This is a genomic window from Pseudomonas fluorescens, from assembly GCF_001648775.1.
Taxonomy (GTDB): Bacteria; Pseudomonadota; Gammaproteobacteria; order Pseudomonadales; family Pseudomonadaceae; genus Aquipseudomonas; species Aquipseudomonas fluorescens_M.
The window spans coordinates 56897-140924 of record NZ_LVEJ01000029.1 but is presented as its reverse complement, the minus strand read 5'-3'; the positions used below and the strand labels follow the sequence as shown (position 1 = coordinate 140924).

The 84028-nt window shown below is 59.7% G+C and carries 78 protein-coding genes, 1 other RNA gene, 1 pseudogene and 1 riboswitch (1 of these 81 only partly in view); of the genes and pseudogenes, 32 read left to right on the top strand and 48 right to left on the bottom strand.

The window, feature by feature from the left end; genetic code table 11:
• The first annotated feature begins 143 nt into the window (after positions 1–143).
• The 7 genes from A8O26_RS25975 to A8O26_RS25945 all read left to right on the top strand — a co-directional run bounded on the left by A8O26_RS25975 (position 144) and on the right by A8O26_RS25945 (position 10219).
• The gene (locus A8O26_RS25975; protein ID WP_064120506.1) at positions 144–1304 is read left to right on the top strand and encodes an efflux RND transporter periplasmic adaptor subunit; all 1161 of its coding nucleotides are present in this window, start codon (positions 144–146) and stop codon (positions 1302–1304) included.
• Complete coding sequence (locus A8O26_RS25970) at positions 1301–4402, top strand: multidrug efflux RND transporter permease subunit (RefSeq protein WP_064120505.1); 3102 nt, start codon at positions 1301–1303, stop codon at positions 4400–4402. The genes A8O26_RS25975 and A8O26_RS25970 overlap by 4 nt, the downstream gene beginning before the upstream one ends.
• A gap of 9 nt (positions 4403–4411) precedes the next feature.
• Complete coding sequence (locus A8O26_RS25965) at positions 4412–5089, top strand: heavy metal response regulator transcription factor (RefSeq protein WP_007916978.1); 678 nt, start codon at positions 4412–4414, stop codon at positions 5087–5089.
• Entirely contained in the window at positions 5079–6443 is a 1365-nt protein-coding gene (locus tag A8O26_RS25960; protein ID WP_064120504.1) for a heavy metal sensor histidine kinase, read from the top strand. The genes A8O26_RS25965 and A8O26_RS25960 overlap by 11 nt, the downstream gene beginning before the upstream one ends.
• 323 nt (positions 6444–6766) lie before the next feature.
• On the top strand, positions 6767–6988 hold the full coding sequence (locus tag A8O26_RS25955; RefSeq protein ID WP_064120503.1) for a hypothetical protein: 222 nt from the start codon (positions 6767–6769) through the stop codon (positions 6986–6988).
• A 196-nt stretch (positions 6989–7184) separates the two neighbouring features.
• On the top strand, positions 7185–8501 hold the full coding sequence (locus tag A8O26_RS25950; protein ID WP_064120502.1) for an OprD family porin: 1317 nt from the start codon (positions 7185–7187) through the stop codon (positions 8499–8501).
• 209 nt (positions 8502–8710) lie between these two features.
• Entirely contained in the window at positions 8711–10219 is a 1509-nt protein-coding gene (locus tag A8O26_RS25945; RefSeq protein ID WP_064120501.1) for a sensor domain-containing diguanylate cyclase, read from the top strand.
• A 178-nt stretch (positions 10220–10397) separates the two neighbouring features.
• On the opposite strand, the gene lpxC is transcribed toward A8O26_RS25945, so the two are convergent.
• The 18 genes from lpxC to rsmI all read right to left on the bottom strand — a co-directional run bounded on the left by lpxC (position 10398) and on the right by rsmI (position 29936).
• Positions 10398–11309: a UDP-3-O-acyl-N-acetylglucosamine deacetylase gene (gene lpxC / locus A8O26_RS25940; RefSeq protein WP_007916984.1), complete on the bottom strand. Its 912-nt coding sequence runs from the start codon at positions 11307–11309 to the stop codon at positions 10398–10400.
• 112 nt (positions 11310–11421) lie between these two features.
• A complete protein-coding gene (gene ftsZ, locus A8O26_RS25935) occupies positions 11422–12618 on the bottom strand; it encodes a cell division protein FtsZ (RefSeq protein ID WP_007916986.1) in 1197 nt (398 codons plus the stop codon).
• Positions 12619–12686: 68 nt separating this feature from the next.
• Positions 12687–13946, bottom strand: a complete 1260-nt coding sequence (gene ftsA, locus A8O26_RS25930) for a cell division protein FtsA (protein WP_064120500.1) — start codon at positions 13944–13946, stop codon at positions 12687–12689.
• 15 nt (positions 13947–13961) lie between these two features.
• Entirely contained in the window at positions 13962–14828 is an 867-nt protein-coding gene (locus tag A8O26_RS25925) for a cell division protein FtsQ/DivIB (protein WP_041073143.1), read from the bottom strand.
• 4 nt (positions 14829–14832) lie between these two features.
• Entirely contained in the window at positions 14833–15792 is a 960-nt protein-coding gene (locus A8O26_RS25920; RefSeq protein WP_064120499.1) for a D-alanine--D-alanine ligase, read from the bottom strand.
• The gene (gene murC, locus A8O26_RS25915; RefSeq protein WP_064120498.1) at positions 15789–17249 is read right to left on the bottom strand and encodes a UDP-N-acetylmuramate--L-alanine ligase; all 1461 of its coding nucleotides are present in this window, start codon (positions 17247–17249) and stop codon (positions 15789–15791) included. The genes A8O26_RS25920 and murC overlap by 4 nt, the downstream gene beginning before the upstream one ends.
• Positions 17242–18312, bottom strand: a complete 1071-nt coding sequence (gene murG / locus A8O26_RS25910; protein WP_064120497.1) for an undecaprenyldiphospho-muramoylpentapeptide beta-N-acetylglucosaminyltransferase — start codon at positions 18310–18312, stop codon at positions 17242–17244. The genes murC and murG overlap by 8 nt, the downstream gene beginning before the upstream one ends.
• Positions 18302–19519 carry a putative lipid II flippase FtsW gene (gene ftsW, locus A8O26_RS25905; RefSeq protein WP_007916996.1) on the bottom strand — a complete coding sequence of 406 codons (1218 nt, stop codon included), beginning with the start codon at positions 19517–19519 and terminating at the stop codon, positions 18302–18304. The genes murG and ftsW overlap by 11 nt, the downstream gene beginning before the upstream one ends.
• Entirely contained in the window at positions 19516–20862 is a 1347-nt protein-coding gene (murD, locus tag A8O26_RS25900) for a UDP-N-acetylmuramoyl-L-alanine--D-glutamate ligase (RefSeq protein WP_064120496.1), read from the bottom strand. The genes ftsW and murD overlap by 4 nt, the downstream gene beginning before the upstream one ends.
• Before the next feature lie 5 nt (positions 20863–20867).
• On the bottom strand, positions 20868–21950 hold the full coding sequence (gene mraY, locus A8O26_RS25895; protein WP_007917000.1) for a phospho-N-acetylmuramoyl-pentapeptide-transferase: 1083 nt from the start codon (positions 21948–21950) through the stop codon (positions 20868–20870).
• Positions 21950–23317 (bottom strand): UDP-N-acetylmuramoyl-tripeptide--D-alanyl-D-alanine ligase, encoded by a 1368-nt coding sequence (locus A8O26_RS25890; protein ID WP_064120495.1) that lies wholly within the window; start codon positions 23315–23317, stop codon positions 21950–21952. Before A8O26_RS25890 ends, mraY begins: the two co-directional genes overlap by 1 nt.
• On the bottom strand, positions 23310–24773 hold the full coding sequence (locus A8O26_RS25885; RefSeq protein WP_064120494.1) for a UDP-N-acetylmuramoyl-L-alanyl-D-glutamate--2,6-diaminopimelate ligase: 1464 nt from the start codon (positions 24771–24773) through the stop codon (positions 23310–23312). Before A8O26_RS25885 ends, A8O26_RS25890 begins: the two co-directional genes overlap by 8 nt.
• A complete protein-coding gene (locus A8O26_RS25880) occupies positions 24773–26512 on the bottom strand; it encodes a peptidoglycan D,D-transpeptidase FtsI family protein (protein ID WP_172828212.1) in 1740 nt (579 codons plus the stop codon). The genes A8O26_RS25885 and A8O26_RS25880 overlap by 1 nt, the downstream gene beginning before the upstream one ends.
• The gene (gene ftsL / locus A8O26_RS25875; protein WP_007917008.1) at positions 26512–26805 is read right to left on the bottom strand and encodes a cell division protein FtsL; all 294 of its coding nucleotides are present in this window, start codon (positions 26803–26805) and stop codon (positions 26512–26514) included. The genes A8O26_RS25880 and ftsL overlap by 1 nt, the downstream gene beginning before the upstream one ends.
• Positions 26802–27749: a 16S rRNA (cytosine(1402)-N(4))-methyltransferase RsmH gene (gene rsmH, locus A8O26_RS25870; protein WP_007917010.1), complete on the bottom strand. Its 948-nt coding sequence runs from the start codon at positions 27747–27749 to the stop codon at positions 26802–26804. The genes ftsL and rsmH overlap by 4 nt, the downstream gene beginning before the upstream one ends.
• On the bottom strand, positions 27746–28201 hold the full coding sequence (mraZ, locus tag A8O26_RS25865; protein ID WP_007917012.1) for a division/cell wall cluster transcriptional repressor MraZ: 456 nt from the start codon (positions 28199–28201) through the stop codon (positions 27746–27748). The genes rsmH and mraZ overlap by 4 nt, the downstream gene beginning before the upstream one ends.
• A 402-nt stretch (positions 28202–28603) precedes the next feature.
• Positions 28604–28957: RNase P RNA component class A (gene rnpB / locus A8O26_RS25860), an RNA gene on the bottom strand.
• A 73-nt stretch (positions 28958–29030) separates the two neighbouring features.
• The gene (gene rsmI / locus A8O26_RS25855; RefSeq protein ID WP_064120492.1) at positions 29031–29936 is read right to left on the bottom strand and encodes a 16S rRNA (cytidine(1402)-2'-O)-methyltransferase; all 906 of its coding nucleotides are present in this window, start codon (positions 29934–29936) and stop codon (positions 29031–29033) included.
• Positions 29937–30113: 177 nt separating this feature from the next.
• On the opposite strand from rsmI, the gene A8O26_RS25850 reads away from it, so the two are divergent.
• From A8O26_RS25850 to A8O26_RS25835, 4 genes are all read left to right on the top strand, one after another.
• The gene (locus A8O26_RS25850) at positions 30114–31925 is read left to right on the top strand and encodes a penicillin-binding protein activator (protein WP_064120491.1); all 1812 of its coding nucleotides are present in this window, start codon (positions 30114–30116) and stop codon (positions 31923–31925) included.
• Complete coding sequence (locus A8O26_RS25845) at positions 31925–32287, top strand: YraN family protein (RefSeq protein ID WP_064120490.1); 363 nt, start codon at positions 31925–31927, stop codon at positions 32285–32287. Before A8O26_RS25850 ends, A8O26_RS25845 begins: the two co-directional genes overlap by 1 nt.
• Positions 32288–32391: 104 nt before the next feature.
• Positions 32392–32985, top strand: a complete 594-nt coding sequence (locus A8O26_RS25840) for a phosphoheptose isomerase (protein ID WP_008082788.1) — start codon at positions 32392–32394, stop codon at positions 32983–32985.
• A complete protein-coding gene (locus A8O26_RS25835) occupies positions 32982–33560 on the top strand; it encodes a BON domain-containing protein (protein WP_007917023.1) in 579 nt (192 codons plus the stop codon). The genes A8O26_RS25840 and A8O26_RS25835 overlap by 4 nt, the downstream gene beginning before the upstream one ends.
• A 51-nt stretch (positions 33561–33611) precedes the next feature.
• On the opposite strand, the gene A8O26_RS25830 is transcribed toward A8O26_RS25835, so the two are convergent.
• The 7 genes from A8O26_RS25830 to rplM form a co-directional block, all read right to left on the bottom strand.
• The gene (locus tag A8O26_RS25830) at positions 33612–34025 is read right to left on the bottom strand and encodes a ClpXP protease specificity-enhancing factor (protein WP_064120489.1); all 414 of its coding nucleotides are present in this window, start codon (positions 34023–34025) and stop codon (positions 33612–33614) included.
• A 16-nt stretch (positions 34026–34041) separates the two neighbouring features.
• Entirely contained in the window at positions 34042–34659 is a 618-nt protein-coding gene (locus tag A8O26_RS25825) for a glutathione S-transferase N-terminal domain-containing protein (RefSeq protein WP_007917025.1), read from the bottom strand.
• Positions 34660–34805: 146 nt separating this feature from the next.
• Positions 34806–35588, bottom strand: coding sequence for a cytochrome c1 (locus tag A8O26_RS25820; RefSeq protein ID WP_064120488.1), 783 nt, complete (start codon positions 35586–35588; stop codon positions 34806–34808).
• Complete coding sequence (locus tag A8O26_RS25815) at positions 35588–36799, bottom strand: cytochrome b (RefSeq protein ID WP_016985147.1); 1212 nt, start codon at positions 36797–36799, stop codon at positions 35588–35590. The genes A8O26_RS25820 and A8O26_RS25815 overlap by 1 nt, the downstream gene beginning before the upstream one ends.
• Positions 36799–37392: a ubiquinol-cytochrome c reductase iron-sulfur subunit gene (petA, locus tag A8O26_RS25810; protein WP_003228055.1), complete on the bottom strand. Its 594-nt coding sequence runs from the start codon at positions 37390–37392 to the stop codon at positions 36799–36801. Before petA ends, A8O26_RS25815 begins: the two co-directional genes overlap by 1 nt.
• A 269-nt stretch (positions 37393–37661) precedes the next feature.
• Complete coding sequence (gene rpsI, locus A8O26_RS25805) at positions 37662–38054, bottom strand: 30S ribosomal protein S9 (protein WP_008080273.1); 393 nt, start codon at positions 38052–38054, stop codon at positions 37662–37664.
• A gap of 14 nt (positions 38055–38068) precedes the next feature.
• Positions 38069–38497, bottom strand: a complete 429-nt coding sequence (rplM, locus tag A8O26_RS25800; protein ID WP_007917032.1) for a 50S ribosomal protein L13 — start codon at positions 38495–38497, stop codon at positions 38069–38071.
• 245 nt (positions 38498–38742) lie between these two features.
• Here rplM and A8O26_RS25795 point away from each other — a divergent pair, with 245 nt between their 5' ends.
• On the top strand, positions 38743–39783 hold the full coding sequence (locus A8O26_RS25795) for an NADP(H)-dependent aldo-keto reductase (RefSeq protein ID WP_064120487.1): 1041 nt from the start codon (positions 38743–38745) through the stop codon (positions 39781–39783).
• 103 nt (positions 39784–39886) lie between these two features.
• On the opposite strand, the gene A8O26_RS25790 is transcribed toward A8O26_RS25795, so the two are convergent.
• Positions 39887–41023 (bottom strand): acyl-CoA dehydrogenase family protein, encoded by a 1137-nt coding sequence (locus A8O26_RS25790; RefSeq protein ID WP_064120486.1) that lies wholly within the window; start codon positions 41021–41023, stop codon positions 39887–39889.
• A gap of 250 nt (positions 41024–41273) precedes the next feature.
• On the opposite strand from A8O26_RS25790, the gene A8O26_RS25785 reads away from it, so the two are divergent.
• Positions 41274–42170, top strand: a complete 897-nt coding sequence (locus tag A8O26_RS25785) for a GlxA family transcriptional regulator (protein ID WP_172828211.1) — start codon at positions 41274–41276, stop codon at positions 42168–42170.
• A gap of 180 nt (positions 42171–42350) precedes the next feature.
• On the opposite strand, the gene zapE is transcribed toward A8O26_RS25785, so the two are convergent.
• The 3 genes from zapE to A8O26_RS25770 form a co-directional block, all read right to left on the bottom strand.
• Entirely contained in the window at positions 42351–43445 is a 1095-nt protein-coding gene (zapE, locus tag A8O26_RS25780) for a cell division protein ZapE (protein ID WP_053123668.1), read from the bottom strand.
• Positions 43446–43535: 90 nt separating this feature from the next.
• A complete protein-coding gene (locus tag A8O26_RS25775) occupies positions 43536–44891 on the bottom strand; it encodes a tryptophan--tRNA ligase (RefSeq protein ID WP_064120484.1) in 1356 nt (451 codons plus the stop codon).
• A gap of 24 nt (positions 44892–44915) precedes the next feature.
• On the bottom strand, positions 44916–45545 hold the full coding sequence (locus A8O26_RS25770) for an alpha/beta hydrolase (protein ID WP_064120508.1): 630 nt from the start codon (positions 45543–45545) through the stop codon (positions 44916–44918).
• 144 nt (positions 45546–45689) lie between these two features.
• On the opposite strand from A8O26_RS25770, the gene A8O26_RS25765 reads away from it, so the two are divergent.
• Complete coding sequence (locus A8O26_RS25765) at positions 45690–46124, top strand: YhcB family protein (RefSeq protein WP_007917055.1); 435 nt, start codon at positions 45690–45692, stop codon at positions 46122–46124.
• A gap of 250 nt (positions 46125–46374) precedes the next feature.
• On the opposite strand, the gene A8O26_RS25760 is transcribed toward A8O26_RS25765, so the two are convergent.
• Both A8O26_RS25760 and A8O26_RS25755 read right to left on the bottom strand, forming a co-directional pair.
• Positions 46375–47112, bottom strand: coding sequence for an OmpA family protein (locus tag A8O26_RS25760; RefSeq protein WP_064120483.1), 738 nt, complete (start codon positions 47110–47112; stop codon positions 46375–46377).
• Positions 47113–47229: 117 nt separating this feature from the next.
• Positions 47230–47874 (bottom strand): MBL fold metallo-hydrolase, encoded by a 645-nt coding sequence (locus tag A8O26_RS25755; protein ID WP_064120482.1) that lies wholly within the window; start codon positions 47872–47874, stop codon positions 47230–47232.
• A 318-nt stretch (positions 47875–48192) separates the two neighbouring features.
• On the opposite strand from A8O26_RS25755, the gene A8O26_RS25750 reads away from it, so the two are divergent.
• Entirely contained in the window at positions 48193–49614 is a 1422-nt protein-coding gene (locus A8O26_RS25750) for a M10 family metallopeptidase (protein ID WP_064120481.1), read from the top strand.
• A 106-nt stretch (positions 49615–49720) separates the two neighbouring features.
• Here the strand turns inward: A8O26_RS25750 and A8O26_RS25745 are convergent, their stop codons facing one another.
• From A8O26_RS25745 to A8O26_RS25725, 5 genes are all read right to left on the bottom strand, one after another.
• Positions 49721–52456 (bottom strand): LuxR C-terminal-related transcriptional regulator, encoded by a 2736-nt coding sequence (locus A8O26_RS25745; protein WP_064120480.1) that lies wholly within the window; start codon positions 52454–52456, stop codon positions 49721–49723.
• A gap of 175 nt (positions 52457–52631) precedes the next feature.
• A complete protein-coding gene (locus A8O26_RS25740) occupies positions 52632–53996 on the bottom strand; it encodes a DUF1329 domain-containing protein (protein ID WP_064120479.1) in 1365 nt (454 codons plus the stop codon).
• A 27-nt stretch (positions 53997–54023) separates the two neighbouring features.
• On the bottom strand, positions 54024–55913 hold the full coding sequence (locus tag A8O26_RS25735) for a DUF1302 domain-containing protein (protein ID WP_064120478.1): 1890 nt from the start codon (positions 55911–55913) through the stop codon (positions 54024–54026).
• A gap of 336 nt (positions 55914–56249) precedes the next feature.
• Positions 56250–57932, bottom strand: a complete 1683-nt coding sequence (locus tag A8O26_RS25730; protein ID WP_064120477.1) for a fatty acid--CoA ligase — start codon at positions 57930–57932, stop codon at positions 56250–56252.
• A 146-nt stretch (positions 57933–58078) separates the two neighbouring features.
• A complete protein-coding gene (locus A8O26_RS25725; RefSeq protein ID WP_064120476.1) occupies positions 58079–59263 on the bottom strand; it encodes an MFS transporter in 1185 nt (394 codons plus the stop codon).
• Between the two features lie 85 nt (positions 59264–59348).
• Between A8O26_RS25725 and A8O26_RS25720 the strand changes: the two genes are divergently transcribed.
• A complete protein-coding gene (locus tag A8O26_RS25720; RefSeq protein WP_064120507.1) occupies positions 59349–60113 on the top strand; it encodes an AraC family transcriptional regulator in 765 nt (254 codons plus the stop codon).
• 119 nt (positions 60114–60232) lie between these two features.
• Here A8O26_RS25720 and A8O26_RS25715 read toward each other — a convergent pair whose 3' ends face one another.
• On the bottom strand, positions 60233–60862 hold the full coding sequence (locus A8O26_RS25715; protein WP_064120475.1) for a LysE family translocator: 630 nt from the start codon (positions 60860–60862) through the stop codon (positions 60233–60235).
• 91 nt (positions 60863–60953) lie between these two features.
• Between A8O26_RS25715 and A8O26_RS25710 the strand changes: the two genes are divergently transcribed.
• The 3 genes from A8O26_RS25710 (at position 60954) to A8O26_RS25700 (ending at position 63798) form a co-directional block, all read left to right on the top strand.
• The gene (locus tag A8O26_RS25710) at positions 60954–61919 is read left to right on the top strand and encodes a 2-hydroxyacid dehydrogenase (RefSeq protein ID WP_064120474.1); all 966 of its coding nucleotides are present in this window, start codon (positions 60954–60956) and stop codon (positions 61917–61919) included.
• 32 nt (positions 61920–61951) lie between these two features.
• Entirely contained in the window at positions 61952–62950 is a 999-nt protein-coding gene (locus tag A8O26_RS25705) for a class I SAM-dependent methyltransferase (protein ID WP_064120473.1), read from the top strand.
• 50 nt (positions 62951–63000) lie between these two features.
• A riboswitch (yybP-ykoY riboswitch) is annotated at positions 63001–63125 on the top strand.
• Positions 63126–63213: 88 nt separating this feature from the next.
• Complete coding sequence (locus tag A8O26_RS25700; protein WP_007912813.1) at positions 63214–63798, top strand: TMEM165/GDT1 family protein; 585 nt, start codon at positions 63214–63216, stop codon at positions 63796–63798.
• A gap of 124 nt (positions 63799–63922) precedes the next feature.
• Here A8O26_RS25700 and A8O26_RS25695 read toward each other — a convergent pair whose 3' ends face one another.
• Entirely contained in the window at positions 63923–64741 is an 819-nt protein-coding gene (locus A8O26_RS25695; RefSeq protein WP_064120472.1) for a M48 family metallopeptidase, read from the bottom strand.
• Between the two features lie 99 nt (positions 64742–64840).
• Between A8O26_RS25695 and A8O26_RS30720 the strand changes: the two are divergent.
• A pseudogene (locus A8O26_RS30720) lies at positions 64841–66289 on the top strand (HAMP domain-containing protein); the annotation flags it as partial.
• 12 nt (positions 66290–66301) lie between these two features.
• Positions 66302–67144 (top strand): methyl-accepting chemotaxis protein, encoded by an 843-nt coding sequence (locus A8O26_RS30715; protein ID WP_437339890.1) that lies wholly within the window; start codon positions 66302–66304, stop codon positions 67142–67144.
• Positions 67145–67351: 207 nt separating this feature from the next.
• Here A8O26_RS30715 and A8O26_RS25685 read toward each other — a convergent pair whose 3' ends face one another.
• The 3 genes from A8O26_RS25685 to A8O26_RS25675 are packed head-to-tail and all read right to left on the bottom strand — an operon-like array spanning position 67352 to position 68464.
• Positions 67352–67975 carry an SOS response-associated peptidase gene (locus A8O26_RS25685; RefSeq protein ID WP_064120470.1) on the bottom strand — a complete coding sequence of 208 codons (624 nt, stop codon included), beginning with the start codon at positions 67973–67975 and terminating at the stop codon, positions 67352–67354.
• 36 nt (positions 67976–68011) lie between these two features.
• Positions 68012–68272 carry a putative signal transducing protein gene (locus tag A8O26_RS25680; RefSeq protein ID WP_025109321.1) on the bottom strand — a complete coding sequence of 87 codons (261 nt, stop codon included), beginning with the start codon at positions 68270–68272 and terminating at the stop codon, positions 68012–68014.
• A 9-nt stretch (positions 68273–68281) separates the two neighbouring features.
• Positions 68282–68464, bottom strand: a complete 183-nt coding sequence (locus A8O26_RS25675) for a CPXCG motif-containing cysteine-rich protein (protein ID WP_064120469.1) — start codon at positions 68462–68464, stop codon at positions 68282–68284.
• Positions 68465–68606: 142 nt separating this feature from the next.
• Between A8O26_RS25675 and A8O26_RS25670 the strand changes: the two genes are divergently transcribed.
• Positions 68607–69770 (top strand): 1-acyl-sn-glycerol-3-phosphate acyltransferase, encoded by a 1164-nt coding sequence (locus tag A8O26_RS25670; protein WP_172828210.1) that lies wholly within the window; start codon positions 68607–68609, stop codon positions 69768–69770.
• A gap of 59 nt (positions 69771–69829) precedes the next feature.
• Here the strand turns inward: A8O26_RS25670 and A8O26_RS25665 are convergent, their stop codons facing one another.
• Complete coding sequence (locus A8O26_RS25665; RefSeq protein WP_064120467.1) at positions 69830–70108, bottom strand: hypothetical protein; 279 nt, start codon at positions 70106–70108, stop codon at positions 69830–69832.
• Positions 70109–70301: 193 nt separating this feature from the next.
• Between A8O26_RS25665 and A8O26_RS29585 the strand changes: the two genes are divergently transcribed.
• Positions 70302–70508: a hypothetical protein gene (locus A8O26_RS29585; RefSeq protein WP_008083982.1), complete on the top strand. Its 207-nt coding sequence runs from the start codon at positions 70302–70304 to the stop codon at positions 70506–70508.
• 607 nt (positions 70509–71115) lie between these two features.
• Here the strand turns inward: A8O26_RS29585 and A8O26_RS25655 are convergent.
• Positions 71116–71700: a YajG family lipoprotein gene (locus tag A8O26_RS25655; protein ID WP_064120465.1), complete on the bottom strand. Its 585-nt coding sequence runs from the start codon at positions 71698–71700 to the stop codon at positions 71116–71118.
• 204 nt (positions 71701–71904) lie between these two features.
• On the opposite strand from A8O26_RS25655, the gene A8O26_RS25650 reads away from it, so the two are divergent.
• Positions 71905–72138 (top strand): hypothetical protein, encoded by a 234-nt coding sequence (locus tag A8O26_RS25650; protein ID WP_064120464.1) that lies wholly within the window; start codon positions 71905–71907, stop codon positions 72136–72138.
• A 707-nt stretch (positions 72139–72845) separates the two neighbouring features.
• Positions 72846–74354 carry a malate dehydrogenase (quinone) gene (gene mqo / locus A8O26_RS25640; protein WP_064120463.1) on the top strand — a complete coding sequence of 503 codons (1509 nt, stop codon included), beginning with the start codon at positions 72846–72848 and terminating at the stop codon, positions 74352–74354.
• Positions 74355–74421: 67 nt separating this feature from the next.
• On the opposite strand, the gene A8O26_RS25635 is transcribed toward mqo, so the two are convergent.
• From A8O26_RS25635 to A8O26_RS25625, 3 genes are all read right to left on the bottom strand, one after another.
• On the bottom strand, positions 74422–74709 hold the full coding sequence (locus tag A8O26_RS25635) for a PA4642 family protein (RefSeq protein ID WP_064120462.1): 288 nt from the start codon (positions 74707–74709) through the stop codon (positions 74422–74424).
• Positions 74710–74772: 63 nt separating this feature from the next.
• On the bottom strand, positions 74773–75252 hold the full coding sequence (locus tag A8O26_RS25630; RefSeq protein ID WP_064120461.1) for a hypothetical protein: 480 nt from the start codon (positions 75250–75252) through the stop codon (positions 74773–74775).
• A gap of 179 nt (positions 75253–75431) precedes the next feature.
• On the bottom strand, positions 75432–75989 hold the full coding sequence (locus A8O26_RS25625) for a hypoxanthine-guanine phosphoribosyltransferase (protein WP_007912840.1): 558 nt from the start codon (positions 75987–75989) through the stop codon (positions 75432–75434).
• Between the two features lie 162 nt (positions 75990–76151).
• Between A8O26_RS25625 and upp the strand changes: the two genes are divergently transcribed.
• Together upp and A8O26_RS25615 are read left to right on the top strand one after the other, a co-directional pair.
• Positions 76152–76790 carry a uracil phosphoribosyltransferase gene (gene upp / locus A8O26_RS25620; RefSeq protein ID WP_007912842.1) on the top strand — a complete coding sequence of 213 codons (639 nt, stop codon included), beginning with the start codon at positions 76152–76154 and terminating at the stop codon, positions 76788–76790.
• Positions 76791–76792: 2 nt separating this feature from the next.
• The gene (locus A8O26_RS25615; RefSeq protein ID WP_008086144.1) at positions 76793–78067 is read left to right on the top strand and encodes a uracil-xanthine permease family protein; all 1275 of its coding nucleotides are present in this window, start codon (positions 76793–76795) and stop codon (positions 78065–78067) included.
• A gap of 106 nt (positions 78068–78173) precedes the next feature.
• Here the strand turns inward: A8O26_RS25615 and hemH are convergent, their stop codons facing one another.
• Entirely contained in the window at positions 78174–79199 is a 1026-nt protein-coding gene (gene hemH / locus A8O26_RS25610) for a ferrochelatase (protein ID WP_064120460.1), read from the bottom strand.
• 13 nt (positions 79200–79212) lie between these two features.
• On the bottom strand, positions 79213–80115 hold the full coding sequence (locus A8O26_RS25605) for a TIGR01777 family oxidoreductase (RefSeq protein WP_064120459.1): 903 nt from the start codon (positions 80113–80115) through the stop codon (positions 79213–79215).
• 197 nt (positions 80116–80312) lie between these two features.
• Between A8O26_RS25605 and A8O26_RS25600 the strand changes: the two genes are divergently transcribed.
• From A8O26_RS25600 to phrB, 5 genes are all read left to right on the top strand, one after another.
• Positions 80313–81299: an NAD(P)/FAD-dependent oxidoreductase gene (locus A8O26_RS25600; RefSeq protein ID WP_064120458.1), complete on the top strand. Its 987-nt coding sequence runs from the start codon at positions 80313–80315 to the stop codon at positions 81297–81299.
• On the top strand, positions 81296–81511 hold the full coding sequence (locus tag A8O26_RS25595; protein WP_064120457.1) for a TIGR02450 family Trp-rich protein: 216 nt from the start codon (positions 81296–81298) through the stop codon (positions 81509–81511). The genes A8O26_RS25600 and A8O26_RS25595 overlap by 4 nt, the downstream gene beginning before the upstream one ends.
• Positions 81512–81732: 221 nt before the next feature.
• Positions 81733–82695 (top strand): YbgA family protein, encoded by a 963-nt coding sequence (locus tag A8O26_RS25590; protein WP_064120456.1) that lies wholly within the window; start codon positions 81733–81735, stop codon positions 82693–82695.
• On the top strand, positions 82695–83636 hold the full coding sequence (locus tag A8O26_RS25585; RefSeq protein ID WP_064120455.1) for a MerR family transcriptional regulator: 942 nt from the start codon (positions 82695–82697) through the stop codon (positions 83634–83636). Before A8O26_RS25590 ends, A8O26_RS25585 begins: the two co-directional genes overlap by 1 nt.
• Before the next feature lie 16 nt (positions 83637–83652).
• Positions 83653–84028: the beginning of a deoxyribodipyrimidine photo-lyase gene (phrB, locus tag A8O26_RS25580; protein ID WP_064120454.1), read on the top strand. It continues 1070 nt past the right edge of the window; only the first 376 of its 1446 coding nucleotides appear in the window; the start codon lies at positions 83653–83655; its stop codon lies off the right edge, out of view.

Here is an 84028-nt window from a genome sequence, read left to right as displayed (position 1 = left end):
AACCCTAAGCCGCCGTTACCGCAGCAACGGATATGTACCCAGCGAAACTGACAGCGCTGACAGCTAGCCGTCACCCTACTGACCCGCAGACAGGTTTATAAAGACAACAACCCTGCCCAAACTCCGTCCGGCGCCCACCCCGCATGCGAATCCAAAAGAACAAAGCCCTGCTCGCCACCCTATTGATCGTCCTCGCAGGCGCAGGTCTGTGGTACGCCCTGAAACCCGCCCCGACCAAACTCGCCACCCCCACAGCAATCCCCGTGCGAGTCATAGCGGTCAGCGAAAAAGACGTCCCCCGCTACACCAGCGGCATCGGCTCCGTACTCTCATTACACAGCGTCGTAGTGCGCCCCCAGATCGACGGCATCCTCACCAAAATCCTCGTCAAGGAAGGCCAACTCGTCAAAACAGGCGACCTGCTGGCCACCATCGACGACCGCTCCATCCGCGCCAGCCTCGACCAGGCCCGCGCGCAACTGGGCGAAAGCCAGGCGCAACTGCAAGTCGCCCTGGTCAACCTCAAGCGCTACAAACTGCTCACCGTCGACGACGGCATTTCGAAACAGACCTACGATCAGCAACAAGCCCTGGTCAACCAACTGAAAGCCACCGCCCAAGGCAACCAGGCCTCCATCGATTCCGCCCAGGTACAACTTTCCTACACGCAGATTCGCTCCCCGGTCACCGGCCGCGTCGGTATTCGCACAGTCGATGAAGGCAACTTCCTGCGCATGACCGACACCGCCGGCCTGTTCACCGTCACCCAGATCGACCCGATCGCCGTCGAGTTCTCCCTGCCACAGCAAATGCTGCCGACCCTGCAAGGCCTGATCAACGACCCGCAACGCGCGCAGGTCAAGGCCTACATCGGCGCCGACACCGACGGCGAAACCGGCAACCTGCTCGGCGAAGGTCACCTGACCCTGATCGACAACCAGATCAACGCCAACACCGGCACCATCCGCGCCAAGGCCGAATTCGACAACGCCAGCCAGAAACTCTGGCCCGGCCTGCTGGTCACGGTAAAAATTCAGACAGCCCTCGACAAGGATGCGCTGGTCGTACCACCCACCGTCGTACAACGCGGCCTCGACCAACACTTCGTCTACCGGGTAAACGGCGACAAGGTCGAAGCCGTGCAAGTGCAGATGGTTTACCAAGGCAGCGGCCAGGACATCATCAAAGGCGTGAAGTCCGGTGACGTGCTGGTGACCGACGGCCAGTCGCGGCTCAAGCCCGGTTCGACCGTGCAAGTGATGACCGAGCCGGCGCAGGTGGTGCAAACGGAGCCGAAACCATGAAGGCGCACAAAGGCGTCTCCACGTGGTGCATCGATCACCCGGTCGCGACGATTCTGCTGACCATCGCGCTGGTGCTGGTCGGCGCCATTGCCTTCCCGCGCTTGCCAATCGCCCCACTGCCGGAAGCGGAATTTCCGACGATTCAGGTTTCCGCGCAGTTGCCCGGCGCCAGCCCCGACACCATGGCCTCGTCCGTGGCCACGCCGCTGGAGGTGCAATTCAGCGCCATCCCCGGCATGACCCAGATGACCTCCAGCAGTGCGCTGGGCTCAAGCCTGCTGACCCTGCAATTCACCCTCGATAAAAGCATCGACACTGCTGCGCAAGAAGTCCAGGCGGCGATCAACACCGCCGCCGGCAAACTGCCCAAGGACATGCCGACGCTGCCCACGTGGAAGAAGGTCAACCCGGCCGACAGCCCGGTGTTGATCCTCAGCGTCAGCTCGACGCAAATGCCCGGCACCGAACTCAGCGACCTGGTGGAAACCCTGCTCTCGCGTCAGATCAGTCAGATCGACGGCGTAGGCCAAATCAACATCACCGGTCAGCAACGTCCGGCGATTCGCGTGCAAGCCTCGGCGGACAAACTGGCGGCGATCGGCCTGACCCTCGCCGACATTCGGCTGGCGATCCAACAGACCAGCCTCAACCTCGCCAAAGGTGCGCTGTACGGCGAATCAAGCATCTCGACGCTGTCGACCAACGACCAGTTGTTCCACCCCGAGGACTACAGCCAGCTCATCGTTTCCTACAAGGATGGCGCCCCGGTTCACCTGCGTGATGTCGCCAAAGTCGTCAACGGTTCGGAAGATGCCTACGTGCAAGCCTGGGCCGGTGATCAACCCGGGGTGAACCTGGTGATCTCGCGCCAGCCCGGCGCCAACATCGTTGAAACCGTTGATCGCATTCAAGCTGCCCTGCCCGGCCTCGAAGCGATGCTGCCGGCCTCGGTGCAGGTGAAAACCCTGATCGACCGTACGCAGACCATTCGGGCCTCGTTGCATGAAGTCGAAATCACCCTGTTGATCGCGATCCTGCTGGTGGTCGCGGTGATGGCGCTGTTCCTGCGTCAGCTGTCGGCGACCCTGATTGTTTCGGCGGTACTCGGTGTGTCGTTGATCGCCAGTTTCGCCTTGATGTACATCCTCGGTTTCAGCCTGAACAACCTGACGCTGGTGGCGATCGTCGTCGCGGTCGGCTTCGTCGTCGACGATGCGATCGTGGTGGTGGAAAACATCCACCGCCATCTGGAGGCCGGCGACGATATGCGCGAAGCGGCGATCAAGGGCGCCGGCGAGATCGGCTTCACCGTGGTCTCGATCAGTTTCTCGCTGGTGGCAGCGTTTATTCCGCTGCTGTTCATGGGCGGTGTGGTCGGGCGACTGTTCAAGGAATTCGCCCTGACCGCGACTTCGACCATCATGATTTCCGTGGTGGTGTCGCTGACTTTGGCGCCGACGCTGGCCGCGCTGTTCATGCGCAAACCGGTGCACCACGCCCACGCCAAACCGGGCTTCAGCGAACGCCTGCTCGGCTGGTACGAAAAAGGCCTGCGCCGCGCCCTCGCCCATCAGAAATTGATGATCGGCGTATTCGGTTTGTCGCTGGCGATGGCCATCGCCGGTTACATCTTTATCCCGAAAGGTTTCTTCCCGGTGCAGGACACCGGTTTCGTCCTCGGCACCACCGAAGCTGCGGCGGATATCTCCTACGGCGACATGGTGAAAAAACACTTGGCCATGGCCGAAATCGTCGCTGCCGATCCGGCCGTGCAGGCGTTCTCCCATTCGGTCGGCGTGTCCGGCAGTAACCAGACCATCGCCAACGGCCGCTTCTGGATCGCCCTGAAAAAACGTGGCGACCGTGATGTTTCAGCCAGCCAGTTCATCGACCGCATCCGCCCGCAACTGATGAAAGTCCCCGGCATCGTCCTCTACCTGCGCGCCGGCCAGGACATCAACCTCAGCTCTGGCCCGAGCCGCGCGCAATATCAATACGTGCTTAAGAGTAACGACGGCGCGACCCTCGCGACATGGACGCAACGCCTCACGGAAAAACTGCGCAGCAACCCGGCGTTCCGCGACATTTCCAACGATCTGCAACTGGGCGGCAGCATCACCCACATCAGCATCGACCGCAGCGCCGCCGCACGTTTCGGCCTGACCGCGAGCGATGTCGACGAGGCACTGTACGACGCGTTCGGCCAGCGGCAGATCAATGAATTCCAGACCCAAGTCAACCAGTACAACGTGATTCTGGAGCTGGACACCAAACAACGCGGCAAGGCCGAAAGCCTCAACTATTTCTACCTGCGTTCGCCGCTGAGTGGCGAGATGGTGCCGCTGTCGGCGCTGGCCAAATTCGATGCGCCGACCATTGGCCCGTTGTCGATCGCCCACGACGGCATGTTCCCGGCCGCCAACCTGTCGTTCAACCTTGCGCCCGGCGTGGCGCTGGGTGATGCGGTGATTCTGCTCAATCAGGCCAAGGCCGAGATCGGCATGCCCACCGCCATCAGCGGCAATTTCCAGGGCGCGGCACAGGCGTTCCAGAGTTCGCTGGCCAGTCAGCCATGGCTGATTCTTGCGGCGCTGGTGGCGGTGTACATCATTCTCGGTGTGCTTTATGAAAGCTTCGTGCACCCGCTGACGATCATCTCGACGCTGCCGGCGGCGGGTTTGGGCGCGGTGATCATGCTGTGGATCTGCGGCCAGGACTTTTCGATCATGGCGTTGATCGGCCTGGTGTTACTGATCGGTATCGTCAAGAAGAACGGCATCCTGATGATCGACTTTGCGCTGGAGGCGCAGCGTCATCGAGGCCTGTCGCCGCAGGATGCGATTTTCGAAGCGTGCATCACGCGGTTCCGGCCGATCATCATGACCACCCTCGCCGCCCTGCTCGGCGCCCTGCCGCTGATGCTCGGCTACGGCACCGGCGCCGAACTGCGCCAACCGTTGGGGATCGCGGTGGTCGGCGGTTTGCTGGTCAGCCAGATGCTGACGTTGTTTACCACTCCGGTCATATACTTGTGGCTCGAGCGGCTGTTCCACCGGCCCAAACCGATGCCCTCACCGGCATTGGCGACCACAGACTGAGGCAGGGTCATGCGCGTTCTGATTATCGAAGACGAGGAAAAAACCGCGGACTATCTGCACCGCGGCCTGACGGAACAGGGTTACACCGTGGATCTGGCCCGCGACGGCGTCGAGGGTCTGCATCTGGCGCTGGAAAGCGACTACGCGGTGATCGTCCTCGACGTCATGTTGCCGGGCCTCGATGGCTTCGGCGTGCTGCGCGCATTGCGTGCGCGCAAGCAGACCCCGGTGATCATGCTCACCGCCCGCGAGCGCGTCGAAGACCGCATCAAAGGCCTGCGCGACGGGGCCGACGATTACCTCGGCAAACCGTTTTCCTTCCTCGAACTGGTCGCGCGCCTGCAAGCGCTGACCCGGCGCAGCGGCGGCCATGAACCGGTGCAAGTGAGCATCGCCGACCTGTGGATAGATCTGATCAGCCGCAAGGCGACCCGTGCCGGCACGCGTCTGGATCTGACGGCCAAGGAATTTTCGCTGCTCAGTGTCCTCGCCCGCCGCCAGGGTGAAATCCTCTCGAAAACCGCGATTGCCGAGATGGTCTGGGACATCAATTTCGACAGCGATGCCAACGTCGTCGAAGTGGCGATCAAACGCCTGCGCGCCAAGCTCGACGGCCCGTTCGACGAGAAGTTGCTGCACACCATTCGTGGCATGGGTTATGTGCTGGAGAGCCGTGGTGTCCAGTAATTCGATTGCCCTGCGTTTAAGCGGCATGTTCACGCTGGTGGCGCTGCTGGTGTTTCTGTTGATCGGCGGCGCGTTGTATCAGCAGGTCGACAAAGGCTTGGGGCTGCTGCCGGAAGCCGAACTGGATGCGCGTTACAGCGTGCTCGAATCGGCGCTCAATCGCTTCGGTACGCCGGAGCATTGGGTGAAGATCAACGCCAAGTTGAAGCTGCTTGGCGAGGAAGACAAACGCATTCGGTTCTGGGTGGTGAGTGGCGATCCGGGATACGAGTATGGTCAGCCCGATGCGGCGATTCGCGCGTTCGCTCAAGGCCCGTTGGGCATGCATGACCTGCAGTTACCCGACCATCCCTATCCGCTGAAAGTGTTGCTCACCGAGCTGCCGGCCAAGGATCAACGTCCGCCGCTGCGCTTCATGATCGGCATTGATACCGAGACGTTTCATGAGACTCAGCACAATCTGTTGATCGCCCTGATCGGGCTGGCGATTGTCGGTGTGCTGATGGCTTCGGCGCTGGGTTATTGGGTGGCGCGGATTGGTCTCAAGCCACTGATCAAACTGTCCCACGAAGCGCAAAGACTGGCACCACCGCTGCGCGCTGGGCGCTTGCGTTTGTCGCCGTTGCCGCCGGAGCTGGAGCAGTTTGTCGACTCGTTCAACTCGACGCTGGAGCGGGTTGAACAGGCCTATTCAAGGCTGGAATCGTTCAACGCCGACGTCGCCCATGAGCTGCGTTCGCCGCTGACCAATCTGATTGGCCAGACGCAAGTGGCGCTGACTCGCGGACGCTCTGCCGAACACTATTTCGAGGTACTGCAATCCAATCTCGAAGAGCTGGAACGGCTGCGTTCAATCATCAATGACATGCTGTTTCTCGCCAGTGCCGATCAGGGCAACAAGGCGACCAAACTGACTTCTACTTCGTTAGCCGATGAGGTGGCGACGACGCTGGAGTATCTGGATTTCATCCTTGAAGACGCGCAGGTTGAGGTGCAAGTCAGTGGTGATGCGCTGGTGCAGATCGAGGTCGCGCATTTGCGTCGGGCGTTGATCAATTTACTCAGCAACGCGGTGCAGCACACCGGGGCGGGTCAGGTGATCGAGGTGCGGATTGAGGTTGAAGCGCATCAGGTGAGTATTGGTGTCGCCAACCCGGGATCGCCGATTGCCAGTGAGCATTTGCCACGGTTGTTCGAGCGATTTTATCGGGTCGATGCGTCGCGCAGTAACAGCGGCAATAACCACGGATTGGGGCTGGCGATCGTCAAGGCGATTGCGCTGATGCATGGGGGGGATGTGTTTGTGCGCAGTGATCGGGGGATGAATACCTTCGGGATTTATTTGCCGGTCTGAAAAGCCCCTCACCCTAACCCTCTCCCAGAGGGAGAGGGGACTGATCGGGGGATGCTGCAGATGTGCACCGACCTGATCTTGATTCACCGAATCCATAATCGACTCGATCTTTCAGGTCGATGTACAACGCCAGACACCTCGGTCAGCGCCCTCTCCCTCCGGGAGAGGGCTGGGGTGAGGGGGTTGCTCTTGGCCGCACCGCGATCTTCGACTTTTACCTCCCGCGCAACAGTCATTTATGAAAATCACGCTGTTTCCCGACGCCCGGCAACCTTATCTTTGCCCGCACCAAACAGCACTCGCCAAGCGAGAAGGTTTTCAAGATGTCCAACAGTATGGGTATTGCCAGCGCGTTCGTTTTGTCCTCATTGATCCTGTCGCCGGTGGCGATGGCTGAAGAATCGCAGTCGTTCGTGGCGCAGAATGTCGCTCGCGCTCAGGCCTTCGATCAGCATCAGGCTGAAGTGATGGCCAAGGCGCAAGACGCTACGCAAGCCCCGCAGGCATTAACTTCCCAGGCTCAAGTATCCGAGAAGGACAGCTGAGTCGCGCACCGCGCCAACGTTTCCCTCGACGCGGTTGTTTGGCTCTTCCCGTTCAACCGTCGTCATTCCAGGCCGCTGCCGTTCAGCGGCCTTTTTTCGTTGTGGTTTGAAAGCCGTTTGGTTCGTCTGTAACAACAAGAAACATCAAGCCCTCAAGCCATTGCAGGGCCAGTTGACCCAAGGAGCTCCATCGCAAGTGCGTTACCCAGTCCGCTACACCCCGCTGTTCATTGCAATTGCCGCAACGATTGCCCCCGCCGCCCACGCCGACGAGTCCGCCAACGAAGGCTTCGTCGAAGGCTCAAGCCTCAATCTCAACGCCCGCAACTACTACATGAATCGCAACCGCTTGCAGAAAGCGGACGACAACATCGAGTGGGGCCAGGGCTTTCTCGGGGTGTTCCAGTCGGGTTACACCGAAGGCACGCTCGGTTTCGGCATCGATGCCCACGCCATGCTCGGGCTGAAACTCGACGGTGGTGGCGGCACGGACGGGTCGAGCATCTTGCCGGTCCGCGAGAATGGCGGCAAAGCGCCGGGGGCATTCTCTACGGCGGGCGGTACGTTGAAAATGCGCGCGTTCGATACCGAGTTGAAGGCCGGTGACCTGTTCCTCACCAACCCGGTGATTGCTGGCGGTGAAACACGCATGCTGCCGCAGACTTTCCGTGGCGTCAGTCTGACCAATCACAGTTTCGATGGCTGGTTGATCGAAGGCGGCCAGGCCAGTTTCACCAAGCCGTACAACCAAAGCGGCCACACGCGCATTGGCACTTCCTACGGCACGCTGGCGGACGGCGATGAGAGCCAGCATCTGAACTGGGCCGGCGTGGCGTGGAGCGGTGTCGAGGGTTTGACCAGCAGCCTTTACGCTTCCGAGCTGAAGGACATCTGGAACCAGTACTACTACGACCTCGACTACACGTGGCAGTTGAACGATCTGGTCAGCCTCAACCCGGGCCTGCACTTCTATCACACGCAAGACACCGGTGATGCCCTGCTCGGCAACATCGACAACAACACTTACAGCCTGCACTTCACCGTCGGCGTGGGTAGCCACAGCGTTACCGCTGCGTATCAGCGAGTCAACGGCAACACGCCGTTCGATTACATCAGTCAGGGTGACAGCGTTTACCTCGACAACTCGCAGCAGTATTCCGACTTCAACGGCCCGAACGAACGCTCGTGGAAGCTTAAATACGCCTATGACTTCGCCGGTGTCGGCGTGCCGGGTCTGACCTCGTCGGTGTCCTACTCGCGCGGCACGGTGGACCTGACCAAGGTTGACTCCGACAGTAAAGGCTATTCCAACTGGTACAGCGCCGACGGCCGTAATGCCAAGCACTGGGAACGCGATCTCGACTTGAAGTACGTGGTGCAGAGCGGTCAGGCCAAAGATCTGGCGGTGCACCTGCAATGGGCCACCAACCGTGGCGGTAACGGTTACGGTGTGATCGATTCAGACACAGATGAATACCGCGTCATCATCGACTACCCGATCAACGTCTTCTAAGATCGGCGCCATAACACCGTATTGAATTCCAGGATCTACCCTTGTGGGAGCGAGCCTGCTCGCGAAGGCGGTCTATCAATCGACATCTATGTTGAATGACATGCCATTTTCGCGAGCAGGCTCGCTCCCACATTGGGAATGGTTTCTGGCTTCGGCTGTGGTGTTTGGCCTACTACGCTTATAAGACTCCCCCAACCGACAGCCCAATCATGATCGCGAGCCGTACCCCACCCGTTGCGGGCAAAACCGGACGCCCCGAGCTGCTGCTGATCTGCGGCAGTTCGCTGACCGTGATCGCGATTTTGTGCATCGTCACGTTCCTGCTGATTCGTGAGCATGCCAATGCTCAGGAATCGGCCACCCGCAGCGCCACCACCATCGCACAACTGATCGACGCCGATGTGCTGCGCACGGTCGAGTTGTACGACCTGACCCTGCAAGGTCTGATCGCCGCCGCCCAGCGCGATGACCTGCAAGATGTCTCTCCGCAGATCCGTCATCTGGCGCTGTTCGACCGCTCGACCACGGCGCGCTTCAAAGGCGACATTCTGCTCCTCGACAAGCATGGCGATGTCATCGCCGACTCTTCGCGGATCGAGGCAAAACCGGGCAACTTTGCCGACCGCGATTACTTCCTCGCGCACGCGTTCAATCGCGACATCGGCATGTTTATCAGTCGCCCGTTCAAGACCCGTTGCGACTGCGATGAAGCCAACCAGTGGCGGATCAGCTTCAGTCGACGGATTTCCTCGCAAACCGGTGAGTTTGCCGGCGTGGCCGTGGCGTCGATGAAACTCGACTACTTCGACCAATTATTCAACAGCCTCGACATCGGCAAAGGCAGCACGCTGAACATCATCGACAACGACGGGGTTCTGCTGGCGCAAAAGCCCTATTTGCAAAGCGACTCCATCGGCAAGAGCTTCGGCAACCGGCCTAACGTGATCCGGATCCTGCGCGACAAGGATGGCAATGGCAGTTTCACCAGCACCTCAAGCATGGACCAGCAACAGCGCCTCTACACCTATTCGCGGGTCGGCAATCTGCCGCTGACGGTGATGGTCGCGCTGTCCAGTGATGAAGTGTTCGGCACTTGGCGGCGCACCGCGATGTTGATCAGCGGCGCTACGGGGATACTGTGCGTAGGGTTGTTATGGCTGACCTGGCTGCTGGCTCGCGAGTTGCGTTTGCGCCAACGGGCCGAACGGGAGCTGGCGCAATTGGCCGCCACCGATGCGCTGACCGGTGTAGCCAATCGTCGGATGCTTGATCAGGCGCTACGTCACGAGTGGTTCCGCGCCCAGCGCTCGGGCAAGCCGCTGTCGGTGATGATGATCGATGCCGATCACTTCAAGGCTTTCAATGATCGACATGGGCATCAGGGCGGGGATCAGGCGCTGAAGACGCTGGCGCGAGTCATTGCTGAAAATGTCCGGCGACCGGCGGATCTGGTCGCACGTTATGGGGGTGAGGAGTTTTCGGTGATTCTGGCCGAGACCGACAGTCATGGCGCGCAGCAGATCGCCGAGCATATTCGTCAGGCGGTGCAGCAATTGCCGTTGGTCGACGGCGCTGAGCGGCCGATGACCGTGAGTATCGGCATTGCCACTTGGGTGGCGACGAGTGAGATGACGCTGGAGCAGTTGCTGTTTGCGGCGGACAAGGCGCTGTATCAGGCCAAGGAAGGTGGGCGTAATCGGGTGGTAGTGGCTGCCTGAATGTTCTGCGCATTTTGCGCTGGCGCCTTCGCGAGCAGGCTCGCTCCCACATTTGAAATGCATTCCCCTGTGGGAGCGAGCCTGCTCGCGAAGAGGCCGGATCAGCCACTAGAGAAATTGCAGGCATAAAAAAAGGCCATCCGAGGATGGCCTTCAAAAAACTAGAGAGGTTTTTTACTTACACTGCCGCAACCGGGCGCATGTAAGAGATTGGTGCGGTACTGGCGTCTTCGAACGTCACTACTTCCCAAGCATCTGTTTGCTCAATCAACTTGCGCAACAGCTGGTTGTTCAGTGCATGACCGGACTTGAAGCCTTTGAACTCACCAATCAGGCTGTTACCCAGCAGATACAGATCGCCAATGGCATCGAGGATCTTGTGCTTCACGAATTCGTCTTCATAGCGAAGACCGTCTTCGTTCAACACGCCATCGGCATCGACCACGATTGCGTTTTCAACGCTGCCGCCGAGTGCGAGGTTGTGCTTGCGCAGGTACTCGATATCACTCATGAAACCAAAGGTACGGGCGCGGCTGACTTCTTTTACGAACGAAGTGCTGGAAAAATCCACGCTTGCACTTTGGGTGCGGTCCCGGAATACCGGGTGATCGAAATCGATCTCGAAGCTCACCTTGAACCCTTCGAAAGGGACGAAAGTGGCGCGCTTGTCGCCGTCTTCCACTGTCACTTCACGCAGGATACGGATGAATTTCTTGGCGGCGTCCTGTTCTTCCAGGCCTGCCGATTGAATCAGGAATACGAAAGGTCCAGCGCTGCCATCCATGATCGGGACTTCGGACGCGGAGAGCTCGACGTAGGCGTTATCGATGCCCAGGCCAGCCATGGCCGAGAGCAAGTGCTCTACCGTGTCCACTTTCACGTCGCCGTTAATCAGCGTCGTCGACATAGTGGTTTCACCGACGTTTTCCGCGCGGGCAGGGATCTGCACCACAGGGTCGAGGTCAGCGCGACAAAACACAATGCCAGTGTCGACAGGCGCAGGCTTGAGGGTCAGATAGACCTTCTCACCGGAGTGCAGGCCTACACCTGTGGCACGGATAATATTTTTCAGTGTGCGTTGTTTAATCATGGCTTGGGCCGCTTCAGCGCAAATTGCGAACTGGTATCAACAAAGGCTGGCGATGATAGCAGACCATGCCTTTGCTGAACACCAATCACCTTCATAGCCCTGATACATTCCATCAATCGGCCTGACGACGCAGGAAAGCCGGGATGTCCAGGTAGTCCAGATCATCTTGCGGATTCATCTTCGCGGCAGCCGCAGCACCGGCCTGAGCCTGGTTGCGCATGACGGTCGGACGGTCCAGATCACGATAGTTGACCGCTGGCGCTTCCTGACGGGCCGCAGCCGGTTGTTGCACCTGGGCGGAAGCCATGGAGGTGTGAACGGTGTTGTCGATGACCTTTACAGGCTTCTCGATTTTCGCGCCCAGACCAGTGGCAACCACAGTTACGTGCAGCTCGTCGCGCATGTCCGGATCGATAACGGTACCGACCTTGACCATTGCGTGCTCGGAAGCGAAGGCTTCGATGATGCTACCCACGTCGGAGTACTCACCCAGAGACAGGTCAGGACCGGCGGTGATGTTCACCAGGATGCCGCGTGCGCCTTGCAGGTTCACGTCTTCCAGCAGCGGATTGCGGATCGCCGCTTCAGTGGCTTCACGTGCACGGTTCGGACCGCTGGCGCAGCCAGTGCCCATCATCGCCATGCCCATTTCGCTCATCACGGTACGCACGTCGGCGAAGTCGACGTTGATCATGCCCGGACGCTTGATGATGTCGGAGATACCGCGAACGGCACCGGCCAGTACGTCGTCAGCCTTGGCGAAAGCCGACAGCAGGCTTGCGTCTTTACCGAGGATGGTCAGCAGCTTCTCGTTGGGGATAGTGATCAACGAGTCGACGCTTTCCGAAAGCATGCGGATGCCTTCGTCGGCGATCTGCATACGCTTGCGGCCTTCGAACGGGAACGGACGAGTCACGACCGCAACAGTCAGAATGCCCATTTCCTTGGCCACTTCGGCAATGATCGGCGCAGCACCGGTACCGGTACCGCCGCCCATGCCAGTGGTGATGAACACCATGTTGGTGCCCTGCAGGACTTCGGCAATGCGCTCACGGTCTTCGAGAGCGGCCTGACGACCTACTTCAGGGTTGGCGCCGGCGCCCAGACCTTTGGTCACACCGGTACCCAGTTGCAGAATGGTGCGCGCGCCGATGTTTTTCAGCGCTTGAGCATCAGTGTTGGCGCAGATGAATTCAACGCCTTCGATGTTGCTCTTGACCATGTGGTTGACAGCGTTGCCGCCGCCACCGCCAACACCGATAACTTTGATTACCGGGCTTGCGGGGATGTTGTCTACGAGTTCGAACATTTTCCCTCTCCTTACATTCTCTAGTTTTTTCGCCTACTGCATTTTTGTTGCGGTGTTGCGGTAAAGCTTTAGAAGTTGCCTTGAACCCACTTCTTCAATCGGTCCAGCAACGGCGCCTGTGGCTCTTCGTTGCTGTAGCTGTCGCGGCTGCCGATGCCGGAGAACGAAACCCCGTCGGACTGCTTTTGCAGGCCGTACATCAACAAGCCAACGCCAGTGGAATAAATCGGGTTGCGCACCACGTCATCCAGGCCTTTCACACCGTGCGGCACACCGAGGCGGACCGGCATGTGGAAGATTTCTTCGGCCAGTTCAGTGGCGCCTTCCATCTTCGAGGTACCGCCGGTGAGGACGATGCCGGCCGGGATCAGGTCTTCGTAGCCGCTGCGACGCAGCTCGGCCTGGATCAGCGTGAACAGTTCGTCGTAACGCGGCTCGACCACTTCGGCCAGGGCCTGACGCGACAGTTCGCGCGGTGGACGGTCACCAACGCTTGGCACCTTGATGGTTTCACCGGCACCGGCCAGTTTCGCCAGGGCGCAGGCGTAGCGAATCTTGATTTCTTCGGCGTACTGGGTCGGGGTGCGCAACGCCATGGCGATGTCGTTGGTCACCTGATCACCGGCAATCGGGATCACCGCGGTGTGACGGATCGCGCCTTCGGTGAAGATCGCGATGTCGGTGGTGCCGCCGCCGATGTCGACCAGGCACACGCCCAGCTCTTTCTCGTCGTCGGTCAGCACCGAGTAGGCCGAGGCCAGTTGCTCGAGAATGATGTCGTCGATTTCCAGACCGCAGCGACGCACGCATTTTTCAATGTTCTGTGCGGCGTTGACGGCGCAGGTGACCACGTGAACCTTGGCCTCCAGACGCACGCCGGACATGCCCAGTGGCTCACGAACGCCTTCCTGGTTATCGATCACGTAATCCTGCGGCAGGGTGTGCAGCACACGCTGGTCAGCCGGGATCGCCACGGCCTGAGCGGCGTCGAGCACGCGCTCAAGGTCGGCCGAGCTGACTTCGCGATCACGGATCGCGACGATGCCGTGGGAGTTCAGGCTGCGGATGTGATTGCCCGCCACGCCGACGAACGCCGAGTGAATGCGGCAGCCCGCCATCAGTTGGGCTTCTTCGATCGCGCGCTGGATCGATTGCACGGTGGACTCGATGTTGACCACCACGCCCTTCTTCAGGCCACGGGACGGATGGGTACCGATCCCGACGATTTCCAGCGTGCCGTCGTCGGAGACCTCGCCGACCAGCGCCACCACTTTGGAGGTGCCGATATCGAGACCGACGATCATTTTGCCGCTTTGCACGTTTGCCATGGGTCCTGCCTCTTCTTAATTCTTTGCGACAGCGGGTTGGGCTGTCGTCGGCGCTACAGGTTCCCGCCAGCCAACAGCGAGGCCGTTGGCGTAGCGCAGATCGATGCGCGCAATGTTCGTAATCTGGTCTTTAAGCGTCTTGTCATAGATGGCGATAAAGCGGCGCATCTTTTCCACCAGGTTGCCGCGTCCCAGCAGCAACTCGATGCCGGGGCCGGAACTGCCGGCACCGGTAGTCAGGAACCAACTCCCGCGTTCACGCAATTCCAGGCGCGCAATCGAGAAGCCCAACGGGCGCAGCATCTGGCTCAGCACCTGATACTGCTGCATCACTTGCTGCTGGGCCCGTTGTGGGCCGAACAGCTGTGGCAGGTGTTCGTAGTTCGCCAGTTCCTTTGGCGTAAACGCCTGGCCCTGGTTGTTGAGCAACGACTCGTCGCCCCAACGCGCCACCGGCAGTTGTTCTTCGAGGCGGATCACCACTTGGTCCGGCCACACACGACGGACTTCGGCGTGGGCGATCCACGGCATCTGTTCAAGCTCGGTGCGCATCCCGGCGAGGTCGATGGTGAAGAAGCTCGACGCCACGTACGGGGCGATCCGCTGCTGCACCGCTTGCTGGCTGATGTAGCTCAGGTCGCCCTGCACGGCGATTTTGGTGATCGGCCGGTCGGCGTACGGCAGCAAACGTTGCGCGCCTTCGTAGGTACCAAAGCCCAGCGCAACCAACAGCACCGGCCAGAACAGACTTTTCAGAAAACCAAAATTGGCTTTCGGCAGGCGCGCGGACATCGGCTCTTTCGCCACCATGCGGCTGGCACCCCGCGGCACCGGCTTGCGGCCGGGTGCGGGAGGCTGATGTCGGAGCTGAGCGCCTTGCATCGTCTTAACCTCTAGCGTCTTCAACACTGGCGGCCAGAATGGCCAGAACCAGTTGCTGGAAATCCAGACCGGCCGCACGCGCGGCCATCGGTACCAGACTGTGATCGGTCATGCCCGGAGCGGTGTTCACTTCGAGGAACCAGAACTGCCCGTCGGCGTCCTGCATCACGTCCGCCCTGCCCCAACCGGCGATACCCAGCGCCTCACAGGCCTTGGCCGTGAGCTCCATGAGTTCCTGTTCCTTGGCGGCATCCAGCCCGCACGGAATGCGGTACTGGGTATCGTTGGCGATGTACTTGGCGTCGTAGTCGTAGAACGTGTGCGGTGTACCCAGGGCGATTGGAGGCAACACCTGGTCACGCAGGGTGGCGATGGTGAACTCCGGACCTTGAATCCATTGCTCAACCAAGACTTGCGAATCGTAGGTACTGGCCGCTTTCCATGCGTCGATCAACTCGGACGCAGAACTCACTTTGGCCATCCCGATACTTGAACCTTCATGCGCCGGTTTGACGATCAAAGGGAAGCCCAGTTCCGTCGCCGCCGAAATACAATCGGCTTCGCTGCACAGCACGGCGTGACGCGGCGTCGGAATCCCGAGGCTGTGCCAGACCTGCTTGGTGCGCAGTTTGTCCATCGCCAGTGCCGAAGCCAGAATGCCGCTGCCGGTGTACGGAATACCCGCCACTTCGAGCAGGCCCTGCATGGAGCCGTCTTCACCGCCACGGCCGTGAAGAATGATGAAGGCGCGGTCGATCTTCTCGCTGAGCAGACGTTGCAGAATATCGTCGCCAACGTCGATGCCGAACGCATCCACGCCAGCGCTTTGCAGGGCATCGAGCACGGCGTTACCGGATTTCAGCGAAACCTCACGCTCGGCACTCAGACCGCCGAAGAGCACGGCGACGCGGCCGAAGTCTTTCGGCGCGATCGTGGAAAACAGCTTGGCGTAGGCAGCAGTCATTTCAACTTCCCCTCGACCGACGCCGCCACGGCGCCAGCGAACAATTCACTTTTCAACAGCTTCGGCGCGAGACCGCCGATATCACCGGCGCCCTGGCACAGCAGGATGTCGCCGGCACGCAGCAGTGGCTTGACCAGCGGCGCCAGATCGACGCCACGCTCGATGTAGATCGGGTCGAGCTGACCGCGCTGGCGGATGCTGTTGCACAGCTTGCGGCTGTCGGCACCGGGGATCGGCTCTTCGCCGGCCGGATAAACTTCCATCAGCAGCAGAACATTGGCGTCGGCCAGTACATTGACGAAGTCGTCGTACAGATCGCGGGTGCGGCTGTAACGGTGCGGTTGATACACCATCACCAGACGGCGCTCCGGCCAGCCACCGCGCACGGCTTTGATCACTGCCGCGACTTCAGTCGGGTGGTGACCGTAGTCATCGACCAGCATCACGTTGCCGCCGTCCACCGGCAGTTCGCCGTAGACCTGGAAGCGTCGGCCAACACCCTGGAAGCCAGAGAGACCCTGAACGATGGCTTCATCGCTGACGCCTTCGTCGGTGGCGATGCAAATGGTCGCCAGCGAGTTGAGCACGTTGTGGTTGCCCGGCATGTTCACCGACACGTCCAGCGGTTCACGATCCGGGCGCAGCACGGTGAAGAACGTCTGCATGCCTTGCTGGCGAATATTGATCGCGCGCACGTCAGCGTCTTCGCTGAAGCCGTAGGTCACGGTCGGACGCTTCACCAGCGGGAGGATTTCACGCACCACCGGATCGTCCAGGCACATCACCGCCAAACCGTAGAACGGCAGGTTGTGCAGGAACTCGACGAAGGTTTTCTTCAGTTTGTTGAAGTCACCGTCGTAGGTCGCCATGTGGTCGGCGTCGATGTTAGTGACCACGGCCACCAGCGGTTGCAGGTGCAGGAAGCTCGCATCGCTTTCATCGGCTTCGGCGATCAGGTAACGGCTGGTGCCGAGCTGGGCATTGGTGCCCGCGGCATTCAGACGGCCACCAATCACGAACGTCGGATCCAGACCACCGGCGGCGAACACCGAAGCGATCAGGCTGGTGGTGGTGGTTTTGCCGTGCGTGCCGGCGACGGCGATGCCGTGGCGATAGCGCATCAGTTCGGCGAGCATTTCGGCGCGCGGCACCACCGGGATACGACGCTCAAGGGCAGTCGCGACTTCCGGGTTGGAGGTGTTCACGGCGCTCGACACCACCAGCACATCGGCGGCAGCGGCGTTCTCGGCACGGTGGCCGATGAAGATGTGCGCGCCGAACGATTCCAGACGTTCGGTGACCGGCGAAGCTTTCAGGTCGGAACCGGACACTTCATAGCCCAGGTTCAACAACACTTCGGCAATTCCGCACATGCCCACGCCGCCGATACCGACGAAGTGGATGCGACGGATGCGGCGCATTTCCGGTTGTGGCATGGCTTTCTGATTCTCAACCATGGGCCACCTCCAGACAGGTATCGACCACGCTACGGGTGGCATCGGGTTTCGCCAGACGGCGGGCCGCTTGGGCCATATCTTCGAGTCGTTGCGGTTGCATCAAGACCTCTGTCAGGCGCGCGGCAAGGTCCGCGGCACCAGTCGTTCTTTGCGGCATCAGGAAGGCAGCGCCTTCACGGGCCAAATAATCGGCGTTGCGGGTCTGGTGATCGTCGATTGCGTGGGGCAAAGGCACCAGCATCGAGGGCAGACCGGCGGCAGCCAGCTCACTGATGGTCAACGCGCCTGCGCGGCACACCACCAGGTCAGCCCAGCCATAGGCCTGGGCCATGTCTTTGATGAACGGCTGCACCTGCGCATCGACGCCGGCGGCGCGGTAGCGCTCTGCAGTCACTTCATCGTGGTTTTTGCCGGCCTGATGAAACACTTCCGGGCGCAAATCGGCAGCGACTTGGGCCAGGGCTTCAGGCAGCAATTTGTTCAACGGTTCTGCGCCAAGGCTTCCGCCGAGGATCAGCAAACGCGCTTTGCGACCGGCCAGAGCAGGTCGCGATGTGTCGAGGAACAGCTCGCTGCGCACCGGGTTTCCGGTGGTACGGCGGGTGTCCGACAGAGTAAAGGTGTCGGGGAACGCTTCACACACCCGAGCGGCGAACGGCACCAGCAACCGATTGGCGGTGCCGGCCACAGCGTTCTGCTCATGAACGATTACCGGCACGCCGGCCAGTTTCGCGGCAAGGCCACCAGGGCCAGTCACATAACCACCGAAGCCAACCACGCACACCGGCTGCAAGCGACGGATGATCGCCCGCGCCTGCCAGACCGATTTGAGCAGCATGAACGGCGCCTTGAGCAGCGACAGCTTGCCCTTGCCGCGCAGGCCGGTGGCGTTGATGCGGTGCAGTTCAAGACCTGCGGCCGGCACCAGTTCATTTTCAATTCCGCGTGGCGTGCCGAGCCAGTGCACGGTGTAGCCGCGCGCCTGAAACTCGCGGGCACAGGCCAGCGCCGGGAACACGTGGCCGCCGGTGCCGCCGGCCATGATCAATACATTAGCGCCCATGATTCGGCTCCTCGGCGAAGTCGCTTTCATGGAATTCCATTTCTTCACTGCCCAGGTGGGTTCGACTCTCCCACTCGATCCTCAGCAACAAGCCAAGGCAGGCACAGCAGATCACCAACGAACTGCCGCCGTAACTGAGGAACGGCAATGTCAGACCCTTGGTTGGCAGCAGGCCGACGTTCACACCGATGTTGATCAGGAACTGACCAATCCACAGGAACGACAGACCGTAAGCCACGTAAGCGGCGAAGAACTGTTTGGCTTTCTCGGCCCACAAGCCGATGTACATGCCGCGAATACACACGAACACGAACAGCGCGACGGTGCACAGCGAACCGACGGCGCCGAGCTCTTCGGCCAGTACCGAGAACACGAAGTCGGTGTGCGCTTCCGGCAGGTAGAACTGCTTCTGCACGCTGTTGCCCAGACCGACGCCCAGCCACTCACCGCGACCAAAGGCGATCAAGGCTTGCGACAATTGATAGCCGGCGCCGAACTGGTCGGCCCACGGGTCGGCGAAGTTGGTCAGACGCGCCATACGGTACGGTTGCATTTGAATCAGCAAGACCACGGCGCCGACCGCCAGCACCACCATCAGCGAGAAGCGGAACAACCCGACCCCGCCGAGGAATAGCATTGCCGCCGCTGCACCCATCATCACCACGGTGGCACCGAAGTCCGGCTCCATCAGCAACAGGCCCGCCATCGGCAGCAGCACGATGAACGGCTTGAAGAAACCCATCCAGCTTTCGCGTACTTCTTTCTGACGCCGCACCAGATAACCGGCGAGGTAGATCACCACGAACACTTTGGCGATTTCGGACGGCTGCACGTTGAAGAAGCTGAACCCGATCCAGCGCATCGAACCGTTCACTTCGCGGCCGATGCCGGGAATGATCACCATCACCAGCAAGCCGAACGCACCGATCAACATCAACCAGCCAAGACGTTGCCAGGTGGCGATCGGAATCATCATGGTGACGATGCACGCGCCCAGTCCGAGTACCACATAAATAAGGTGGCGAATCATGTAATACAGCGGGCTGCCCGACTGCGCCGCCGCGACTTCCGTGGACGCCGAGGCGATCATGATCAACCCGAGACCAAGCAGCGCCAGGCAACCGGCGAGCATCGGGAAATCGAGGTCGATACCGCGCCCGGTGATGATCGGCGACGGATACGGTTTGATGATATTGCGCAGGCTCATGCCAATTCCTCCACAGCGCGGACGAACTGGTGACCACGGTCTTCGTAATTCTTGAACATGTCGAAACTGGCGCAGGCCGGCGACAACAGCACCACATCACCCGGCTGGGCGGCGGCGCGGCATTGCGCAACGGCGTCAACCAGCGAGGTCGCGCGAATCAGTGGCACGGCATCGCCAATCGCCTCGCCAATCTTGTCGGAGTCGCGGCCCATCAGGATCACCGTACGGCAGTTGGCCGCGACTGGATCACGCAAATCGTTGAACTCGGCACCCTTGCCATCGCCACCGGCGATGAGGATGACCTTGCCGTCGATGTCTGCGCCCAAGCCTTCGATGGCGGCCAGTGCGGCGCCAACGTTGGTGGCTTTGGAATCGTTGTAGTAAGCGACGCCATCGAGATCACGCACCCACTGGCAGCGGTGTTCGAGGCCGGCGAAGGTGCGCAGTGCCGCGAGCATGGCGTCGAACGGCAGGCCCACGGCATGACCGAGCGCCAGCGCCGCAAGGGCATTGGACTGGTTGTGTGCGCCGCGAATCTTCAATTCGCGCACTGGCATCAGGTTCTGGAATTCGAAGGCCAGATACTTCTCGCCGTCTTCTTCACGAATACCGAACGCCTTGAAATCCGGTTTGGTCAGGCCGAAGGTCCAGCACGGCTGGCCCTCGCCCATCAGCGGACGGCTCAGCGCATCCTGACGGTTGACCACGAACTGCTTGGCACCCCGGAAGATCCGGTGCTTGGCCAGGTGGTACGCCGGCAGACCGCTGTAGCGATCCATGTGGTCTTCGCTGATGTTCAGCACGGTGGCCACTTCAGCGTTGAGCTGGTCGGTGGTCTCCAGCTGGAAACTCGACAGTTCCATCACGTACAGCTCGACGTCGTTGCTGAGCAGATCCAGCGCCGGGGTGCCGAGGTTGCCGCCGACGGCGACACGTTTGCCGGCCGCGGCCGCCATCTCGCCGACCAGGGTGGTGACGGTGCTTTTCGCATTGGAACCGCTGATGGCCACGATCGGCGCCTGCGCGTTACGCGCGAACAGCTCGATGTCGCCGGACAGTTTCACGCCACGGGCCGCGGCGGCTTGCAGGGCCGGGGTCGCCAGCGCCAGGCCGGGGCTCACGTAGAGCTCGTCGGCACGGCAGAGGAATTCGACGTCCAGCTCGCCACAACGCACTTCCACGTGCGGATAGTCACGCTTGAGCGTGGCCAGTTCCGGTGGATTTTCCCGCGTGTCCGCCACGGCAAACGACGTGCCCCGGTTCGCCAGGAAGCGAACCAGGGACATGCCGCTCTTGCCGAGGCCGACAACGATGCGGAAGTGGTCAGAAGCGATCAGAGACACTCGTTCTACCTCAGCTTCAGGGTGGCAAGGCCGATCAGCACGAGAATCACGGTGATGATCCAGAAACGGACGATCACACGCGGCTCGGGCCAGCCCTTGAGTTCAAAGTGGTGGTGTATCGGTGCCATGCGGAACACACGGCGACCGGTCAGCTTAAAGGACGCAACCTGAATGACGACTGACAGGGTTTCCATCACGAACACGCCGCCCATGATGAACAGGACGATTTCCTGACGAACGATCACCGCGATGGTGCCCAGTGCCGCGCCGAGTGCCAGTGCACCGACGTCGCCCATGAACACTTGCGCTGGATAGGTGTTGAACCACAGGAAGCCGAGGCCGGCACCGATCAGCGCGCCGCAGAACACGATCAGTTCGCCCGCGCCAGGCACGTAAGGAATCAGCAGGTATTCAGCGAATTTCACGTTACCCGACAGGTAGCAGAAGATGCCGAGGCCACCGCCGACCATCACGGTTGGCATAATTGCCAGGCCGTCGAGGCCGTCAGTCAGGTTGACCGCGTTGCTCGAACCGACGATCACGAAGTAGGTCAGCACGATAAAGCCCAGGCCCAGCGGAATGCTGTAGTCCTTGAGCATCGGCAGAATCAGCGTGGTTTCCACCGGGGTGGATGCGGTCATATAAAGGAAGATCGCTGCGCCGAGGCCGAACACCGATTGCCAGAAATACTTCCAGCGGCTCGGCAGGCCACGCGAGTTCTTCTCGATGACTTTGCGGTAATCGTCGACCCAGCCGATGGCGCCGAACAGCAGGGTCACCAGCAGAACAGTCCAGACGTAGCGGTTGCTCAAGTCAGCCCAGAGCAACGTGCTGACGCCAATCGAAGACAGAATCAGTGCGCCGCCCATGGTCGGCGTACCGGATTTCGACAGGTGCGATTGCGGACCATCGTTACGCACGGACTGACCGATCTGACGGTTCTGCAAAGTGCGGATCATCCACGGGCCATAGCACAGCGACAAAACCAACGCGGTCAGTACACCGAGGATCCCGCGCAGGGTCAGGTACTGAAAGACCGCGAAGCCTTTGTAGAACTGTTGCAGATACTCCGCTAGCAGCAGCAGCATTAATGTTTCTCCAGACTGGACCCGCACAGAGCCGCAACGATGTTTTCCATCGCTGCACTGCGCGAACCCTTGATCAAAATGGTGGTGTTTGTGTCCTGCTCGGCGTCGAGGGCCTGGATCAGCTCGGCTTGCGTGCCGAAGTGATGCGCCTGTTCACCGAATGCGTTCACGGCGTGAACCATGTTTGGCCCAACGGCGTAAAGCGCGGAAACCTTGCCCCGGGCGTACTCGCCCACGTCGCGGTGCCCCTGCTCCGCCCAATCGCCCAACTCGCCGATATCCCCGAGCACCAGGACGGTGCGGCCGGAAAAGCCGGCGAGTATATCAACGGCCGCGCACATTGAGGTGGGGTTTGCGTTGTAAGTGTCATCGATCACGCGCATGCCGTTTTTCGCCAGTTGCGCGACGGTGCGACCCTTGACCGGTTGCACGGCGCCAAGCCCGGTGGCGATGCCGAACAGCGACACGCCCAAAGCGTGCGCGGCAGCGGCGGCGGCCATGGAATTGGCGACGTTGTGGGTGCCGAGCAGGTTCAGTTGAACGCGCTCGACACCTTCAGGTGTGTGCAAATTGAAGGCCGGGCAACCACGGGCATCAGTGCTCAGATCGCTCGCGTAGAAATCCGCCTGAGTGTTGCTCAGGGCGAAGGTCAGTACTTTGCGTGCGCCGGCACGGGTCTTCCAGATACCGAAAGCTTTGTCATCGAGGTTGAGCACGGCGATGCCATCAGCTGCCAACCCGTCGATGATTTCACCTTTGGCTTCGACGATTTTTTCCGGGCCGCCAAACTCACCGACGTGAGCGGTGCCGGCATTGTTCAGGATCGCCACATGCGGCTTGGTCAGGCCGACGGTATAAGCGATTTCCCCCAGACGCGAGGCGCCCAGTTCGATCACCGCCGAAGTGTGTTCCGGGGCCAGTTCGAGCAGAGTCAGCGGTGCACCGAGGTCGTTGTTCAGATTGCCCCGGGTCGCCAGCACCGGACCGCGCGTGCGCAGGATGCTCGCAAGCATTTCCTTGACCGTGGTCTTGCCGCTGGAACCGGTGATCGCGGCGACTGGCTGAGTGAAGGCAGCACGGTTCAGCGCGCCCAACTGACCGAGGGCCTGACGGGTGTCTTTGACCAGCAATTGCGGCAGCGTAGTGTCGGCGACTTCACGCTCGACCAGCGCAGCCACGGCGCCTTTTGCTGCCACGTCATTCAAATAGTCATGACCGTCGAAACGCGGGCCGGTCAACGCAATAAACAGTTGCCCAGGCTGGATCGCACGGCTGTCGATGCTGACGCCGTCGAAGCTGGCATCGGCAGCGATCAAACGTGCATCAAGCGCGTTGGTCAGTTCACTGAGTTTCAGGGCCTTAAGCATGGGCCACCTCCCAAGCGGTCAGGGCGTGATCGGCCTCGACCAGATCGGAGAAAGCGTGGCGCTCGCCGTTGATTTCCTGATAGTCCTCGTGACCTTTACCGGCCAGAACAATCACGTCATCCGCCGAAGCGCCGGCAATCAGTTGTGCAATCGCCTGACCACGGCCGGCGACGAAGGTGACCTTATCCACAGCGGTGAAACCGGCGCGGATGTCATCGAAAATCACTGCCGGGTCTTCGGTACGCGGGTTGTCGTCGGTGACCAGCACTTGATCGGCCAGACGCTCGACCACTTCAGCCATCAACGGACGTTTGCCGCGATCACGGTCACCGCCGCAGCCGAACAGGCACAGCAGCTGACCTTTGACGTGCGGGCGCAAGGCCGTGAGGACTTTTTCCAGCGCATCCGGGGTGTGGGCGTAATCGACCACCACCAACGGCTGCGTGCCACCGCCAAGACGCTGCATGCGCCCGGCCGGGCCTTCGAGTTTTGGCAGTACTTTGAGAATTTCGTCGAGCGCGTAATCCAGACCGAGCAAGGCGCCGACCGCCGCCAGCACGTTGCTCAGGTTGAAACGGCCGAGCAGCGTGCTACGCAGATGATGCTCGCCCTGCGGCGTGACCAGAGTGGCGCGCACGCCGTGGTCGTCGAACTGCGCTTCGCGGCAGAACAGGTAGGCGCTGCTGTCGAGCAGGCTGTAGGTGATCAGACGCGACTCACGTTTTTCAGCGGCCAGTTGCCGGCCGAAATCGTCGTCAAGGTTGACCACGCGGCACTTCAGATCATTCCAGGCGAACAGCTTGGCCTTGGCCTCGGCGTACGCCTCCATGGTGCCGTGATAATCCAGATGATCGCGGGACAGATTGGTCATCACCGCGACATCGAACGCCAGCGCAGTGACGCGGCCCTGATCCAGACCATGGGACGACACTTCCATGGCCACGGCTTTGGCGCCGGCCTTTTTCAGGTCGCCCAACGTCGCTTGCACGGCAATCGGATTCGGCGTGGTGTGCAGACCGCTTTGCAGTGCGCCATAGAAGCCGGAACCCAGGGTCCCGACGATGCCGCAATGCTGACCGAGCAGATCGAGCGCCTGCGCGACCAATTGGGTCACGCTGGTCTTGCCGTTGGTGCCGGTGACGCCGACCAGATTCAGGTGATGACTTGGCTCACCGTAGAAACGCCCGGCGATGTCCGACAGCTGCGTGGCCAGACCTTTGACCGGAATCAGCGGCACGTCGGTGATCGGCAGCACGGTAGCGCCTTCGACTTCATAAGCAACCGCAGCGGCGCCACGTTGCAGAGCATCGGCAATGTGCGCACGGCCATCGAATTTGCCGCCAGGCACAGCGAGGAACAAATCACCTGCGCGTACGTTGCGGCTGTCCAGCGCCAATTCACGGATCAACAGATCGTGGCCGGCGTGGGGGAATATCTTGTTCAGACTTAATGACATCAGCCGCGCCCTCCATTGGCTTTCAGCGGAATGACCGGGGTGGCATTGGCTTGTTGCGTCGTCGGCAGGTTGTCCGGGGTTACGTTCATCAAACGCAAGGTGCCGGACATCACGCGGCTGAACACTGGCGCCGATACCAGACCACCGAAGTAGCCGGCCTTGCTTGGTTCGTCGATCACCACAACGATGGCGTAACGCGGATCGCTCATCGGGCCGAAACCGGCGAACAGCGAGCGGTACGAGTTTTCCGCGTAGCCCTTGGTGCCCACCGAGGTCTTACGCGCCGTACCCGACTTGCCCGCCACGTGATAGGCCGGCACCTGCGCGCGGAACACACCGCGTGGCGCTTCGATTACCTGGGTCAACATGCCTTGCATGGTTTTCGCGACGGCTTCCGGCAGCACTTGCGTGGTCTGCGGCGGCTTGTCGGTTTTGATCAGGGTCAGCGGTGCGAGGCGACCGTTATTGGCCAATGCCGAGAACGCGTGAACCAGCTGGATCGCGGTCACGGAAATACCGTAACCGTACGACAGCGTCGCGGTTTCGGCTTTACGCCAATCCCGGTAATTGGGGAGGTTACCGACGCGCTCGCCCGGGAAACCGAGACCGGTGTCCTGACCCAGGCCAACTTTCTGTGCCAGACGGTAAATGGTTTCACCGCCGATATCGAACGCGACCTTACTCATGCCGACGTTACTGGAATTGATCAGAATACCGGTCATGTCCAGCACCGGCCCTTCGCTTTTGGAAACGTCCTTGATCGTGTATTTGCCGATCTGCAACGTGCCCGGATACACCTCGACGGTGTCGCTCGGCTTCCAGCGACCGGACTCGATTGCGGCGCTCATCGAGATGGCTTTCATGGTCGAACCCGGTTCGAACACGTCGATCATCGCGCGGTTACGCATCATCGCCGGCTGCAGGTTGCGACGGTTGTTCGGGTTGTAGGTCGGCTGGTTGACCATAGCCAGAATCTCGCCGGTCTTGACGTCCATGATCACCAGGCTGCCGGCCTTGGCGCCGTTCTCGATGATCGCGTTACGCAGTTCGCGGTTGGCCAGATATTGCAGACGCAGGTCAATGGACAACGCCAAGGGCTTGCCGGCCTTGGCGTTTTTGGTGACCTGGACATCCTTGATCAGCCGACCGCGCCGATCCTTGATGACCTGTCGTTTGCCCGGCACCCCGGCGAGCCACTCGTCATAAGCGAGTTCGACACCTTCACGACCGTGGTCATCGATGTCGGTAAACCCGACCATGTGCGCGGTGACTTCACCAGCCGGGTAGAACCGGCGGAATTCTTCGATACCGTAAACGCCCGGCACTTTCAGATCGAGCACCGACTGGCCCTGCTCGGGGGTCAACCCGCGCACCAGGTAAATGAATTCTTTGTTGGCCTGGGCTTCGAGGCGTTCGGTCAGGGCTTTCGGGTCCTGCCCCAGCGCGGCGGCCAGTGCTGGCCACTTCTCTTTCGCCGTTTGCATTTCCTTGGCGTTGGCCCACAGCGTGGTCACCGGGGTACTCACGGCCAAAGGCTCGCCGTTACGGTCGGTGATCAGACCACGGTGAGCCGGAATCGGGATGTGTCGCAGACTGCGCGCGTCGCCCTGACCTTTGAGGAAGTCACGGTCAACCACTTGCAGGTCGATGATGCGCCAGCAGATCGCCGCGACCATCACGCCGAGCAGCGCCACCATCAGGCGGAAGCGCCATGGGAACAGTGCGCCTTCGAGTTTCATCATGGCGCCACCATCTTCACGTCAGCCGCGCCGGGAATGTGCATTTTCAGTTGTTCAGTGGCCAGCACTTCGATGCGGCTGTGCGCGGTCCAGGTGCTTTGCTCAAGAATCAGGCGACCCCACTCGGCCTGCGCCTTGTCGCGCACGCTGAGTTCGTTATAAAGGGTGTTGAGCAACTGCCGGTTCCAGTGCGCGCTGTACGACACGGCAATGGCCGAGACGAGCACGCCGATGAACAGCAGCAGCATCAGAAAGCTGCCGCCGGGCAGTGGCTTGGCGAAAAGCTTGCTCACCGCAGCTTCTCCGCGACGCGCATGACGGCGCTACGGGAACGTGGGTTGGCTTTGAGTTCGGCGTCGGAGGCCGTCTGCGCTTTGCCATGGACTTTGATTTTCGGTTCGAACGCGACGTGGCGAACCGGCAGGTTGCGCGGCAGGTTGTCGGCTTCGCCTTTCACCAGCTTGCGCATGAACAGTTTGACGATGCGGTCTTCCAGCGAGTGGAAGCTGATCACCACCAGGCGACCACCGACTTCCAGAGCGTCCAGTGCGGCTTCGAGGCCGGCTTCCAGATCACCCAGTTCGTTGTTGACGTGAATGCGCAAACCCTGGAAGGCACGGGTGGCCGGGTTCTTGCCCTTTTCCCATGCCGGGTTGGCGACTTTCAATACTTCAGCCAGATCGGCAGTGCGCTCGAACGGCTTGATATCGCGACGCTCGGCGACGGCGCGAGCCATACGCCCGGAGAAACGCTCTTCACCGTATTCCTTGAACACCCGGGCGATTTCCTCAGCCGGCGCGGTGTTGACGAATTCGGCCGCGCTGATGCCCCGGGACGGGTCCATGCGCATGTCCAGCGGGCCGTCATTGAGGAAACTGAAGCCGCGCTCAGCATCGTCGAGCTGCGGCGACGACACGCCAAGGTCGAGCAGAATACCGCTGACCTTGCCGCTCAGACCTTGTTCAGCGACAACGGAACCGAGCTCGGCAAAGCTGCGCTGCACAACGACAAAGCGGCCGTCTTCGGCCGCTAGCGTTTGCCCGGTGGCAATCGCTTGTGGATCTTTGTCGAATCCGATGAGCCGACCGTCCGTGCCGAGCTGGCTGAGGATCAACCGGCTATGGCCACCGCGCCCGAACGTTCCGTCCAGATAGCAGCCATCAGGACGTACGGCGAGAGCCTCGACGGCTTCGTCAAGCAGTACGGTGATGTGGTTAAAGCCGCTATCAATAGTCACAGGATCAAATCACGCAGTTCATCAGGCATCGCGCCCGGTTGTTGAATAGCAGCAAGGTCAGCGGCAGATACCGCGTTCCATGCATCCTCGTCCCACAATTGGAACTTGTTCAGTTGGCCTACCAGCATCGCGCGCTTATCCAGCTTGGCGTATTCGCGCAGACGCGGTGGAACCAGAAAACGACCACTGCCATCGAGTTCGAGGTCGACGGCATTACCAATCAGCAAACGTTGCAGGCGACGGTTCTCTTCGCGAAGCGAAGGAAGCGCGCGCAACTTGGTTTCAATAATTTCCCACTCGTCGAGCGGATAGACACACAGACACGGATCAACGGCATCAATGGTGACGATTAATTGGCCGGAACTACGCGAATCGAGCTCGTCACGGTACCGGCTCGGCATAGCGAGACGGCCCTTTGCGTCGAGACTGATAGCGTTAGCTCCGCGAAACACGTCTGCGTTTCTCCAATTTTTATCGTTTTGAGCTCAAAAAACCCACTTCATGCCACTTTCCGCCACTTGCGCACACTATAGGAATGCGCCCACCACACCGTCAAGGCGCGGATTAAAGGAAAACCCTTACAGAACGGAGATTTAGGAGCATAAAAGGAGGCATAACGACAATCTGGCGCAGACTTTGGACCCATAACTTGATGCAGCACTGAAAGCTGCGCTCGAAAGTTAAAGTAATTTGTTAAGAGTAAGATTTTTTCGGTATTACAAATGCGCTTCTGCTGTTGATTGAAGCGAGGTGGGAAATGGCTATTACTGCGTTTGCCGCTGCCGAACTTTCAGAGCAGGCCTGCTGATATTACACAGCCCTGTTGCCAATGATTCAAGCAGGGAAAGAAAAAGGTGGAGAGTCGATCTGTAAGCCGGGTTCTGTCTTGAACAGTCATTCGTCTACGATGGCCATCACTGGACATCTTTAGCAACCTACCCGGTCCCAGCGCGGGCCACGCCTTGGGACCCTATTTGGTCTTGCTCCAAGTGGGGTTTACCTAGCCACGAACTGTTGCCAGACGTGCGGTGCGCTCTTACCGCACCTTTTCACCCTTACCGGCGCCGAAGCGCTTAGGCGGTTATTTTCTGTGGCACTTTCCGTAGGCTCACGCCTCCCAGGCATTACCTGGCACTTCGCCCTATGGAGCCCGGACTTTCCTCCCCCCCCTAATTTTCATAGAGGGCAGCGACTGTCCGATCGACTCTCCGCCGCGAAGGGTAACGGCAGAGCGGCCGAAGAACAAGCGCTAAAAGCCTCAAGACCGCTATGGGCGACGGCTTACACGCTTTTCTGTTTATCCAGCGCAACCTGATACAGCACGTTTTTGCGCTCGCCGGTGATCTGCGCTGCCAGCGCGGCGGCACGCTTGAGCGGCATTTCTTCGAGCAGCAGATCAAGGATGCGCATCGCTTCGCTGCTGACCGCGTCTTCGGACTCCGGCGGCGTCCAGCCCGCCACCAACACTACGCATTCGCCGCGCTGCTGATTGCTGTCGGATTCGACGAACGCGCGCAACTCGGCCAGCGGTAAGCCTTTGAGGGTTTCGAACGTCTTGGTGATTTCCCGGGCGAGCAATGCCTGACGCTCACCGCCAAACACGGCTTCCATGTCCTGCAGGCATTCAAGAATGCGATGCGGAGCTTCATAAAAGATCAGCGTGCGCGGCTCTTCTTTAACCGCCTCCAGTCGCGCCTTGCGCCCAACCGACTTGGCTGGAAGGAAGCCTTCAAAGATGAAGCGGTCAGACGGCAGACCCGCCGCCGACAACGCCGCAATCAGCGCACAGGCGCCGGGCACCGGGACTACATTGATCCCGGCCGCACGGGCCTGACGGACCAGGTGATAACCCGGATCGGAAATCAGTGGCGTGCCAGCGTCAGAGATCAGCGCCACGTTGTCACCGGCCAGCAAGCGGGTAATAAAGCGACTACCTTCATCTCGTTCATTGTGTTCGTGACACGCGGCCAACGGCGTGCCGATCCCGAAGTGCTGCATCAGGCGCGCCGAGTGGCGGGTGTCTTCGGCAGCAATCAACGCCACCTCGCGGAGGATCTTCAGTGCCCGGGCGCTGATGTCGTCCAGGTTGCCGATGGGCGTCGCCACCACATAAAGCGAGCCAGCAGCGGAATTCAGGGAACCTGGAGCAGTCAAAGCGCACACCTCGTGATCGGTAAAAGCGGCCATTGTAGCGCGACACGAGGCTCGCGACGCGCTTCGAGCCAGCACGGTTTTCCCCTTGGTTACGCACCACCGCAACATTTACTACAGCTAAATCGTACGTTTCACGCCACTAACATCGCGCCCCGGCCAGTGCTTGGGTACAATTCGACGCTAATTTGATCGAGTATCAGGAACACTTACATGATCGCTTGCCTGCGGCTGTTCACTGCCCTCTGCCTCGCTGCCTTGTTGGCGGCTTGCGCCAGCTCCCCTTCCTCCAGCCTTGGCGAACTTCCACGGACCCCGGATGCCAGCATCGAGCAACTGCTCGAACAGGCGACCCAGGCTAAAACCCCGGAAAAAGCTGCCCTGTTGCGCCTCAGCGCAGCGGACCTGGCTTACCGTCAGGGTAACGCCGGACAGTCCGCGCAAATCCTGCAACAAGTGCCGATGGAGCAACTCAAGCCAGGCCAGCAGATTTTCGCCAGCACCTTGAATGCCGAGTTGGCGATGACCCGCAATCAGCCGAAAGCCGCGCTGACCGCCCTGAGCCATCCAAGCCTGCAACACTTGGGCGAAATGCCTGAAGAGCAACAAGTGCGCACCGGCACCGTTCACGCCCGTGCCCTTGAAGCCGATGGTCAGACGCTGGCTGCCGCCCGCGAGCGCGTGTTCATCGCCCCGATGCTGCAAGGCGAAGCCGCGAGCAAGAACCACGAAGCGATCTGGACCCTGATCGGCTCGCTGCCAACCGACCAACTGCAACCCAACACTAGCGACGACCTCGGCGGCTGGATGGGCCTGGCGCTGGCGGTGAAATCCGCGGGCACCCTGGAACAACAGCAAGCTGCGATCGACACCTGGCGTGCACAGAACCCAAAGCACCCGGCCGCAATCAACCTGCCGCTGCCGCTGACCAAACTCAAGGAACTGGCCAGCCAGCCACTGAGCAAGATCGCCCTGCTGCTGCCGCAGGACGGCCCGCTGGCCGCTGTTGGCAAGGCACTGCGTGAAGGCTTCATGGCTGCGCACTACCAGGCTCAACAGGCCGGACAAAAGCCGCCAGCGATCGAGTTCTACGACAGCTCGAAGCTGACCTCGATGGACGAGTTCTACCGCAAGGCTCAGGCTGATGGCGTGCAACTGGTTGTCGGCCCACTGGAAAAACCACTGGTCAAACAGCTGAGCACCCGTCCGCAACTGCCGATCACCACCCTCGCGCTGAACTACAGCGAAGGTGATCAAGGCCCGGCGCAACTGTTCCAGTTCGGTCTGGCCGCTGAAGACGAAGCTCGGGAAGTCTCGCGTCGTGCCCGTGCCGATGGCCTGCACCGCGCCGCCATCATGGTGCCGAAAGGCGAATGGGGCGACCGCGTACTGCGTGCGTTCAGCCAGGACTGGCAAGCGAACGGCGGCAGCATCGTAGCGACCGAGCGTGTTGATCAGCCGGTGCAACTGGCTCAGCAGATCGCTGACATGTTCCAGCTGCGTCAGAGCGAAGCCCGCGCCAAGAGCCTGCAAAATGCCGCTGGCACTAACGTCGCCGCGCAGCCTTCGCGTCGTCAGGACATCGAGTTCATCTTCCTTGCTGCCACGCCACAACAGGCGCAGCAGATCAAGCCGACCCTGAACTTCCAGTACGCCGGTGATGTTCCGGTTTACGCGACCTCGCACGTTTACAGCGCCAGCGGCGACGTCAACCAGTACAACGACATGAATGGCATCCGCTTCTGCGAAACCCCATGGTTGCTGGACAACAGCGATCCACTGCGTCAGCAAGTGGTTGCGCAGTGGCCACAAGCCGCCGGCAGCCTCGGCCGCCTGTACGCGATGGGTGTCGATGCCTATCGCCTGGCGCCGCGCCTGGGCCAACTCAAAGCCCTGCCGGACAGCCGCATCGATGGTGAGTCGGGCAGCCTCGGCATGACCCAGACTCAACGCGTGGTGCGTCAGTTGCCTTGGGCGCAGTTCGTCAGCGGTCAGGTTCAACGCCTGCCGGACACCCCGCGCTAATGCCTGACAGGTCACGCTCGCAAAGCGGAAAAGATGCCGAGCGCCAGGCGCTCGAGCATCTGCAACAACACGGTCTGCGCCTGTTGGCGCAGAACTGGTTATGCAAACGCGGTGAGCTTGATCTGGTCATGCTTGATGGCGATACAGTAGTATTCGTTGAAGTTCGCTACAGAAAAAACACTCAATGGGGTGGCGCGCTCGCTAGCATCGATGGGCGCAAGCAGCAGAAACTGATTTTCGCTGCACAGTATTTTCTTCAGCGCGAGTCGCGTTGGGCCAATTCCCCTTGCCGCTTCGACGTGGTGGCCATCGACAGCCATCCGAGTCAGCTGAACTGGTTGCAGAATGCTTTCGACAGTTGATCGGCTGCGTTGCGACCCGGACAATTCCACCGACAAATTTTGCTCTTTGCTTTGCGGGCTGCACATTCATGTGCCGTACAGCCGCGCTACTTAAGGTCACACAGATGGACATGCAATCCCGAATTCGCCAGCTTTTCCAGGCCAGTATCGACACCAAGCAACAGGCGATGGACGTACTTGCACCGCACATCGAGCAAGCCAGCCAGATCATGGTCAACGCCCTGCTCAACGAAGGCAAAATGCTTTCGTGCGGCAACGGCGGCTCGGCCGGCGATGCCCAGCACTTCTCGTCGGAGCTGCTCAACCGCTTCGAGCGCGAGCGTCCGAGCCTGCCAGCCATCGCCCTGACCACCGACACCTCGACGATCACATCGATCGCCAACGACTACAGCTACAACGAAGTGTTCTCCAAACAGATCCGCGCACTCGGTCAGCCAGGCGATGTCCTGCTGGCGATTTCGACCAGCGGTAACTCGGCGAACATTATTCAAGCGATCCAGGCCGCACATGATCGCGAAATGATTGTCGTAGCTTTGACCGGACGCGATGGCGGCGGCATGGCGTCGCTGCTGTTGCCCGAGGACGTCGAGATTCGCGTACCGGCCAATGTCACTGCACGTATTCAAGAAGTCCACTTGCTGGCGATCCATTGCCTTTGCGATCTGATCGACAGCCAACTGTTCGGGAGTGAAGAATGACCCCTAATCGCCTTGGCCTTCTGGCCTTGACCCTGTGCCTGGGCATCAGCGGCTGCACCTCGGTGGTGAACGCCAGCCGTGAAGCACCGATCGATGACGACCGCGGCACGCGCACCTTCGGCAGCAAGATCGACGACTCGTTGATCGAAACCAAAGTCGGTGTGAACGTGGCCAAGGCCGACCCGGCCCTGGACAACGATTCGCACATCGTCGTCACCAGTTTCAACGGTGTTGTCTTGCTGGCCGGTCAAACCCCTCGCGCGGACTTGAAAGCCAAGGCCGAGCAAGCGGCAGCCGCTGTCCAACGGGTGAAAACCGTTCATAACGAACTGCAGGTCATCCCGCCGTCCGGCTTCCTGGCACGCCAGAACGACACCTGGCTGACCTCCAAGATCAAGACGCAGATGCTCACGGATGCCAGCATTCCCGGCTCACGCATCAAGGTCGTGACCGAGAACGGTATCGTCTACCTGCTGGGCCTGCTGACCAAACAGGAAGCCACTCAGGCAACCAATCTGGTTCAGGGCGTCTCCGGCGTACAGAAAATCGTCAAGCTGTTCGAATACATCGACTGACCGCTGAAACGCGCGCACAAAAAAGGCGATCCATCTGGATCGCCTTTTTTATTACTTCACTACCTTCAAGCTAGGCCGGCCGCTAGGGCGCGGCGGCTCGCTGTCCGGTGGCGGCAAGTCGTCATCCGCCTCGATCTCTTCCTCGTCATCCATCGGCGACTCAAGATCAAACACCATGCCTTGACCGTTCTCCCGGGCGTAGATTCCCAGAATCGCGCTGATCGGCACGTACAAGCTGTGCGGAACGCCACCGAAGCGACCTTCGAAGGTCACCACGTCGTTGTCCATGTGCAAATGACGCACGGCACTCGGCGAAATGTTCAGGACAATCTGCCCGTCACTGGCGAAACCCTGCGGCACCTGCACCGCCGGATATTCGGAATTGACCAGCATGTGCGGGGTGCAATCGTTATCAACAATCCACTCGTAGAGCGCGCGGACCAGATAAGGTCGACTGGAGTTCATAGCGGCTCCTTAAGCCTTAGCGCATATCGCGTTCGACACCAGACAGACTCGCCTGGAATGCCTCACGCGCAAACGAGCGCTCCATATAATCAAGCAGCGGCTTGGCTGGCCGCGGCAGTTCAATACCCAGAATCGGCAGACGCCAGAGTATTGGCAATAGGCAGCAATCCACCAGACTTTGTTCCTCACTGAGGAAAAATGGCTTGTCGGCAAACAGCGGCGACACGCCCGTCAGGCTTTCACGCAATTCCTTGCGCGCCACGACTCGCGCGGCCTCCTTGCTCTTCGGATCCAGGATCAGATCCACCAGACCACACCAGTCGCGCTGAATACGATGAATCAGCAGACGACTGTTGGCACGCGCCACCGGGTAAACCGGCATCAGTGGCGGGTGCGGGTAACGCTCATCCAGATATTCCATCACCACGGTCGACTCCCACAACGCCAGGTCGCGATCGACCAGCGTCGGCAGACTGCCGTAAGGGTTCACCTCAATCAGTTTAGGCGGCTGGCGACCAGCTTCCACATAAATGATCTCGGCGCTGACACCCTTCTCTGCAAGCACGATGCGCACTCGGTGGGAATAGTGGTCGGCGGGGTCGGAGTAACAGGCCAACCGATTGGTCACGCCCATGGCGATCCTCCTCGCTTGTTGAAATTATCGGAACCGGAAAAACGCGCGCGCCCAGAGGGCGCCTCCCGCGACATCCGGCTGACCGGATGTTGCGTTATCGGAGGCACCCTTGGGCGCGCGCGATTAACAGCAATGCTTGAAGCGTATCAGTGCACGTCTTTCCAGTATTCACGCTTGAGCAGGTAGGCGAACACAAAGAAGAACGCCAGGTACAGCAAGACATAAGTACCGATGCGCTGATGTTGCAGCTTAACCGGGTTAGCCGAGTAAGCCAGGAAGGTTACCAGATTCTTGACCTTCTCATCGAACTGCTCTTCGTTCAGAGCGCCGGACTTCGGCACGATGGTCAGTTGATCACACGCTTCATGGGTCAAAGGCGTGCCGGTCAGCGGATCATATTGCTTCTTGCCGTCCTCGACGATCTGCACCTGTTTGCAACCCACGACCTGGCGACCTTGCAGGCCGACCAGCACGTTAGGCATGCCGACGTTCGGGAAGACCTTGTTGTTCACGCCCCATGGACGTGCAGGATCCTCGTAGAACGAACGCAGGTAACCGTAAAGCCAATCAGTGCCACGCACGCGAGCCACCAGCGTCAGATCCGGTGGCGCTGCGCCGAACCAGGTCTTGGCGTCCGCCGGCTGCATGCCGATGTTCATGTGATCGCCGATCTTGGCACCGGTGAACACCACCTTCTCCAGCATCATTTCGTGAGGAATGCCCAAGTCATCGGCAACCCGCTCGTAACGCTGGAACTTGGCGCTGTGGCAACCCATGCAATAGTTGGCAAAGGTACGCGCACCGTCCTGCAGTGCGGCCTTGTCGGAAACGTCGATGTCGACTTTTTCCAGTTCCGGACCACCGTGTTCAGCAGCGAAAGACAGCACAGGCAACGCAGCAAAAATCAGAGCAAAAAATAACTTTTTCATCAGCCAGTCACCCTTTCCGGAACCGGTTTGGTCTTCTCGAGCCTGGTGTAGAACGGCATCAGAATGAAGTAGGCGAAGTACAGGAAGGTGCAGACCTGCGACAGCAAGGTTCGCTCCGGCGTCGGCGCAAGCACACCGAGAATGCCGAGGATCACGAACGAGATGCAGAACACCACCAGCCAGATCTTGCTCATCCAGCCTTTGTAGCGCATCGATTTGACCGGGCTTCGATCCAGCCACGGCAGTACGAACAGCACCGCAATCGCCGCGCCCATGGCGATAACACCCATGAGTTTGTCCGGGATCGCACGCAGGATGGCGTAGAACGGCGTGAAGTACCAAACCGGGGCAATGTGCTCAGGTGTCTTGAACGGGTTGGCTTGCTCGAAGTTTGGTTTTTCGAGGAAGTAACCGCCCATTTCCGGGAAAAAGAACACAATAAAGCAGAAGATAAACAGGAACACTACGACACCGACAATGTCCTTCACGGTGTAGTACGGGTGGAAGGCGATGCCGTCCAGCGGGATGCCGTTTTCGTCTTTGTGCTTCTTGATGTCGACGCCATCAGGGTTGTTCGAACCGACCTCGTGCAACGCCAGAATGTGCAGCACCACCAAGCCAAGAATCACGATTGGCAGGGCGACAACGTGCAAGGCGAAGAAGCGGTTCAGGGTGATCCCGGAGATCAGATAGTCACCACGAATCCACTGCGTCAGGTCGTTGCCGATGACCGGAATCGCACCGAACAGCGAGATAATCACCTGGGCGCCCCAGTACGACATCTGGCCCCATGGCAGCAGATAACCCATGAAAGCTTCGGCCATCAGCGCCAGGTAAATCAGCATGCCGAAGACCCAGACCAGCTCACGCGGCTTCTGATAAGAACCGTAAAGCAGACCACGGAACATGTGCAGATAGACCACGATGAAGAACGCCGAAGCGCCGGTCGAGTGCAGCAGACGCAGGATCGAGCCGTACTCGACGTCGCGCATGATGTATTCAACGGAAGCGAACGCTTCTTCTGCCGACGGCGTGTAGCTCATCGTCAGCCAGACACCGGTGACGATCTGATTCACCAGAACCAGCAGCGCCAGGGAGCCGAAGAAGTAGAAGAAGTTGAAGTTTTTTGGAGCGTAATACTTGCTGAGATGGTCTTCCCACATTTTGGTCGCAGGAAAGCGCGCATCAACCCAATCCATGAACTTGCTCATCACGCTTTCTCCGTATCGACGCCAATGACAATCAGGTCATCGGTCTCATAGGAATGCGGGGGAACTGGCAGGTTCAAAGGCGCAGGTTGCGACTTGTAGACGCGACCAGCCAGATCGTAGTGGGAACCGTGGCAAGGGCAGAAATAGCCACCGACCCAGTCTTTACCCAGATCCGCAGGTGCCACTTCGGGACGGAAAGTTGGTGAGCAACCCAGGTGTGTGCAAATCCCGATCAGCAGCAGAATTTCTGGCTTGATCGAGCGCACTTCAGGGTCGACATAGGTAGGTTGCGTGGAGTTTTTGGAGGTCGGATCGGAGAGCTGGCCCTCGATCTTTTTGAGATTCCCCAGGATTTCCGCAGTACGGCGGACAATGAACACCGGCTGGCCGCGCCACTCAGCAATCATCTGCTGTCCTGGCTCGATTTTGCTGACATTCACTTTCACCGGTGCACCGGCGGCTTTCGCCTTGGCACTGGGAAACCATGACCCCACGAACGGGACCGCAGCCCCCACCGCTCCTGCAGCACCCACCACGGATGTGGCTGCTACCAAGAAGCGACGCCGGCCTGCATTCACGCCGTCATTGCTCATTCAGTCCTCTCCCATCAGCTTTTGTGGCCTGTTAAATCAGGCATCTACTAAATAAATCAATGTTACTTATAAAAATTTTGCCGAATGGTAATGAAAAGCCCCAATTCTGACAAGGGAATTACCCGCAGCTCTCACCCCCAAGCCTTGCAGTATAGGGGGTCTACGGAAGTGGCAAGTTGTCGCAGCGCAATTCTTTGATAAATCACAGGCATAAAAAAACGCCCGCTTCCGTGAGGAAGCGGGCGTTTTTTTTGAACGTGGAAGCGGAATTAACGCTTCGAGTACTGCGGACGCTTACGCGCTTTACGCAGACCAACTTTCTTACGTTCAACTTCACGGGCGTCGCGAGTAACGAAGCCAGCTTTGCGCAGAGCGCCACGCAGGGTTTCGTCGTAGTCCATCAGAGCGCGAGTGATGCCGTGGCGGATTGCGCCAGCTTGACCACTTACACCACCGCCGATCACGGTGACGTAGATGTCGAACTTCTCGACAGTCTCAGTCAGCTCCAGCGGCTGGCGAACTACCATGCGGGCAGTTTCGCGGCCGAAGAAGTTTTCCAGCGAACGGTTGTTGATGGAGATGTTACCAGTACCCGGACGCAGGAAAACGCGTGCGGTTGCGGTCTTGCGACGGCCAGTGCCGTAATTTTGAGTCGCCGACATAATGTACTATTCCGTTAAAACTTCAGTTCTTGGGGCTGCTGAGCAGTATGTGGGTGTGCAGCGCCCGCATAGACTTTCAGCTTACGGTACATGTCGCGACCCAGTGGGTTTTTAGGCAGCATGCCTTTAACCGCGGTCTCGATCACGCGCTCAGGGGCTTTAGCGATCAGCTTTTCAAAGTTGATCGACTTGATGCCGCCCGGGAAACCGGAGTGGGAGTAGTACATTTTGTCAGTGGTTTTAGCACCGGTAACACGAATCTGCTCAGCGTTGATTACGACGATGTAGTCGCCGGTGTCAACGTGAGGAGTGTACTCAGGCTTGTGCTTGCCACGCAGACGGCTCGCGATTTCGGTGGCCAGACGACCCAGGGTCTGACCAGCAGCGTCGACGACAAACCAGTCGCGCTTTACTGTTTCCGGTTTAGCAGTAAAAGTTTTCATTCTTTATAGCCTCAGGGGCCGCCCTGTAAATTAGACGGCGGATCTTACTGAATAGTGCGTACTTTGACAAGTCAAAGGCAGCCGGATACAGACGCTTTCGGGGGCTCGGGTCGGCGCGTCCGTTCAACGGCAAGATTCTTCGGCGGCGGCGCATCACTTCCACTGCAGAAAGAGGTCGGCAATTATGCAGATTGCGAAAAATATTTCAACCTGCTTTTATGATTGTTTTGCCCAAGGAGCACCCGATGGACTATCGCCAGCTAGGCCGTACCGACCTGAACGTGAGTGCAATCTGCCTCGGCACCATGACCTGGGGCGAGCAAAACACTGAAGCTGAAGCCTTCGCGCAGATTGAACGCGCCAAAGAGGCCGGGATCAATTTCATCGACACCGCCGAGATGTACCCGGTGCCGCCGAAAGCCGAATCCTACGCCACCACCGAGCGCTACATCGGCAATTACTTCAAAAGCCGCGGTGACCGTGCCGACTGGATCCTCGCCAGCAAGATTGCCGGTCCCGGCAACACCATCGATTACATCCGCGACAAAAACCTGCGCCACAACCGCCAGCACATCACCGCCGCGGTGGATGCCAGCCTCGCGCGTCTGCAGACCGATTACATCGACCTGTATCAATTGCACTGGCCGGAGCGCAGCACCAACTTTTTCGGACAACTGGGCTACAAGCACAAGATCGAAGCCAACCTGACTCCGCTCGAAGACACCCTCGAAGCGCTCGACGAGCAAGTGAAGGCCGGCAAGATCCGCCACATCGGCCTGTCCAATGAAACCCCGTGGGGCACCATGCGCTTCCTTGCCTTGGCCGAAGCCCGTGGCTGGCCGCGTGCGGTGTCGATCCAGAACCCGTACAACCTGCTCAACCGCAGCTTTGAAGTGGGCCTGGCGGAAATCGCCATCCGCGAACAATGCGGTTTGCTCGCCTATTCGCCGCTGGCATTTGGTTTCCTCTCAGGCAAGTACGAAGGTGGCGCGCGTCCGCCGAAAGGCCGTCTGAGCCTCTACAGCCGCTTCAGCCGCTATTTCAATGCGCAGTCGGAAGCAGCGTGCAGCCGTTATGTCGCGCTGGCCCGTGAGCACGGTCTGGATCCGGCGCAAATGGCGCTGGCGTTCGTGACGCAGCAAGCGTTCGTCACCAGCAACATCATTGGGGCGACGACGCTTGAGCAACTGGATAGCAACATTGCCAGTTTCGATTTGAAGCTTTCCGATGAAGTGTTGGCGGGGATTGAGGCGATTCACAAGGATCACCCGAACCCAGCGCCGTAATCGATAGAGAAGCCGCCTTCGCGAGCAAGCTCGCTCCCACAGAGGATCACCGTACCTGTGGGAGCGAGCCTGCTCGCGAAGAGGCCAGCCAATGCAGCGAAGATCAAAGCGAGCGCGCAATGATCTCCTTCATGATTTCATTGGTACCGGCATAGATCCGCTGCACGCGCGCATCCGCCCACGCCCGGGCCACCGGGTACTCCCACATGAAGCCGTAACCGCCATGCAACTGCACGCACTCGTCGAGCACCTTGCATTGCAGGTCGGTGCCCCAGTATTTCGCCATCGCCGCTGTCGGCACATCGAGCTTGCCTTGCAGGTGCAGTTCCAGACATTTGTCGACGAACACGCGGCCGATCTGAATCTCGGTGGCCATCTCCGCCAGCTTGAAGCGGGTGTTCTGGAAGTCGGCAATCGCTTTGCCAAAGGCCTTGCGATCACGGGTGTAATCCAGCGTCCACTGCAACGCGGCTTCAGCTGAAGCCAGCCCACCGATCGCTACCGTCAGACGCTCCTGCGGCAACTCCTGCATCAGATAGGCGAACCCGGCCCCGGCCTGCCCCAACAGATTTTCCTTCGGCACGCGCACATCCTGGAAGAACAGCTCCGAGGTGTCCTGCGCCTTCATGCCGACCTTCTCCAGGCGCTTGCCCTTCTCAAATCCCGGCGTATTCGCTTCGACCAGAAACAGACTGGTGCCCTTGGCGCCGGCCTTCGGATCGGTCTTGGCGACCACGATCACCAGATCAGCCAGAAAGCCGTTGGTAATGAACGTTTTCGAGCCGTTGATCACATATTCATCGCCGTCCAGCACAGCGGTGGTCTTCACGCCTTGCAGGTCAGACCCAGCACCCGGCTCGGTCATGGCGATGGCCGTGACCATCTCGCCCGAAACCAGTTTCGGCAGGTATTTGTGCTTCAGCGCCTCGCTGCCGTAATGCAGGATGTAAGGCGCGACGATGTCCGAATGCAGCGAGAAACCGATGCCGGTCAGGCCCAGTCGCCCGACCTCCTCGATCACCACGGCGCTGTAGAGAAAATCCGCGCCCAACCCGCCGTATTCTTCCGGCAAATGCGAGCAAAGCATCCCCGCCTCCCCGGCCTTGTTCCACAGTTTGCGGTCGATGTGGCCTTGTTTCTCCCATTGCGCGTGGAACGGCACGGCCTCCTTTTCGAGGAAGGTGCGTACGCTGTCGCGAAACAATTCGTGCTCGGAGCTGAACAAGGTTCTGGGGATCATGCGGCACCTTTCTTTGTTGTTGGAGGGAGATGAGCTTCAGAGACTAAGCCTCCCTTCTGACACGTGACACTGGACACATCCGACAAAAAATAAGACGATCCAGCCGTCTGGTGACCACTTTCCCTTATAAAAACAAAACAAAAGTTGAATTATGTCCAAGCACGTCTCCACGCCCTTGCGGCGCGTCAGCATCCTGGCAATCGACCGGGTTTTCGCTTCCACTCTCATGCAAGCCAAGGATTTCTTCCATCTGGCCAGCCTGCGTTATGGCAAACAACTGGGCCACGGCCTGACACCGGCGTTTGAAACGCGCCTGGTCAGCCCCGACGGCAAACCGGTGAACAGTTTCAGTGACGTGGTGATGCCGGTCGACGGCGGTCTGGAAAACGCCGACGTCATCATCCTCCCGGCGTTCTGGGACGACTTCGATACGCTGTGCGCCCGTTATCCACAGATCCTGCCGTGGCTGCGTGAGCAACATGCCCGTGGCGCGGTGTTGTGCGGCGAAGCCACCGGGGTGTTCTGGCTGGCCGAAGCCGGCCTGCTCAACGGCAAGGAAGCGACCACCTACTGGCGGTTCTTCAATGCGTTCGCCGAGCGTTTCCCCAAGGTCTACCTCAATCAGGACAAGCACCTGACCGACGCCGATAACCTGTACTGCGCCGGCGGCACCACCTCAGCCTGCGACCTCTACATTTATTTGATCGAGCGCTTTTGCGGGGCCAACGTCGCGCAGGCCGTGGCCCGCGACATTCTCTATGAAGTGCAGCGCAGCTATGCGCCGGGACGTATCGGGTTCGGCGGCCAGAAGCTGCATCAGGACGTGATCATCCTGCAGATCCAGCACTGGCTCGAAGAGCATTTTGCCGACAAGTTCCGCTTCGAAGACGTCGCCCGCGAGCACGGCATGAGCATCCGCAATTTCATGCGGCGCTTCCAGACCGCCACCGGTGACAAGCCCCTGCATTACCTGCAACGCCTGCGTATCGAGACGGCCAAGGGTTTGCTGTCCGGCAGTCGCAAGAGCATCAAGACCATCAGTTATGAGGTCGGCTACGACGACGCGAGTTTCTTTGCGCGGCTGTTCCGCCAGCACACTGAGCTGTCGCCGAATCAGTATCGGCAGCAGTTTCAGCAGGCTGCATAATTTTCCTGCAACAGCGCAATTCCAATGTGGGAGCGAGCCTGCTCGCGAATTCGGTTTCACATTCAACAAAATTGTTGGCTGACACACCGCCTTCGCGAGCAGGCTCGCTCCCACAGGGGTAATTCAGTGCGCATAAAAAAGGGCCTGCAATCGCAGGCCCTTTTTCTTTGCCGATTCTGTTTAAGGCTTGTGCGCCCGCGACAGGAATTCGTGCGATTGCATTTCCAGCAAACGGCTCAGCGTGCGCTGGAATTCGAAGTTCAGACGGCCGCCGGTGTAGAGATCCTTCAGCTCGACTTCAGCCGAAATGATCAGCTTGACGTTACGGTCGTAGAACTCGTCGACCATGTTGATGAAGCGGCGAGCGATGTCGTCGGTGGTGACGCTCATCTGCTCGACACCGCTGAGCAACACGGCGTGGAAGATCTTGCCCAGTTCGATGTAGTCGTTCTGGCTACGCGGGCCGTCGCACAGTTCGCGGAAGTCGAACCAGGCCACGTCATCGCAAGTACGCAGGGCACGAATCTCGCGGTTCTCGATCATCAGCACGTCGTTTTCGACCGCTGCAGTGCATTCCGGTGTCAGCGCGCGGAAGCTCTTGCGCAGGCTTTCGTGGGACGCCTCATCGAGCGGGAAGTGGAACAGCTCCGCTTGTTCGAGGTGACGCAGGCGATAGTCGACGCCGCTGTCGACGTTGACGATCTCGGTGTTCTGCTTGATCAACGCGATGGCCGGCAAGAAACGCGCACGTTGCAGACCGTCCTTGTAGAGACCGTCCGGGACGATGTTCGAGGTCGCGACCAGGGTCACACCGTTCTTGAACAGCTCTTCCATCAACGTGCCGAGGATCATCGCGTCGGTGATGTCGGAGACGAAGAATTCATCGAAGCAGATCACCCGCGACTCGTCGGAGAAACGCTTGGCGATGATGGTCAGCGGGTTTTTCTCGCCGCCGAGGGTTTTCATTTCTTCGTGTACGCGCTTCATGAAGCGGTGGAAGTGGGTGCGGGTCTTTTCCTTGAACGGCAGCGCTTCGAAGAAGGTGTCGACCAGGTACGTCTTGCCGCGACCTACGCCGCCCCAGAAATACAGACCTTTGACCGGCGTCTGATCCTTTTTGCCAAACAGTTTGCTCAGCAGACCCGGCTTGTTCTGATCGGCGGCGATCAGATCGTCGTACAGGCGCTGCAAATGACGCACAGCAGTTTCCTGCGCGGCGTCATGGAAGAAGTCCGGGCGTTTCAGATCAGCTTGGTATCGTTCTAGGGGCGTCATAATTCGTTAGCAAGGCAACAAAAACGGGCCGTCACTGTAGCGACGGCCCGTGGGAATGGCAATCGGCCCTTGGTCGGACCGTGCCGCCGATTAGTCCTGAACCGGGGTCAGCGCAACGCGCAGCGCCTCGATGGCCGCGTCCCGCGCAGCAGCGTCGGCGAACGCCGGGCTGTCGCCGACGCACTCACCTTCGAGCCAGACGCTGAAGCTCAGGTCTTCGCTGCGCACGTCCAGTGGCTGGCCGGATTGCAGTTGTTTGGTTACCTGGCCTGCGGTTTTGCCATCGGCGAAGTTACGCGACAGCAGCAGTTGCTCGCCATCAGCCGCCAGCAAACGGAAACGGAAGCTGCCGTCGTCTTCGCGGAAGCTGACAAAACGTGCGGCTTTTGCGGCTTTCTTCTTGGTCGTCGCGGCAACCTGAACCTGATTGACGAAGGAGCGAAGGCCAACCGCTTCACGCAGTTCGTTGAGGAACGGCGTTGCCACGGCGCGGGCCTTCTTGGCACCGATCTGCAGGATGTCTTCCAGATCTGCCGGACGCTCGATCAACTGGTGATACTTGTCGCGAGCCTCGCCGAGATCGTTGTCGAGCAATTGAAACAGACGATTCTTCGCCTCGCCCCAACCCAGACCGCCGAGCAGTTCGCTGCGGAATTCGTCAGCCTGCACCGGCGTGGCGAAGGCCTGGAACAGGGTGAACAGGTGCGAGTTGTCCGGATCTTTCGCTTCGCCTGGTGCTTTGGAGTCAGTGACTATCCGCGAGATCGCGTCCTTCATCTCTTTAGCGCTGGAGAACAACGGGATGGTGTTGTCGTAGCTCTTCGACATCTTGCGACCGTCGAGGCCCGGCAATGTCGCCACGCTTTCTTCGATCAGCGCTTCGGGCATGGTGAAAAATTCTTTGCCTTGACCGAACAGATGGTTGAAACGCTGGCCGATGTCGCGGGCCATTTCCACGTGCTGGATCTGGTCACGACCGACCGGTACCTTGTGCGCGTTGAACATCAGGATGTCCGCGGCCATCAGCACCGGGTAGCTGTAGAGGCCCATGGTGATGCCGGCATCCGGGTCCTCACCGGTTTCAACGTTCTTGTCCACCGACGCCTTGTAAGCGTGCGCACGGTTGAGCAGGCCCTTGGCGGCAACGCAGGTCAGCAGCCAGGTCAGCTCAGGGATTTCCGGGATGTCGGACTGGCGGTAGAAGGTCACGCGGTCGACATCGAGGCCACCGGCCAGCCAGGTCGCGGCGATTTCCAGACGCGAGCGCTGGATGCGCAGCGGGTCATCGCATTTGATCAGGGCGTGGTAGTCGGCCAGAAAGTAGAACGAATCGGCATTGCTGTCGCGGCTGGCAAGGATCGCCGGGCGGATGGCGCCGGCGTAGTTGCCCAGGTGCGGCGTGCCGGTGGTGGTGATGCCGGTGAGGATACGGGTACGGTTCGTCATGGGTAATCGCTTGTCAGACTGCAATCAATTCGAGAGACGCGGCAGGATCAGATCCTTGAGATCGGTCAGCTTGCCATGAAAAAAGTGTCCGCATTCTGCCACTTTCAGCAGCTCATGGGGGCGCTGGAGTTGTTCCGACCAGTCGTAAACCAGTTGCGGGTCGATGACTTCGTCGGTTTCTGGCTGGATCACCGTGAGTTCACCCTGCTGCGGCAGTTGATCCTGCTCGCCCAGACGCATGACCGCCGGCGCGACCATGAACAGATGTTTCAGCTGCTCGCCCTGCGCTTCGAGACGACCGCCGAGACTTGCGGCAACAAATCCACCGAAGGAGAAACCGAACAGGGTCAGCGGCAGATCCGGGTGTTTCTCGCGCAACCACTTGGCGGCAGCCTGAGCGTCGTCGACCTCGCCGGTGCCCATGTCGTGGGAACCTTCGCTGGCACCGACGCCGCGATAGTTGAAGCGCAAGGTGATCAGGCCGGCATCGCGTGCGGTGCGCTGCAAGGTCGAGACGACCTTGTTGAGCATGGTGCCGCCCTGCACCGGGTTCGGATGGCAGATCAGCGCGATGCCGCGTGGCTGCTCGTTGTCCAGGTACAGAGACTCAAGTTGACCCACCGGGCCGTCAATCACTACAGGGGTTTCACGCATCAGCAAGGAAGGAACTCCGTGACCTCGAATCGGGTCGACTCGTCTAGCAAATTGTCTGTGCCAATCTATTGCGAGTGAATCGCGGTATACAGCGCAGGTTCGAGCCGTTAACGTAAAGCAAAGCCGTTTATAGAGGAAGGACTCGTGGAACACTCGCTCTTAGTTTGGTTGTTACCGACTCTTGCCCTGGTTGTGGGTGTCGCCATTGGATTCCTGATCGCGCGCGTTGCGCCGAACGCCGCGCCAAGCCGTACGCAGCGTCAACTGGATGATATCCAGGAGCGTTTCGACAGTTATCAAAACGAGGTGGTCACCCACTTCAACAGCACCGCGATGCTGGTCAAGAAACTGACCCAGAGCTATCAGGAAGTGCAGGATCATCTCGCCGAGGGCGCCAATCGTCTGGCCCTGGACGAGCAGACCCGCCAGCGCCTGATCGCTGCCCTGCACGCCGACGCGGCAGTGGCGCCACGTGAACGCCTGACGCCACCGCGCGATCAGGAACCACCGCGTGATTACGCGCCGAAGACCCCGAACTCGCCGGGCATGCTCGATGAGCATTATGGTTTGAAGAAGTAATCAGCCTTCGCTGATAAAAAAGCCCCCGGACAATTCGGTTGTCCGGGGGCTTTTTTGTATCTGCAATCTTCGGTGTTTGTAATGGCCCCTTCGCGAGCAGGCTCGCTCCCACAGGGTTAGATGTGGAACACAAATCTTGTGTACACCATCAATACCTGTGGGAGCGAGCCTGCTCGCGAAGAGGCCGGCACAGGCCAAACAAAAAAATGCCCGATCAGCGGATCGGGCATTTCTTCATTCAGCCATTCCGTTACGGATACTGCTGAACCGTACCCGGCTGCGGTTGCTGCTGACCACCGTACTGCTGGCCCGGAATCGCTTTCAGGTTGACTTCAACCCGACGATTCTGCGCCCGGCCATTCACATCACCGTTGCTGGCAATCGGGTTATCCGGGCCGGCGCCACGCGCCGACAGGTTGGCACCGCTGACGCCTTGCGAGGTCAGGTAGGTCGCTACGCTCTGCGCACGACGCTGCGACAGGTCCATGTTGTGCTGACGGCTGCCGGTGCTGTCGGTGTAGCCGACGATTTCAATCTGGTTCTGACTGAACTCTTTCAGCGAGCCCGCGAGGTTGTTCAGCGGCTGATAGAAGCTGGGAGCGATGTTCGCTGAATCGGTAGCGAAGGTGATGTTGCCCGGCATGATCAGCTTGATCTGATCGCCCTGGCGCTGCACTTCAACGCCGGTGTTGGCCATGCTCGCGCGCAGTTTCTTTTCTTGCTGGTCGGCGTAATAACCGTAACCGGCAGCGGATGCACCCACCACGGCGGCGCCGATCAAGGCCCCTTTGCCGCGGTTGTTGTGGTCGATGGCAGCACCGGCGAGCGCACCGGCCAGAGCGCCGAGGCCGCCGTATTTGGCGGTTTTGCTCATGCCTTGAGAGCCGCTGTCAGCCTGGCCTTGATTGTCATACGGGTTAGGCGAGGCGCAGCCGGACAGCAAGGCCACGGCAGTAGCGACAATAATCAAACGACGCGTGGTGAACATGAGGAGCTCCTACTGTTTCTGCATTTTTTGGTGCAGCGGTCGTTTGGCAATAAACCTCTGCGGGCGTTGGATCATGACTATGCGCAAAAATTCCGCCGCACACTCGTGACAAAATATTTAGGCCCGCACGAAAGGATTTTCGCGCATCTCATCGCCCAGACGCGTATCCGGACCATGCCCGGCAATGACCGTAGCGTCTTCGTCCAGGGTGTACAGCCGCTGCTTGATCGAACGCACGATGGTCGCCTGATCACCGCCCCACAAGTCCGTGCGTCCTACTCCGCGACGAAACAGCGTGTCGCCGGCAATCAACAGCTTAGCCTCGGAAAACCAAAAGCTCATGGAACCGGGTGTATGCCCCGGCGTGTGCAGCGCGACGCCGCAACCACAGGCCAGCTCTTCATCGTCGCTCAACCAGCGATCTGGCGAAGGCACAGGCGTATAAGGCACACCGAACATCTGGCATTGCATCTCAAGGTTGTCCCAGAGGAACTGATCTTCTTTATGCAGATGCAGGGTCGCGCCAGTCTTTTCCTTCATCTGCCCGGAAGCCAGGAAATGATCGAGGTGCGCGTGGGTATGAATGATGCTGACCACCTTCAAACCAAGAGCATCAAGACGCGCCATGATCAGATCGGGGTTGCCGCCCGGATCGACGACGATGGCTTTTTTCGTGATCGGGTCGCCGATGATGGTGCAGTTGCACTGAAGCGGTCCGACGGGGAAGGTTTCGCGGATGAGCGCTGAATTCGGAACGGTCATAGGGATCCTGAACTAAAGGCATGAAGGTGACTTCAAGATTCTACTTCACACGCCGATACATATCGCCCGGTCAGTTTTTTGACGCCATCAATCGGAAAATAGTGGCTATATAATGTCAAAGCTGTTTTTTTTCGTGCAAAATCAAACCTTGTAGCGGCCACATTTCGGGAAGGGCCGCAGCCTAATTCAGGAATTCTTCATGCCACGCCCTACTGGTACACCGACACCTGGTCCGCTTCATTGACAGGGGTAGCTCCTGTCGACAGCCTCATTTCCGGCTATAAATGGGAAAGCACCAAGTGGTATTCCCCGAATGCAGTGACCAGTCTTACTTACAGCTTCGTCGTGCCAGGTGTTTCTGTATTTGCGATCAACTACAGCGCCGATAACGAGTACAAAGCGGCCTATGCTCTGACAGGCGCGCAGCAGTTGGGCGTTATGAGTGCGCTGGACACGTGGTCGGCCGTAGCCAACATCACCTTCCAACTCACCACTGAAACGTCTAACAGCGTAGGCGACATGCGTTTCGGCGGCTACTCGCTTCTGGATGCCGACTCGGCAGCATGGGCGTATACGCCCTCCGAGCCCCCCAACGGTGGCGATGTCTGGATCGGGCCGAATACCAACGATCCTGCGCCCGGCAAAGGTACCTACGACTTCATGACATTTGTCCATGAGATCGGTCATGCCATTGGGCTGAAACATCCGTTCACACCGTCCAGCAACAACAAGTTAACCCTTGATTCGTCACTCGATGACGTCGCTTTCACCGTCATGAGTTACAACAACAATTATTCTTATCTGCCGACCACGCCGATGGTACTCGACATCCTGGCGATACAGAGTCTTTACGGCATCAACAGCTATTGGATGACCGGCAACAACAATTATTCATGGGCGCCCAACCAGTCTATTTTCGAGACTATCTGGGATGCCGGCGGCAACGACACGATTGACGCCAGTAACCAACTTGTAGCCGTGTCGATCAACCTCAATGAAGGTCAATACAGCAAAATCGGCAAGGTATTTACCGACCAAGGTGGCAACGACTTCAACCAGGGCCTGGCGATTGCCTACGGTGCCAAAATCGAAAACGCCACTGGCTCCAACTTCGATGACACTTTGACCGGTAACTCGCTGGACAACTTCCTGAACGGCTTGGCCGGCGCCGACACCATGATTGGCGGAGCAGGCAACGACACTTACATTGTCGACAACATCGGCGACGTGGTGACCGAAACCGGCACCTCGCTTTCGGAAATCGATACCGTTTACTCGTATGTTGACTACACCCTGGGAGCCAACGTCGAGGTTCTGACCCTCGTCGGCGCGGCCACCAAGGGCACAGGTAACGCGCTGAACAATGCCATTTACGGCAATGCCGGCAATAACATTCTGGACGGCGGTGCGGGTATCGATACCCTCACCGGTGGCGCCGGTGCCGATACCTTTGTGTTCAGCTCACGCAGTGACATGGGCCTGGGCATCAACCGTGATGTCATCACCGACTTCAACAGTCTGCAGGGTGACAAGATCGACCTGACGAAATTTGATGCCAATCTGCTGCAAGGCGGCATGGACGCCTTCACCTTCATCGGCGCCAATGACTTCACCGGTGCCGGTCAATTGCGTTTCGTCGATCACGTGCTGTCGGGTAATGTCAGCGGCAATGTCGGCGCGGACTTTGAAATCCAGCTGGTCGGTGTGAACAGCTTCAGTGCCAACGATCTGGTGGCCTGACGCTTATCGCACACGCATGACCCGGTCTGCAGAATGGACCGGGCACCACAAAACAAACGCCCCGACTGGTTCGGGGCGTTTGTTTTTCAGCATGCAGCGCTTTTGTTCAACTCAGTACGCCCAGCGCCTTGGCGCGCGCCACGGCCTGCGTACGCCGCTCGACCCCCAGTTTGCTGTTGATATGGCTGGCATGGGTTTTCACCGTGTGCAGCGAAATGAACAGTTGCTCGCTGATTTCCTGATTCGAACACCCTTGAGCAATCAATCGCAGGACTGCCAGTTCTCGACTGCTCAACTGCTCAGTTGCTGAACACTCGACGGTGGGGCGGACCTCGGTCGCCGGAAAGAGCTCCAGCAATTGTTGCCCGACCGGATGTTGCGAGATCAGCGTCAGTTGTCCGCGCATCCAGTGCGGATGCTCCTTGAACAAGCCATCAAACGGTTGCAGCACGCCGCCATTGGCAGCCTCCAGTGCCTGAGCCAGCACCTTGCGAGCTTCCGGTTCACGAGCGGTCGCCAGCAGCAACGCCACTTTTTGCGTCAACGCCATCACACTGAGCAACTGCCGTCCGGTTTGCTGACCGTTTTCATGCAGCACAGTCAAGCGCCCTTCAGCGAGCATCGGTTGCCCTTGAATCATGTCGAGCAGTGCCTGCTGCAATTCGACATGCAACGGCAATTGCGGATGAAACTCCGGCGCCGCTGCCGCGCGCTCACCGGTATAGGTTTGCCCGAGTCGCGCCAACCATGCTTCGGCCAGATCAGTGCGCCCCTGCGCCAGCCACAATTCGCATTTGACCAGCGTGATCATCGCCAGATAGTAAATCGGTGGCACGTCCCAGATGTGCATCAGGCGCTCGGCTTCGGCCAGCTCGGCGAAGGCCTTGGCGAACTCGCCAGCGGCGCCGTCCAGCCTGGCGATCACGCAATGACCGATCAACACGCTGATGTCCCGGCAGGCTCGGGCTTCACCGATCCCCGCGAGCAGACGCACACGCGCGGCCTGCGGCTGCAAACGCATCGCCAGCAGAAACCCTTCATACAACGTCAAGCGCGCACGCACCGCGTACAACCGTTGTGCAGACAAGCCGCGCAAGCGCTCCAGGCCCTGATGCACTTCATCCAGCGCCCGGACGATCTCGCCACGCGATTGCAGAACCCGCGCACGGTCGTAATGTGCCAGCGCCTCGAACAACGGATTGCCGACGCGCTGCGCCAGCTCCAGCGACTCGCGATTCAAGCCGCGAGCGCGCCACAAATCGCCATCGGCAATGGCCAGATTGGACAACGTCGACAGACACATCAGCCGCTGACCGTAACGCTTGGCCGGCAGGCTTTCGAGGGCTTCACTGCAATAACGCAAGGTCAGTTCGCGATGGCCACGGCCACGAGCAATGATCCCGCTCAGCGCCAGCCATTGGGCCAGCATCGACTTCTGCGCCGTCGCCGAGGGTGCGGGCAGAAAGCGGCTCAAATGGCTGGACAGTTCTTCGGCAGCATCGAGCTGACACGCCAGCCCCAGCGCCCAGCTGTACAACACAATCAAACGCGGCGTGCTGATCAGCAGGCTGTCAGGCAAGTCCATTTTCCAGCGCAATAACATGCCGACATTCTGCTCGGCGAGCAGTTGCTCCTCGGACAGGTTCTGCACCAGATTGGCTGCCACATCGAGATGGCCTGCGCGTAACGCCTGTTCCACAGCCTCATCCAGCAGGCCTTGGGCATTGAACCAGCGACAGGCGCGCAAGTGCAGCGTGGCCGTCGGCACCAGCGCCTGGGCAAAGGGTCGGCTGCGCAATAAATCCGAGAACAGATGGTGATAGCGATACCAGTGCCCGTGCTCGTCCAGCGGCACCAGAAAGACCTGATGCGCGAGCAGGAAACGCAGAATCTCGGCGCTGTCATGGGCTTCGCGCACGGCGTCGCACAGTTCACTGCAAAAGCGTTCTTGCGGGGCCGTGTCGTAGAGAAACGCCTGCACTTCCGGCGGCAGGCAATCGATGACTTCTTCGAGCAGGTAATCGCGAATCAGCCCTTCCCCACCATTCAGCGCCTGCGGTAAAGCAGCCTCGCTGCCGGCTTCGGCCACCGCCAACAACCAGAAACGCAACCCGGCGACCCAGCCTTCGCTGCGCTGGATCAGATTTTCCAGCGCTTCGCCGCGCAGTGAGGTGCTGTGGCGATCAAGCAAGGTAAAGGCTTCGTCACGGGTCAGGCGCAGATCCTGCTCGTGCAGTTCGAGCAACTGTCGCGACAGCCGCAAGCGCGCCAGATGCCAGTCCGGGCGCTGGCGACTGGTGACCATCACCAGCAAGCCGTCAGGCAAGTGATTGAGGAAAAATTGCAGGCAACGGTCGAGTACCGGGCCTTGGGCAAGATGGTAATCGTCCAGCACCAATAGCAGCGGCGCGCCGGGATCGAGGTGCAGGGTCAGTTCATCGAGCAAGCCGTCGAGCCATTCTTCAAAGGCAAACGGCTGATGACGTTGACGCATTTTCAGCAGGCCGAGTGCGCGACTGCCCAGTTGCGGAAAGTAGTCCTGCAAGCCTTCGAGCAAACGCTCGAGAAAGCGTCCGGGATCACTGTCACGCGGGCTCAACCCCAGCCACAGACTTTGCCAGTGCACCGGCAAACTCTGACAGAACTCCACCGCCAGCGAACTCTTGCCGAACCCCGCCGGGGCGCTGACCAGCAACAGGCGTCCACCGAGCCCGGCTTGCAGGCGCTCGCAAAGGCGTGGGCGCAACACGTATCCATCCGGTAACGGCGGGCGAAAAAAACGCCCGTCCAATGCCGTGACGGCAACGCTTGCGGGACCCGGAAGTGGGGACAGATCAGTCATGGCCGGCTCTTGTTTGAATGGCTATTGGCGGCATTGCAGATGTCCGCAGACTAGCCTTAAACGAACCGGTTATGAAGGTTGCTGCTACAAATGGCTACAAAAAGGCTACAGGCAAAAAAACGCCCCGAACCGGTCGGGGCGTTTTCACGAGGATTCGGCCTCGGGTTACAGCAGGTTAGCGAACACCGTCCTGACGCAGAGCGGCCGGGGTGAAATCGCTGGTGGTGGCGGTGAAGCCGAAGTCATACGCCTGCTTCTCTTCGTTCTTCATGCCCAGTGCCAGGTAACGGCCGGACTGCAGGTCGTAGAGGGTTTCGAGGGCATACCACGGCACTTGCTTGTCGTAGTAGTTCTCGGCATGCGCCTCGGCCACACGCCACAGTTGGCCACGACCGTCGTAGTGGTCGATCACGGCGGCTTGCCAGGTGTCTTCGTCAATGTAGAAGTCACGTTTGGCGTAGATGTGGCGCTGACCTTCCTTCAGGGTTGCCACCACATGCCAGACGCGACGCAGCTCGTAACGCGCCAGATCCTGGTTGATGTGGCCGGCCTTGATGATGTCGGCGTATTTCAGTTTCGGATCGTCGAGCTTGTAACTGTCGGAGGCGATGTACATCTCTTTCTTGCCTTCGAGCTTCCAGTCGTAGCGATCCGGTGCACCGTTGAACATGTCGAGGTTGTCGGAGGTACGCAGACCGTCAGCCGCCGTACCCGGGCCGTCATAAGACACTTGTGGCGCCCGACGCACACGACGCTGACCGGCGTTGTAGACCCACGCCGAACGTGGCTCCTTCACTTGGTCGAGTGTCTCGTGCACCAACAGCACACCACCGGCCAGACGCGCCGGCGCGGTCACTTTCTGCTTGAAGTAGAACAGGATGTTGCCCGGATTTTTCGGGTCGTAGTCCTTCATCTTGTCGCGGAACACGAACTGATCCTGGAAGTACACCAGGCTGAACGAGCCGTTCGGCTGAGGTGTGGCCTGGGTCACCAGACGGGTCACGCTGCCGCCGCGATAGCGGGTGATGTGGTTCCAGATCACTTCCACACCGCTTTTCGGAATCGGGAACGGTACGGCGGTTTCGAAGTTTTCCAGACCGTTGCCGCCGGACACCAGATTGGTGGTGGTAGCGTTTTTCTTGATCGCGGCGAATACGTCATCCGGCACGGTCGCACCGCGATGGGACGGATAGACCGGCATCTTGAAGGTGTCCGGGTAGCGCTTGAACATCGCGTACTGGCCTGGCGCGAGCTTGTCCTTGTACTTGTCGACATCCTTTGCCGTGATCGTGAACAGCGGCTGCTCACTGGCATACGGATTGGACAGAAAACCTTTGCTGTCGACCGAACCGGCATTCTTCGGCAACGGTTTCCAGGCCGGGATCGAACCGTCGGCATTACCGGCCATTTCGGCGCCCATCGGGGTCAGGCTCTTGCCCAGCTTGTCGGCTTCGGCAGCAGGCACCGCGGCCATGACGCCGGTCGCCAGCAGCGACAGGCCCAGAACACCGGCGTGGAACAGACTCTTTGTTATTTTCATAAATTCGTTCGTCCTGAAATGCAGTGCTTAGAAGTTCACGCCGAAGCTGAGCGCAACGAAGTCGCGGTCATCCACGGTGGTGTACTTGCCGTCGAAGAAGTTGGTGTAAGCCAGGCTCGCGGTGTAGGTGTTCTGGTACTCGGCATCAACGCCCAGGCTGACGGCCTTGCGACCCTCTTCGAAGTTGCCGCCAGGGCCTGGCGAGTAACCGCTGACGTCGTGCGACCAGGCCACGTTCGGCTTGAGGTTCACACCGGCGAACACGTCGTTGTATTCCCAGATGGCGCGACCGCGGTAGCCCCAGGACATCGATGTGGTGAAGCCATCGTTGTCGCAATTGCGGCTACGGTTGTTCTGCGGCGATCCCGGGCCGGCACCATTGATGGTGCTGGCGTTGAGAATGTTGGCGCAGGTATTCACACCGCCAGTGGCCGGCAACTCACCCGGGCCATACACCGGATCGCGGCCATAACGCATGTCGGACCGGCTTTCCAGGCCACCGACGTAGGTCGCGCCGACTTCACCGACGAGGGTCAGACGACTGGCGCCCATGACCTGATCGAAGAAGTGCGTGAATGTCGTCTGGATCTGGGTAATTTCCTTGCGCTCGTAGCCATGCAGATCCTGGCCCGGCACGCCTGTGAGCAGCGAAGCGTTGGTCAGTGCGCCGCCCAGCGGACGCACGCCGGCGAACAGGATGTCGGTGGAGTTCAGTTGCACCGGTGCGTTCGGACGGTAGCTGATCTCACCGCTCCACGCCGTACCGGTAGGCAGGGTGGTGGAGAAGCTCAGACCGTAGAGACGAATGTCTTCAGGGTACTCAATGAAGTAGTTCGAGTTACCCGCGACCAGCAGGGGTGCGAGTGCTGCAAAAGGCCCCGGCAGCGCGCGTGCGGTGTTGTAGACCGATTGCGGCGCACCGGTGGCGCTGAAGATCGGCGCACGGCTGTGGTAGTTCATGAAGTAGGCGCCGAACTCGGTGTCGAGTGGCTCGTACATGTACTTGAAGGAGGCGCCCCACTGACCGCTGTCGCGGGCATCGCGATCCGGACCGCGGCGCACCAGCACGCCTTCTTCGTTGACGTTGACACCGTTGGCGGCCAATGGCCCCAAGGCGACGGCCGGGATTTGCGAGCGCTTGTTCAGCACGCGCAGGTTGTCGTTGCAACCGTCGGCAACGATGTCCGGCTGCGAGAAGAACGTACCGCAGTTATCGACGACGGTCTGGTCCCACTCCAACTGATAGAACGCTTCGGCCGAGAGGTTTTCGGTCAGGCTCTGTGACACGTAGAACATGTTGACCGGGATCAGGCCTTCCTTGATCTCGGCGCCCGGACGACGGAACGCGGACACGTCGATCGGGTTGATCGAGTTGATGCCGCCGCCGATGAAGGTACTTTCACCCCAGCTCACCACCTGCTTGCCCAGACGCACGGAACCCGGCTGATCGGCGATCGAATAGTTGTGGTAGACGAAGGCGTCGAGGATCTGCCCGCCGGAGGACTTGGCGCCCTCTTTACGGCCCGAATCGCTGATGTCCTTGAACTCGCGGCTTTCGTCCTTGAGTTCAAAGTCGTACCAGTATTTGCCACGGACAAACACGCCGGTGTCGCCGTATTTCAATTCAAGGTCATGGATACCCTTGAAGATCTTCGAAAAGGTTTCACCGCTCTTGAAGTTGGCGTGACCGTCATCGGATGTCTGCGACAGACCGTGGCCGCCGTTGTTGACGCCGATGAGGTTCTTGTTCGGGCTCTGAGTAGACCAACTGGCACCGATCGACAGGGACGAGTCGAACTGGCCCTCGATTTCACCGACGTTGAAACTGACGCCGAATGCAGGCCCGGCGAGCGAGGAGGCAAGACTGACCGCCAGAGGCAGTTTCGCCCGGCGCCAGAACTGGTTTACTGAGGTCATCGACGCTACTCCATGTGCATTATTGTTATGGCAGTGAGTACTTTTAAAAACGCTGAAGGACCGGGTGCCAGAGACAGCCCGACGTCACTCCAAAGATGCATCGCCCCGTTTTGTGCGTGTGCCCCGTTCTTAAAAATCCTTGAGCGGACTATAGCCAGCAGGTGGTACCGCTTGATCCCTCTAAAGTGTGATTTGCAGCCGCCAACCACTCTGGAACAGTCCTTTCGCCAGTCCGACACAAGTCGGCACGGCAAGGATGGCTGATTTTTTCGATTTCACAAGCCAAGCGCTTGCTTGGTGGGTCTGGCGCGCCGGTTTCGGCGCGCCAGCAGACACTTAAAGTGTCGAGAGGAAGGTGCTGTTGTTGGCCTGCCATTCGGTGATGTCGAGGCGGATGCGCTTCTTGTCGAGCTTGCCGACACTGGTCTTGGGAATTTCGGTAACAAGGGCAATCTGACTCGGAATCGCCCACTTGCTCAGGTGCCCCAATTCCACGAACGGCTTGAGGTGTTCCTTGAGCTCGCGCGCCCCGATCACGTGCCCTTCGCGGATCACCAGCAAGGCGAACGGACGCTCGCCCCACTGCGGATCGGCGATGCCCACCACTGCTACTTCGCGTACCGCGACGTGACGGCTGATCAAGTCTTCGAGGTCCAGCGAGGAGATCCATTCGCCGCCGGTCTTGATCACGTCCTTGATGCGGTCGCGGATATCGATCACGCCCATGCTGTCGAGCGTGGCGACGTCACCGGTGTGCAGCCAGCCGCCGGCCCAGAGCTCGGCGCCCTTCTGGGGTTCGTTGAAATAACCCTCGGTAAGCCATGGCGCACGCAGCACCAGTTCGCCCTGGGTTTCACCATCGGCCGGCAGGAAGTTGCCATCGCCGTCAACGATCGCCGCTTCCACCAGCGGCCCCGGCACGCCGGCCTTGATCCGGTAAGTGGTGCGTTCGTCTTCGGTGCCGGCCATCAGCTCATCGTTGAGGTGCGCGCAGGATACCAACGGCCCGGTTTCCGACATGCCGTAGGCGGCGGTGAGCTGGATGCCGCGCGCCTTGGCGGCTTCATACAAGGTGCGGTTGAGTGCGCTGCCACCGATGACAATTTTCCAGCCGCCGAAATCGGTGCCCTGCGCACCTTTGGCGTTAAGCAGCATTTGCAAAATGGTTGGCACGCAGTGGGAGAACGTGACCTTCTCTTTACGCCACAACTCCACCAGAAACTCCGGATCGTAGCGGCCCGGATAAACCTGTTTGAGCCCGAGCATGGTCGCCACATACGGCAGGCCCCAGGCATGCACGTGGAACATCGGCGTGATCGGCATGTACACATCGTTGGTGCCGAGCAGGCGCACGCTGTCGATCGAACCCATGATCGTCGACACGCCCATGGTGTGCAGCACCAGTTGCCGATGAGTGAAATACACGCCTTTCGGGTTGCCGGTGGTGCCAGTGGTGTAGAAGGTGGTGGCGACCGAGTTTTCGTCGAAGTCCTGGAAGTCGTACTGCGGGCTCGCGGCGGCCAGCAGTTGCTCGTACTCACCGACCAGATTCGGCAGCTCGGCGGTTTTTTCCGGCAGATCAGTCAGCAGCAGGGTTTTCTCGACCGTGGTCAGGTGCGGCGCGATCGCCAGATACAGGCCGACGAACTCGCTGTTGACCAGCACAAAACGGTCTTCAGCGTGGTTCATGGTGTAAAGGATCTGCTCCGGCGACAGGCGCACGTTGATGGTGTGAATCACCGCGCCAATCATCGGAATGGCAAACATGCATTCCAGGTAACGATGGCTGTCCCAGTCCATCACCGCCACGGTGTCACCGGCCTTCACACCGGCCGCCGTCAGCACGTTGGCCAGCCTTGCGACGCGCTCGATCAGCGTCGGGTAGCTATAACGCAACTGGTCACGGTAGATGATCTCGCGGGTTTTCTCGTAACGGGCGCCGGACATCAGCAGCCGTTTAATCAGCAATGGATACTGGTAGGCCCCATCGGCGGGGGGAATGACGCGAGTCTGCAACATAAGAATCCCTTTTCTGACTGCACGGTGTTGGCATAGAGATCGGTACTCTAGAACCCTTATACGCCAGCCAAATCAGCCAAAGGAATGATTTGCAGAGCCGTACAAATGCTAGCTTTGCGCCAGCATTTGCCGGAATTCGCCACCTGTCAGGCCGCTTGTCCTACAGCTTCCTCAGAAGGCGTGCGTGGGAAAACTACTGCCGCAAGGAAGGTCAGTGCGCCAAAACCCGCGAGAATCAAGTAAAGGCCCACAAAACCTTGGCGCGGTTCGACATAGGAAATCAGTGGAATCGCTGTCGCACTGGCACCGAACGATAAACAGTAACGCAGGGCAAACACCCGCGACTGCCATTGCGGCGCGACGAAATTGGCGACCATCGCATCATTCACCGTGACCTGACCGAAGACCACGAACATGAACGCTGCCCCGAGGGCAATCACCGCCCAGCCATCGGCATAAGCCAGCGCAAACAGTAACGGGGCCTGGCACAACGTCAGCACTACAAACGGCCATTTCAGGCTGATCCGGTGCAACACCCGACCGATGCTCAACTGCGCGACCGCACCAAAGGCATACGCCAGGCTGACCACCACACCAAGGGTTTGCGGCGAGGCGAACAGTTCATGCAAGCGCTCCTGAAACAGTTTCGGATAGGTCATGGTGGTGGCGTTGAACACCACGCCGCCAGTAGCGGTGGCCAGTGCCAGTACGCCAAATACCATGACCATGGAAATACGCTGGCCACCGGCACCTTTAAGCGCCGTGTGTGGGCGTTGCGGAATCGGCTCCTCGCGCACCTGCAAGGCAAAACCGATGCCAAGCACGATCGCCACTGCGCCCGGTACCAGAAACGCCGAGCGCCAACCGAATTGCGCCACCAACAGGCCGGTGACCAGCGCCGAAAACGCCACGCCGAGGTTACCCCACATGCCGTTGATGCCGATTTCGCGACCACGGTTCTGTGCGTAGGCGACCAGCATCGCGGTGCCCACCGGGTGATAAATCGCGGCAAAAATGCCGATCAGGGTCAGGCCGATCACCAGCATCGCCGGGCTGTTACTCAGGCCGGTCAAAATCGCCGAGGCACCGATGCCAAAGAAAAACACCAGCATCATCTGCCGCCGACTCCAGTGATCACCCAGCCAGCCGGCGGGGAGCGAGCAGGCGCCGAAGGCAATAAAACCACCCAACGACAAACCGATCAGCGTGGCGTAATCGAGGCCGAAGGCCTGGGTCATGCCGAGCACGGCAGCGGGGAAAATCAGCATGAACATGTGATCAATCACATGGGCAGCGTTGATGTAACGGATGACGTTTCTCGATTGATTCATGTCGGCACGCTTTACGTTGTGGTGTGCCGCTTATGCTAAGTTGGCCAAAAAGCGCATTCCTGCCAACCAAGTCATCGAATCAGACATGTTAATCAGCCATTTCGAACACGGCCCGGTCAGTGCCTATCCCCGGGATTACCTGGATGGCGCACATCAGCCGCTGCACCTGCATCGCGAGGCGCAACTGTTGTATGCCGTCAGCGGGATCATGCGCGTGGTCACCGCATCAGGCGCGTGGGTGATTCCACCGAGTCGTGCGGTATGGATTCCGCCCGAGGTGGCGCACGAGATTTTCATGAGTGGCGATGTGCAGATGCGCTCGCTGTTCATCGCGCCAGCGCTGTCGCCCGCCAGCCTGCAACAGTGCTGCGTATTGGCGGTGACGCCATTGCTGCGCGAACTGATCCTGCGTGCCGTGCAAGGACCGCCGCACGCCGACAATCCGCTGATTCAGCAGTTGATGCTCGAGGAACTCGCCAGCCTGGAAAACCTGCCGTTGCACATTCCGCTGCCCAGCGACCGGCGCCTGCAAAACATCTGTCTGGCGCTGCTGCACACCCCGGATCACCCAAACACGTTGGAAGACTGGGCACAGCAGGTCGGCGCCAGTTCACGGACCTTGGCGCGGCTGTTCCAGCAACAATTGCAGATGAGCTTCAATGCCTGGCGCCAGCAACTGCGCCTGATGGAAGCCCTGCCACGCCTGCTCGCCGGGGACAGCGTGCAGCGTGTGGCGCGGGATTTGGGTTATGGCAGCGCGCGGGCGTTCAGTGCGATGTTTTGCCGTTTGCTCGGGGAAAATCCCCGCGACTACGTCAATAACCTGAGCAAACTCAGCGAACTAGTGTAGGAATTCCACCTGTGGGAGCGAGCTTGCTCGCGAAAGCAATCTTCCAGTCACCTGTGATATCGACTGATCCGACGCCTTCGCGAGCAAGCTCGCTCCCACAACTTGATCGCAATCAGTCCTTAATGCATCTCGGTGAACGCGATTTTCACGCCGAGGGCGATCAACACCGCCCCCATGGTCCGGTCGAACCAGTGCCCCATGCGGGCGAACCCGGCCCGCACACGTTGCTGGCTGAACAGCATTGCCACCAGGCAGAACCAGATGGCCGTCGCAACGGCGAGGTAAACACCATAACCCGCCTGCACCGCCAGCGGCGTGTGCGGGTTGATCACCACGGTGAACAACGACAGGAAAAACAACGTGGCTTTCGGGTTCAGGCCATTGGTCACAAAGCCCGAAGTGAAGGCGCCACGCGCCGTGCGTACGCCGGCCTCTTTGTGCAGATCATCGGTCACGGTTTTCGCTGGTTGCGCACGCAGGGCCTTGAAGCCGATGTACAGCAAGTAGGCCGCCGCCGCCCACTTCAAGGCGTTGAACAGCACGATCGACTGCGACACGATCAGGCCGATGCCGAGCAGCGAATAACCGACGTGCAGGAAAATCGCCGTGCCGACACCGAGTGCCGTCCAGGTGCCGGCGCGACGCCCGTGGTTCACACTCTCGCGCACCACCACGGCAAAGTCCGGGCCGGGGCTGGCGACGGCCAGCAAGTGGATCAGTGCAACGGTCAAGAACTCGGTCCAGTACATGGGGGCTCCTTTCGGCCAAGCGTATCAATTTGTTTCATCTGGTAGGCTCGGCAGATTACGCCCAACGCTCAAAGCCTAAAAGGTACAGTTGATGACGAACACGCGCCGCGCGGTATTCCTTGATCACCCTTCGCTGGATCTCGGCGACCTCGACCTCAGTCCGTTGCGCGAGTGTTTCAGCGATCTGCAGTTGTTCGCCCAGACCTTGCCCGAGCAAGTCGCCGAACGCCTGCAAGGTGCAACGGTAGCCATCACCAACAAGATCCTGATCGACGCCGCCGCCATGGCCGCCAACCCCGATCTGAGACTGATCCTGATCACCGCCACCGGCACCAACAACGTCGACCTCGCCGCTGCCCGCGCTCAGGGCATCACCGTGTGCAACTGCCAGGGTTACGGCACGCCATCGGTGGCGCAACACACGATTATGTTGCTGCTCAATCTCGCCACGCGTCTGGCCGATTATCAGAAAGCCGTCGGCGCAGGTCGCTGGCAGCAAGCGAAACAGTTCTGCCTGCTCGACTATCCGATTGTTGAACTGCAAGGCAAAACCCTCGGTTTGCTCGGCCACGGTGAACTCGGCGGCGCTGTAGCGCGTTTGGCCGAAGCCTTCGGCATGCGGGTGTTGCTCGGGCAGATTCCGGGGCGCCCTGCTCGCCCGGATCGCCTGGCGCTGGAGCAACTGCTGCCACAAATCGACGCCCTTACCCTGCACTGCCCGCTGAATGAACACACCCGCCACTTCATCGGTGCGCGCGAGCTGGCGTCGATGAAACCCGGCGCCTTCGTGGTCAACACCGCCCGTGGCGGCTTGATTGATGAGCAGGCGCTGGCCGATGCTCTGCGCAACGGTCACCTTGGCGGCGCGGCCACCGATGTCTTGAGCGTCGAGCCGCCAAGCCAAGGCAATCCGTTGCTCGCGGCCGACATCCCGCGATTGATCGTCACGCCGCACAACGCCTGGGGCAGTGTTGAAGCGCGACAGCGCATCGTTGGCCAATTGACCGAAAACGCCCAGGCGTACTTCAGCGGTAAGGCGCTGCGGGTCGTCAGTTGATAAACTGCGGCACTTTTTTTTGAGGAGCAGTTATGGATCCGCGCAGTGAAGTACTGCTTCGTCAGCCCGAGTGGTTTCAAGGTTCGTTGTTGTTGGCCGGTTTGCCCGCCGATGATTTGCTCGGGCGTCTGCCCAATGCGTTCGGCTGGTGCTGGCATGCCGGCGATCAAGCGGCGCTGGACGCCCGCTTCGAAGGTCGCAGCTACTTCGGCGTAACCGTTCCGGAGCGCGAGTTCGACAGCGCCGTGGTGTTCTTGCCCAAGTCCAAGGACCTGACCGATTACATCCTCAACGCCGTGGCCTCACGTCTGGCCGGGCGCGAAGTGTTTCTGGTCGGAGAAAAACGCAGCGGCATCGAAGGCGCGTCCAAGCAGCTCAACCCGTTCGGCAAGCCACGCAAGCTCGACAGCGCGCGTCATTGCCAGCTCTGGCAAGTCACCGTAGCGAACGCCCCTGAAGCCAAATCGCTGGAAAGCCTGGCACAGACCTATGAACTGCCATTGGCCGAAGGCCCGCTGAAAGTCATCAGCCTGCCGGGCGTGTTCAGCCACGGTCGCCTCGATCGCGGCAGCGCTCTGCTGCTGGAGCATCTGGACAAACTGCCAAGCGGCCATCTGCTCGACTTCGGTTGCGGCGCTGGCGTGTTGGGCGCTGCGGTCAAACGTCGCTATCCGCACAATCAGGTGACGCTGCTCGATGTCGATGCATTCGCCGCCGCCAGCAGCCGTCTGACGCTGGCTGCCAACGGTCTGGAAGCTGTAGTGCTGACCGGGGATGGGATCGACGCTGCGCCGATGGGTTTGAACGCGATCCTGAGCAACCCGCCGTTTCATGTCGGCGTGCACACCGATTACTTCGCTACCGAAAATTTGCTGCGAAAAGCAGCCAAACATCTGAAAAATGGCGGCGAACTGCGCTTGGTGGCGAACAGCTTCCTCAAGTATCAACCACTGATCGAAGAGCATCTTGGCGTCTGCGCGATCAAGGCCGAAGGCAATGGTTTCCGGATTTACCGGGCCAAGCGCGGCTGAAACCTCTTTTAAAAAAGAGGCTTGCTCAATCGGATTTGCCTAGGCAGAATCCGCTCCGTCCTAGGGGAGTAGTCTCCCACGAGCGCCAAGCTCGTCCGGCATACGTCAACATACTTGATCCTCAGATCATGGCGTATGCGACCCAAGCGTCCGCAGCAGACGGATCGCAGGGTTTGACAAGACCTATGACACGCACACCTTACCCGGGGCGGGAAGGCTGTACGTGTCATAGCCGTGTCGACCCGCCCCTTAGGAAAATCCTGATGCTGGACTCGTTACTCGTTCCCACCGCAATCGTTGCCTTGGCCGAAATCGGCGACAAGACGCAACTGCTCGCGCTGATTCTCGCCGCTCGCTTCCGCAAACCCTGGCCGATCATTGCCGGTATTGTCGCCGCGACCCTGGCCAACCACGCAGCAGCCGGTGCGGTAGGCGCCTGGTTCGGCAGTTTCTTCTCGAATGCGACACTGCACTGGATTCTCGCCGCGAGTTTCACGGCCACGGCGCTGTGGACGCTGGTTCCGGACAAAATGGATGACGATGAAACCAGCACCGCACGCAAATTCGGGCCGTTCCTGACCACGCTGATTGCATTCTTCCTGGCGGAAATGGGTGACAAGACCCAGGTCGCCACGGTCATGCTCGCGGCGCAATACCCGGATCTGTGGCTGGTGATTATCGGTACCACGGCGGGCATGTTGATTGCCAACGTACCGGTGGTGCTGGCAGGTAACTTTGCCGCCGACAAATTGCCACTGACCCTGATCCGTCGCCTCGCGGCTTCGGCATTCATGATTCTGGCAATCGTTGCGGTGTACAAAGCAATGCAGAGCAGTGGCTGGGTTTAACCCTGAGAGAAGGATCGTTCCCTCGCTCTGCGTGGGAATGCAGCCGGGGACGCTCTGCGTCCCGCTTGGAACGCCGAGCGTCCCTTGAGGCATTCCCACGCAGAGCGTGGGAATGCTCACCGACTCAGGACTTCGGGGCCTGTTCGTACAGCGGCATAACCTTCGGAATCGCCGCCTGCAACGAGGCAATCCGGCTGGCCGAGGCCGGGTGAGTGCTCATGAACTCCGGCGGTGCACCTTCCGACGCCTTGCTCATCTTGTTCCACAAGGTGATCGCGGCGTTCGGGTTGTAACCGGCACGTGCGGCCAGTTCCAGGCCGATCAAGTCAGCTTCGTTTTCGTTGGCGCGGCTGTTCGGCAAGGTCATGCCGTAGTTGGCCACGGTGTCGGCCAGCGCCAGACTGTCCTGCCCCAGACCGAGCAACGCACCCGCGCCCTGCTTGGCCATTTCAATGCCGTACGCCTTGGACATCGCTTCACGACCGTGCTCGCGCAGGGCGTGGGCGATTTCATGGCCCATGACCGCGGCGATTTCATCGTCGGTCAGTTTCAGGCTGTCGATCAGCCCGGTGTAGAAAATGATCTTGCCGCCAGGCCCGCAGTTGGCGTTGAGCTCGTCGCTCTTGATCAGATTGACTTCCCACTGCCATTGCGCGGCATCCGGACGGAAGTTCGGCGCCTGAGCGATCAGGCGGTTGGCAATCGCCTGTACCCGCTTGGCCTCAGGACTGGTTTTGTCCAGCACACCCTTGCTGGACGCCTCGCCGACGGTCTTCTGATACGACTGGGCATACATCTGGTCGACCTCTTGCGAGGACAGCATGCTGAACATGTACTGCTTGCGCTCCACCCCCACGGCACCGCCGCTGGTGGTGTTGACCGACTGACAACCGGCCAGCAACAGCGCTGCGCTCAGTGCACTTACAACCAAAATCTTGTTCATTCAAAAGCTCCCTGAAAACCTGCGCGTATCCTAGGCGGGTAATTGTATCGACGCCAGATACAACGGACCTGCTGCAGCGACTTTCAGACGTTTCCCACCATGGCTGTCGTAAAAAATTCATACCGGGCGCCCGCCCCCTGCCACTGCGTCGCGCACCGATCCATTTGCGACATTGACGTTCAACTCCACCGGTTCGCACTCATGGCGCAATGCCTGCTGCCGATACATCAGCGCAGACGTCCTCTTGCGTGCGGAGCTCCCATGAAGTTCAAGTCGATCCAGTTTTCCGTTGCCGCCCTGGCCGGCGCCATCGTGCTCAGCGTGGTGGCCGCGCTGGTCCTGTATGCGCTGTTCTCCGGTGCACGCACGCAAGAAATGGTGCAACAGCGCACCCAGGCGCAGTTCGAGCAAGTCATCGAACAACGCCTGACCTCGCTGGCGCAAACCCAGGTCAGCCAGATCCAGCGCGAACTCGAAGCGCCGCTGCTGATTGCCGGCGGCCTGGTGCGGGTCAACGCCCTGCTCGGCACGCCCGGCACCGATGGCCAGCCGCGCCTGAGCGTCAGCCGCGAGCAACTGATCAGCCTGATCAAAGAGAACGTCGAAAAGAACCCGAAGATTCTCGGCACCTACATCGGCTGGGAAAAAAACGCCCTCGACCACAATGACGCGGCCTACGTCGGCACCAGCGTGGTCGGCATCGATGCGGCCAACGGGCGCTTCCTGCCGTGGTGGTTCCGCAACGATGACGGCACCCTCGGCCTCGACAAACTGGTCGACGTCGATGACCAGAAAGTCCTCTCCACCGGCGTGCGCGCCAGCGAGTACTACCTGTGCTCGAAAGAAAACAAAAAATCCTGCGTGATCGATCCGGCGCCGTACAAGGTCGGCGACAAGGTCGTCATGCTCGCCTCCTTCATTGAACCGATCATGCTCAACGGCGCCTTCCAGGGCATTGTCGGCGCCGACTTGTCAGTGAACTTCATTCAGGAAATGCTCCTCGGCGCCAACCAGAAGCTGTACAGCGGCGCCGGGCAAATGGCCCTGATCGGCGGCAATGGCCGGATCGTTGCCTACACCAAGGACCCGAGCAAGTTTGGCGAAAAGGTCAGCGACATCCTCGACGCGGAGCAGATTGCCAACATGGCCAATCTCAAGCGCGGCGAAGTGACCTACTCGGTCAACAAGGACAAGGGCCGCATCGAGCTGTACCTGCCATTCGGTATCGGCCAGACCGACGCACGCTGGACATTGATGCTGCAATTGCCTTTGAACGCCGTTATGGCTGACCTGCAAAAGCTACAGGCCGACCTCGATGCCCAACGCAAATCCGACACCTTCGGCATGGCCATGGTCGGTCTGCTCATCGCCGGCCTCGGCTTGCTGGTGATCTGGCTGGTCGGCCACGGCATCGCCCGACCGCTGAAGCAAATGGTCGCGATGCTCAATGACATTGCTCAAGGTGAAGGTGACCTGACGCGTCGTTTGAGCAGTGATCGCAGCGATGAATTGGGCTCGATCGCCAAGGGCTTCAACACGTTTTTGGCCAAATTGCAGGCGATGATCACGCAGGTGGTGACATCGGTGCAGAGCGTCAGTGATTCCTCGGAACACACCGCTGACATCGCGATTCGCACCAACATCGGTATTCAGAAACAGATGGCCGAGATTGATCAGGTCGCCACGGCGGTGCAGGAAATGACCGCCACCGCGCAGGACGTCGCGCGCAACGCCACGCAGGCTGCGCAAGCGGCCAGCCATGCCGATCAGGCGGCGAGTCAGGGCATGCAGATCGTTCGTGACACCTCGAACTCGATCGGCGTGCTGGCGCTGGAAATCGGCAAGGCTGTCGATGTGGTGCAGACCCTGGCCAAGGACAGCGAGAACATCAACGCGATCCTCACGGCGATTCGCGGGATTGCCGAGCAGACCAACCTGCTGGCGCTGAACGCGGCGATTGAAGCGGCGCGTGCCGGCGAGCAGGGTCGCGGCTTTGCCGTGGTGGCGGATGAAGTGCGCAATCTGGCGCAGAAAACCCAGAAAGCCACCGAAGAAATCCAGAGCATGATTCAGCAACTGCAGCAGGGCACTCGCGATGTGGTGCGGGTCATGGAAGACAGCCAGAACCGCACCGACGAAAGCGTGCAGCATGCGGCGAAAGCGGCGCAGGCGCTGGAGACGATTACTCAAGCCGTGTCGGTGATCAACGACATGAACACGCAGATCGCCAGTGCCGCAGAAGAGCAGAGCGCGGTGGCGGATGACATCAACCGTAACGTGATCAATATCGGGCAAGTGGCCAATGAAGTGGCGGGCGGCGCGGATGAGTCGAGCTCGGCGAGTGCGGATTTGACCAAACTGGCGGAGCAACAGCGGCGGTTGATCAATCAGTTCAAGGTCTGAAAAGCGAAAAGCACCCTCACCCTAACCCTCTCCCAGAGGGAGAGGGGACTGATTGGGGGATATTGACGAAGTACACCGACTTGAACGCTTTTCACCGAATCCATAATCGCCACGATTTTTCAGGTCGATGCATGACGGTAGACAACTCGGTCAGTCCCCTCTCCCTCTGGGAGAGGGTTAGGGTGAGGGGCTTTTGATCTACAGGCTTTAACCCGGGGTCAGGCACTCAGGCCCATTGAGTTTCGGATCATTGATCAGATTCGCCAACACCCTCTCCCGCAACACGGCCGGTTCACTGGCCAGCAACCCCTGCAACACATGCAACGGCGTCTCGGGATCTAGCCACGCCGCCTGCCCCGCCTCATCGAGAATCAACGGCCGCCGCTGACTCGACGCCGGTTGCGTAATCACCGCAGTGCTCAGCCACACCTGCTCCTGCACCGGATACGCCTCCCAGATCGCCGCGAAAAACAGCGAAGCGCCCTCCCCCGGCGTCAGCCAGTACGGGCGTTTGCGCTGGGTCCCGCGCCATTCATAAAAACCGTTGGCCGGCAGCAGGCAGCGGCGCAGACGCAGCGCTTCTCGGAACATCGGTTGTTCCGCCACGGTTTCCGCCCGGGCATGCGCCGGGGTTTTCGACAGATCGGTCAACCACGGCGGCGTCAGCCCCCAACGGGCACGGGCCAGCGTGCGCTCACCGGTTTCACCGGCACGCAGCATCAACACCGAATCATTGGGGGAAATGTTCCACTGCGCCTGCTGATCGGCGGGAAAACCTGGCAGGGCCGCGAAATCGCGGTTCCAGCGAAACAGGGCATAACGTCCACACATGGGGCAACACGACTCTGAAGTAAAACGAAGCTCAGCCTAACAGACCAGCGTTCCGGGGAAGCTCTCCGGTTCATCGCCGGGCAGCGGCAGCGCGGCATTGTACGCGGTGATCAGCTCGCGGGCGTACTCGGCCTGATCGTTATCCACCGACAGCCCGAGCAGGCCGAAGATCGGCAGCTCACCGGTGCCGCCGAGCAAATCGCGGCCCACCAGATGCGCTTCGATGCCCTCGCTGGCGAGCATGCCCTTGAGCATTTCGCCTTCCATCAGGTTTTCCGGCTCGTAGATTCGCTGCATGGGCGCGCCTCACTCGTTTTCGCTGTGGACTTCGAGCATCCATTCATGACCATCGGTTTGCAGCGTGAACGTGATCGGCCTACAGCACACAGGGCAATCCTCTATGTAGGTCTGATCCCCAGCCGACAAATCCAGAACCGCTTCAGCTTGCTCACCACAATACGGACATTCGTAGCGCTCGGTTTCCAGCATCGCGGTCTCCCAAGTGACTTGTGCGTATAATCGCCGGTCTATTTGCAGGGCTATTTTTGTCTGGCTACCTTTTCAGACCGTGCCCCGTTGGTTTTCGATCAAAACCTTTACTTACCCTAGCCGTTTCTAACAAGAGAGCATGATGGGCGAATTCGATGCCATCCGACCTTACGACGACAGCGAAGTACCTGTGGTACTGGCAAGACTGCTCGGCGACAAGGCGTTTCTAGATATCCTCACCCACTTCCGCTTCCCGCGTTTTGCCGGTGCTTTTGGCTGGATGCTCAAACCACTTATAGCCCATCGGCTGCGTCGTGAGTTCGCCGACGTGACGTCGGTGGCGACGTTGCAGGACAAGGTCGAGTCCTACGTCGACCACACCATCGAGCGCGCCACCGACGGCGTGACCTACACCGGTGTCGAGCAATTCAAGTCGGGCAGCGCGTATCTGTTCATCGCCAACCATCGCGATATCGTCATGGACCCGGCCTTCGTCAACTACGCCGTGTACCACGCAGGGCTGCCGACGCCGCGTATCGCGATTGGCGACAACTTGCTGCAAAAGCCGTTTGTCAGCGATCTGATGCGCTTGAACAAGAGCTTTATCGTCCACCGTTCGATCACCGGCCGTCGCGAAAAAATGGCCGCGTATCAACTGTTGTCGGCGTACATCAACCACTCGATCCGCAACGATTGCGCCTCGATCTGGATCGCTCAGGCTGAAGGCCGGGCGAAGGATGGCGATGACCGCACCGAGTCGGCGATCCTCAAGATGTTCCACATGAGCCGCAAGGACGAGCCGTTCAGTGAAGTGATCCAGTCGCTGAACGTCACCCCGGTGTCGATCAGCTACGAATACGATCCGTGCGACCAGGCCAAGGCCCGCGAGCTATACATCCGCGCCACCACCGGCACCTACGCGAAAGCGCCGGGCGAGGATGACGTGAGCATTGCCAAGGGCATCACCGGCTATAAGGGCCGCGTGCACGTGAACTTCGCCGCGCCGATCAGCGAGCGGTTCGAAGACACCAAGCAATTGGCGGTCGAGATGGACAAGCAGATTCTTGGCGGTTACCGGTTATTCCCGGTGCACTATCTGGCGTACGCGCAGTGGGCTGATGCTGATCCACAACTGAATGTGCCGAAGGCTGCCGAGGTGTTCCCGGCCGATGAACTGGCCAAGGCGCAGGAAGAGTGGCAGAGCCGACTGGATGCGTGCCCTGAGGAACATCGTCCGTATCTGGTCCTGCAATATGCGACGCCGGTGCGTAATCAGTACCGCGTGAAGGCTGGTCTGCCGTTGTAAGTGGTTATCAGCAGACGCAAAAACGGCGCCCTCGGGCGCCGTTTTTTATGCCTGGCGCTTTAGAAGCGCGTGCTGATCCAGGAGACGATCAGGGCCAGAGCGAGGCAAGCAAAACCAAATCGATAGAAAAACCGGTTCATGCGCAACGTCGCCCAATCCAGCATCGGCTCGGCATTGGGCTGCGCCTGGCGCTGGGCGGCGATGCTGGCCATCGCGCGCTGTTCACGGCGGCGAGTGGCGTGCAACAGCCAACTGCCGGGAAACGCCAACAGCAGCGCCAGCAGGTTGATCAATTTGGCGGGATGGGCGGTAAACAGCGTCATCAAGTGCAGCGACATCACAGACCTCAATCTAAACCGGTGTGGCAGACGCCAGACCGACGACCGCGGCGCGGATTCTACCGAAACCTCCCTCATCTGCCCCAGCCTTTGCGATAAATAACCTGACAATCGACCGATGGCTGTCCTGTGTCACGGCATCGTCATGTGGATAGGCCACCCTGCGCGCCTCGAAACACACATGGAACGCGACATGCTTCACGCTGAAAACCAGGATCGCCTTTATCTCATTACCCCTTACGACGAACAGCAAAGCCTCGTCGGCAGCCTCGCCTTCAATGTTCAGGATCGCCATTGGCTGGTGTATTGCGCGCTGGGCGGGCATCAGCATGCGGATTTGCCCGAGACGGATTTGCTGACGGGCGTTAGCGTGCTCGACTTTTACTCGCAGGCTGCCTAAAAGCAAAAGCACCCTCACCCTAGCCCTCTCCCGGAGGGAGAGGGGACTGACCGAGGTGTTTATTCGAGGTACATCGACCTGAAATATCCAGCCGAACTCAGATCCTGAAAAGCCCCCGACCGGCTCCCTTCCCCCTCGCCCCCTTTGGGGGAGAGGGGACTGACCGAGTTGTTTGGTCGAGGTACATCGACCTGAAAAACTCGAGGTGAACTCCGGTTCTGAAAAGCCCCCGATCGGCTCCCTTCCCCCTCGCCCCCTTTGGGGGAGAGGGGACTGACCGAGTTGTTTGGTCGAGGTACATCGACCTGAAAAACTCGAGGTGAACTCCGGTTCTGAAAAGCCCCCGACCGGCTCCCTTTCCCCCTCGCCCCCTTGGGGGAGAGGGGACTGACCGAGTTGTTTGGTCGAGGTACATCGACCTGAAAAACTCGAGGTGAACTCCGGTTCTGAAAAGCCCCCGATCGGCTCCCTTCCCCCTCGCCCCCCTGGGGGAGAGGGCTGGGGTGAGGGGGATCGATTTCCCATACGCCACAAGTCCCGAACCTGACACCCACAAAAAAGCCCGGAACCATCACTGGCCCCGGGCTTTTTCACATCAGCCGAAAACTTACTCAGCCAGAACCTGACCCACCGTCGGATCCTTGAACAGACGCGTCAGCGCATCGCTCAATACATCGCTGACCAGTTTGGTGTTGGTTTCCTGGTTCGGCGCCATGCCGAAACGCTGATCCAGCGACGCGCCGTAACGGCCGCTGTAACGGCGGTTGGCGTTTTGCACGTCGGAGCGGAAGGTCGCGCCGATGGTCGCTTCGGTCACGTACATGCCTTCTTTCGGCGACTGGTATTTCAGCTCGACCAGGGTCACGGTCAGCTGTGGAGCATTCGGCGCGTTGTTGGTCGGGGTAAACCCGAGCAGACGCACGGCGGCTTCAGCCTGAGCCTGCAACTTCGGCAGAATCTGCTCGCGCTGCACGGTGATGGCGCTGGTTTCCGGGTACAGACCGCCACGGGTACCGAGGGTTGGCGACGGACGACCGTCAACCACGCGCACCACGACTGGCTGGCCACGACCGACCGCTGGCAGCTGAGTGGTCAGCTTCGGCTCCGGGCTCAGTTGTTGCGGGCTGTGGGCGCAGCCGGCCAGGGTCAAACCGGCCACAGTGATCAAACCGAACAACAGGCGTTGCAACATGCTCTTCTCTCCAGAATCAGGCACAAACAGGCCGGCAGTATAGCGGTGGGCCACTGCGGGTAACCAGCGCCCGGCAGCGAATACTGAAATGTCTGACAAACCCGTGGGAAAGCGGTTCCTGTCACAGATTATTCACCCGGCATACACGTTCACGTCACGGCGTGTTGGCAACCTTGCAATCAGTCCCCCACAAGGTACTCAACCATGCGTTATCTGATCTCGTTGTTCGCGCCACGCCCGCTGCACCGCAGCTTTGCCCTGCTCGACCGTAACGGCCACTGCCAGGCATTCAAGCAGTGCAGCCTGCAACCGATGGGCGACGGTTGGGTGGAAATCGAAGAAATCCGCCTCAACTGGTTACACCAGCCACTGCCCTCCAGCGCCCGCGTCATAGCGTCGCAGCCCCGCGCACGGGTGCAGGCGATGTTGAGCATCTGACCGGATGCCTAATAAAAGTCATTAAACACGAGCAACTGCCCGCATTTCTTCGATACAATCTCCCCCCGATTATAAGGACGTCTCCTGATCGGGCCCCGCAACAGCGTCAATGCGCTTGCATCGACATCAAAATCGCCCACAGAGAGCCGCCCACACAGATCGAGTGAAGTTGGCGCGCTTGCCTGTTCTTCCGGCAAAAACCCGCTTTTCGCGAATCTGCAGAGCTGTCATACGCTCGGCCGCCGCGTTGTTTTTGCCCTTCGGGCACGGTGCCAAGCCTGGACAGCCCTTTTTTGAGGTTCACGTCTTCAAAAGAGCGTGAAAAAAACGGGTTTTCACAACTTCACAAGAGTGTGGCGAGCAAATGAATAGTTTTGCGTCTGAACATGCACCATTAGCGTCTGAAACAGCCCAACGACACAGGACCGGGTATACCTCGAACATCGGAGCCTGAAGCCTGTCCGCTACGGATTTGGTTGCACAAAAACGGATGTCTCGACCATAAGTCGAATTGCCAGCCACGTGCTGAAATGAGTTCATGGAGCTCTTGAAAGCCAGGCCGCATGCATCCGTCGAAGTTGCGAAAAATTGCGAAGATTCGGACATGGCGAACCTGACCACGGATAGCCTGGACACAATTGATCTGTCCCGGAACGCCTGGCAGCCATGCCGACAATTTGGTGCTGCAGATTTTGGAGACGCGTTAAATGGCGCATAACGAAGCAGTCGACGTAGTACTGGTTGGGGCCGGCATCATGAGTGCCACCTTGGCCGTACTGCTCAAAGAGCTCGACCCCGCGATCAAGCTGGAAGTCGTCGAGCTGATGGATTCCGGTGCTGCGGAGAGTTCCAACCCGTGGAACAACGCCGGTACCGGTCACGCTGGCCTGTGCGAGCTGAACTACACGCCGCAAGCCGCCGATGGCACCGTCGACATCAAGAAAGCCGTGCACATCAACACCCAGTTCGAGGTGTCGAAGCAGTTCTGGTCGTACCTGACCAAAAAAGGCACGTTCGGCTCGTGCAAATCCTTCATCAGCCCGGTGCCGCACCTGAGTTTCGTCCAGGGCGACTCAGGCGTGTCCTTCCTCAAGTCGCGCTTCGACGTGCTGCACAAGCATCACGCGTTCTCCGACATGGAGTACACCGAAGACAAGGCCAAGATGGCCGAGTGGATGCCGCTGATGATGCCGGGCCGCTCGCCGGACGAAGTCCTTGCCGCGACCCGCGTGATGAACGGCACCGACGTCAACTTCGGCGCCCTGACCAATCAGTTGCTCAAGCACCTGACCAGCGCGCCGGACGCGCAAGTCAAATACTGCAAGCGCGTCACTGGCCTCAAGCGTAACGGCAGCGGCTGGACCGTCAGCATCAAGGACGTCAACAGCGGCAACACCCGTGAAGTCGATGCCAAATTCGTCTTCCTCGGTGCAGGTGGCGCGGCATTGCCATTGCTGCAGGCCTCGGGCATCGAAGAAAGCAAAGGCTTCGGCGGCTTCCCGATCAGCGGCCAGTGGCTGCGTTGCGACAACCCGGAAGTGGTCAAACAGCATCAGGCCAAGGTGTACAGCCAGGCCGCGGTGGGTTCGCCACCGATGTCGGTGCCGCACCTGGACACCCGCGTGGTCGACGGCAAGAAATCCCTGCTGTTCGGACCTTACGCCGGTTTCACCACCAAGTTCCTCAAGCACGGCTCCTTCATGGACCTGCCGCTGTCGGTTCGCGCCGGCAACATCGGGCCGATGCTGGCCGTGGCGAAAAACAACATGGACCTGACCAAGTACCTGGTCAGCGAAGTGATGCAATCGATGGAACAGCGTCTGGATTCGCTGCGCCGCTTCTACCCTGAAGCGAAAGCCGAAGACTGGCGCCTGGAAGTGGCCGGTCAGCGCGTGCAGATCATCAAGAAAGACCCGAAAAAGGGCGGCATCCTGCAATTCGGTACCGAACTGGTTGCAGCCAAGGACGGTTCCCTCGCCGCCCTGCTCGGTGCTTCGCCAGGCGCGTCGGTGACCGTTTCGATCATGCTGGAATTGATCGAGAAGTGCTTCCCGGCCAAGGCCAAGGGTGAGTGGGCCGGCAAACTGGCCGAGATCTTCCCGGCCCGTGAAAAGGTTCTGGAAACCGATGCTGCGCTGTATCGCAAGATCAACACGCAGAACAACATCGCGCTGGAGCTGGTTGAAGAAAGCAGCGAGACCCCAAGCTACGCTTGATCTTGCCGCATAAAAAACGCCCCGTACTCTGTGAGTGCGGGGCGTTTTTTTATGCTTGGGAAAAGTCTCAGGTGCGGGACTTTTCGATCAGCTCGATGTAGTCCGGGGCGTTGCGCTGATCGGCGATCAGCTCAACGAAGGTCTTGCCCTGCTCGTCCTTGCCATCGACTTCATAACCCGCCGCAACGAAGAAGCCGAGGAAGCGTTCGAAGTCGTCGATGCGCAGACCACGGTAGGCCTTGATCAGTTTGTGCAGCGACGGCGAAGTGGCGTCGACCGGTTCAAAATCGAGGAACAGCTTGATCTGCTCATCGCCGATCTCGTCACCAATCACTTGTTTCTTATCTTTACGCATTGCCGACTCCAGCTCGCAGACATGACACGGGGCGGGCAGTTTACCCCTGCCCGGCGGCCCGGCTCAACGCGAACGCACCGCCCCGGTGTGCAAATCGGCCCAGATGTGGCCATTGGCATAACTGAGGAACTGCACATACACGGTGTCATTGCGCAGCAGATCGATGATCACGCGGTATTGGGCCTGTGGATAAAACAACGTCAGGGTCTTGCTCTTGTCGTCGTAGAGCGGCTTTTTCAGGCTTTTGCTTTCGCCGTCGAAATTGACCAGTACCTGGGTGATGGTCGCGCCTTTGTTCAGGGACTTGCCCTTGAGGCGGATCAGCAGCGGTGAAGTGACCGGGATCGGTTGTTGATTGGACTGACGTTGTGCGCCGACGACCACGGAATAATCGGTGACCTGCATGAGTTGCTGCTGCTCGGGCTCGGCATCGCGCACGGTCAGGTCGTCCGGCGGCAGGAACTGGCTGTGCATGGGCGCAGCGCAAAGGGGCAGGCTGAGGGTCAGCAACAGGGCGGCGAAGCTGCGGATCAAGAGGCGCATGACAGGCTCCGGAGGGCGGGGCCGAGCACTCTAGCATGGGTATCGCGGATGGATCAGCACACACAAAACAACTGTGGGAGCTAGCCTGCTAGCGAAGGCAATTTCACATTCAACACTTATGCTGAATGAAAGATCGCTTTCGCGAGCAGGCTCGCTCCCACATTGGATCGAGGCGCGGATTACATGCCTTTTACGGCAAAGATCCCGTTGGCGTTACGCCAGTAGCCTTTGTAGTCCATGCCGTAACCGAAGATGTAACGGTCGATGCACGGCAGGCCAACGAAATCGGCTTTCAGGTCAGGACGCGCCTTGCGGTCGTGATCCTTGTCGATCAGCACGGCGGTGTGCACTTTGCGCGCGCCGGCGTGTTTGCAGAAGTCGATGATCGCGCCCAGGGTGTGACCTTCATCAAGGATGTCGTCGATGATCAGCACGTCGCGGTCGATGAACGAGACTTCCGGCTTGGCTTTCCAGAACAGGTCGCCGCCGCTGGTTTCGTTGCGATAACGGGTCGCGTGCAGGTAAGACGCTTCCAGCGGGAAGTGCAGATGCGTCAGCAATTTGCCGGAGAAAATCAGCCCGCCGTTCATCACACAGAACACCACCGGGTTGCTGTCGGCCAGTTGTTCGTTGATTTGTGCACCGACGCGGGCAATGGCGGCCTCGACTTCAGATTCGGTGTACAGGCAGTCAGCCTCTCGCATGATTTGACGGATATGCTCGAGATCAGCGGACATGGCGCTCTCCAGGGGTGGCGGAATTGGAAAAGCGGGCAAAGGTACGCATCCATTGAGGCCGAATCAAGCCTTTATGGACTAACGTACAGAATGTCCTATAGGACATCACCCTCGGATAGATTAATCTAGGCCGGTTTTTTTGCCCGCCGCCGGAGTTTTTCCATGCCCATCCTCGAGATCCGCCATCCGCTGATCCGTCATAAACTCGGCCTGATGCGCCGCGCCGATATCAGCACCAAGAACTTCCGTGAGCTTGCTCAGGAAGTCGGCGCCCTGTTGACCTATGAAGCTACAAAAGATTTACCGCTGGAGTCCTACGATATTGCAGGCTGGTGCGGCACCGTGTCGGTCGAGAAAATCGCCGGCAAGAAGATCACCGTCGTGCCGATCCTGCGCGCCGGCATCGGCATGCTCGAAGGCGTGCTGAGCCTGATCCCGGGTGCCAAGGTTTCCGCTGTGGGCGTCGCCCGCAACGAAGAAACCCTGCAAGCGCACACCTATCTGGAAAAACTGGTTCCGGAAATCGACGAACGGTTGGCGATGATCATCGACCCGATGCTCGCCACTGGCAGCTCGATGGTTGCGACCATCGACCTGCTGAAAAAGGCTGGCTGCAAAGACATCCGCGCCATGGTGCTGGTGGCCGCGCCGGAAGGTATCGCAGCAGTCGAAAAAGCTCACCCGGACGTGACCATCTACACCGCGTCCATCGATGAGCGCTTGAACGAGCACGGTTACATCATCCCAGGGCTTGGCGACGCCGGTGACAAGATCTTCGGCACCAAGCAGAAGGACGCGTAACCATGCAGCAAGAGTTCAACGATCCGCTCTGGCGCACGGTGCTGTCCGGCGCCCAGATGCTGTTCGTGGCTTTCGGCGCTTTGGTGCTGATGCCGCTGATCACGGGCCTGGACCCGAACGTGGCACTGTTTACCGCGGGTCTGGGGACGATCCTGTTCCAGATCGTCACCGGGCGTCAGGTGCCGGTGTTTCTCGCGTCGAGCTTCGCTTTCATCACCCCGATCATTCTCGCCAAGGGCCAGTTCGGCCTTGCTGCGACCATGGGCGGCGTGATGGCGGCCGGTTTCGTCTACACCTTCCTCGGCCTTGCCGTGAAGATCAAAGGCACGGGCTTCATCGACCGTTTGCTGCCGCCGGTAGTGATTGGTCCGGTGATCATTTCCATTGGCCTGGCCATGGCGCCGATTGCCGCGAACATGGCGATGGGCAAGGCTGGCGACGGTTCTGAACTGATCCACTACCAGACCGCGATGCTGATCTCGATGCCAGCGCTGCTGACCACGTTGATCGTGGCGGTGTTCGGTAAAGGCATCTTCCGTCTGGTGCCGATCATTTCCGGTGTGCTGGTCGGTTTTGCCATGTCGTTCTATTTCGGCGTGGTCGACACCGCGAAGATTGCCGCCGCGCCCTGGTTTGCAATTCCACATTTCACCGCGCCGGAATTCAATTGGCAGGCGATTCTGTTCATCGTTCCGGTGGCATTGGCCCCGGCGATTGAACACATCGGCGGCGTGATTGCCGTGGGTAGCGTGACCGGTCGTGACTATCTGAAGAAGCCGGGCCTGCATCGCACCCTGCTCGGTGACGGCATTGCCACCACCGCCGCCGGCCTGTTCGGCGGCCCGCCAAACACCACTTACGCCGAAGTGACTGGCGCAGTGATGCTGACCAAAAACTACAACCCGAAAATCATGACCTGGGCGGCGGTCTTCGCCATCACCCTGGCGTTTATCGGCAAGTTCGGCGCGCTGCTGCAAAGCATTCCAGTGCCGGTGATGGGCGGGATTCTGTGCCTGTTGTTCGGCTCGATCGCAGCGGTGGGGATGAACACCCTGATCCGTCACAAGATCGATCTGGGCGAAGCACGCAATCTGGTGATCGTGTCGGTGACGTTAGTGTTCGGGATTGGCGGTGTGCTGGTCGGCACTGGCACCGGTCCAGACGACTTCGGCCTCAAAGGCATCGCGCTGTGCGCGGTGGTGGCGATTGCGCTGAACCTGATCCTGCCGGGCAATGATGGCTGGAAGAACAAGAAGGCGGATGAGCCGCTGATCTAACCTTTAGATCTTTATCGCCTGACAGATAGTATTCGCGAGCAGGCTCGCTCCCACATTGAAATGCATTCAAATGTGGGAGCGAGTCTGCTCGCGAAGCTTTTGGCTTTTAGAGGGCCAGCGGTGCTCGCTCGCAGAGGGTTGCCAAGGCCTGCGCCCATTGCACGTCGTCGTTCAGGCACGGCACCAGCACCAATTCCTCGCCCCCCGCTTCGCGGAACTGTTCCTTGCCGCGATCACCAATCTCTTCCAGCGTTTCGATGCAATCGGCAACAAACGCCGGGCACATTACCAGCAACTTCTTCACGCCGCTTTTACCCAGCTCATCCAGCCGCGCTTCGGTGTACGGCTCGATCCACTTGGCCCGGCCCAGACGCGACTGAAACGACACCGACCATTTGCCATCCGGCAGGCCCATGCGCTCGGCGAACAGCGCTGCTGTGCGCAGGCATTGCGCGCGATAACAGGTCGCCAACACAGCAGGCGAGGCGTTCTTGCAGCAGTCGTCACTCTTGAAGCAATGATTGCCGGTCGGATCGAGCTTGGTCAGATGCCGCTCGGGCAAACCGTGGAAGCTCAACAGCAAGTGATCGTAATCTTGCTGCAGATGCGGTCGGGCACTTTCAACCAGCGCGTCGAGGTATTCCGGCTGATCGTAAAACGGTTGCAGCACCGACAGTTGCACGTCGAGTTTGTTCTGCCGAATCACCCGCCGGGCTTCTTCGATCACCGTGGTCGTGGTGCTGTCGGCGAACTGTGGATACAGCGGCGCCAGCGTAATGCGCGTATGCCCCGCCGCCACCAGCTTGCGCAAACAGGTTTCAATCGACGGCTCGCCGTAACGCATCGCCAGTTCCACCGGGCCGTGGGTCCACTGCGAGGTCATCTGCTGTTGCAGGCGACGACTGAGCACCACCAGCGGTGAACCCTCGTCCCACCAGATCGATGCATAGGCGTGGGCCGATTGCTCCGGGCGCTTGATCAGGATCAGCGACACCAGCAGACGCCGCACCGGCCACGGCAGGTCGATCACGTACGGGTCCATCAGGAATTGATTGAGGTAGCTGCGCACATCGGCCACTGAGGTTGAGGCCGGGGAACCCAGGTTGACCAGAAGCAAGGCGTGATCGGTCATGCAACGTCCTATTTCAGAGGCGGCTGGAGAGATCATCCAGAGCCGCGCGTAAATCCGTGAACTGGAAAGTGAAACCCGCTTCCAGCAAGCGTGCCGGCATGGCCTTCTGGCCGCCAAGCAACAACAAAGACATCTCACCGAGGCCGACCTTCAGTGCCAGGGTCGGCATCGGCATGAACGCCGGGCGGTGCAACACGCTGCCCAGCGTTTTGGCAAATTCGCGATTGCGCACCGGTTGTGGCGCGCACGCATTATAAGGACCACTGGCCTGATCCCGGTGCAGAAGAAAATCAATCAGGGCGATTTGATCGTTGATATGAATCCACGGCATCCACTGCCGACCATTGCCCAAAGGCCCGCCAAGCCCGAGTTTGAACGGCAGCAACAACCGCGACAAAAAGCCGCCCTCAGCCGACAGCACCAGACCGGTTCGCACCAGCACCACACGAATGCCCTGCGCTTCGGCGCGCAGTGCGGTCTCTTCCCAGGCGATGCACAACTGACTGGCGAAGTCGTCGATTACCGGCGGCGAGTCTTCCGTCAGTTCACGCTCGCCGCCATCGCCGTACCAACCAATCGCCGAACCGGAGATCAACAGCGAAGGTTTTTGCGCGCGAGTTTCGAGCCAGGCCAACAACGTCTCCGTCAGTTTGATGCGACTGCTCCACAGCAACGCTTTGCGCCGATGGGTCCACGGCCGATCGGCAATCGGTGCGCCGGCAAGGTTGACGATGACGTCGACAGCTTCCTCGCCGAGATCTTCCAGACGTGCAATTCCACGCACCTGCGCACCGCAGATTTTCGCGACTTTTTCCGGCTTGCGACTCCACACGGTCAGCCGATGCCCCTGCCCTGACCAGTGCCGGCAGAGCTGACGTCCGATCAAACCAGTACCGCCGGTCAGCAATATGTGCATGACTTCTTCCTCGCGTGGCGTTTTACCCGGATCACTAGTCTATTTTTATAAACAGGGATCTTTTCGAACGGGCAGGCTCTATTGTTTAACCATAGGCCAAGCTGTCAGAACGAGAACGCTAGAAGTTATACCAAAAAACAAAATTGTACAGGTTTCAACCACGGCGTAGTCTGTACAGAAAGGTAAACGAGGCCCCTATGACTGTACCTATCGCAATCATCGGCACCGGCATCGCCGGACTCTCCGCCGCCCAGGCTCTGACAGAGACCGGGCACACCGTCCAGCTGTTCGACAAAAGCCGCGGCAGCGGCGGGCGCATGTCGAGCAAGCGCAGCGACGCCGGTTCGCTGGACATGGGCGCGCAATATTTCACCGCCCGTGATCGGCGATTCGTCACTGAAGTGCAGCGATGGCAAAGCCAGGGCTGGGTCGCCGAGTGGACGCCGCAGCTCTACACCTGCCAGGGCGGACAACTGAACCTGTCGCCCGACGAGCAGACCCGCTGGGTCGGTTCGCCGCGCATGAGTGCGATCACCCGTGGCTTGCTCGATGGCCTGGAAGTGCATTTCGCCTGCCGCATCACGGAAGTTTTTCGCGGTGAAGAGCACTGGCACTTGCAGGATGCCGAAGGCTTCACCCACGGCCCCTTCAGCCATGTGGTGATCGCCACGCCGGCACCGCAAGCGACCGCATTGCTGGCCGCCGCACCGAAACTGGCCGGCGCCGCCGCCGGGGTCAAAATGGACCCGACCTGGGCCGTCGCCCTCGCCTTCGAAACCCCGCTGGATACGCCCATCGAAGGTTGCTTCGTGCAGGACAGCCCGCTGGACTGGCTGGCGCGCAACCGCAGCAAACCCGGGCGCGACACCACCCTCGACACGTGGGTGCTGCACGCCACCAGTACTTGGAGCCGGCAACACATCGATCTGTCCAAAGAGGCCGTGATCGAGCAATTGCACGGCGCCTTCGCCGAGTTGCTGCACAACGCCATGCCCGCCCCCACGTTCAGCCTCGCGCACCGCTGGCTCTACGCTCGCCCGGCCACCAGCCACGAATGGGGCACACTGGCTGATGCCGATCTGGGCTTGTACGCCTGCGGCGACTGGTGCCTGTCCGGGCGTGTCGAAGGCGCCTGGCTCAGTGGCCAGGAGGCTGCACGACGCTTGCACGAACACCTGCAATGAATCGCATCAATCCTGGCAAATTGCTGCTGTCGAAATGGACAGCAGCGCACCCGCAAAATCGTGAAAAGCATTTTCTGGTCACCGAGTTGTTCCGTGATGAGGACGGCACGGTGCTGGAAATTGAATTGCAGGCGGTGCTCACCAAGCGCGCCGAACGCCTCGATTGGCAAACGCTACAAAACAACGCTGAATGGCTACAAGGCTGGAAATAACCACCGCCCCCTGTGGGAGCGAGCCTGCTCGCGAAAGCGGTGTATCCGCCAATGCATCTGTTGAATGTTAATCCGTTTGCGCGAGTAAGCTCGCCCACAGGGGATTAGCGCACAAACCGAAAAAACTTATACAAATAAATTGACTTGTATACCTTTGAATCTATGCTGAACCAATGTTGTACAGAGATAACTCTGTGTACAGGTTTAGATTCGAGGTGCTTATGTCCGACCTTCCTGCCGCCAAACCAAAAATTGCCATCAGCGCCTGCCTGATGGGCGCCGAGGTGCGCTACAACGGCGGGCACAAAGAATCGCGACTGTGCAGCCGCACCCTCTCTGAATATTTCGATTTCTCCCCGGTGTGCCCGGAAGTCGCCATCGGCATGGGTATTCCGCGCGAACCGATCCGGCTGGTCGGCGACCCGCAGCGTCCCGAGGCTATCGGTAGCGTTAACCCCGCGATCAACGTCACCCAACCGCTGGCCGAATACGGCGAGCAAATGGCCGCCGAACTCAATGACATCTGCGGCTACATCTTCATGCAGCAATCGCCGTCCTGCGGGCTGGAACGGGTCAAGGTCTATCACGCCAACGGCGCACCGGTGAATGGCGGCGGGCGTGGCATCTACGCTCAGGCCTTCTGTGCGCAGCATCCAGACTTACCGGTGGAAGAAGCCGGGCGCCTCAACGATCCGGTACTGCGCGAGAATTTCGTCACCCGCGTCTTCGCCTACAGCGCCTGGCAGCAATTGCTTGCGCAAGGCCTGAGCCGGCGGGCCCTGACCGAATTTCACTCGCGCTACAAATACCTGCTGATGGCGCACAACCCACTGCAATACAAAACCCTCGGCAAGCTGCTCGGCAACATGGCCCACAGTGACCCCGCAGAAATCGGCCCGCGTTACTTCAGTGAGCTGATGCAGGCGCTGAAAAAATGCGCCACGCGCGGCACCCACAGCAACGTCCTGCAGCACATCAGCGGTTACCTGAAACAGGCGATCAGCGCCGAAGACAAACAGGAAATGGTCCACGTCATCGGCCAGTACCGCCTCGGCATCGTGCCGCTGGTGGTACCGCTGACGCTGCTCAAGCATCACTTTCGCCAACACCCTGATCCGTACATCGCGCAACAGGTTTACCTGCAACCGCATCCGGAAAACCTCAGCCTGCGAAACGCCATCTAATGAACGACAAACCCGACAGCAGCGCCCAGGAAGACCTCGGCGCTGACTTCAAGAAAGCCCTCGACGAAGGCTGGCTGCCGATCCGCGAAGTGGCGCGGCAGACCGGCGTCAACGCGATCACCCTGCGCGCGTGGGAACGCCGCTACGGTTTGATCGTGCCGCAACGCACGCCCAAGGGCCATCGCCTGTACAGCGCCGAGCATGTACAACGGATTCTGGCCATCCTCACCTGGCTTAACCGGGGCGTTGCCGTGAGTCAGGTCAAGCCGCTGCTCGACTCCGCGCAAACGGTCCACGACGTGGTGGAAAACGATTGGCAACTGTTGCGCCAGACCTTGCTGACAGCCGTCAGTCAACTCAACGAACGCAACCTCGACGACAGCGTCAATCAGGCGATGGCGCTCTATCCGCCGCGCACGCTGTGCGAACAATTGCTGCTGCCGCTGCTGGCCGAACTCGAACAACGCTGGCAGGGCCAGTTCGGCGCGCAGATGGAGCGGGTGTTCTTTTTTTCCTGGTTGCGCAGCAAATTCGGCGCACGCATCTACCATAACAATCGTCAGTTACACACCGCGCCCTTGCTGTTGATCAACCATTCCGACCTGACACTGGAACCTCACCTGTGGCTATGCGCGTGGCTGATCAGCAGCGCGGATTGCCCGGTGCAGGTATTTGACTGGCCGTTGCCAGCGGGAGAAATGGCCCTGGCGGTTGAACATCTGCAGGCCCGTGGCGTACTGCTGTATTCCAGCAAAGCCATGCAAATTGCGCAGTTGCCGAAGCAATTGAGCGGCATCAGTTGTACAAAAATGCTTGTCGGACCAACGGTATGCATCCACCACGCCGAGTTGTCCGTAAGAACTGCCGAGATGACCGATTTGTACCTGGCTGAAGACGCGCTGTCGGCGCATCAGGTACTGGTTCAGCGTGGGCTGATTTAATGAAGGATTTGATCTCATGCAATTGATCTGGCTGCGCAGCGACTTGCGCCAACATGACAACACCGCGCTCGCGGCCGCGGCAGCCCGCGGCCCGACGGTGGCGGTGTATCTGTTGAGCCCACAGCAGTGGCTGGAACATGACGATGCACCGTGCAAGGTCGATTTCTGGTTGCGCAATCTGCAGCAACTGAGCAAAAGCCTCGGCGCACTAAACATTCCCCTGCTGATTCGCAGCGCTGAACATTGGGATCAAGCCCCGGCGGAACTGCTCAAACTCTGCCAGCAGTTGCAGATCGACGCGGTGCATGTCAACGAAGAGTACGGTGTCCACGAAAGCCGTCGCGATGCCCTGGTGGCCGAAACCCTCAAGGCCGAAGGCATCGATTTTTACA

Excerpts from the sequence above, each read along its gene's own strand:
- A8O26_RS25975 (WP_064120506.1), top strand. The coding sequence starts at position 144 with ATGCGAATCCAAAAGAACAAAGCCCTGCTCGCCACCCTATTGATCGTC.
- A8O26_RS25970 (WP_064120505.1), top strand. The coding sequence starts at position 1,301 with ATGAAGGCGCACAAAGGCGTCTCCACGTGGTGCATCGATCACCCGGTC.
- A8O26_RS25965 (WP_007916978.1), top strand. The coding sequence starts at position 4,412 with ATGCGCGTTCTGATTATCGAAGACGAGGAAAAAACCGCGGACTATCTG.
- A8O26_RS25955 (WP_064120503.1), top strand. The coding sequence starts at position 6,767 with ATGTCCAACAGTATGGGTATTGCCAGCGCGTTCGTTTTGTCCTCATTG.
- A8O26_RS25945 (WP_064120501.1), top strand. The coding sequence starts at position 8,711 with ATGATCGCGAGCCGTACCCCACCCGTTGCGGGCAAAACCGGACGCCCC.
- lpxC (WP_007916984.1), bottom strand. The coding sequence starts at position 11,309 with ATGATTAAACAACGCACACTGAAAAATATTATCCGTGCCACAGGTGTA.
- ftsZ (WP_007916986.1), bottom strand. The coding sequence starts at position 12,618 with ATGTTCGAACTCGTAGACAACATCCCCGCAAGCCCGGTAATCAAAGTT.
- ftsA (WP_064120500.1), bottom strand. The coding sequence starts at position 13,946 with ATGGCAAACGTGCAAAGCGGCAAAATGATCGTCGGTCTCGATATCGGC.
- A8O26_RS25925 (WP_041073143.1), bottom strand. The coding sequence starts at position 14,828 with ATGCAAGGCGCTCAGCTCCGACATCAGCCTCCCGCACCCGGCCGCAAG.
- A8O26_RS25920 (WP_064120499.1), bottom strand. The coding sequence starts at position 15,792 with ATGACTGCTGCCTACGCCAAGCTGTTTTCCACGATCGCGCCGAAAGAC.
- murC (WP_064120498.1), bottom strand. The coding sequence starts at position 17,249 with ATGGTTGAGAATCAGAAAGCCATGCCACAACCGGAAATGCGCCGCATC.
- murG (WP_064120497.1), bottom strand. The coding sequence starts at position 18,312 with ATGGGCGCTAATGTATTGATCATGGCCGGCGGCACCGGCGGCCACGTG.
- ftsW (WP_007916996.1), bottom strand. The coding sequence starts at position 19,519 with ATGAGCCTGCGCAATATCATCAAACCGTATCCGTCGCCGATCATCACC.
- mraY (WP_007917000.1), bottom strand. The coding sequence starts at position 21,950 with ATGCTGCTGCTGCTAGCGGAGTATCTGCAACAGTTCTACAAAGGCTTC.
- A8O26_RS25890 (WP_064120495.1), bottom strand. The coding sequence starts at position 23,317 with ATGCTTAAGGCCCTGAAACTCAGTGAACTGACCAACGCGCTTGATGCA.
- A8O26_RS25885 (WP_064120494.1), bottom strand. The coding sequence starts at position 24,773 with ATGTCATTAAGTCTGAACAAGATATTCCCCCACGCCGGCCACGATCTG.
- A8O26_RS25880 (WP_172828212.1), bottom strand. The coding sequence starts at position 26,512 with ATGAAACTCGAAGGCGCACTGTTCCCATGGCGCTTCCGCCTGATGGTG.
- rsmI (WP_064120492.1), bottom strand. The coding sequence starts at position 29,936 with ATGGCCGCTTTTACCGATCACGAGGTGTGCGCTTTGACTGCTCCAGGT.
- A8O26_RS25850 (WP_064120491.1), top strand. The coding sequence starts at position 30,114 with ATGATCGCTTGCCTGCGGCTGTTCACTGCCCTCTGCCTCGCTGCCTTG.
- A8O26_RS25845 (WP_064120490.1), top strand. The coding sequence starts at position 31,925 with ATGCCTGACAGGTCACGCTCGCAAAGCGGAAAAGATGCCGAGCGCCAG.
- A8O26_RS25840 (WP_008082788.1), top strand. The coding sequence starts at position 32,392 with ATGGACATGCAATCCCGAATTCGCCAGCTTTTCCAGGCCAGTATCGAC.
- A8O26_RS25835 (WP_007917023.1), top strand. The coding sequence starts at position 32,982 with ATGACCCCTAATCGCCTTGGCCTTCTGGCCTTGACCCTGTGCCTGGGC.
- A8O26_RS25830 (WP_064120489.1), bottom strand. The coding sequence starts at position 34,025 with ATGAACTCCAGTCGACCTTATCTGGTCCGCGCGCTCTACGAGTGGATT.
- A8O26_RS25825 (WP_007917025.1), bottom strand. The coding sequence starts at position 34,659 with ATGGGCGTGACCAATCGGTTGGCCTGTTACTCCGACCCCGCCGACCAC.
- A8O26_RS25820 (WP_064120488.1), bottom strand. The coding sequence starts at position 35,588 with ATGAAAAAGTTATTTTTTGCTCTGATTTTTGCTGCGTTGCCTGTGCTG.
- A8O26_RS25815 (WP_016985147.1), bottom strand. The coding sequence starts at position 36,799 with ATGAGCAAGTTCATGGATTGGGTTGATGCGCGCTTTCCTGCGACCAAA.
- petA (WP_003228055.1), bottom strand. The coding sequence starts at position 37,392 with ATGAGCAATGACGGCGTGAATGCAGGCCGGCGTCGCTTCTTGGTAGCA.
- rpsI (WP_008080273.1), bottom strand. The coding sequence starts at position 38,054 with ATGTCGGCGACTCAAAATTACGGCACTGGCCGTCGCAAGACCGCAACC.
- rplM (WP_007917032.1), bottom strand. The coding sequence starts at position 38,497 with ATGAAAACTTTTACTGCTAAACCGGAAACAGTAAAGCGCGACTGGTTT.
- A8O26_RS25795 (WP_064120487.1), top strand. The coding sequence starts at position 38,743 with ATGGACTATCGCCAGCTAGGCCGTACCGACCTGAACGTGAGTGCAATC.
- A8O26_RS25790 (WP_064120486.1), bottom strand. The coding sequence starts at position 41,023 with ATGATCCCCAGAACCTTGTTCAGCTCCGAGCACGAATTGTTTCGCGAC.
- zapE (WP_053123668.1), bottom strand. The coding sequence starts at position 43,445 with ATGACGCCCCTAGAACGATACCAAGCTGATCTGAAACGCCCGGACTTC.
- A8O26_RS25775 (WP_064120484.1), bottom strand. The coding sequence starts at position 44,891 with ATGACGAACCGTACCCGTATCCTCACCGGCATCACCACCACCGGCACG.
- A8O26_RS25770 (WP_064120508.1), bottom strand. The coding sequence starts at position 45,545 with ATGCGTGAAACCCCTGTAGTGATTGACGGCCCGGTGGGTCAACTTGAG.
- A8O26_RS25760 (WP_064120483.1), bottom strand. The coding sequence starts at position 47,112 with ATGTTCACCACGCGTCGTTTGATTATTGTCGCTACTGCCGTGGCCTTG.
- A8O26_RS25755 (WP_064120482.1), bottom strand. The coding sequence starts at position 47,874 with ATGACCGTTCCGAATTCAGCGCTCATCCGCGAAACCTTCCCCGTCGGA.
- A8O26_RS25745 (WP_064120480.1), bottom strand. The coding sequence starts at position 52,456 with ATGACTGATCTGTCCCCACTTCCGGGTCCCGCAAGCGTTGCCGTCACG.
- A8O26_RS25740 (WP_064120479.1), bottom strand. The coding sequence starts at position 53,996 with ATGAAAATAACAAAGAGTCTGTTCCACGCCGGTGTTCTGGGCCTGTCG.
- A8O26_RS25735 (WP_064120478.1), bottom strand. The coding sequence starts at position 55,913 with ATGACCTCAGTAAACCAGTTCTGGCGCCGGGCGAAACTGCCTCTGGCG.
- A8O26_RS25730 (WP_064120477.1), bottom strand. The coding sequence starts at position 57,932 with ATGTTGCAGACTCGCGTCATTCCCCCCGCCGATGGGGCCTACCAGTAT.
- A8O26_RS25725 (WP_064120476.1), bottom strand. The coding sequence starts at position 59,263 with ATGAATCAATCGAGAAACGTCATCCGTTACATCAACGCTGCCCATGTG.
- A8O26_RS25720 (WP_064120507.1), top strand. The coding sequence starts at position 59,349 with ATGTTAATCAGCCATTTCGAACACGGCCCGGTCAGTGCCTATCCCCGG.
- A8O26_RS25715 (WP_064120475.1), bottom strand. The coding sequence starts at position 60,862 with ATGTACTGGACCGAGTTCTTGACCGTTGCACTGATCCACTTGCTGGCC.
- A8O26_RS25710 (WP_064120474.1), top strand. The coding sequence starts at position 60,954 with ATGACGAACACGCGCCGCGCGGTATTCCTTGATCACCCTTCGCTGGAT.
- A8O26_RS25705 (WP_064120473.1), top strand. The coding sequence starts at position 61,952 with ATGGATCCGCGCAGTGAAGTACTGCTTCGTCAGCCCGAGTGGTTTCAA.
- A8O26_RS25700 (WP_007912813.1), top strand. The coding sequence starts at position 63,214 with ATGCTGGACTCGTTACTCGTTCCCACCGCAATCGTTGCCTTGGCCGAA.
- A8O26_RS25695 (WP_064120472.1), bottom strand. The coding sequence starts at position 64,741 with ATGAACAAGATTTTGGTTGTAAGTGCACTGAGCGCAGCGCTGTTGCTG.
- A8O26_RS30715 (WP_437339890.1), top strand. The coding sequence starts at position 66,302 with ATGATCACGCAGGTGGTGACATCGGTGCAGAGCGTCAGTGATTCCTCG.
- A8O26_RS25685 (WP_064120470.1), bottom strand. The coding sequence starts at position 67,975 with ATGTGTGGACGTTATGCCCTGTTTCGCTGGAACCGCGATTTCGCGGCC.
- A8O26_RS25680 (WP_025109321.1), bottom strand. The coding sequence starts at position 68,272 with ATGCAGCGAATCTACGAGCCGGAAAACCTGATGGAAGGCGAAATGCTC.
- A8O26_RS25675 (WP_064120469.1), bottom strand. The coding sequence starts at position 68,464 with ATGCTGGAAACCGAGCGCTACGAATGTCCGTATTGTGGTGAGCAAGCT.
- A8O26_RS25670 (WP_172828210.1), top strand. The coding sequence starts at position 68,607 with ATGGGCGAATTCGATGCCATCCGACCTTACGACGACAGCGAAGTACCT.
- A8O26_RS25665 (WP_064120467.1), bottom strand. The coding sequence starts at position 70,108 with ATGTCGCTGCACTTGATGACGCTGTTTACCGCCCATCCCGCCAAATTG.
- A8O26_RS29585 (WP_008083982.1), top strand. The coding sequence starts at position 70,302 with ATGCTTCACGCTGAAAACCAGGATCGCCTTTATCTCATTACCCCTTAC.
- A8O26_RS25655 (WP_064120465.1), bottom strand. The coding sequence starts at position 71,700 with ATGTTGCAACGCCTGTTGTTCGGTTTGATCACTGTGGCCGGTTTGACC.
- A8O26_RS25650 (WP_064120464.1), top strand. The coding sequence starts at position 71,905 with ATGCGTTATCTGATCTCGTTGTTCGCGCCACGCCCGCTGCACCGCAGC.
- mqo (WP_064120463.1), top strand. The coding sequence starts at position 72,846 with ATGGCGCATAACGAAGCAGTCGACGTAGTACTGGTTGGGGCCGGCATC.
- A8O26_RS25635 (WP_064120462.1), bottom strand. The coding sequence starts at position 74,709 with ATGCGTAAAGATAAGAAACAAGTGATTGGTGACGAGATCGGCGATGAG.
- A8O26_RS25630 (WP_064120461.1), bottom strand. The coding sequence starts at position 75,252 with ATGCGCCTCTTGATCCGCAGCTTCGCCGCCCTGTTGCTGACCCTCAGC.
- A8O26_RS25625 (WP_007912840.1), bottom strand. The coding sequence starts at position 75,989 with ATGTCCGCTGATCTCGAGCATATCCGTCAAATCATGCGAGAGGCTGAC.
- upp (WP_007912842.1), top strand. The coding sequence starts at position 76,152 with ATGCCCATCCTCGAGATCCGCCATCCGCTGATCCGTCATAAACTCGGC.
- A8O26_RS25615 (WP_008086144.1), top strand. The coding sequence starts at position 76,793 with ATGCAGCAAGAGTTCAACGATCCGCTCTGGCGCACGGTGCTGTCCGGC.
- hemH (WP_064120460.1), bottom strand. The coding sequence starts at position 79,199 with ATGACCGATCACGCCTTGCTTCTGGTCAACCTGGGTTCCCCGGCCTCA.
- A8O26_RS25605 (WP_064120459.1), bottom strand. The coding sequence starts at position 80,115 with ATGCACATATTGCTGACCGGCGGTACTGGTTTGATCGGACGTCAGCTC.
- A8O26_RS25600 (WP_064120458.1), top strand. The coding sequence starts at position 80,313 with ATGACTGTACCTATCGCAATCATCGGCACCGGCATCGCCGGACTCTCC.
- A8O26_RS25595 (WP_064120457.1), top strand. The coding sequence starts at position 81,296 with ATGAATCGCATCAATCCTGGCAAATTGCTGCTGTCGAAATGGACAGCA.
- A8O26_RS25590 (WP_064120456.1), top strand. The coding sequence starts at position 81,733 with ATGTCCGACCTTCCTGCCGCCAAACCAAAAATTGCCATCAGCGCCTGC.
- A8O26_RS25585 (WP_064120455.1), top strand. The coding sequence starts at position 82,695 with ATGAACGACAAACCCGACAGCAGCGCCCAGGAAGACCTCGGCGCTGAC.